The sequence below is a fragment of the Vibrio sp. V09_P4A23P171 genome (assembly GCF_963875615.1).
GTDB classification, from domain to species: Bacteria; Pseudomonadota; Gammaproteobacteria; order Enterobacterales; family Vibrionaceae; genus Vibrio; species Vibrio anguillarum.
Window position 1 is genome coordinate 1 of the sequence record NZ_CAWNMR010000006.1, and the last position, 84,777, is coordinate 84,777.

The window sequence follows — 84,777 nt, forward strand, 5'->3', positions numbered from 1 at the left end:
GCCCCTTCCATATCTGCAGGGGAGATGATGAGTTTCGAGACCGGTACGCCAGGTTGCTCGGCCAGAGAGGCAGCTAGGGCAACGAGTCTTTGAGTACGTCTTGGGTCATTGAGGTGAGCTTGACCAAATTGCTTTTGTGCCCAGAGGGTTGGTTCTATATAAGTCATTCTAATCATCCTTGTTATTGCTTAGATGATCAGATCATGAAACATAAAATTAGTTCAAAAAAATCCCCAAGCAGAGGCTTGGGGATTTGTGTATAAGAGACAGACCCTAACCCTCCCCTTGAAGGGGAGGGAATTAGTTTAGTGAGCGTTGGGAGTGTGCTATTTATTATGATTGGTATGGCTTACTAAAACACTTTTGCCCCAAAAACGCTTAGAGCAAAAAACCTAATATATATTGTTAACGCTCACTTAACTTACAAGTAAAGTAATCTGAAAAGGTGAGTAGTGAAAATTACGCAATGTTTAGTAATCTAATACCCCTCACACTAACTAGCTGCCAAACATTATCACATCCAAAACAATCATTGATAACAGCCTAAAATTCCTAATTGTTTATCTTACATATTACGCAACTATGCTATCATGCAACTGTTTTGTTAAGTCTGTAAGTGTCTGGTATATATGAAAATAATAATCATTAGTGATTTACATGTTGGAGATGCGGCTGTTTCAAATGAGTTTGCAGTAGGGAGTTCTCCCAACGCCGTAAAAAATCAGTTTCTAAATGAATTGAGGCAGCTTGCTGAACAAGAGAACATACAAGCAGACTATATTGTTATCGCAGGTGATATCACCAATAGAGCAACTAAAGAAGAGTTTGAACTGGCATCTACGCGCTTGAAAGAAATCGCAACAATTGTTGGCGTTAGACAATCAAACATCTTTTTCGTCCCAGGGAATCACGACGGTAACTGGGATGAAGAAGAACTATCAATGATTGCAAGAGAAAACATGAACATGACCATTGAGCGCAAATATAACAACTTGCGCTTCAACGACTTTTTTAAACAATGTTTAGCTCGAGCTCATTCAGGCTGCTATTACAACGAGCCATATTTTGCAATTTGGAGTGATGAGAATTTAAATATTATTGGCGTGAACAGTTCTGTTTTCGACCATTATGACAAAAAACCTCATCATGGGGTGATTCGCAGGCAGGACTTGGTTGCACTGGATGCAAAACTCCAAGAACTACAGATTGCAAATAGCGATAAGATTAGTCTTCTAGTCGTTCATCACCATCCAATTCAGCAGCCTGATTTACCATTTGACAGAGCTGACCATAGCATCTTACAAAATGCAGCAATTTTGATGGAGATAGCTTCTAAGCATAACGTTAATTTTATTGTTCATGGACACAAACATATACCCAGGCTTGCTCAGTACTCAGACGATTATCAGCATCCTATAAATATACTTTGTGCTGGCAGTTTTTCAGCGCGTTTGGATGATAGATGGTTCCAAGGAGTACCAAACACAATTCATCAAATTGAAATCGATAAAGTTTGTGATGTAAACAAAACACCTTTAGGAAAGGTCGTGAGCTGGTCACACAACACCGGACATGGTTGGACAAAAGATGAGTCCATCAACGGCATACCCCACAAAGAGTATTTTGGTAATCGCATGCCACCTTTTGAGCTAAAAAAGCAGCTAAAAGAATCTATTGAGTGTTTTTTTGAGACTCAGACGCACGTAAAGTGGAGTGAACTTTCCAACCATTGCGTTGACATTATCTATACGTCAAGAAAACTACTTGAAAAGACTATTGTAGATTTATCGAGTGAAATAGGGTTTACAATATTTAAAACTCCGGGACAAGATGAATTGTTCATTTTGCTGAAGGGAAACTAATATGCATAATTTATTTGGATTTAATAATATATTTGAACACTCTAATGCTAGATACTTCACATCTGATCAACTTGCCGAAGAATTTGTTTGGACTCCTGCATTCGAATCCCTGATATCTAATAAGAATCACATAATATTGGGTTCTAGAGGATCAGGTAAAACAGCTCTGATCAAGATGCTTTCTCATGAATGTCTTACTAAGTTGAATGATGATAAAGCAAAGCAAATAATAGATGAACGCTCATTTATTGCGACTTATATCCCATTGAAAGTTGAGTGGGTAAACTCAATTGGAGATATTGATGATAATAATCAGTTATTTAAATGGAGTTTAAACTTATCTTCATGTGCGAGATTTCTAGATACGATAAGAAGTTGTCTCTACTCATATATTGATGACGAAATAGATAGAATTATTAAAGAAAAAGCCATATGCAACAAGATATCAGAGCTATGGTTATCCAAGAAATTAAGTACTATTACAGATATCTATGACGAGTTAGAAATTGTCGAATATAAAAAGAACATTATTTTTAATAAAATAAAACTAGGGCTAGAGTTAAGTAGTGAAGATTTAATCGTAGGTGTTAATTTCAATACTGATTTGTTTAAGCCTCTAACGATGGCGCTATCAACGGTTAAAAAAGAAATTGGACTCTCTGACGCATCTACATTCTGTGTTTGTATTGATGAAGCTGAATTCTTAACAAAAGAGCACCATAGAATATTGAACACACATATGAGGTCATATAACGAAATAGTGTTCAAAATAACAACCATGCCCTACAGACACTACACTTTGGAAACAGATACAGGCACTCCATTAAACATGGGACACGACTTTGATTATTTAAATATTGATAAGCAAGGTCTTCATGGTAGTTCAAAGAATAGTTCTCAAAGTTTCTTTGAAAATTTCGCAGAGAAACTCTTCAGAAAAAGAATAGAAAGTTCATCAATTATAAACAAAGATATTACTCTAAAGTCTTTATTGGGGAGTTCAATTTTAATTGATTCTCCTAAAGATGCACTCCCTGATGAGCAATTGATGGAAAAAGTGAGAGAGTATTGCGAACCCAACACTATAAAAAGAGCGGAAAGGTTATTGGAAGAAGACTACGCTCTCTTCGAAAGCTCAGTGTCAAGGAAATTGAGAGGAACTCTAATCTTAAAGGATTCTTTTCAACGCTATAAAGGTAACGCTTCACCATTTATATTTTCTGGATATTCGCTAGTAGTAAGATGTGCTGACGGAAATCCGCGTCGACTATTACGGTTATTTAATTTTCTTTTTTCAAAGAATATTGAGTCTTGCACTGAACTTAAGCCTCTATCAGACAAGGAACAAGGAGCTAAACTTAAAGAGTTTTCATACTCAGAGCTAGAGGGTCTAAATCTAGAAATAGATGGTAAGAAAGCTTTCGATTTGTTTACAACAATTGGTAGATTCTTAAAAGATAAACTACATACGGACAAGATAAATACTGATACATATAGCTCATTTTCATTCAACCTTGAGGATGATGAAATATGGAAATATATAGAAAAAGCTGTCGATTTAGGTTTGATTTATCCTGACTTTAGAGGGTTGGATAATGATAATAAAATGCCAAATAGAAAAGGCAGGTTTGCATTAGCTTTTTGTTTATCACCTCATTTCTACTTAATGCCAAGAAAAGGGAATTCCATCAACTTGTCTGTAATATTGAATAATCATTCTTATAGCAGATTTAAAGCCTTGAATAAAAAAAATGATGATGGACAATATAGTTTAGACTTGGAAGGTAATGATGAATAATTTACATGTAGATGACTTGTCAATTGGTGAACTGAGTCAGTCAAAATATGATATTGCGTTATTTTCCTGTGGATATGAAGAACGTTGTATTGATGTAGCCACGCGATTAAACAATGATAATATCGAAAATGTAATTGTTTTAGCTTTTGATCAACACAAAGAAGACTCTGTCCGAGTGGATAGCTTAAATTACTTTGCTGAAAACTGGAGTAATTTCCAGCTGCTAGAAATTTCACAAAGAGAAATTTCTAGCATACAAAAAAAGCTAAGTGAGATAATTGGTTCTTTACACCGTAAAGAGATAAAGATATTAATTGATTACACTTCTATGTCTCGAGCTTGGTATGCTGCCGTTTTAAACTACCTAGTTAATTTCTGTGAGGTGAAAGTTACAGTTGATTTAACATATGCGACAGCGGTGTATAAGAATTTAGATCTGAATGTGGAGCTTGGTGAATTGCGTGTTATTCCTGGGTGTGAAGGTATCTCATTGACAAAAAGGCATAATGCAGCAATATTTATGTTGGGTTTCGATAGATATGGTCCACAACGATTATATAATCTTTTAAACCCAAACAAGTGTTTTGGTATTATGGCAGCACCAGCTGCTAGCTATGATTATGAAAATACCTGTCTAGAAAAAAATAAAGACTTTATTTCTCATTATCTTGGTGGTGAAGACAAACTCATAAAGCTTCCTATAAATAGTATTGCTACATGTTATGATAATATGTCACAAATGCTCTCACCCCTTCGGTCTGAGTATAACGTATCAATCATTCCATTTGGGCCAAAACCACACATTTTGACTGCGATATTATGTAGTTTTAATTATCCTAATGTGACCTGTCTTTACTCTGAGTATATTCGAAAAGAAACTACAAAAGTTCAATCCTCTGGGGATTTTGTAATATCTCGCTTATATATCCAAAGATCTGAATGATTTATTGAAGGGAGTATGATTTTCGAGGGTTAGATTACGATGTAAGGCGCGCTATATCTAGAAAGCCCGACTCTGTTTTACAGTCTGGCTTTCTAGATTTATTTCCTTCGTACAATGCGTATAGGGGCAATACCTATAGTCATCACTTGTTAATCGTTTGTAGCCCAAATAATTAACCTTTAAGACTTCAAGATACTTTTCCTAATCTGGTATTAAGGGTTTAGTGCAATCCCCCTAAAAAGGGGAGGGAATTAGTTTCGTGAGCGTTTGGAGTATGCCATTTATAATAATGGGTGCAGTTTGCTAAAATAGTGTTGTTAAAAAATGTTCTGACGGGATGTGTAAAATACTTTTTCCTAAACGTGTCTACGCGATCTTGCAATAAATATCGAGAAACCAAGTTTGTGGGAGTTGTACTAATTGTGAAAAAAGAGGCCGTTTAGGGCTGAAAGGTTTATGGGGCTTGTTTTGAATTATGTGGTTTTAAAATGTCAGCCAGCACGGAAAATGGTTTAGGTACTGGCTGAGTTTTCGTGGTTAAACGATTTTAGGTTGGCCGTCGGAAGCGGTAGCGCCACCATCGACGGGTAAATTGACACCATTGATAAATGATGCATCGTCACTGGCTAAAAAGGCCACTGCGGCGGCAATTTCGCTCGGTTCTGCGGCGCGTCCTAGTGCGATGCGCTCGTTAAATTTATCTCTAATCTCTTGCGACCAACCATTGGTCATATTGGTTTTAACTAAGCTTGGGCACACGGCGTTAATTCGCACGCCAGCGGCACCGTGGTCTAACGCCATGGCGCGAGTGAGGTTGACTACCGCGCCTTTACTTGCGCAGTAAAATGCGGCACCCCAGTCGCCACCTAAGCCAGAGACTGAAGCGGTGTTGACTATGGTCCCCTGCGTTTTTAGCAGTTCAGGTAAGGCAAATTTAGAGCAATACACGACGCCATCAATATTCACCGCTGATATTTTCTTCCAATCTTCAACGCTGCTTTCTAAGACGGAGCCGGGGATGTGGATGCCCGCATTGTTGACTAAAATGTCGAGTTTACCGAAGCGTGATACGGCGTTATCGATCATGGCTTTTACTTTTTTAGGATCGGAGACGTCAATCACTTGTGCCGCGACGCGTGTTGAGTCAAAAGCTTCGATGGCGGTGGCGAGCTGCTCTTCATTCCAGTCGGCCAGTACTACATTGGCCCCTTCATCATATAAACGCTGTGCTATCGCAAAGCCGATGCCGTTTGCGGCACCTGTGACTAAAGCGACTTTATGGGTTAAACCATTCATATTGTTTCTCCTTCGATATGCTCAAAAATTGGATCTCGATTTTCTTGTGTTCTGGGTAGCATCAACTTGTAGTTGTCGCTGTAATCAACGGGGATAGCGATGACAGCAGGTCCTTGAGTTTCCATGGCTTGATGCAGCATAGGCATCAGTTGATGACGTTCGGTCACGGCAAAGCCTTGCGCGCCAAATGATTCGGCATACGCTTTAAAGTCTATCGGGCCAAATTTTATTCCGGACGGGCGTTGATACTTTTTCATCTCTTGTATCTCGACCATGTTGTAGGCGTTATCGACCCAGATGATATGTACAATGTTGCATTTTAGGCGGACGGCCGTTTCTAACTCCATGCTTGATTGCATGAAGCCGCCATCACCAGAAACAGAGACCACTTTGGTACTGGGTTTAAGCAGGTTTGCACCAATCGCCCAAGGTAGGGCAACGCCCATAGTTTGCTGACCATTTGAAATTAGCATTTGACGGGCGCGAAAACAGCTTAAATAGCGCGCAATCCAGATATGGAAGCTGCCCATATCCAGACACAAAGTGGTGTCTGGGGTAATAATGGATTGCATCGCTTTGATTAAGGTTAATGGATGAAACCCATGCTGAGATTGACGAGTAGGGTAGGATTTTATTATCTGCCGCTGTTGCGCCACTTCCTCTAAAATCGATAAGGCTTTGGGAGAGAGGCGTGCGAAATTGGTGACACAATCGATCATATCATCCAGTGATTGAACGATATTGCCGACAATTTCCACACAAGGTTGGTAATTGAGCTGATACTCTGCTGGTTCAATGTCTAAGTGGATGATTGGGGACTGTTTTGCGTTCCAAAGCTCTGGGTCGTACTCGATAGGGTTAAAACCAATAGTGACAATCAGGTCAGCATCTTGCAGCAATACATCTCCGGGCTGATTGTTAAATAAACCTACGCGGCCAGCGAAATGGTGATAATAGTTAATATCAACTGCCCCAGCGGCTTGATAGGTTCCGACTACAGGCAGTTGAGTGGTGCGCAAAAAACGGCTGATGGCTTGAGCATTTTCAGCGCGACTGGCGTGTAAGCCGAGTAAGACGACGCAGCGCTGTGACCGCTCGATTCGGGTAATGGCTTCTTCGATCGCTTCTGGGTTGGCTTGGCTTGAATGAACATTACGTGATGGAACAATAATATCGGTGAGAGTGTGGTCGGATAACACATCTTGGGGAATGCTAACGAAACACGCCCCTGGCCGGCCTGATTCTGCCGTGCGAAAGGCATTTGCCATCACTTCGCTGGCGGCATCAACATGTTGAATTTCTGCACTGGATTTTGTGATAGAGCGGAAAATACTGACGGTATCCATACTCTGGTGCGTTTGCTTTTGTTGATCTGCTCGTTTGACCGCGCCGCCGATAGCGACAAGCGGGTCACCTTCTGAATTGGCAGTGGCAACCCCTGAAACCAAGTTGCCACAGCCCGGGCCTGAGGTCACCATGGTGACTCCGGCTTTGCCGGTTAAACGGCCGATGACGCCGGCCATAAAGGCCGCATTGGCTTCGTGACGCACTGGGATCATTTGAATATTGGTGTCTTCAATGGCGTCAAATAACCGATCAATTTTGGCCCCCGGAATGCCAAAAATATAGCGGATACCCAAAGATTCCAGCTGTTGAGCGATTAATTGAGCGCCATTTCTATTGGTAGGTTTTGTATTCATTTTTATACCCTTATTGTTGACTGACGTTGACACTTCTTGACGAAGTGGTGGTGCTATCTGGCGGCTTTTTTCAATTCAATTCTTTTTCTCCTGTTCAGCGCTATTTTTCCGCTTTTTCAATCGCGGTTCGGATGTCATTGGGAGCTAGGTTGGCTTTAAGGAAATCTAGCGAAGTCGGGGTATCAATTACCAAACGCGATACTTTGCCAATTTGTAAAAAGCCCGACGAAATAGAGTAGTCCTGTATGTGGCCACCGCCTTTTCTATCTTCGGTAATGAAATGTTCGTGATACCCCGGAACGTTAATACCTGTGGTGTACTGCGGGCTTCTAAAACCGGCGATAACGCCTTGTTTGAAGGTGAAATTAAATGTGGGCTGCTCTTTTACAACATCCAACATTGGGCGAAATGGGCGAGTTTGACGCGGCACGGTACGCGTTCTGACAAACTGATATAAACCGTCAATGCGTACTGCGCAGAAAATATTGTCACTGGGTACTAGATCATCAATCAGATGATGAACGTCAGTACGAGACATTTTAGAGGTGATAGGAACTTCGACATCAGGAGTGAAAAAAGTCATGACGGCGAAGGGAGTTTGCTGCGCTAAGTGTGCGGGGTTAGCCGAACCATCGGCTTTTAATTGGAAAACCTCTTTATCAAACGCGATCAGTTCACCGTCTAATTGATTGAATGTGCCCAAGCCAAAATCGCCATGTTGCAGCAGTTGTTCAACCGTTGTTGCGCCTTCATAAACGCCAGCAATCAACGCACTCATCAACGAAGTTTGGTAAATCTCTCCATCCCCCGTTACATGATGATATTCAGCAAACTCTTTCGCTACATCGAGAGAACAAGCACAAAGAGGAGTGTAGAATCCACGCATGAGAATAACCATTTATGCAATAAAGTGTATATTTAGATTGACTTCTCCACGTGGCTAAATCCAATATAAATAAGATTTATTTCTATATGGAAAAGATATGGAGTTTCGCTATCTCAAGTATTTTGTGGCGGTGGCACAAACTCGCCATTTCACACGAGCGGCTGAAGTGTTAGGTATTGCTCAACCACCGTTGAGTCAGCAGATAAAGAAATTGGAGCATGAGCTCGATACGCTGTTATTCAAGCGTTTACCACGTGGGGTAGAGCTGACCGAGGCTGGGCAAATGTTTTATGTCGATGCGGTCACCATCTTAAATGATGTGGATCGAGCGAAGGCGAAAGTAAAACAGCTGGCGCGTGGAGAAAAAAATGAAGTGCGGATGGGCTTTGCGACTTCGGTTGCGATGAATACCCAAATATTATCCCGAGTGCGGGAGATAAGGGACAGTTTTTCAAACGTGAATCTCACTGCGGTTGAGCAAGCGATGCCAGAGTTGGTTGAGCAGTTGAAAGCTAAGCAGTTGGATATAGCATTGGTGCGTTTACCTTGTTATGCCAGTGAGTCTTTACAGCGGGTGGTTTTATTTGAAGAGCCTTTTGTCGCGGTGATCCCTTTAGGGCATCCATTGGCTGGAAAAGATCGCCTTACTTTAGTTCAGTTAAAAAATGAGCACGTTTTGTTGTTTCCTCGTGAAACGGGGCCAGCATTGCATGATGGTATGAAAGCGCTGTTTGACGATGTGGGCATCCGTGTCGATCAACGTTTTTCGGCTCCACAGTTGAGGTCTATGGTTGCAATGGCTCAAGCGGGATTTGGCGTAGCTGTTGTACCCCAATCACTGGCTGAACATATCGATGATTCTGCCGTGATCACTCCCATCGAGGAGATGCCTTTTAACAGCCAAATTGCGGTGCTTTGGGAAGCCAGTAACTTAAATAAGCATGTGCTTAAGGTGGTAAAGGCATTAAGTCACCAAAAATAACATCCCCAGCATGATGATACTGGGGATGAAGCGTGCCAAAGTGGTAAGGTTAATCACGCTTACTTAGCGAGTTGAATGCAAAAACTCCACTGCTTTATCGGGATAGTCCGTAAATAAACCATCCACTTTGACAGTGTTGTAGAACACATCGAGCATCCCATCAAAGCTGTCGGCATAAGGTGCAATACGATTGGGTTCTGCGCGGAAGGTATAAGGGTGAACGACTAATCCGGCGGTTTTAGCGGCTTTCATCAATGGCTTGATGATGATGTTTTCTTTGGTTGAAGCGTCGTCAACCAACATAGGTTTCCACGGGCCAATTCCATCGGCGTAGGTAGCGACTTGCTTCATGCCGTTTGCTTCGAACATCCAATCATAGCTGTATGGCTGTGCTTGGTCGCCATCATAGATCATGGTCTCATTCCAATCGGTGTAGGCCATCAATTGAACCAGTTTGAGGTCCATGTTCATTGCTGGAAGCAGTTCATCATTAATGCGTTTTAGCTCGATAGGATCAAAACATTGCAGATAAACGTTCGACTCTTGACTGTCGTAACCATATTCCTTCAGCATTTTCAGTACCGCTTTACTGATGTCTTTCCCTTCATGGCGGTGGAACCAAGGCGCTTTGATTTCTGGATAAATACCAATATCGTAACCGAGTGTTTTATTCAGCCCTTGGATCAGCTCGATCTCTTCCGCTAAGGTTGGGACGGTGAAGTCTGATTTCCAAAGAGGGAAACGGTTGGGGAAACCAGCGGTTTTATTGCCTTTGTCATCGATATTAAAACCTTCAGTTACGCGCAGGCTTTTGATCTCTGCCAGCGTAAAATCGATGGCGTAATAGCGGCCATCACCACGTGCGCGGTCAGGGAAACGCTCTGCAACGTCAGTGACGCGGTCAAGGTAGTGATCGTGTAGAACCACCAATTGGTCATCCTTGGTCATCACGACATCTTGTTCAATAAAATCAGGCTTCATGCCGTAAGCAAGCGCTTTGGCTTCAAGGGTATGTTCAGGCAGATAACCGGAAGCGCCGCGATGCGCTATCACCAATGGTTCTGCTTGAACCCACGCCGAGCTGGCTAAAGTAGCCATGGAAAGTGCGAGTAGTGTCAGTTTCATATTGTTATCCTTAAAAATTCCCCCTGACGTTGCAGGGGGAGAGTTTTGATTCAAAGTGAACAGTGCGTAACGCAAATTCAACACATTTAGGTGTCAGATTTATGATTGTGTTGACGCTTTTTCTTCCGCAATTCTGTCTTTTTCTTTATGGTGAGCACGCTCGCCAATGTAGGCATACAGCAGACAAAGGATAGAAATACCGCACGAAGCGACTAGGATCATAAAGCCGCCATCCCAACCAAAGTGGTCAACGGTGTAACCCAATACCGCATTTGCCGCTACTGCGCCGCCGAGATAACCAAACAAACCTGTTAAACCTGCTGCGGTACCTGCTGCTTTTTTCGGAGCCAGTTCCAGTGCGTATAAACCAATCAACATTACTGGGCCATAAATTAAGAAACCAATCGCAACAAGAGCCGCCATGTCGATACCTGGGTTACCAGCAGGGTTAAACCAGTAAATGAGTACCGCAAAAGTAACGAGAACCATGAATAAGATGCCCGCAGGTGCACGACGGCCTTTGAATACTTTGTCGGATATCCAACCACACAATAGCGTTCCCGGAATACCTGCCCACTCATACAAGAAGTACGCCCAAGAAGATTTATCAACGGTGAACTCTTTGGCTTCTTTCAAATAAACAGGAGCCCAGTCCAATACGCCATAACGAATGAGATACACAAAAGCGTTGGCAATAGCGATAGACCACAGCAATTTGTTAGAGAAAACGTACTTAAAGAAGATTTCCTTCGCGGTCATCTCATTCTCATGGGATTTATCATAGTCGTCTGGGTAGTCATCTTTATACTCTTCAATCGGTGGTAAACCACAAGATTGCGGCGTATCGCGCAGTGTCATCCAAATGAAAATGGCAACTAAGGTCGCAAAAAAGGCAGGAACGTAAAATGCGGCGCGCCAGTCATCGTTAAATGCCCAAAGACCAAATAAGAAAAGGGGACCAATTAAGCCACCGCCGACGTTGTGGGCTACGTTCCATACAGAAACAATTTCCCCACGTTCTTTACGTGACCACCAGTGAACCATGGTACGGCCACAAGCAGGCCAGCCCATACCTTGGAACCAACCGTTTAAGAACAGCAAAATAAACATCGCAGTAATGCTGCCTGTTGCCCACGGCATAAAACCGAAACAGAACATCACTAACGCAGACATTAAAAGACCTGCACTTAAGAAGTAGCGTGGGTTAGAGCGGTCAGAAACGCTCCCCATTAAAAATTTAGATAAGCCATAAGCAATCGATACGGCGGCAAGAGCTACCCCGAGATCACCGCGGCTAAAACCTTGGTCAATCAAATAAGGCATCGCCAAACTAAAGTTCTTACGAACAAGGTAGTAGCCTGCGTAGCCGAAGAAAATACTGATGAATAACTGCCAGCGCAAGCGGCTATAAGTGCTATCGAGCCGCTCAGTAGCGAGCCTCTCGATATGCGCTTGGGGTTTAAAGATACCAAACATAGTTGACCTCATTAATGTAGTGCGATGGTTCTAAAGCTCGAACGATAAAAAATGTTTCATTCGAAAGAGAACGGCATTGTCGTGTGCAACTGAATGTATTTCTGTGACAAATGTTACAAGGGAATTAATTTGTGCATAAAAACAAATGATTAGTTTTCATTTTTTCATGGTTAGTGCCATTAAATTGAGATGTAATCGTTTTCACTTTTGTTCGCAAGATGTTTGTTTTTGGTTGTTTTGTCGTCAATTAAATCGCAGATAAGGAAAGTTGGCAAAAATTGTTAAACCATGAAGTCACTCGAAACTCACTGTGAGTTCAATGATTCATATCCTTTTTGATTGGAAAGAGAGTGGCAAAATAAGCAAATAGTCCAGTATTCCTACCCAGATTTGACACTGTCTATTGATAATTCTTGCTAGCTTTGATTGGCAATTCATGTGTTACAGAGTGTCGTTCTGTGGCATTGATGCTAATAATACAAAAAGGAAGAATGATGAATAATTTTAATAAAGTCAGTGTATTGGGTTTGCTTTCATTGAGCGGATTGCTTTCTGCTCATGCACAAGCTCATGGTTGGGTTGAATTTCCGAGCGCGCGGCAAAATACCTGTTACCTAGATGGTGGTTTCTGGAGTAATACGATCCCTAATGCAGCATGCCAAGCGGCTTTTGATCAGTCCGGAGCTTATCCTTTTGTACAACGCAATGAAGTGGCGGCCAATGTGGCAAATTATCGTGACATGGCTCATGTTCAAGCTGTTGTTCGCGACGGCTTGTTGTGCTCCGCAGGCAGCAACGCGAAAGCAGGGTTAGATGTTGCTTCACCTCATTGGCAAAAAACGGCCGTGAATTTAGACGCTAATCAACAAATCGAATTAGTCTTTAATGCTACCGCGCCACATAACCCCTCTTATTGGGAGTTTTATCTCTCTAAACCGACTTATACCGGTGAGGCCCCATTAACTTGGGATGATCTAGATCTTATTGATACCAAAGGTAATATCACCGTGGGGACGGATAAAAAATATCGCATAAAGATTACCCTGCCCGCCGATAGAAGTGGTGATGCTGTGCTTTATACTCGCTGGCAACGTATTGATGCCGCGGGCGAAGGTTTTTATAACTGCAGTGATATTAGTTTTAGCGGTGGTGGATCAAATCCAACGGATCCGACAGACTCATCAGAACCTGCTCAGAATCTCAGCGATCTTGGTGGTTATCTTTCACAAGGTTTTGGTCCTGTTGAATCTGGCGATACGGTTCGTTTGCGTACCTTCGATGCCAATGGCAATGAAACGACCGATATCAGCTTAGCGATTTCAGCCAATAATACAGCAACGTGGCCAGCGGAAATGGCAGGTCAGTTTAACCAAGTAAAAAAAGGGGAGTGGTTTATTGGTATTTGGCACCAAGAAATGAATCACTATATGTACGATAGCCAGAATGTGTATGCTAACCGTGTGTTTGCTCCAAACGCGACTTACAGTTATCAGCTTTCTTTGCTAAAAGAGGAAACGCCACAGCCACCTGTCCCAGATAATGCTTGGAATGCGACTAAAATTTATACGTCCGGTGATGTCGTTATGCACAAGCAGCAAACTTGGACCGCGCAGTGGTGGACAAAAAATGAAGAGCCCGGAACTACGGGTGAATGGGGTGTATGGCGATAGTATTAAATAGCTATAGTATCGAGTAGTAAAAAGAGGCCATGGCCTCTTTTTACTCTCTAACTCTGGTTTAATAATGGTTTATGAGATGGGGTTATTCACACAATTTGCCTTGTTTTGCTGGTTGGGTTAACGAGTAATCACCTTCTAAACTGCGATAGATTATCGCATTCCAAATGCTGCCATCCGCCATTTCAAACTCAATGGCATAATTCACCCCGTTAACCACTTGTGAACGGACATCGATAATGTCTTTTAATTGTGCATTGCTCTCCATTTGTGCTAAAGCGCTCTTCAACGCTTCTTTAGCTTCGTCGGTAATTTCTGTCGCTTGCCAACCTCCCGGCATCAACTCGCTTGCACAGATGGGTGACGGTACGGCATCTGTTTCCGTCACCATCACGGTGGGCTCTAGAGCCTTAGCACTTTCTGTTTGCGTTTGTTGATCACACCCCGCTAACGCGAGCAAACCAAATAGAGGTAAAAGAAATCGTTTCATTGAGTTGTCCTTTGTTTTTAGAAAAGCAGAAAGGGTTGATCTGAGGAGTTCATATTAACAATTGTGGTGTGAGGAGTCCGTCAAGCTCTGTTAGGTGCGTGATAAATTATGATGATATTTTCTGACAATAAAACGCTATTACTATTTCTTACCAATATTGTCAGTTTTTAACCATAAATAATAAAGCCATTTCAACGTTAGGCTAGGTGTGATGCACATAAAAAACGCATTACATGACTGTGTGTTTTTATGCCTAGAAAAGTGATCAAGGTTGCAGAGTTGTAAGCTGATCGGCGATAAATTTTACAAATTGATTTCCATCAAAAAAGTGTGGTTTTTATGTGCTACTGTGCGCGCAAATAAAAACTATTACCTCGCCCTACAAAAAGGAAATCACAATGAAAAAAACACTTTGCGGCCTTGCCGTGCTTTCTGCTCTTGTTTCTACGAATGTTTTTGCCCACAAAGAAGGTGACTTTCTTGTGCGTGCCGGTCTTGCCGCTGTGGTGCCCAATGATAGCAGCGATGGTATTTTAGGCTCAAATGAAGAGCTTGCTGTGGACTCAAACGTTCAGCTTGGCTTAACAATAGGCTATATGATCACCGACAATATTAGCTTTGAAGTGTTAGCGGCTACACCTTTTAGCCATACTATTTCAACCAATCTTTTGAACTTAGGTGACATTGCTGAAACAAAACATCTACCGCCAACTTTTATGTTGCAATACTACTTTGGTGAAGCGTCATCGAAATTCCGTCCTTATGTTGGAGCGGGCATTAACTACACCATGTTCTTCGATGAAGGTTTTAACAGTACGGGAAGTGGTGCAACCTTAACGGATCTCAAACTCAAAGATTCTTGGGGTTTAGCGGCCAATGCTGGTTTTGATTATATGCTCAACGAACAGTGGTTTTTGAATGCGTCAGTTTGGTATGCCGATATTGAAACTGAAGCGACTTATAAGTTTGGCGGCATTGAGCAAAAAACCGATGTGACCATTGATCCTTGGGTATTTATGATAGGCGCTGGTTATAAGTTTTAGTGGTAGCAAGGTGATTAATAGAAGGCAGCGAGCGCTGCCTTTTTCAATTTCAAGCAAAAATTATATTGATAGTTATGTGCACTATTAAATGTACATATAATTATCATTTATGTTTATCTTGTTGATATTAAATTTAATTATTATAAGAATTCTTCGAGTTATTTTGGCTATTGTCTTTTTTGTGACCATTTTATTTGACGCTCGTTTTACACTATTTTTCCGTGCTACTGGCGAGGTTGGTTTTCTTGATCCATTTTCAATGAGCGAATCATTCGCAGTCACGTCGCTGGTGGTTGATTGGATGTAAGTCGTCAGCGGATGCTAATAATAACTCTCTAGGATTGAGAAATGAAAAAAGTACAACGTCAAATGAAGTGGCTATTCCTCGCAGCCTCTATCAGCGCAGCACTACCAGTATCAGCCGCGAAAATGGTGCAGGTTGATGATCCAAGTCTACTAGAACAAGCTTTATCCATGCAGGCTCGCAGTATTGTGCCAACACAAAATGGCTTTCAGGTGGTAAAAAGCGTCACTCTACCTAATGGTAAAGTCAAAGTCCGTTACCAGCAGATGTATCATGGTTTACCGGTCTTTAATACGTCAGTCGTAGCAACGCAAACTGAGAAAGGTATCGGCCAAGTTTACGGCATGATGGCGCAGCAAATTGATTCTGATGTGGTAAGTACTTCACCACAAGTTGAACAAAAGCAAGCGGTTAGTATTGCACTTACGCATTACCAACAACAAAACCCATCACTAACGAGTGCGGATCTTGTTACAGAAAACGAGCGTGCTCAATTGATGGTGCGTTTGGACGAAAACCAAATGGCTCAAATGGTTTATTTAGTCGACTTCTTTGTTGCAACCAATGAGCCTGCACGGCCATTTTTCTTTATTGATGCGAATTCTGGTGACGTATTACAAACTTGGGAAGGGTTAAACCATGCAGAGGCGACGGGTACTGGACCTGGTGGAAATCAGAAGACAGGTTTTTATCAGTACGGAACAGATTTCCCAGGGTTAGTGATAAATAAAGTAGGCAACACCTGTAGCATGGTGAATAGCGCTGTAAAAACCGTGGATATGAAGCATGCGACATCGGGTGGTTCAACGTTCAGCTATTCATGTACCGACGCGAGTAATTACAACGATTACAAAGCGATTAATGGCGCTTATTCACCGCTTAATGATGCACACTACTTTGGTAAAGTGGTGTTCGATATGTACAAAGATTGGATGAACACCACTCCATTAACCTTCCAGCTAACTATGCGTGTGCATTATGACAGCAACTATGAAAACGCCTTCTGGAACGGATCGTCCATGACCTTTGGTGATGGCCAAAATACATTTTATCCATTAGTGGATATCAACGTCAGCGCGCATGAAGTGAGCCACGGCTTTACCGAGCAGAACTCAGGGCTTGTTTATCAAAATATGTCTGGTGGTATCAATGAAGCGTTCTCTGATATTGCTGGGGAAGCAGCTGAATTTTATATGAAAGGCAGCGTTGACTGGGTGGTCGGGAGCGACATTTTCAAATCTTCCGGTGGCTTACGTTATTTTGATCAACCGTCAAAAGATGGCCGTTCTATCGATCACGCTTCTCAATACTACAATGGATTAAATGTTCACTATTCAAGTGGTGTATTTAATCGCGCGTATTATTTGCTAGCCAACAAAGCCAATTGGTCGGTTCGTAAAGGTTTTGAAGTGTTCACCGTCGCTAACCAGTTATATTGGACAGCAAACAGTACCTTTGACCAAGGTGGATGTGGCGTCGTAAAAGCGGCACAAGACTTAGGTTATAACAAAGCGGATGTGGTTGATGCCTTTAACCAAGTGGGCGTAAATGCTAGCTGTGGCGTAGTGCCTCCAACGGAGAATGTGCTAGAAAAAGGCAAACCAGTAATAGGGTTACAAGGTACGCGAAGCTCGGAAGCCTTCTATACCTTTACGGTCGCAAGCTCAACCAGCGCTAAAGTTTCGATCAGTTTGGGCTCAGGTGATGCTGATTTGTATGTCAAAGCCGGCAGCAAACCAACCACTTCTTCGTGGGATTGTCGCCCTTACAAATCGGGCAACAATGAACAGTGCACAATTTCTGCAACACCAGGAACCACCTACCATGTGATGCTCAAAGGCTATAGTAACTACAGTGGTGTAACGTTAAGACTGGATTAATCATCTTTATTGATTAAATTTAAAGGGGCACGAGTCAGTGCCCTTTGTTATGTAGGAGGGTATTCAACGATAGGTTGTTTAACAACCACGGTGTTTGTTTCTAGTCTTTTCTTGCCAGCTTCTCCGCCTCCACAAATTCGCCTTGTCTTAAGCATCGAAACACCGATTTGTTGTTATGGCTTGCTATCGATATAACCACAGCACTTTTGTTATATGTAGTGTGAAAATGTCGTTAGATAAATTGATGGACGCAATTGCCGATCAAGGTTGGTACATATGGGATGACTTTTTAACACCAGAGCAAACCAAAAACCTACGAGCATGTACGCCACCGCAGTTACAAGTGGCGCGAATTGGCAGGCACGATGCCTTGCAATTAGAGGTTGAAATACGCAACGATAAAATCCAGTGGATTGAAAACAGCATGGGCCTGCCTGTGCAAGACTATTTGCAACGTATGGAGCAAATTCGGCAAGAGGTTAACCGCCACTTTTTTCTTGGGCTATTTGAATACGAAGCTCATTTTGCCAAATATGAAATAGGGGCATTCTACCAAAAACACCTCGACGCCTTTACAGGTAACGCCAGCCGCAAACTGACGACGGTATTTTATATGAATGATCTGTGGTGTGGTGCTGATGCAGGTGAGTTGGTTATTTACGATGTTGAAGATCAGTATCTCGCGACGGTTGCGCCGATAGCGGGGCGTTTACTGGTCTTTTTATCCGAACGTTTTCCGCATGAAGTACAACCTACCAATGCTGAGCGTTTCAGCATCGCTGGGTGGTTTCGCATTAATGGCGTGACAGGCAACAAGCTCGATATTGCCAGTTAACGCAAAAAAGCTAATAAGTAAGCGTGGCTTTTGTGCTGCCACGCTCTTTTATCAGTCAAATTTGATCAGGGTAAAATGAGGATGTGAGCTTAATGCCTCCATCATCAATAAGGCATTGGTTTCAATTAAGTGTTCACTTTGCTCATTTTTCAACACAATGCACTCTTGTTGGTGTTCATTGCGCAGAGTGTCCATCGCGGTACCTGAATAGGTAATACCATTTTTTAAGGTGAGCTTGACGGGCAAATGAAACAAACACGCGAGCTCAATGTAATCATATTGACTGCAAGTGACCATTATTCACTCCTATGACGTTACGCGGGCTTATTAAGATACGCGTTTTGCAAAATGTACATGCGCTTTACGTCACGATATTGGCCATTAATGAAGAATTCTTCAACTAAGTGCCCTTCCTCAACAAAGCCGGCTTTTTGGTATAAATGGATGGCTTTTTCGTTTTCCGTCGACACATGCAGGTAGATTTTGTGTAGGTTCAAAATGGTGAAAGAGTAGTCTAATGCTTTGTTGATCAAGGTTTGTGCAAACCCTTTTCCTTGGTGCTCTGGCGTGATGATGATCTGAAACTCGCCACTGCGGTGAATGTAATCAATTTCAATTAATTCAACGAGACCGATCAGTTCCTTATCTCGGTTCTCAACCACAAACCGACGCTCGGCGTTATCGTGAATGTGCTTGTTGTACAGCTCTTCCAGCTCATCAAAAGATTCATAAGGCTCTTCAAACCAGTAAGACATAATGTTGCGGTTGTTATTGAGATCATGGATAAAGCGTAAGTCACCGCGCTCTAACGCTCTTAATGATAATTGATTATTCATAGCAAACCTTCATTGAACTAAGGCATTCATCTTATGCCGACTTTGTTGCAATACAAGTGGTTAGTCAGCAATTTTTTAAAATGTGTACGCTTACGTCTTGTGATCTGATGCCGCGAGATGAATCAGTTCGGTCAGCTTGTTGATGCTTTCCTGCCATGCCATGTTGTCTTCAAAGTTCGCTACACTGAAACGGATACAGTGTTGGAATTGCCCCTGCGTTGCAAAAAGATGCCCCGGCAGGAGGCTGATTTTGTTTTGCAGGCCACGTTGATAAAGCTCAAAACTATCGATGAATGGCGGAAGTGTCAGCCAGCATAAAAATGAACCTTCAGGTCGGCTTAATTGAAACTGCCCTTGCAGCGACGGGTAGTGATTGAGCGAGGTGGTGAGCAATTTGGCAAAGCGCTGCTGGTTCAGTTGGTACGTGCGGCGCATTTTGGCTAGATGTTGACGGTACTTACCACTTTCGAGAAATTCCGCTACGGCTGATTGGATTAAATTCAAGCTGCCCATATTCTCGCTGAGCAATATCTTTTCTATTTGTGCTTGATACTTTCCCGCTATGATCCAACCGATCCTCAGCCGTGAATCCAAGGTTTTGGAGAGCGAATTGATGTAAATAACGCGGCCTTTGCCATCCAGCATCTTCAAGCAAGGTATCGGCTTTTGAAAATACAGGCTACCAAACACATCATCTTCAATAATTGGTGTATCACCACTGACAGCCAAAAGCTGTTTACGTTTTTCCAGAGGCATTTGTGAACCGGTTGGGTTGTTAAAATTAGGCGTGACGAGAATCGCCTTAATCGGCCATTGAGATAGAGCTTGTTCGAGGGCGCTGATGTCGATGCCTTCGAGACTATGGCTGGGGATCTCCACCACTTTTAAGCCTAATGATTCAAGCAACAGCAGCGTGCCAAAATAACAAGGTGACTCAACGGCCACAATGTCTTCGCGCTTGGTTAATGCACGAAATGCGAGGCTGATGGCCTGCTGACCGCCATGCGTAATGGCGATTTCTTGTGCTTTGATTTGTAGGCCCAAATCTTGCGATATTTTTAGCAGTTGTTTGACTAAATGGCTATTACCTGGCGGTAGCTGATAGTGGCTAGGAATGTGCGTTTGCTGGCGGCTGTGGCGGCCAATTTCTGCATACAAACTACGAATCGCGGCGCTTTGCGTATTAGGATGCGCTGAACCTGCGGGCATGTGATGTTTCACTGTGGGTTGAACCAAAATTGATTTAGATAAAGAGAGCAGGTCAATGCTATTGGGTTGTGGCAGCGGAATCTCCAAAGGGGTTACAGCACCTTGGACTCGATAGCCTGAACGAGGCTGAGAGTAGACGACATTCATCGCTTCTAACTCTTGATAAGCACGAATAACGGTATTTTTGCTGACAGACAGTTGTTCGCATAGCTGGCGAATGGAAGGCATTTTATCGTGTGCGTGGAATAAACCATCGTCGATGGTCTGCTTAAGATGACGTTTTACCTCAGTATATTTAGGTTCAGTATATTTAGGATCCGTGTTTTTAAGCTTACTTTTCATTCTGTACCCACTAAATTATTCAAATCTGTGCCTTTTGCGAATAACTGTACCCAAATAAAGTAGCAGCATAGAATCGATTGTGGCTAGGAATTTTGTGATGTTTGTAAGAATGATCCCGTTCTTGTTTGTCGTGCTATGGGCATCTGGTTTCGTTGGCGCAAGGTTTGGCTTAATGTATGCGGAACCTGCCACGCTGCTCACGCTGCGCATGGTGGCGAACGTGGTGCTTTTTATTGGTTTGCTGTTATTGCTCAAAAGGCGCATTCCGCGTGGTCGCCATTTGTGGCATTCCTGTATAACGGGCGTGTTGATTCATGGTTGCTATTTGGGCGGAACCTACCAAGCGATTTCTTGGGGAATGCCAGCAGGTTTAAGTGCTCTGCTGGTGGGGACGCAACCCATTTTGACTGCGCTGCTGCTGGTTTTTATGAGTACAGAGCGCTTTAATCTGGCGCAGTGGTTAGGGTTAGCTCTTGGGTTTTCTGGGATAAGTCTCGTCTTGATGGGTAACATTGAGTGGCAATCGGAAGTACACAAATGGCCTGCCATTAGTTTGTGTTTGTTATCTCTGCTCGGCATCACGCTCGGCACCTTATATCAGAAAAAATTTTGCCAAGGTGTGGATATGATTGGCAGCGCTACCGTGCAATATGTGGCTGCGTTATGCCTATTTTTACCTTGGGCTTGGAGCTTTGAAACCATGCAAGTGCAATGGACACCGACCTTTATCATGACACTGGTATGGCTGGTTGTGGTGCTGTCATGTGTCTCTATTTTATTGCTGTTGTATATGGTTGAACACGGTGCGGCCTCAAGTGTGGCTTCAGTGTTTTATCTTGTACCGCCAACCACCGCCATTCAAGCATGGCTTGCTTTTGATGAATCATTGGATGGGTTTGGTGTTGCGGGCTTCTGCCTTGCCGTTACGGCTGTTTATCTGGTGGTGAAAAAGCCGAATCTGCTGAGAAAATTGGCGAAACCGGTATTTGAGCGTTCATAAAATTCACCCCTATAAATTGAACTTAGAATGGGGTGCTCTGCTGGTGGTTGGGTAATCAATGGATAATTTCTGACTCGCGGCGGCACCTAATGACTTTGCCAATTTTTTCAGATTGATCTTAAGCGATGCACTCAAAAATGCGCTGCCCTTCCTCTGTTTTCCTAAAATATTTTACTGTGTCATCTAGTTTTAAACTAAGTGAAACACAACTGTCATATTTGCGTCCTAAAGTGAGTTTCGTTCAATACACAACGGCAATAAAGCCTCTTAAGGATATTTGTGATGAAAAAGACAGTAATCGGTGCAATCGCTCTTTTAGGTGCATTGGCAGTTAACCCAGTTTTTGCAAAAGAAACCATTTCTGCTGTTGGCTCTAGCAGCGTAACGCCATTGATGGAAGTTTTCTCTGAAACATATATGAAGAAAAACGCGGACGTGTTTATTGAGGTTCAAGGCCCAGGTTCTTCTGCCGGTATTAAAGCCGCTAAGAACGGCAGTGCGGATATTGGTATGTCTTCACGTGGCCTAAAAAGCTCAGAAAAAGAAGCATCATTAGTTGAAGAAAAGATCGCGCTTGATGGTATAGCGGTGGTTGTGCATCCAAGCAATAAAGTAAAAGGGTTGAGTGCTGAACAAGTCTCTGCTGTTTACCGAGGCGAGATCACGAATTGGAAAGATGTCGGTGGTGAAGACAAACCTATCGTTGCAATTACTCGCGATACCGCATCAGGGACTCGTGGTGCATTCGAAGAGATTATGAAACTGACAAAAAAAATCTCAGACAAGACGGTATCTGCTATCTCTCAACGAGCTCAAGTAGCTAACGGTAACGGCAGTTTGAAAACTATGGTTGCGTCTAACCCTTATTCCATCGGTTACATCTCTCTTGGCACCGTTGATAACACGGTTCATGCCTTAGCGGTAGACGGTACTGATGCATCGGTAGATAACGTGAAAAATGGTTCATACAAAGTGGCTCGTCCTTTCCTTGTACTGTACAAAAAAGGCCAACCATCCGCTCAAACGCAACAGTTCCTTGATTGGATGCTAACGCCTGAAGCTCAAAAACTCGTTGCAGAACATCACTATATCGCAGTGAACTAATTGACTCTCCCATTCGACTTGAAGTTGCAGCGGCGTTGTTTCGTTCAGCCCAATCACATGCTTTATCCATGTGGATGGGAATTCACTGACTTGCTGTTTAGCCGCCACTTCAAGTTGTTTGGGGAAATAACTTTAAAAGTTTGCTTAGCCCATCGTTGGGGCTGAGCCTTTTCTATCCACGTCGATTCCATCGAATAGTGAGATTGATACTATGACCATCGCAACAAATAGTGAAAAGCTTATGAACAACGTTTCTACGCAAGCTTCCAAACGTGCACTTCGTGCTAAAAAGCGTGTGGACTGGAAAGAGCGCATTTTCCACGGGTTGTTTCTTACCAGTGCCATTATTGGCATTGTGTCTCTTGCCATCATTGCCTACTTCATTTTCCGCGAAAGTATTCCCGCATTTCAAGAAGTGGGTATCTCGGGTATCGTCCTTGGACAAGATTGGTTGCCGCCAGCTCTGTATGGTGTGGCAACTATGATTGTCGCTTCTGTGGTTTCAACGTTTGGTGCGGTTATCGTTGGTGTGCCTGTGGGCGTACTCACCGCTATCTTTATTGCCGAAGTCGCACCAAAACGTGTCGCGAATATCATTCGCCCAGCCGTTGAATTGCTCGCTGGTATTCCTTCCGTGGTCTATGGTTTCTTTGGTCTTGTGATTATTGTTCCTTTGATTCAGGACATTTTCCAAGTTCCTGCGGGCAATACCATTCTCGCGGGCATTATTGTGCTTGGTGTCATGATCTTACCGACGGTGATTACCGTGTCCGAGACTTCTATTCGCGCAGTCCCTCATGCGTACAAAGAAGGTTCTTTGGCATTAGGTGCATCCAGTATTTTTACCATCTTCAAATTGCTGGTACCGGCAGCTCGTTCCGGAATTATGACCGGCGTCATCTTAGGAATTGGGCGCGCGCTCGGTGAAACCATGGCCATTATTATGGTGATGGGCAACGCGCCAGCGATGCCTGAAGGTATTTTAGACTCAGCACGCACGCTGACAGCCAATATTGCGATTGAAATGTCTTACGCAAGTGGTGTTCATGCCAGTGCGCTTTATGCAACAGGCGTTGTGCTATTGGCATTCATCATGATCTTGAATGCCACATTGCTCTATTTAAACCGTGAGAGAGCGAGGTAATAGTGATGGATACAGTAAAACTAAAACGTGCCCGCCAGCTAAAAGATAACGTATTGAAAATATCTATTTGGATTGCGGCCGCTGTAACAGTCGGCTTCCTATTTTGGATTATCTGGTACATCCTTTCTAACGGGCTACAACACGTAGATTGGAATTTCGTTACTGACGATTACACCCGTACTGGCAATGAACACGGGATCTTCCCGATGATCATATCGACGATTTATATGGTGATCGCTTCTATTTCGGTGGCCGCCCCGTTGGGTATTATGACGGCGATTTATCTTACCGAATACGCCAAAATCGGTAGCCGCTTGGTGAAAGTGATCCGCTTTTGTACCGAATCTTTGGCGGGGATCCCCTCCATTATCTTTGGTCTATTTGGCATGACCTTCTTTGTGGTGATTCTAGGCTTAGGCTTCTCTATTTTGTCGGGTGCGCTAACGCTCAGCATTTTGATTTTGCCTGTGATCATTCGGACCACAGAAGAAGCGTTGATGGCCGTTCCTCAAACTTATCGCGAAGGTTCTTATGGTCTTGGAGCCTCAAAAATATACACCATTTGGCGTCTGATTTTGCCAAGTGCAATGCCCGGCATCCTCACGTCAATTATTTTGAGTATTGGTCGTGTTATTGGTGAATCGGCTCCTGTGTTTTTAACCGCAGGAATGGTGGCACGTATTCCTGATTCATTGCTCGATTCAGGCCGCACCCTAACCGTTCACCTTTACAAGCTCACAACAGAGCTGTTCACGGTTGAAGAGTGGAATCAAGCCTACGGCACAGCAACCGTGCTGATTGTGGTTGTGCTACTGATCAACATGGTGACGAAGCTAATCGCAAGACGATTTAATACCGCTTCTTATTAAGCAGAGCGTTGGGCGCGATTTACAGAATTTTGAGAGATAACAAGAATGAACAAATTTAATATTGAAAACCTAGACCTTTTTTATGGCGATAACCAAGCGCTAAAATCAATCAACCTGCCTATTCCAACTCGTCAAGTGACAGCGCTGATTGGCCCTTCTGGCTGTGGAAAATCGACTTTATTACGCTGTTTGAACCGAATGAATGACCTCATTGAAGGCGTGACTATCACCGGTAAATTGGCGATGGATGGGCAAGATATTTACGGCAATATTGATGTTGCAGATCTGCGTATCAAAGTGGGAATGGTGTTCCAAAAGCCAAATCCGTTCCCAATGAGTATTTATGAAAACGTGGCGTATGGGTTACGTGCACAAGGGATTAAAGATAAAAAGCACATCGATGAAGTGGTTGAGCGCTCATTGCGCGGCGCGGCGTTGTGGAATGAAGTAAAAGATCGTTTGAAGTCACATGCGTTTGGCCTCTCTGGTGGTCAACAACAGCGTTTGTGCATCGCACGTACGATAGCGATGGAGCCGGATGTGATTTTGATGGATGAACCAACGTCCGCCCTTGACCCGATTGCAACACACAAAATTGAAGAATTGATGGAAGAGCTGAAAAAGAATTACACCATCGTTATTGTCACGCACTCAATGCAGCAAGCGCGTCGTATTTCTGATCGCACAGCGTTTTTCTTAATGGGGGAATTGGTTGAACACAATGATACACAAGTGATTTTCAACAATCCTAAAGATGATAGAACCATGGGATATGTCAATGGCGATTTCGGCTAATCACTTATTGCAGCGACTAACCTGAAATAATAGCGGACTCATTATAACTATAAAGCGATGGTAACTTTGCCCCTCATACAGAGGGGCTTTTTTGTAGAAACTTCATGGCATACATATTCTTATCCGCAATATGTATTAATTGATTAATATTGGCTGAATCTTTAGGAAAAGAGGCAATACCGATACTGGTTGAAAGTTTTGCTCCCACTCCATTATCCACGAAGAAATTCTCTTTAAAACACGCTTTAATGTGGCGTTGCATAATGCTCAGTTCCATCGCATCTACGCTATGGATGATCAGGGCAAACTCATCACCCCCCATACGAAATACCGAATAATCAAAGGTTGGAATCGAATGTGTTAAGCGAAACGCTACTTGCTGCAACACACTGTCCCCTGCTTTATGACCATTTTGGTCGTTAATGGGCTTAAAGCCATTTAAGTCGAGAAGAAAGAGAGAGAAGGGGTTGTTGGTAGAAATTTGATTCAGCTCTTCAAACATAGCAAGGCGGTTAGCAAGCCCAGTTAGAGGGTCAGTTAATGCTAAGGTACGCTGAGCAACCGCTTCTTTATGAAAAATATAGCTAACTAAGCCAATGCAACCCAGCATCAAGAACATCAGCAGAAATTGTACCTGTGTTAGCCTATTTGCTTTTTCTTTTTGCTCTAGATAGATAGGGCTTTGCAGTTGAAAGTTTTGGTTTACATAGCCGATAACTTGGTCGTAAATCAAGTGGGCATGTTTTTCAAATACAGCCAATGACTTTTGATCTTTAACGGCCAGCAATAAGCTTTCTAATATTTTGAAATCATCAAAGTTGTTCTTAAAGAAATGCTGGGAATCCGTTCTACCCATAAAATTATCCGATTCCTTACTCGTTAGAATCAAGTCAAAACGGCTCCAAATCAGCTCATACTGCAGCCAAGTGTGCGCTCTCTTCTCCTGTGAATCTAAGTAATAAGGAATCGAAGCAACCAGCTCAGAATACTCTTTGGTGAGCTGGAATAAATACCAAGTTGCATAGTTACGTTGGTCGGTATAGGAGTTGGCTAAAGAGCGTGTGGTCGAAAGTATATACAAATTAGCGACGATCAAGGTGGCTGACAGGACAATCAACAGTGTTTTTGCCCGGTATAGCAAGGGGTGTAAAGTGCTGTGTTTTGTAAAATTCATTATTTACCGTGAATCAATAGTTTTTCTAACTGCCACACCATTTGGGTGTAATAAATGCCATTGTCTATTTGTGGATATTTATCTAGATTGTAGATCAGCCAAAACGGCCCCTTGTTTCTTATTTTCATTTCATCGCCATTCATGTGATAAGCAATAATGGGTTCATAGCGAGTTAAGTTTTCAATTGCAATATTAGCGGCGTAATCATTAATGGCCAAAAATGATACAGAAGAAACCTGTCCAACTTGCAAATGATTAATTAAATCAATAACTTTAAAACCAGTGAAAGTATTTTCTTTTGGTAACCAAGGAAGCTGAGTCGTGAAGGTTTCACGAGGCAGTATCTCTGCCAATTGTGCAAGAGAATAAGTAACCCGATCTTGGTTTGGGAGGGTAATAGTTAAGCTTGCAGCATGAACAAATAAGCTGAAAAAAATAAGTGGTAAAGCGGTTATCCATCTCATCATAAACTACCTTATTTACTTCTGCTTTTTTCTTAGAGCATAGGCTAAAAGTATAAGGTGATAATTTAATCAATGAAATTATTTTCTATTTATATTTCTGTTAATTTGGTCGAATCAATCTTTAGTTTAGAACAAAAAAATCCCCACATAAGTGGGGACTTGCATATTGAAATGTTATTAGTGCCGTTACTGCTGCATTGTTTACTAAAAAATGAGATGTGCTACACCAGCTATCACTGGCAGTGTAATGAGCGTACGCAGAATAAATATGACAAACAGCTCAAGGATGTTGACAGGAATTTTGCTGCCTAACATTAACGCACCCACTTCAGACATATAGATCAACTGAGTCACTGACATGGCTGCAATCACGAAACGTGTCATTTCATTATCAATGGAAGCTGCAAGAATCGCGGGAATAAACATATCCGCAAAGCCGACCACAATGGTTTGAGATGCTTGAACAGCCTCAGGTACACCAAGTAATTCTAGAAAAGGAATAAACGGTTGGCCCAATACAGAAAATACAGAGGTGTATTCTGCAACAATCAGAGCCAGAGTACCCAAGCCCATCACGACAGGTAGCACACCAAACACCATATCAACAGCGTTACGCATGCCTTCAGCGAAGATCGATTTCGCAGATTTAACTTGGCTTGCTTTCGCCAGTGCTAATTCCATCCCCCATGAGAACGAGGTATGTCCGTTTGGAACTGCATCGGCATCTTTAGCTGGAGAGGTACCATCAATATAAGTGTTCTTTTTGAAACTTAATGGTGGCAGGCGAGGAATGATGATCGCTGCAACAAAGCCTGCAAGGCAAATGGTGCCATAAAAAGGTAGGAACAGATGCTCTAGCTTAACTTGCGCAATAACGACTAAGCTGAAGGTAATTGAAACGGCAGAAAACGTTGTACCAACAATAGCGGCTTCACGCTGTGTGTAGAATTTGCTTTCGTACTGTTTGCTGGTCAGCAAAATACCGACACTACCGTCGCCCAACCAAGAAGCCATGCAGTCGATTGCGCTACGGCCTGGAAGGTTGAAAACTGGACGCATGATTCTGCTTAATAAACTACCAAATAGCTCCAGTAGCCCGAAGTTAAGTAGTAAAGGCAGCAAAAGCCCTGCAAAAATAAATACAGAAAATAAAGTGGGTAATAAACCCTCAAGAACCATACCGCCAGTGTTTTCTTCCCAGATAGCCTTAGGGCCGATTTGGAAAAACGTCATGATGACGGCGATACCACCAAATACACGGACGGCTAACCAAAGAGCCGATGGATTAAAAAGCCCATTTAAGAAAGGACTCTTTGTAATGAATGCAGGTTGAAAAATTTTACATAAAATGGAAGCTGCAGACATAAAGGCGATGATCACTGTCACTATTGCAACAAGGTAATCGCCCAAAATAGCTTGGATAGATTTAGCAAGGACGGCAACTGGAATGGTTAAGTCACCTTGGTAGCTAATTGGCGCCATAAACAAAAATAGACCAATTAACGAAGGGATGAAAAACATCCAAAAGCTACTTTGTGTTGGTGCTACAGGAGCTTCAATAGTTTGAGCGTTATCTTGCATGTCGTGTCTCGTATTACTGCGGGTCAATAGTCACCAACTGGTGGCATAAAAATGCACTAAATAGCTCTATTTAGTCATTGCAGGCAAGAATATCTATTTTTAAGATGGCTTGCAATACTATTCATTAATCAAGGTTAAGTATTCAAACAAAAGAGCTGTTATTCTCAGATAACATGGTCATTTGTTTTGTTATTGTTGCATTGGTTAATAATCTGTTGGTGGTTGAGGCGTGCGTTTTAAAAAGAGTTAAGGAGGGCTGAGGAAAATTGGGCGGTTAAGGTAAGAGGGACGGGTCAGTCAAAGGCCTTTAACCGTAGGCTAAAGGCCAAAAATGTATAGGTCCAATGAGCTTTATTGAGCTGTACTGATATTCAAACGTTGTAGGCTAACGCTGAGCGCATCATCGAATTGACTAAAGAAATTATCTTCACCGACCAAATCAACAATCCCCGCTTTTTTCAGTTTCATTGCAACACGAGTATTTGCACCAGAGATCAACACTTGCACATTCTTTTTATGGAAGTTTTCGATCATTTCCTCAATGGATTGCAGGCCAGTAATATCCATAAATGGAACCCATTTAAGGCGAATAATTAAAATTTCTGGCTGCTCTTGAATGCTGCTCATCACACGCTCAAAGGTTTCAGCCGCAGCAAAGAAAAATGGGCCTTCTAAGGCATAAACGGCGAGCTCTCTTGGTAACTGAGTTTGCCCATGACGAAGCAGCTCAGCACTGAGCTCATGGTGTGTACTGGCTTTTACCTCAACACTAGATGCCATACGTTTTACAAAGTGAAGGGTAGCGATGATCACCCCGATGTTGACGGCGACAACTAAGTCAGCAAACACGGTTAATCCAAAGGTTAGCAACAAAATAACCACATCGGCTTTGGGTGCACGTTTAACCAATTTAATAAAGTGGGGAACTTCACTCATGTTCCATGCTACGACGAACAAAATAGCACTGAGTACTGCCAGTGGAATATTGACGGCTAATGGTGCAAGTGCAATAAGGATAATGACCAGAGTGAGCGAGTGCACCACGCCCGAAAGTGGGCTTGTCCCCCCGTTGCGTATATTGGTTGCAGTACGTGCAATGGCGCCTGTTGCTGCAATACCACCGAAGAGAGGAGCCACGATATTAGCGATACCTTGGCCGACTAATTCTTGGTTTGAGTTGTGTTTGGTGCCCGCCATACCATCGGCGACCACCGCAGAAAGCAATGATTCAATCGCACCTAGCATGGCAATCGCAAAAGCAGGGCCAATCAATAGAATAATTTGAGAGAAGCTAACTTCTGGAAGCGAAAACTCTGGCAGTCCTTGAGGTATGCCTCCAAAAGCCGATCCAATCGTGCGGATCCCTTCAAAGCCAACAAAATATTGCAACACGGTAACGGTGACGAGAGCAAGCAGTGGCCCTGGCACTTTCGAGAGCTTCGGGATCTTAGGACCGAAGATAACCAGCGCGAGTGAAAATAACGCAAGGCCTGTTGTGGCCCAATCCATCTGCGGAAAGGCATGGAAAATAGACACTAATTTTTGATGAAAATGCTCACCTTCGATCTTGGGGAGGCCGAAGAATTCTTGCCATTGCCCAACCCAGATGATGACACCGATACCGCTGGTGAAGCCGACGATTACGGGGTCAGGAATATAGCGGATGATGCTACCGAGTTTTGCGACCCCCAGAACCAATAGAATCACACCGGCCATCATAGTGGCTATCTGCAACCCGCTGACCCCATACTGGCTAACAATTCCAGCAAGTATCACGATGAAAGCGCCCGTTGGGCCGGCTATCTGCACTCGCGAGCCGCCAAACAGTGAAACGATAACGCCTGCAATAATGGCGGTGTATATCCCTTGCTCCGGTTTCACGCCAGAAGCAATAGCAAATGCCATTGCCAGTGGCAGAGCGACAACCCCTACAATCAAACCTGCACTGATATTATTTAGCCACTGTTTTGGTCGTAGCAGACCGGCTTTATAGGATTCATATACGGCAAACATAATTGATAACCTTATTGAAAATAGGGGAAAATAGAAAGCGCGGTGGATTCTACGCTCATTTAAAATGCTGTAAAGAGGGGTGAATATTCAACTGAGGTTATAAATATAGTGGTTCGGCGGCGGAATTTTTACTATTTAGAGTTGTGGATGTGAGTCTATTTTCTTATGATTCACTGGGTAGGATGTTTTTTATACAGAGATGGAGTTTGTGATGATCAATAAACGTTTTTTTAAAACAAAAGAAGAAGTCGAAGTGACCTTTGAAGTGGACGCCCCAGATACGGCTGGCAATGTTGCGATAGTAGCGGACTTTCTTGACTGGCAACCAGAACCGATGAAAAAGGTGGCGAAAAGTAATAGTTTTAAATTTAAAACCCGTTTGCCTAAAGATGCTGAATTTCAATTTCGTTACTTGTTGGATGACCAACAATGGGTTAACGATCCTAGCGCTGACCAGTACATTGCCAATGGTTTTGGCGAGGAAAATAGCCTAGTAACGACTTATCAATAGGTTGTTGATAAATCTTGTGAAAGCGTGAAATATGATTAGGACAGTACTCATTTTTACGTGTAATTGTTGATTTATTATAAGGCACTCCGGTGCCTTTTTTGACCATAGAATCACACGATATAGGTGACTTTTGAAACAGAAAGTCTTAATCTTGAGGCTCTTTTGACTTAATCCACAGGATAGATAGTGCTTCCTCGTTCTCTCATTCTGCGCTTTTCTGAGCTTTCACTTCCAAAAAAAGCGTCGATTATTGGCCTACCGATTGTCGCGGCCATCGCATTTTCCTCGTCTATTCAGGATAGCTCCTTACAGCGCCAAATTGAGCTCTCTATTACCGAAACTCAAATTGTTCAGTCGATTTTATCTGATGCTATTGAGGTAAAAAATCTTCCGGATTTTGAATATGAGATTAAATCTGGTGACAATTTAAGTACTATCTTTAATCAACTTGGCTTTGGTTACCAAGACTTGATGAAGATTATGGAAACCGATTTAAACTACCTCGCATTGGATACGTTAAAACCTGGCAACATCCTCAGGTTTTGGAAAGCGCAAAATGGAAATGCGCTTTCCAAAATGGAGCTAGAATTTAGCCTAGTCGAGCGCGCGGTATATTCACGTTTAGATGATGGTACCTATGAGTTTCAAGATGTTAAAATACCGGGTGTATGGAAAGAGTTCGCCATGGTTGGCGAGATTCAAGGCAGCTTTTCTCAGTCGGTCAATTCGATAGGGTTAGGCAGCGCTGAGATAGAACAGATCGTTTCTTTACTTAAAGATAAACTCAATTTCTCTCGTGATCTTAGGGTTGGCGATCGATTTGAAGTGGTTCAATCTCGTCAATTTGTCGGTGAGAAATTGACGGGCAATCGTGAAATCCAAGCGATTAAAATCTACAGTCGAGGCAAAGACGTTTCTGCTTATTTACACCGTGATGGGCAGTACTATGACAAAAATGGCGATAGTTTACAGCGCGCATTTCAACGCTATCCGACGACAAATAAACGCATTACCTCTAACTTTGATGCGCATCGCCTGCACCCAGTCACAAAAAGAGTGGCTCCGCACAATGGTACTGATTTTGGTGTACCAGTCGGTACTCCGGTATTCTCGACTGGCGATGGTACGGTGATCATGACGCGTAAGCACCCTTATGCGGGTAATTACGTGGTGATACAACATGGCAGTACTTACAAAACACGCTATTTGCATTTGAGTAAAATTTTAGTGCGTAAAGGTCAGAAAGTATCGCGAGGTGAGCGGATCGGTTTATCTGGGCAATCGGGCCGAGTCACTGGGCCTCATCTGCATTATGAGCTGATGGTTCGAGATCGCGCAGTGAATGCCATGACCGCCAACATACCAATGGCAAACTCAGTGCCTAAAAAAGAGATGGCGGGGTTTGTTGCAAGGCGTAATGAACTCGATTCTATGCTTCAGCAGCAAGAACTGCGGTATGCCACCAGTGAGTCTTCGGCTGACCAAGAGTCTTAATTTGATAGCATAATGGATATTAGTAATCCCTCACTTTCAGAGTGAGGGTTTTTTATGCGCGCCGTACATGGCTCATGTTGTTCCAGTGAGTCACGATAGAGTGCGGTGTTTCTGGCTTTGAAAAATAGTAACCTTGGATCTGTTCACAGCCCATAGCATAGAGTTTCTCCAGAGCTTCTTGGTTCTCCACCCCTTCTGCGACGAGATCAACTCGAAGTTGATTTGCCAATTGAATAATCAACCAAACTACGCGCTCCGCTGTTTCGTTACACACCATGTTTTTGATAAAAGTGGCATCAATTTTAATGCAATCGATGGGGTAGCTATGGATGTAATTCAAGCTCGAATAGCCAGTGCCAAAGTCATCAAGCGCGATGGTAAAACCAAGTAGTCTGAGCTTATCTAAGATGTATCTAACTTCACTGGTTTGTGAAAGTAGTACTGTTTCGGTGAGCTCAATTGTGAATTCATTAGGCTCAAAGCCGTATTGAGTAATGGTTTGCATTAAGTGTTCGAGATAGCGCTTGGAGTTGATCAGTTCATGTGCCGAACAGTTAAGTCCTAATTTTACCTTGTAGCCTAAGCCCTCCTCTAGCTCAACTTTTGCTAGGCATGCCAGCTCAACAATGCGTTCTCCTAATTCCACAATTAAACCTGACTGCTCAGCAGTATCGATAAACTCAATCGGTGAAATCGCACCCAGAGTTTCGCTATTCCAGCGAGTGAGAATCTCAAAATAGTTCCACTGTTCTTGGTGACGACTGACGATCGGTTGCGCCACCACAAATAGTTCACTATTTTTACTGGTTAACTTATTGAGTTCACGGCGTAGAGCTTCTGTGATTTGGGTTTGACGATGGTATTGGTCACTCAGATGGGTATCATAGCAACGGATATTACTACCGCGAGTTTGCTTACACTCTTTGAGTGCTAAACAGGCATTGAGAATCAGTTGATCGGCCGTGATTGTCTCTTGAGTTTTCCTTGAAATGCCAATGCTTAAGCTAATTTTAATGCGATGTGATGCATCGACATAACCTGTATTTAGCTTATCCAATATACAGCGGCAGATTTGCAACGGATCATTAGAGAAGGTGATAAACGCATATTCATCCCCTGCGATTCGAAATGCCAAATTCTCTTCCGGAACGCTTTTAATGATGGCATTAGCCACAAACTTAATGATTTGGTCGCCAATATAGTGCCCATATAAGTCATTGATCGATTTAAAATTATCGATGTCTAAATAAGCAAGAGTAAACGGTTCATTGGTTGTTTCAACTAAGCGTTCTAATTTGTCAGCTAGATAACTGCGGTTCATTAAATCGGTCAGGTTGTCGTGAGAAACTTCGTAACTAAGTTGATTAACCAAGCTGTCAGAGCGTTCGCTCAACCACTTATTGCGCAGGCTGTGAACGACTATGTTCGCAATGATTCGGTGGTAGCCAATCACGAATTCCTCATCTTCGATGGGAGAATAGAAGGTAGACACTAGCATTCCGAGTATTTCGCCATTCTTGGCACGTAGGGGAATACCGATATAGGCATCAATCTTATTTTCAATTAGAAACTTGTCATCAGGAAAAATTTTGGTCACTTGTGATGGAAACAGACAGTATTCCTGTTTTGATTTCCACACTTGCTCACACGGTGTTCCCCTGAGCGGATAACCCGTGTCGTTGTTGTCTGGCGTCTCACCAGCATGAGATAAGGTGTGAGCTCTGTAATGCCATTTGTCTAACTCGACGATGCATGTACAGCAGGTTTGAAAATGTGTATGCAGCACCAATGTGGCCCGATCATGTAACTCAGAGCCATCGAGCAGCATGAGCTCGTTAATGGTGTTTAGACTAACTGCATCCCTAGCCAATGATGTTTTAGTCATATGTCGTACTCTGTTTTTTTAGAATATGCACTTAGTGACTATGGTCGACATTGCGCAGTTTTGCCACTCGCAATGATGGGTACTTGAGACGTAAAAAAATAAAATATTGGTTATTCAGCGGCTTAGTTGCAGAGTTTTATGAGTACTTTTTTGTCTAGGGTAAATTTGCTCTGGTGGACAATTTTGTGATGGAAATAGACGTAACCCCAATTTAGTTACCTAGCTTCATTCGTTAATTTTTCTTTTAAGTAGTTGAGAAATAAATGAGTTCGAGTGTGTTGATAATCAAGTTTAGGGTAATAAGCGTAAACCGTTGCTTGATCAACGGTGATATCGGGTAGCAAACGTACCAGATTGCCCAAACGTAGCTCTTCTTTGACCATCACGTCGTTGGTGACAATCACTCCCATGCCATTTTTGCCTGCATAGAAAAGTGCTTCTGGATTGGTTGTCGCGAAGTTACCCGATAACGATAGGCGTTTGCCCGTTGAGGTTTTTAATTCGCGCGTTGTGTGTTCTCCCCAAATCAAGACATTGTGCTGTTGAAGCTGTTCGGCAGATTTGGGCATACCATATTTTTCAATATAGTTAGGAGAAGCATAAAAGCCGGCCCTATGTTCAAATAGGGGTGAGGCTTTAAAACTGAGGGAGTTGAGTTGGTCAATTTCTCGGCTGATGAATAAATCAAGGTGAAGTTCGGGCAATTGCCCCGGAGTTGTTGTGGTCAGTTGGATTCGAATGTCAGGGTAGCGCTGTAGAAATTCATCTAAATACTGCACCAAAAATTTTGAGCCCACAGAGAGTGTCGCCCCAATTTTTAGCAGGCCAGCGGGAGTTTGGCTGACAGAGCGTGTTTCATCAACCACCGATTGCCAACTTTCAAGTTGTGCTTTTGCTCGCTCATAAAAGAGAGCACCCGCTTCGGTTTGTGTCACCGTTCGTGTGGTGCGCTTAAGTAACTGCACGCCAATTTTCTCTTCCAGCCAATGTACTCGTTTACTGATGGCTGAGCTGGTGGTATTGAGCTTACGTGCCGCGCCGTTAAAGCTGCCTTCTTCAACCACACGCATGTATGTTTTAACATTTTGTATCCAATCCATTGCTACCCTACTCATTCCTCATTGGAACTAATTCATTTCCTGAGTGCTTTATTATCAAATCTGAGTTGCCAATATATACTGAAAACGTATTTTGACACCACATCTACCGACGATAAGAGCTCACTTAGCAACCCATGAAAACTCTCGCTAGCACACCATTTAAAAAGACGCCGATGTTATTGGCGATGATGATCATTGCCACGGGCCAAGTTGGGGTGAGCATCTATTTACCTGCACTGCCGCTGATCAGCCGAGACTTAATGGTTGACCAAGCCAGTATTCAATGGCTCGTCACGCTCTTTTTAGTGGCGTTTGGGATGTCACAGCTTTTTTACGGGCCATTGTCTGATGCGGTTGGTAGACGCCCGACATTTTTACTCGGGCAGGGGATCTACTTGGCCGGTACAGTATTGTGTGTCTGTTTTTCGGATAATTTTCATGCGTTGGCTGCTGGTCGCCTACTGCAAGGGCTTGGCGCGGGAAGTGCTTCTGTTCTTGGCCGCAGTGTGCTGCGCGACAGTTATGATGGTCTGCAATTAACAAAGGCGCTTTCTTACATCGCCATCACCGCCTCAATTATGCCAATTATTGCCCCTGTGCTCGGTGGGTGGCTTGCCTTTCATTTAAGTTGGCAGTCCGTGTTTGTGTTCGTATTAGTGTATATCTGTACCATTTTTATTTTAGGTTGGTGGATATTGCCAGAAACGTTGCCATACGCGAAACATCGGTTTCAACCGAAGGCCGTATTGCATAACTACTTGCTACTCTTGAAAAATTCCCAAGTGCTGACCAGCGCCAGTTACAACTGGATCAGCTATTTATCTAGTTTAGTGACTCTGTCGGTGCTGCCTTTTCTCTTGCAAAACAAGCTGGGGTTAACGGCCGCCGATTATGGAACCGTAATGATCGTCCCTTCCGCGGGTTTGATGATAGGCAGTGTTGCCGTTAACTTACTCAATGATCGTTTTTCATCCCAACGTTTACTTGCTTTGGCGATTGTCATTATGGCTTTTGCCGGTGTTTGGTTACTGATAACACCGATGAGCGTGTTCAATTTAGTGTGGGGATTTACTTGGTTAACGATTGCGCAAGGTATCTCATTTCCATTATCCACCAGCATGCTGCTCGGGCCACACAAAACTCAAGCGGGTTCCGTTGCGGCTCTATCTGGCTCCATTCAAATGTGTTTAGCTGGATTTTTAGGGGGATACTTGGTGGAAAGATGGATCACGAGTCAGATGTCGCTAGGCTGGTTCTATTTAGCAACCAGTTGCGCTATGTTTTTGGTGTTGTGTTCTTCCTATCGCTTACGTCAAACCAAATTCGCTTAATGCTGTTTATACCCTTCCGGTTTGAAGTGGTTTAAGTCTAGTGGTGCATTTACATCGTACATGTCGGCACAAGAGAAATAATTTGAGGTATAATCTCGGCGACATTAATTCGACGGAAAAATCAATGCAACAAGATGAATTTCAAGCATTAGTCAAAAGCTTGTGCGAGCAAAAAACACTTCCTCAAGCGTTAGATATGCTGAAAGTATGTGAAGATCAAGATATTGCTGAAGCAGCCTTATCGTTAGTGGGTCAGTTTGCTTTAGCCGAAGTGGATGGGGAGCAACGCATTTACCACGTCGTGTTGCAAGAAAATGAGCAAGGTGAAGAAGAAGAGTTTGTCGAACACATTATGAATGAAGGCGATGACGTTATTAAGTTTGTTGCTTGGTTTTTTGAAACCATGTTTGAAGTTAAGCAGAAAGAAACTTACTTGGCTGCTGGTAAAACCTATAAGCAGCCTAAACGCGGTTAACTGAAAATTAATTACTTTATTTTGTGACTCAAGTCTTGTTTTTGTTCTTTTTTGGACTAATATACACCTCGTCAGGTAAATAAATTACATGTTGAGGTGATTCATGGGTTATGAATTAGGTGGTGCTTACGTTGGTCAATTGGTCGCAAAAAAAGCGATGTATGATGCAATGCATGGCAAACCACAAGCAAAGAAAAAGTCTTTCATTAAAACGCTAGTGAAGAAATTCAGCAAATAGTGAATGCCTAAGAATCAAAAAGCCCTAGCTTGGTAACAAGCTGGGGCTTTGCTTTATTTACTGGGGTAAAAATGACTGTGCAAATTCGTCCACCATTCGTCCACAAAGAGCCCGTATACCATTACTGACTAAAGAGTCGGCGGTTTCTGAGGTGTCAGTACTTTTTCTTCTAAAGTAACCAGATGCTCTGGGGCACTACTGACTTTTTTTGGTTAGCCAATCTTCCAATTTATCACATCCGCCGATATAGCGGCTTTCTAGCCAAATTTGTGGCACGGTGACGGGCGTTTTTTGACCGATGATGGCTTTAACTTCTGGGATCATCCGGTACAGCGCCGCACTTTCTTTGACGACATCATGATAGGTGTATTGAATTCCCGCTTCATCCAGCAATTTCTTTGCTTTTACGCAGTACGGGCAAGTGGCTTTTCCATACACAATATTGCCAGTTAACTCGTCACGTTGTGCCCATTCTTTGATCACCGATTGAACCAAAATACCTCGATTTAACGCTTCTCCTTGGCTGATCACTTTACCTTCAACGACCAATATTGGGGCGTGCCATGCGCCCAATTTCAAGGGTTCCCACCAGTACGATAGCCAGTCTTTGACTTCTAACTCGATGGGAATGCCCTCCAGTTCATTGTTGAAGGTGTCAGTCAAAATGTCTTTGGTGAGCGTACACTCGCCGCAAGGGATGGTGACTTTAAATGGACCCCAACTTCCAGCCCATCGGTATAGTGTGATTTTTATCGGTTTTGCCATCGTGTTTTCCTCAAGAAGCATTGCTTAGAGAATAGGAAAGAGTTGAGTGACTTTTTATTTCAACGCGAAGATTTTTTTGTTTCCCAGTGAGTAATAAAGGCCACTGAAGCGATAATGATGGCAGCGCCAAGCCATAATCGCCCGGGTGGTGCCCAGCCAAACACTAACCAACCCGCCAAAACATTCAGTGGCAGCTTCGCGTGATCAAAAGGTTGCACAAAAGACGCATCTGCCACCGCATAGGCTTTAACGATCGCCCATTGAGCCAGTGCTGTCATCGCACCCGCAAAAAGCAATATGAGCCATAGAGTGCTCCCTTGAGGTGTTTGCCAATCTGGTAAAGCGAGCAGTAGATTGAACGGTGTGATCAGTACCAAAAGGTAGACCACCATAGTAGACGGTGAGTCATGGGCAGACAGTTTTTTCACCATCAAAGAGTAACAAGCCCAAAAAAATGCCGCGCCAACAGGCAGCAACGATGCCCAGTTGAAATCGTCAGCCCAAGGTTCAAGGATGATCATCGCCCCGACAAAGCCAGTTAATGTTGCTCCCCAGCGTGCTGTACCCACTTTCTCTTTTAAAAAAAGGCCTGAGCCAATCGTGGCAAACAGAGGAGAGGTCATCAGCAGTGCAATACCTTGCCAAATGGGTACGGGATAGGCGAGTGCCCATAACCAGAGTTGTATGCCAATCACAGATAAAAACACACGGAAAATATGCATGCTTAAATGCTCGGTGCGCAGCGAGTAGCGGATCCCTAACGTTGATAAATACGGCAAAATAACGACTAACGCGATGGCATATTGAACCAGCGCCACCGTGGTAGATGACAGGCCATAATTGATACTGGCGACTTGAGCAAGGCTATTGACTATCGCAAAGGCGAGGCCTGCGATTAGCATCCAACTTGCCCCTTGGATTGGGTGGTGAAGTATTTTGGTCATAGAGAAGAGGGTTATAGAAAAAGTCGTTGAATCATACTGACTTATCAGCGTTAAACCAATCTCTGAAATGAATGGAGTGGTTCAATAAATTTGAGCAAGTGTTATCCCTGCTGATTCCCACTTGTCTGAAACGCCAAACATTTTGCGTATGGGCTGTGGTTATGGGATAAAAAAAGCCCCCTTAAAAAGAGGGCGAAAGAACATGAACGGCCAGTGCTCTGCCTTAGCACTGAAAAGAAGCACAAACGCTGCCATGCATTTGTACTTATTCCATAGCAGGTTGTGTGCCACCTTTAACTTATTGAAAAATAGTGAACTTATATTGTTGGCTCTGTTAAGCATGGTCTAGCCTAGTGCAATGTGTTTCATTTTGGTGCAATACCGGCAAATAAAAAAGGCCAAGCGAGTGCCTGGCCAAAAGGATGATATCCTTAGGGAGTATATGCGTTCGTATAATTAAAATTAGAAGTTGTAACGTAGACCTAGGCGAATAGAGTCTTTTGCATCATACGCAGTGCCGAGGTCTTTTTTATCTAGGTTGTTCATTTTGTAGGCAACGTAAGTGTAGATTGATTTATTGAAATCATAACGCCCTGTCAACTCAGCAAAATCACTTTTCGTCGTTGTGACGTTTGCAGTTTCATTTTCCGTTTTTTGATACACACCAATCAAGCGGAAGTTACTTGTGATTTTGTATTGCGCAGCAAATTCAATCCCGTTGAATTCGCTCTTCGCTTTATCGTCCAAATCCCCTTGTGTATAGGTCAGGCCTAAGTACAAATCGTCCAACGTGTAATTCACACCGGCAATAATTTGATTCGCCGCACCTTGGCCTGTGCCATTATCGTTGCTTGCGTAGCCCAAGCCTAAACCAAGGCCGATAGGTAAGTTATAAATTGCAGAAAGACCGAAGCCATCGGTGTCTTTTTCTTCGCCTGCAATAAAGCTTGCTTTCACATTGAGGGCATCAAATGTACCTGCGTAGAGGAAAGTGTTGTTGATTTGCTCATTACCTGCGTTGATGAACTCTTTTTGAGCGCCAGTATAAGTACCGATGTCTGACATTTGAGAAATTTGCACGCCAGCCGTATCTTGGCGGCCGACAGAAATAGCACCAAAATCAGCTTGTAAACCTGCAAATAGGTAACGTTGGTTGAAATCAGAATTTTTATCGTTGCTGGCGGAGGAATTAACCGTTTGCTCTGCTTCATAGGTTGCAAAACCTTTCAAAGAGTCAGAGATTTCTGTTGAACCTGTAATGTTCAAACGCGCACGGCTTTTGTTTTTCATCGTGCCTTCAATTTCTTTGCCTTTGTCATCACCACCGAAATCGCCACGAAATTCTGCACGTCCACCAACTTTAAGCTCATTTCCATCCGCTTTGTAAACGGTCGCAGCAAAAGAAGAACCTGATACCAATGCTGTAAGAATTGCGGTTGCGATTGTTGTTTTTTTCATTTTATTTACCTTATTCATAATCAATGAGCTTCAGTGCTCGAACGGTTTGATGTGAGTAAAGTAGATGTTTTAAATGAATGTTTAATTACTGATTCATGATGTTTACATGTTGTTTTTATTGATGATTTATTAAAGAGAATGTTATGTAGTGATGTTCAAAATAGTCAAGGTGCCATGAATTTTGAGTCGAAGATCTTACTTTTATCTAATGAAGATGCAAATCCATTCACTCGCGCTGTAGATGAGGTAAACTCGACGATCTTAGTCATCTCAAGGAAGAGTATATGTATTCGGTTCGTTTGGATAAACAGAAGATAACCCCGTCTAAAGTATTGTGTGTTGGACGGAACTATATTGAACATATTCAAGAGCTTAATAACACAATTCCAGAACAAATGGTGGTGTTTAATAAACCCAACACGAGCATCACAACCACTCTATCCTCGTTTCACCAAGAGACGCTTCACTATGAAGCTGAAATTTGTTTTTTGATCAAAAAAGGTCAATATAGCGCGGTTGGTTTGGGGTTAGATCTGACTAAGCGAGTACTGCAATCTCAGCTTAAAGCAAAAGGTTTACCTTGGGAGAGGGCGAAAGCATTTGACGGTTCAGCAGTACTTAGCCGATTTGTGCCATTGCATGGTATCGACATCAATAAGTTGCAGTTAGAGCTATTCATCAATTGTGTTCGGGTTCAGTGCGGTGGTGTAAACCAAATGATCTATTCACCCGCCATCATTTTAGAAGAGCTGAAATCTTACACATCGCTGTGTGATGGTGACGTTGTGATGACCGGAACGCCACAAGGAGTTGGAGAAGTGCATTGTGGCGATCTCTTTTTAGGGCGTCTTAAATGTGGAGAGCAGACCTTAATCGAGATTGAATGGCTAGCGCAATAAAACTGATTTGCGCTATTCGGGCTGCGGTTATTATCAGTATTAACCGCAGCCTCTGTCTTTAATGGGCTAAGAGCGTTAAATTTAGCAAAAAGAAAGTCGCCATGCTGATGATCGTGGTCAGCAGGACATTCTTGGTTCTCCATGCAATCAGTCCCGCTAATGCTGCGGCCCACAAGTAGGGATTATGGCGATCAAGCCAAAGTGTTTGCTCTGGCAGGAACACAATCGGAGCCCAAATAGCAGTTAATACAGCAGGGCTAGAATAAGTGAGTAAGCGCTGGATAACTGGGTTGAGACACAGCGGTAATTTAGGCTCTAAGAACAGATAACGGCTCATAAAGACCAAAGCGGTCATGGCGAGGATAGAAAGCAGAATCATCGTTGGTTCCTCCTGCTCGAACAGAGTAAAACTTCAGAAACATAACCTGCACACATTGCGCCAATGCTTGCTAGCATTAAGCTACCTTCAACTTGCCAAAGAGTCAGGCTTACCGATAACACTAGGGCACTGATGACAGCAACGAGTATCGGTATGTTTTTAATGTTCGGAATGACAATGGCGATAAAAGTAGCCGCGACTGCAAATTCCAACCCCAACTCGTTTAAAGCGGGGATGTAGCTGCCTGCAATAATGCCGACCAGTGTGGCCAAATTCCAAACTAAATAGAAGCTTAAACCTGCACCAAGCGCGTACCAACGGTTAAACTGTTTTTCATTTTGTTGTCCGCAGACCGCAAACAGCTCATCAGTGAGCAGAAAACCCAGAATTAAACGCCAACGTGTCGGGAGTGGGCTGATTTTGCTGCGCATGGAAACGCTGTAGAGAAAATGGCGAGAAGTGATGAAAAATGTGGTGATCAGCAGAGTCAACAGCCCTGCACCTGTTTTAAACATCCCCGTGGCGACGAGTTGCGCTGAGCCTGCAAATAAAACCGCAGAGAGTGCTTGGCTCTCTAATACGGTCAGGCCACTTTCAATCGCAAATGATCCTGCCAATAAGCCCCATGGTAAAACGGCAATACTCAGCGGTAGCATGGCCAGTGCGCCTTGCCCAAAGAGGCGACCTCGAGGTTCCAAATGTACGTGGTTCAATAGTGTGCTATCCATAGTAATTCCTTTGCTGGAAGTGATGAATCTATCAAGCCACAAGGTTGGGTCAAGCGATTGTACAAAATTGCGCATACAACTGTCATCCACTGGAGGGAAAAGAGCGTTGTAGTCGCAGGCATTGTTCACCTAAACAGATGAAATAAAAATGCCGCCAACAATGAACTGAAGACGGCCTGTTATTTCGTTGTGCTTATCCAGCAATGAGTGCTACAAGCTGTGTTGGTGTTCTGCGATAAGCATCGCCATTTGCTCGTCAGCTTTTTTCTCGGCGCTGGCGAAATCTTCTCCTGCTTCAAAGGTTCCGACGACCTCGTAATAGCATTTCAATTTAGGCTCAGTGCCCGACGGGCGGACAATCACTCTCGCTCCGCCTTCCAAGTGATAGGTCAATACATCGCTAGCAGGAAGTTGAATCACTTGCGTTGTTCCATCGGCAATATAACGTGTTAGTGATTTGAGATCGTCGATCATGAGCACTTTTCGACCGGCGATTTCCGTTGGCGGTGTGGCGCGAAGCTTATCACCGATCGGCGGTGAGTTAGGGTCTAACTTAATGCTACGTTGTGCATTAATGTAAAAACCGTGCTGGCGGTAAATGGTTTCGAGTTGATCCCAAATAGTCTTACCTTGGCTGTATAATTCGGCCGCTAGTTGTGCAAATGCCACCATGGCCGAAAGGCCATCTTTATCCCAAACGGTTTGCCCTATGGTGTAACCTAATGCTTCTTCATAGGCGAATAAGAACTGCTGTTCATCGCTTTGTTGTTGCATCGCCACGTTAGTCAACCATTTAAAGCCAGTCAAGGTTTGGTAGTATTTTGCACCTTTCGCCTGCGCAATATTACCGAGTAAACTGGATGAGACGATGGTGTTGCCAACCAACTGCTTTGAGGCATCGGTTTTGGAGAGCAAATAGTCCCCAAATAGTGTGCCAACTTGATCGCCAGTCAGCATTTGGTATTGACCATCCGCTCGTTGTACTGCAACGGCAAATCGGTCGGCATCTGGGTCGTTGGCGCAGGCCAGTTGTGCATTTTGGGCATGGGCTAACGCGATAACCATATCCATCGCCCCCGGCTCTTCAGGGTTCGGGAAGTTGACGGTCGGGAAACGGCCATCCGGCTCTCGTTGTTCCTTTACACTGATGACATGGGTAAACCCAGCGTCATGCAGCAAAGTTTCAGCCATCTCAGCGCCGACACCATGCATCGCGGTATACGCAATGGTAAGGCATTGCGGATCAGTGTGGTGGTTTAACAATGGGCTTTGATTGAGGGTACGACGGTAAGTTTGGTAATACTCTTCTGTTAGCCATTGCAAAAGGCCTTGTTGGTGCGCGTTGTCTAACGGCATCAGAGAAATAGCTCGCGTTGCCGCTAAGTCGATTTCTGCTGCAATACCTGAATCGTGAGGCGGGATAATCTGTGTACCATTTTCCCAGTACACCTTAAAGCCATTGTATTCGGGTGGGTTGTGACTGGCGGTGACTACGACTGCGGCGGCGGCATTAAAGTGTTTTACCCCAAAAGCGACTACTGGGGTCGGTGCCACTTTATGCGTGAGATACACTTTGATCCCCAGCGCGGCGAGTACTGAGGCGGTATCATGTGCAAATTGCTGAGAATCTGGCCGGCCATCATAGCCAATCACCACCCCACGTGTTTTGGCATTGCTGACTTGTTGAATGAGGTAGTGCCCTAAACCCGTCGCCGTTTCTTGAATTACTAGGCGGTTCATACGATTAGGGCCGCATCCCACCATGCCGCGTAAACCTGCGGTGCCGAACTCAAGGCGTGATTGAAAGCGAGCTTTTATCTCATCTAACTGATGCTGATCGACTAGTGCTTGTAGTTCTTGGCGAGTTTTAGGATCGGGATCTTTTTCTAACCATTCGGAAACGTGTTGCATCATGGTTTCACCTTCTTACATTCATGTTGAATTAATTCTAACTGATATTCATTCTCAATAATGGGGGCGCAATCGCTAAACATCGTTCTTATTTTGTTTCTCATCACGTGTTGCTTCTCTTTGATTGGTTGCGCAACTGACGCTGACAAATTCAGTGTTATCTAGTTAGAGTGATGAAGCGAGAGATGGCGTAAACTGCGTAGCTCGAGCCGCCTAAACAGTAAAGAGAGGCTTAAACATAAACCCAAGTATGCACCGCCCACTAACAACCATATTTCAAAAATAAGCCCAGAAGAGTTAGCGATTTCTGTGCCAACAAACGTCATTTCTTGAATTGAAATTAGCGATACAATCGAAGAATCTTTGACCAAAGAAATCGCTTGCCCAGCTAAAGCCGGCGTGATCGCCGCCAATACTTGAGGGGCAATGACGTATCGGTATTTTACCCATCGAGACAGCCCTAAAGAGTGCGCTGCTTCCCACTGACCTTGAGCGATTCCGGCCAAACCTGAACGAACAACTTCAGCGATGTAGGCCGATGAAAGCATCCCAATACACACAATTCCAGAGAACAAATTTTCCCATAGATGAGAAGGACCAAACAGCCAATGCTGAATGACATTGGTTGGCTCATGGTGTTCCCGTAGTAGGTTTTCTAGGCCCAACAACGGGATCAGTTGATTGGAGACAAAAAAATAAAAAATGAACACGAAAACCAGCGGCGGAATGTTCCTAACTAATTGCACAAAAGCGTTAGCCGGAATTCTGAACCACGAAAAATGAGAGTGGCGTGCTACGCCAAGCAGTGTGCCTAACACAAGGGCCAGCACCATCGCCCAGACACTTAAGCGCAAAGTAGCAACTAACCCCTGAAAGAAATAAGGGATAGCACCATGGCTCGTTGGGGTGAAAATCAGAGCAAAAGCTTCTTGCCAACGCCAATTATAATTCACCCCAAGCTCGGCTCGGTGCGTTAACCAAATAACAAAGCCTAACAGTGCTACGAGTAACGCATAATCGAGCTTATTGAGCGATAATTGTAGCCATGGTTTAAGGCTCCGTTTTTCATACAGTACGGTTTTTGTTCTATTCACATCCGCCCCTCAGGCTATTGCCCTGAGACGATTTGGTTTTGCCAATCTAGCGTTGAGAACCAATATTCGTAGCGTTCACTTAACCAGCCGTCATTGGTTCGTTCAATAATCCATTGATCAAAAAAGGCTTTTTTGTCCTCTTCACCTAAGCGAACGGCAAACGCTTCGTTTCCTTTGGACAACCGTTCATTGAAAGGAATGAACAGTTTGTCACTGTGTTTCACTGTTTCATGTTCAGGTTTAGGGCTTGACGCAATCACGGCGTGTGCTTGGCCGTTTAATACTTCTTGAAAGGCTTGTGCATCGTCATCAAATTGCAGAATTTTGGCTTTGGGGAAGGTTTCACGAGCGACTTGAACGGTAAATGCTCCGCGTCGCGCTGCGATAGTCACTCGACGAGAGTTGAAGTCTTCAATGGTGGAAAAGCCATTAGCTAAGGATTGATTGGCAGCAAGCTGCACGCCTGAATGTGAGTAGGGGGTGGTAAAGAGCACGCTTTTCGAGCGTTCTGGCGTGATAGACATGCCGCCGATAATGACATCAAATTTCTGTGCTAAGAGTGCTGGAATAATGCCATCCCACGCGGTAGGTACAAATTCCACTTTCCAACCTGAATCTTCAGCAAGACGTTTGGCAACATCAATTTCAAAGCCAATTAGGTCGCCTTGCTTGTCGCGCATTGCCCAAGGCACAAACGTAGACATACCCACACGCAATGTGCCTCGTTCAGTGATTTTATCAAGGCTAGGCGTTTCACTGGCAAAGGTGGGTATGGAAATGGTTATCCCTAGTAACATGGTCAACCCGAGCGATAGAGCGGCGATAGCCTTCAATCCAGCGCGTTGCCACGCTTTTGGTGCAGATTGCTGCATGATGTTCTCCTTTTAAGGATGATTATTGAGCGCGCCATTGCGCCCCGAGTTTGTGTTCTAACCATGCTGAAAACCCTGATAAAGAAAGAGTTAACAGTAAATAAATTGCAGCGACGGTAAACCATATTTCAAATGGCATCGCCGTTTCTGAGACAATATTTCTACCTTGAGTGGTTAAGTCAAAAATAGCCATCACACTGACGATAGACGAGTTTTTAATTAATGACACGACTTCATTGGTCAGTGGAGGTAATGTACGTTGGATAAGTTGCGGTAAGATCACATCAACATAGGTATAAAAACGAGAAAGCCCTAATGTTCGTGCCGCTTCAAACTGTCCCTTCGGAATGCTGTTTAAACCACCACGAAACACTTCGGCAGTATAAGCGCCTTGAAACAGTGCCAAAGCTAAAATGGCAGTAGAGAAGCGATCTAAGCCCAGCACTGGGCCAAACACAAAATAGAGCAGGTATATCTGCACCAGTAGCGGCGTGTTGCGGATAAGCTCAATATAAATATTGGCCAACCAACGCCCTACCACAGAATTGGAAAGCTTCAACAAAGCGGTTGTTAAGCCAATGACCAGCGTAAAAAATAGGCTGACCGTTGAGATTTGTACCGTGACGGCTAACCCTTCGAGCAGTTCCGCGGGCCACCATTCACCCTCGTCGTAAAAAGCGATGAAATCAGGCACACGATGCCATTGCCACTGGTAACCCATAGCATGTGCGCCAGAATCAAGTATCCATACCATCCCCGCAAGCAATAGAACTATCTGTATTAGAGCGGAGAAGATCGGTTTTATCAGTACTTTTATCATCAATGGCTCAATATTTGGTTGAGAAACTGTTGAGTTCTTGGGTGTTTTGGCTGACGAAATATCTCTTCCGGCGTAGCGATCTCGAGAATTCTTCCTTCATCCATAAAAATGACGCGATCCGCTACTTTTCGGGCAAAACCCATTTCATGAGTGACGCACATCATGGTGATGCCATCTTGAGCAAGATCTACCATGACATCCAGCACTTCCTGGATGGTTTCAGGATCGAGAGCTGAAGTGGGTTCATCAAACAATAAAATTTCTGGTTGCATACAGAGTGAGCGTGCAATGGCAACACGCTGTTGCTGACCGCCAGATAATTGCACCGGATATTTGTCAGCTTGGTCAAGAATATTCACTCGCTGTAAAAAATGGCTCGCTCTTTGTCTTGCGGCTTGCTTACTCAATTTCAGTGTACGAATTGGAGCTAAAATAAGGTTTTCAATCACCGTCAAGTGAGGGAAAAGGTTGAAATGCTGGAAAACCATACCGATTTTTCCCGCAGGCTGTGTGATGTCGGAATGGTTAGAGTTCAGGGTGATCTTGCCCGCGGTGATAGCTTCTAACCCATTGACCGTTCGGATTAATGTTGATTTTCCTGAGCCTGAAGGGCCACAAACGACTAAGATTTCCCCTCGACGAACCTGAAGAGTAATGTCTTTCAAAGCGTGAAAATTATTGTACCACTTGTTTACTTTTTCAAACTCTATCGCATTCATGGTTGAATATCTTGTTGCTATTTTGTTATCACCTACCTTAGCAATATCAACGAGATAATGCACCTACGAAGCTCATATTAGCGTTAATTTGTGGGTTCCAGCTCAAGAGTGTAACTATTTTTTTACGCAATGATAATTTTGTAAAAAAGTAGCCAATATTGCCTTTTGTTGAAAATAATGATTGAAGTTGTGGTTTTTAGTAGATAAGTTACAGGGGAGAGCCGAAAGCAAGGCTGCGTATAGATCCAACCTGTCCGTTGTTCGGTAGGCAGTAGAAAAGAATAAGGAAGAAGTAAGCAATGTTTCAGACTGATGATGTAAAAATTAAACGAGTTAAAGAGTTATTACCTCCTGTTGCGGTTCTAGAAAAGTTTCCGGCAACAGAAGTTGCTTCTTCAACCACATTTCAGGCTCGAGAAGCCATTCATAATATTCTACAAGATAAAGATGATCGCTTATTGGTGATCATTGGCCCATGTTCAATTCATGATCCTCAAGCGGCTGTTGAATATGGAAAACGTCTTAAAGTGTTGCGCGATGAACTAGGTGATCGCCTTGAAATTGTCATGCGTGTCTATTTTGAAAAACCTCGTACGACCGTCGGATGGAAAGGGCTCATTAACGACCCTTATTTAAATGATACCTATAAAATTAACGATGGTTTACGCATGGCGCGTAAGTTACTGCTTGATTTGACCGATATGGGGATGCCGACAGCGAGCGAATTTTTGGATATGATCACACCGCAGTATGTGGCTGACCTTATCAGTTGGGGTGCTATTGGTGCTCGTACAACAGAATCTCAAGTTCACCGTGAACTCGCATCGGGTCTATCTTGTCCGGTTGGGTTCAAAAATGGGACAGATGGCAATATCAAAATCGCTTCTGATGCGATTCGCTCTGCCAGTGCATCGCACCATTTCTTGTCGGTCACTAAGTATGGTCATTCGGCCATCATTCAAACGGCAGGCAACCCTGATTGCCATATCATTCTACGAGGTGGTAAAGAGCCAAACTACAACGCTCAACATGTCGCGGCTATCAAGCAGGAACTAGAAATCTCCGGTTTACCACAAAAAGTGATGATTGACTTTAGCCACGCAAACAGCTCTAAACAGTACCAGCGTCAACTTGTGGTATCACAAGATGTGAGCGAGCAGATTGCATCGGGTGAACATGCTATTTTTGGTGTGATGATTGAGTCTCATCTCGTTGAAGGACGTCAGGATCTCGTGGATGGTTGTGCGGCCACTTATGGTCAATCGATTACGGATGCATGTATTGGCTGGGATGACACTGAAGTGGTATTGCGTCAGTTGGCTGATGCGGTAGAGGCGCGTCGCGCACGCTAAATATGGCGTCACTCTATAATATAAAGTATCAACAGAGCTCCCGATTTGGGGGCTTTTCTATTTAGGCTTAGACTCAGCTCTGATCGCGTCACTTTAAGCGCTATGGTTGTGCAAAATGCTCAGATAATGCTGAACGACGATTTTTACTTGGGTCGCCGTTTTCATCGTTTTCCACCGTGCTTTCATAGCCTTGTTTGATAAAGCGTTGTAAAGGCATGACAGGTTCAATGCGCTTGAGTTGGGGGGAGTTTGTTGTCCCAGCAAGTTGGTAAATGGTCACGCCACTACCAGTGTTAATCACAATTTTATCCCCATCATATTCAAACTGAGTGCTGACTAAGCGATTATTTCGAAACACGCCATTTGAATTGAGAGTTAGAACCTCAGTGCTATAACTGGGTGTACCGATTTCGATCCATGAACCATAGACATTTTTGGGGCTTGTATACTCTTGATAGCTCACTAAAAGTAAAGTGGCAAAACTAGCTGCGATAGTGAACAGCACTATCCAAAAAAGACTTTTTAATACCCACTTTTTTTTCATAGGGTGACCTGAAGAGGCTTTATTTGCATGCGTGAAACCCTTAACTGCCATTCCCACTCCATAACGTAAGCAATCAGCGACTAGTACCGGTAAGGCTAACCAATTAAAACAAGGTTAGAGAGTGGAATATGTCGTGTGGTTTAGCAAATGTCACACTGGAAAATATGATCTTTTTTCCAAAACTAGTACTAATGGATGACAAGATGAACATTGCATCATGAATTTTGTTGACTTACCGATCAGTATAGGTCGCGTTTCACTATTTGTTTAATCCCAATTGCCACTTGTGTATTTTTACGATTTCAGATAAAACGGCTTACAAACGTGTTATTCACCATATTTTGGTGGTTTATTTTACAAGGAAGAGAAATGATCAAAGAAAACACATACTTCGACGGGGCTGTTAAATCTTTAGGTTTTGCTCACCAAAGTGGTGACAGTTCGGTGGGCGTAATGGCTCCTGGCGAATACACCTTTGGCACGGCCGCTCCTGAGCGTATGACAGTCATCAAAGGTTCGTTAACGATAAAGCGTTTAGGGGATGAACACTGGTCTACATTTAAAGCGAATGAATCTTTTGAAGTCGCTGAGAATTCGTCCTTTGATTTGAAAGTTGCCGAAGCAACAGCTTATTTGTGCGAATATTTGTAGTTGAAATAGGGCTTAAAAGCCCTATTTCTTATCGAGCTGTTAAGCCAAATTTTGCATAGATGGCTTCGATCCTTCCACTTTTTACCATTTCAGACAGAGCGTTTTGTAATGCATCCGCTTGTGGATGGCTTTTAGGCATACCGTAATAGTTGCCGATAGTGTTTGGATAGTAGTAGGTTGCTACTTGGTAGTTACTAAAATTGATTGTTTTTAATTCCACTTCTAGCGCAGGTAAATCCAATACGATAACGGTATCTATTCTCTTTGCCTCTAGCATTCTTGCTAGGTTGAAGTCATCATTAACAACCGTTCTATTTATCTCTTTGTCTTGATCAAACGCTTCGAAATAAGCGGTACCTCTTTTCACACCGACATTCAGCTCTCGTAAATCTTGATAATTGTTGATTGCTGGCCCATCACTGCGAGTGACAAAAACAATATTCCGTGTTTGCTCACTTATAGGACCGATAAAGCGAACAAATGCTTCTCTGTCTGCTGTTCGTATGACACGTGGAACAATGTCAACAGTACCATTTTCTAAAGTAGCAAGGCTGCGAGGAAATGGAATGTTTCGCCACTCGATATCGAAGCCCATATTTTTTGCTGCTTCTTCAATGATTTCCTTTAATGGGCCGCTGATTTTTTGACCATCTGGACTGATCACCATTTCTGGTGGTCGATGCCTAAAATCAGCTTTAAGGGTGTTAGCAAAAAGCGTTGAGCTGATCAGCACTGCTGCCAATGAAATGAGAATATTTCTAGTCAATACCCACATATTTCGTGCCTCTCGTCAAATTTACTACTTGAGTATAGGCAAACTTTCTGAGAACCCCAAAATGACACTTAAGATCAGCCGGATGGCTACCCTATGATTAATACTGTTCAAACACACCTGAGTTGTAGTCTTTAATTGCTTGTTCTATCTCAGAAAATGAGTTCATTACAAACGGCCCATAATGCACTACAGGTTCATCAATGGGTTGCCCCATTAGCAACAATACTCCGCTCGTATCATTGGCTTTTAATGTTAAGAACTCACCTTTTGAGAGCAACGCTAGCTCGCCTTGCTCCAACACTTTACTGCCTAGCTGTGCATTGCCTTTGTAGGTAAATGCCATGACATTAAAGTGATTTGGAGTGGCGATCTCTAATTGGCTACCCGGTGTTGCTTGCCAGTCGGCTACACTCAATTTAACGCCCGTTTTTGTTAATGGGCCAGTTACTATCTGGTTGCCACAAGTGACATCACCCGCAAGTACTCTCAGCAGGCCAGCCTCTTGGGAGTGGTATTCGGTAATGGTTTCGGGTTGAAAGTCGTGGTATTGCGCTGGCGCCATTTTTTGGCTAGCAGGCTGATTGATCCAAATCTGAAAACCGTGCAACTGACCTTCAGTCATGATTGGCATCTCGCTATGAATAACACCTCTTCCTGCGGCCATCCATTGGGCACCACCAGAGCGTAATTCACCGACATTACCCATATGATCTTGATGTTGGAAATGCCCATTTAGCATATAAGTGAGAGTTTCGATTCCTCGGTGTGGATGAGGAGGGAATCCGCCAATATAATCGGCTTTTTGATCAGATTTAAATTCATCGAGCATTAAAAATGGTGAAAAATTAGCGTTATTAAAGCCAGCAACACGGCTAATTTTTACGCCATCTCCATCCGAAGTGGGTTGTGCGGGGATTATCTGTTTTATTTCACGTTGCGTTAGCATAATGATTCTCCTTGTCGGTATAACATCAGTCTAAGACAAGGTGCTGATAAAGAAGAGCGCTGTGTTTTGAAGGTCTTCGTCGAGAAATTCGAACATATCTTGAGGGGGGCTATAATTAAAGTAGGTTGGATCACGAGGAGGATGCCCAATGTCTATGTTGCCCAAACATGAAGATCAGAATCCGCATTATGATCCCAAAGAGGATTTTACGCTTGAGCAGATGCACCGATTTACCAAGGTGGCTAATCAAGCGCAGAAAAATCGCGATACGCTTGAACAGCTCAGTGATAAAGACGTTTCCATTGTTGAAGCAGCAAGGCGTGCGGCAATGAGGCCAGTGATTCACCCTAAACCAAATAAACCTAATACAGCACGCTACGCCGCATGGATGGTGGTGGTATGTGCAGTAGGTTTGTGGATTATGTATATGACTCGCTAGCTTTCTTTATTGGTGTCACTGTTGCTGAATGGGTTGCAGTAGATGCTTCAGTATGGTCAAGTGAAATATGTTGGTAATACTGATATTGATTTTTGCCGTTGTGTTTTGCTGCGTACATCGCTTTGTCTGCGCACCGAGTCAGCTCGGCCAAGTTATCAGCATCAGAAGGAAACAAAGCAGCGCCGATGCTGACGGTGAGGTTATTGATCATTTCTGACCCTTGATATTTATCCTCAAACAGATAACAAATCCGGTTGAGAACACCATCCAAATCCTTAACCGTTTTGATATCGTAAAGTAGTAGCACGAACTCATCTCCGGCAAATCTCGCGATGGAGTAATCGTGTTTATCGGTCTTCCGGTCTTTATTTCGGACGTTGTTTTTTAAACGATTGGCGAAATATTGCAAGACTCGATCCCCGACCTCATGTCCGTAGCTGTCATTAATGGACTTGAAATTATCAATGTCTAGAAAGACGAGTGCGGTGATGGTTTTTTTATCAGTCTGCTGGGAGAGTTTTTCACGTGCCCAAGTTTCGAAACTCCAACGATTGGCGAGCCCAGTCAGTTGGTCGGTGTAGGCAAGGTCTTCAATTCCCTCTTGATAAAGATGCTGGATATAGCAAACCGCTTTGTTGTAGTAGTAAGAGGAAATATGACACATGCAACAGAGTGCGATGAGACTGAGAAAAAACCGATCTATGGGGAGATATTGAGGAAGAATATCGGCACCGGAGAGTTGTACTGAGACGCCAATTAGCATAAAGAAACTACAGCTAAAAACTAAGCCTATTCGAAAGTCATTAATGAAGATCACCGCCGCAATAATTGGAAACAACCACAGCACATTGCCGACCATATGCTGTCCATATAGTAGTAATATGACCCCTTTTGTTAACAAGATGGCACTGAGGAATAAATCGGCATAGGAGGTGTTATCTGAGTGATGGTAGAAATAAAGGTAATTAGAGGCAATGGCGATCAAGCATAATAAATTAAAAGTGCTCAGGTAATATTGCTGTTCAAGAAAATGAAGAATGCCATAAAAGGCGAAAAGTAGCACAGACACAAACGAGCATAAGGCAACGACCCTACGCTTGCGTGACGCTCGCATATTGGCCATCTCTTCTAAATGTCTACCTACCAGTTCAGTCATACTCGATCTCGATGCTATCCTAAAGTATTAGATACCGAGTTAAGTCTAGAATAAATAACAGAGTTTTGCGGACGAAGTGCATGGAGTCAGTTAAAAAATACAATGGCTAATCATTTGGCGTTTTCGTTAAGTCATTAGGCTATTAATAATCGGTGATCAATTGTCTTATAACTTATTGTATTATCAGCATGTTTTGTCGATTATTTTAACGTTGTTCAAATAAGCCATTATTTAAGCCATTATTTTTTATAAAAAAATGAATATAAGCAAATGTGGATATAGCAAAAAAATCTAAGCCGTCCTGTAGTTACATTACAAATTTAGTTACATCGCAAATTCTTTTTTGATCCAACTTCTTAACACTAAGATACTCTCTTGTTTCAGTTGCTCTTTGGCACAAACGAAGTAGTAGTCTTGATAGGGATTAGTCACTGCGGAACCGAGTTCTTGTAGTAGGCCTAACTTGATGTCATCTTTTACAAAGAGGCGATGGGTAACGAAAATACCTAATTGGCGGATAGTTGCTTGTACGGCTTGTGCTGAAGAAACAAATGATAGGTTTTTGCGACTTTCTGGCATGCTAAGTTGATAAGCATCGCACCAAATTTGCCAGTCTTTTTTGCGGCGCTCGTTCACAGCGATAATCGCTGGGTGGCATTTAAGTATGGATGAAAGCGTCTGCTTATCACCTTGCTTTATGAGGTCAGGTTTTATGAGTTCAGGGCTGCATACCAGCACTAGTTCATCTTCGGCAAGTTTCTCACAATAGTAGTCTTGCCACTCATCTTGTTTACCATGAACAATCGCGATATCAACGTTCTCTGATGTTAGAGAAAAAGTGCCTGTTAAACTCGATATTCTCACGTCTATATGTGGCGCATGCTCTTGAAAGCGGTTAACTCGTGGTATCCACCAGTGCAGCGCTAATGAGTTGACCATGTTGAGTGTCAGTCGGTTATGGCGTTCATCTCTCATAAGCACTTCAGTTGCTTCAACGATTTGCTCCAAAGCAGGCGCAATTCTCCGATAGTATTTTTGACCAGCATTATTGAGTACGACGTGACGCCCAACGCGATTGAATAGCGGCTGGTTTAGCTGGTTCTCTAATGCTTTTATTGATTGACTGATGGCTGAATGACTAACATTAAGGTGCTTTGCTGCATCTGTCATGCTGCCTGTTTCTGCTACGGCAATAAATGAGTAGAGTGACTTGAGCGGAGGTAGTTTTCGCATTGGTAAGTTTCTCTTACAGGTTTGGTTAATATTACTCGTTATTTTTCCTTTCGTCATTGTTCTATGATGGCTGTACTAGAGGAGAGTTGTATGAACCCACGAATTTTGGCTCCATTATTTATGTTGTCCTCCACATTTAGCTTGTCATTGACAGGGCTACTGTCTAAGTTTCTTGCACATGAGATACCGCTACAAAGTCTCAGTTTTCTCCGATTTTTACTCCCCGCGCTCATATTGTTGGGAGTAATGAGCTTAACTCATTTCCGTTTTCCTCCCAAAGGTATGAAACGGGCTCTGTGGGTTCGCTCAGTATGTATTGCAGGCTGTCAGCTCTGTTTTATTTACTCACTTCAGCATCTTTCTTTGGTGGAAAGTGTTGTATTGTTTAGCACTGGTCCACTGTTTATTCCTTTGTTAGAAAAATTAATATTTGGTGTAGTGATGAAAGCAGGCACGGTTATGAGCTTGGCCATTACATTTATCGGGGTGTTACTGCTGGCTGGCGATGTTTCGGGCATCCATTTACGGATGGAGTTATTGGTCGGTTTACTTGCGGGAGCGCTGAATGCGGGATCGCAGTTAAGCTTATATCGAGCGACGAAAAGTAATATGCGATCTATTGATATCAATGCTTGGACGTTTGTGTGTGCATCAATCTTATTACTGCCTTTGTTATTTCTTCCTACCGTAGACGCGAATGTACTTCAACAAACCTGGGGCAGCTTGCAGCAGTTAGCTGTGGTTATTGCCTTGAGCGGAGTCTCTATATTAGTCATCAACACTCAAATTTTTCGAGCCAAAGCCTACCGTCTGGCACACTCTGGCTCGCAGCTCGCTCCGTTAATTTTTACCAATTTGCTTTTTACCGCTTTATGGCAACAGTTGTTTTTTAATGTGCAGTACTTGCCAACACAAATGGTAGGATTGGGCTTGATTGTGATGGCAACTTTTACCGGAATTCTTATCCCGAAGCTATTTAAATCCTCAGTATCGTCAAACCAGCTTAAATCAGCTTAACCCGCTTATTGCTACTGTCTGATGAGCCCATAAGGCAGGCTAGAAAATACCTTAGGATTATTTTTCACTGTGGGCGCTTGGTTGGTTTTCTGCCAGTCAAGTAACATAATGGCAAGTACATTGCGGTGCTCTCCGTCGGCAAGGTCAAACACACCTGAGGTAGAGGGGATCATCCCTTTCTTTTTATCAATCGCTTGTTGAATTGCGAGACGAGTTTTTTCTACAACAGGATCCTTTTCTAAACCTGCGAGTAGAAAAGTGATTCCAACTTCAGCAACCACATCTTCCTTCGCTCTTAGCAAAATGGTATCGATATTATTGCGAAAGTAGTCGAAGATCCATTGATGCTGCTGCTCTTTAATGGGATTTTGATAGTATTCCGAATCGGCAAAAATAATGTGTGTCATGCCATACAGCTTATTGCCATATTGTTGCGCGGAGAGTGCTTTATCAGCAGAATCTGGGTATGTTTTCCTAAAGCTATCAATGAATGGTTGTACGACATCTTGTTCACCTAACTGGCGTAACCAATAGACTTGGTTAGCAAGTTGTGCGGCCCACGCTTTAATCATTTCTTCATCAGTGGCGTACTTAGTAAAATCATAACGGCGGATCACTTGGCGCAAAAGCTGATCTTCTTTATGTTTCAAACCATATTCGTTGGCACGGGCCATAGAGCCTAATAGGTCGACGCCTAAGTAGAGGTATTCTGGCATATGTTTAGTGGCGATATAGCGTAATTGGCTGCGTTCATCTTCGTCATCGAGGTATCCAGCCAAACGTTGCTCAGAGTAGAGAAAAACCTGTTCAGCAGTTGAAACTTCTGCGGAAAATTGATTAAGTCGGCTTGCTACGCGAGCAAGATCACTCCACACCGCTGCTGAATATTTAGGATCTAGAGTTTGGCGATACATCCGTAACCCATAGTGCCCCTCTTTGAATGCCGGCAATGTGAAAAGTTGCTCTTCATAGGTTTGACGAATAAGCTCCGCAGATTCAGAAAAAGTGTTATTCGTTGTTGACGCCGGCTCTGCATAGCCAGAGGCAGGCAACCACAATGTAATAGCTAATCCCAGAAATAGGCCACTCTTTTTTAATAACATGATGAAAACACACCTCTAAGCTAATATTCATAATAACATTAGCATTTAATGGATTTATTATTGTTGGTGATGTGTCAAGTGTGCGTAAAATGACCGCTTTGAGCCGTCGTTAGGATAATGCGTTTAGCTGATTGTGCTTTTTACGCTATGCAAATTGATGAATTAAAATATTGCTATGTTAGCAAAAAGCTACGAGTTCATTTGGTTATATCAACAAATTTGTAATTAATTTGGGTATTCCCCCATTAATTACGTTAATCTTAAGTAAGAAGCACTATTCTAAATAGAGCAAGTAAAACCATACACATGTAGTGATCGCTACAGGCTAGTGAGGGAGAGTTGCATGAGACATATCTCAGGCAAACAGTGGTCTGTCAATTTGCTTCTCGTTGCCTTCATCATTTTTTGTGGAGGGTTGATCGAAATTATCAATTTCAATCAACGAAGTTTTATCCGAGATAATCTTCAAACCAGAGCAAAGGAAGAGCTTTCGATTATTCGAGCTCAGTTAGAAGCTGCCATTTTGTCTGACATCTATGTAGCAAATGGGTTAACCAGTTTAATTGCGATTAACGCCCATTCTCAGTTCGAAGATTGGGAAAAGATTGCGGCTAATATTTTACATGAAGGTAGACATTTGCGCGTGATTGGGCTTGCGCCTGATGATGTGATTCGTTACACCTATCCATTGAGCGGAAATCACAAAACGATAGGCTTAGATTACCGTACCGTTCCCAAACAATGGGCCACGATCTTAAAAGCAAGGGAGATCCAAGAGATCTTCATTGCAGGCCCTGTGAACCTAGTTCAAGGTGGGCGAGGCCTTGTTGCTCGGATTCCTATATTTACTGACCCTCCTGATAACCAACAATATTGGGGAGTATGCAGTGTCGTGATCGATTTAGATTCGTTATTACTTTCCACTGGCGTTGAACGTTTTACTCACCGCTTTAATTTGGCGATACGTGGGGTAGACAGTACTGGTTCGGAAGGCGAGGTATTTTTTGGTGAACAAGAGGTGTTCACAAAAGCTTTTGCAAAACAAAGTGTTCATTTTCCCTATGGCGGCTGGGAAATTGCTGTTGCGCAGAAAAGCGATGTTTTAGGTCAAGTGCCTTGGTATCAGGTTCACATTGTACGGCTGTTAGGTTATCCGATCTTAATCTTGTTGGTTGCGGCGTTTATTACGATATATCGCTTGTACTCTATTGCTAATGAAAGAGCACTTCATGATGAATTAACTCAGCTTCCTAACCGTCGGTACTTCATGTATACGCTTGATCGATATTTTGAGCAGGCTATAAAAATGGACCAATCGGCTGGTTTTGTCATCCTCAACATTGATATTGATAAGTTCAAATCGATCAATGACACCTATGGGCATGCGGCGGGTGACAAGGTGTTGATTGCTTGTGCGGAGCGAGTGAAAAGCGTATTGCGTTCTTCGGATTTAGTTGCACGTATTGGCGGTGATGAGTTTCTGGTTTTGCTGTCTCGAGTATCGGACAACGATGATATTGAGCGGATCAGTCTCAAAATAAAAAGTGCGTTGTGTAATGCGCCAGTCATTTATGAGCAGCACTTAATTAACCTACATGTCAGTGTAGGCGCAGCCGCATTTAGCCCAGAATTTGATAATGTGGATGCGATGTTGAAACTGGCTGATGAGCGGATGTATCAAGAAAAGAGGCAGCAGTACTACTAAATTATTTATTCAGATTTGCATTTTGAAATTTAATTGCAAAATGCAAATTTATTATGCGACACGTTGTAATGAAACCGCTCATAAAGTAGACAGATAAGGTGTTTTTTGGCAGTTTTAAAGTTGGCATGCATCCTGCTATATAGTAAGTGACCCTTCTAAGCCGAGGGTCACCTAGCCAACTGACGTTGTTAGTGAACCTTATTTTTGTTCACACTTATTAATAGCCAATCATACTTTTTGTGATTGGCTTTTTTTATTTTTACGCTCTGCAACTAGCCAGCACATTTCTCATAGCAGCTTGGTTTTCTTGGACAGACAGCACCGCGTGAGCAGATTAAGCGCGCATTATTTTCAATTCCGCGTTCAATCCAATTAATATTAAGAATTTTAGCAATAGTCGTGAGATCTTTTTTAATATGTCTTGGAATAAGAGAGCTTCCGCCGTTGCTGACGCATAACGCTTTGAGCTCCTCAGCAATTGAGTGAGCATCCCCACCTTGTGCATTGATGGCTGGATTCAAATCTATTCCTGCGCATAGCACTCGATTATTGCCTGCTGGATCGATCATATTGACGGATTCACAGCAATATATTCTCGGCTCATCACCTACATTCAAAATCGAAATTTGCGCAGAGCTGCCACTTTGCGGCTCTGAAAGACGTCTAAACACGGCCCAATGCTGGCAAGGGTCATTCACTTTACGCATATTCCCCCACGGTAGAGGGATCCCATTGCCACGATAAACCGCTTTTAATTTGCCTTCACCATAAGCATCGAAATAGTGCCAATGCGGATAGGGTGACACGACCGTCATGCGCCTCATCGCAACAGAAGGAGAAACCCCTGCTTTCAAATGTACATCGATTTCGTAGCCGCTGCGATCAAGAAGTTGTCGATAAGGCACTTTGGGGCACAGCAGTGCGCCAGCAAAAAAACTCGATTCAAAATCTCGCCATGCCTGAAGGATATCTTGGGAATTTAATTCACAGGTGGCGGTGGCATCAGGCGTTTCTTCCCAACTGTTTGTGTGGCCAACCGTTAAGACACTTTTTAGTCCCTCTTTGCTGTGCAGAATATTGTGGCCAATATACACCGCGAGGTCGTACTTTAGGCGAGTTGGGTACTCACGTAGAATTTCATTGAGGTAGATCGTGCATGGTGGTTCAAAAAAAGAGGTAATAAGTTGTTTGGCGCTAACACCAAGCTCATCAACAACATCTTGCGGGGTTCTTGTGACCCAGCGGATAACCAAACCAAGGCTTTTGGCGATGTCGATAAGATCTTCAACAGCTAAGTTTAAGCGTTTTAAACCCACTTCTTCTGCTGCTCGCTCAAGATCTGGGAAGTGGTTTTGTAAACTCTCTTGGTGAGCACGGATCAATAGATGAGCAAACTGTTTGCCAGTGATCCCGGTTTGGGAAAGCATCTCTGGGATTGCGATTTGTAAAATATCATTTGAGAATAAAAAGCTAGGTTCAAGAGCCATACCGCTGATCCCACCTCTGTTACCCTTGTCAGGAGTAATATCCGTTTGACCTGGTTCATCATCTAAAAACCAAGCGGGATCTTTTTGGAAAACTTGGGCAATGACCTCCAACATATCAACACTAGGCACCCGTTTTCCACGCTCAATCATCGAAAGGTATGAAACGGAGGGGGCGTATTCTGGGTTGATACGAATACAGCGTGCCGATAAGTCTTCCATCGTTAGGTGATTACGCTTTCTTAAGTTTCTGACTTTTGTCCCTAAGAAATGTGACTGACGAACTAAGCTTTTTGATAAGGCCATTTTGTAAAATTCACACTGTAAAATTTTTGTTGTGAAATTGTAGTGAAAAATTGGTTAATCTACCAAGTAAGCAAGGTCACAAATTTGCACAAAGGTTAAACGCAAGTTTGGAATAATTGCTCTAGAACACAAAATGTTGAGTTACCTATAAGGAAAAGACGATGAATATGCTGACATTCGATAAAACAGAAATCCAAAAACTAGATAAACCCTTTATCGCTGAAGCCGTCTTCGCCGTCGAGACTATCAGTGCTAATCAACAAAATGAAAAGCAGAGTAGAGCGAAGCAACTACTCGATAGATTGTTCCCTTTGGCGACGGGCTCTCATCAAGATGTGACCAGTTATGTGATCGATTACCGCCATGTGTTGGCTTATTTCAAGGATGGGCGTCATAGTGGTTTGAAGCATCCAAAACATTTTGTTGCCTTCAATGGTGAAAAGGAGTCACCATGTTCGATCTTGTTCCGTGATGGAAGTGGTAGCCATGTTGAAGTGATGTTAGGCTGCACTAAAGGGACTGGACGCGTTGAACTGATAGAGATTAATGATATTCAGTTAGAAACGTGTACCACATTTACCCAATCGGTGGAAGAAATGCCCAGCGCCGCAATGCGCCACTGGGTAAGCCTAGTCAAAGGTGATGAAAAGGGTAAGCCTCAAGCTTGTAGTGAAGATAAGGAGTACACCGCAAAAGATGGTGAAGACTACTACTTAAACTACAGTTTTAACCTTGCTTAGGTTATAGATGCGTATTGGGATTAAATGGGGCGTGGCGCCCCTTTTACTTTTCTATCCATAAATTGAGGTTTATGGAAATTGTGATTGCTTTTCAGCTACCCATAAGAGGTTGAAGCGATTAAAGCGGCATAACACGGTTGCGGCCTAATTGTTTTGCTTCATAGAGCAGTTTATCGGTTCTTTCTATCAAAGACTCGGACGTATCGCCTAGTTGTAATTCTGTCACACCAAAAGAGGCGGTAATATTACCAACTTGGTTTCCTGAACGGCGATCCTTCACGCTCATTTTTTCTATCGAACGGCGCAGTGATTCTGCAAACTGTCTGGCAATGCGCAGTGTTTTATTTGGAACAATTAAAACGAACTCTTCACCGCCAAATCGGTAGGCGGTAATGCCATCTCGACAGCTACTCTGAAGCTTTTTAGCGATGCCTTTGATGACGGTGTCACCAAATAGGTGGCCATAATTGTCATTAAAAGATTTGAAGTGATCGATATCTAATAAGATCAGGCTTATTGGTTGCTGCGCGCTTATTAGGGTAAAGAGATCATCATTGAACGAACGGCGGTTATATAAACCGGACAATCCATCGAATAAAGCCTCTTTTTGCACCTCGGCAAGCTGCTCTTTCAGTCGATGAATTTCTTTACTGGCACTATTAAGTTGACCATTTAGAAACTGAGTTGAATGGCGAATATCTCGCGATTCAGTGACCAATTGGCGAACCACTTTCATCACCTCTTCGATCGATAAATCATCGTTTTCGACTCGTTCTAATTCACTAAAACTTTTATCAATCACTCTGGCAAATTCGCTGGTATCGGTTAGGGTATCTGACATTGAACTTGCGACTTCATTGACTAACACTTCAATGTTGTTGCGTAGCGTGCTTAAACTGGTTTCAGAGCGCGATGCGACATAGCTGTTATAGAGTTGAGAGCTTGCCGCGGGAGGACAAAGGCCAAAGTTTTCCAATACAGAATCGAGTTCTCGATTGAGTTGAGGTATGGCGTTGTCAACATAGGTATACCAAAGTGCATAGTTAGCAGGTGTTGCCGCCACATGATTTTTCATCATCAACGGTACTGCTTTTTTTAAATTGGCTGTAGATCTCTTAAAGTCGTCGCTGGTCATTATCGTAAAATTAATAGACAGTCACAGATATTCATACCGCTAAGATTAGCGGATATCCCAAAGTTATGCGCTAAAAAAATGCAACTAAAGTTTGAAGTTGAATTTTTATTTACAGTGAACAATCGATTCTTGATGTAGATCAAACACAACAGACAGACATAGTAGGGGGTTTTTTATATATTGAATCGCTGAATGATTAAAATAAGTTGGTTACTGAATCAAGGAGTAATAGATGGAGATGTATGATATTGAATCGTTTTTGGATATTTTACCTCAGGTAGAAAGTAGCTATCCGTTTGGTCCTGACGCGTTGGTTTTCAAAATTCGCGGTAAAATGTTTGCCTATACTTCTCAGTCGAGAGAAGAGCCGTTTGTGACATTGAAGTGCACTCCCGAAGATGGTGAAGTTCTGACCAGTGCCTTTTCCGCTATTCGTCCTGGTTATCATATGAATAAAAGACACTGGATCTCCGTTAAGTTAAACGGAGATGTTGACCAGATGATGTTAGAGGAATTATGTGAACGCTCTTATCAGCTTGTAGTGAGTAAACTGAAAAAATCAGATAGAGAAGCGCTTCAGGCTCTGTTTGTGCAAGCAAAACTTGATTAAGCGGTATCCTTACGTTGTTCCAGTTTTTTTGCGCCACGCAGCATCGCTTCTATTAATTCTGTTGCGTTAAATTTTTCCAAAGCTTCGTGGGCTCCGACTTGGTGAGCTCTATCCAAACAGATCTCACTGGAAAGCGAGGTGTGAAGAATACAATAAGCATGGCTCAGCATTGGATCATTTTGAACCTCAAAGGCCAGTTCATATCCATCGAGGCCCGGCATTTCAATATCACTGACCAGCAAATCGATCGCACGTTGATGTTGAGCGTCTTGACGCATCAGCTCAATGGCATCAAGCCCATTTTTACAGATTTGGTAAGGGATGTTGATACTGTCTAAGGCATCTGACAATTGTTTACGTGCAATAGATGAATCATCCACCAGTAAAATACGCAATGCTTTTAATCGCTCACGTTCAATATCAGTCAGCATCGGGATCTTAGTTGATTCATACTGTGGATAAATTTTTGAAAGTAATAATTCGACGTCAAGTAACTGCACAATCTGTTTTTGATAGCGGGTTATGCCAGTGATAAAAACGTCTTTTCCCGCCACTGCAGGTGAAGACTCGATTGTTCGCCAGTCACACTCGATGATTTTCTCAATGCTACGTACCATAAACGCAACTACAGTTCGCAGGCAGTCCGTCACGATTAAGTAGCATTGTTTATATTCGCTAGGTTGAATTGCTCTAAAGCCAATGGCGGCAGCCATATCAATGACAGGTACCGTCAAGTTACGGATAGTCACCGTTCCGATCACATGGTGATGAGAATATGGGATTTGTGTCATTGGCATGTAAGGGACAATCTCTCGTACTTTCAGAGTCCCGATAGCAAAAAGCTGTTTCTGAGTGTTCAATGTGAACATCAACATGCCTTGGGATTGGTTTGCCTTACTGGGGGTTTTAGCCATAACACCTTACTCAACGTTGTTTCTTATGCTTAATACTAAACGATCTCTTACTGACGGCAATGCGTTAAATGCAAATAAACAGTATAACCGTATGTTTATTGATCTTTTGCACTCTTACATTGGGGTTGGACTCTTGAAAAGCATCCGTTACACTATTTGCAGTAGCAAATTTATTGAGAAAAATGATGGCAAGAACGGCAGCGGCTCTTCACATTTTAGTGAAGCATAAAGAACAAGCTGAAGATATTATCGCTCAGTTAAAAAAAGGAGCGAAATTTCAAACATTAGCCAGAAAATATTCTACCTGCCCTTCGGGTAAAAAAGGGGGCGATCTGGGTGAGTTTCGTCAGGGGCAGATGGTACCTCAATTTGATAAAATCTGTTTCACTGGAGAGGTACTGACACCCCATTTGGTGAAAACCAAGTTTGGTTGGCATGTTGTAAAAGTTCTATATCGGACCTAGCCTCAATAGGGTGATTTTCTCATCGACGTTGATTTTTAAAGTAATGGCCAATGAGCAGTGAGTGCCACGCTTTTTCTCAAAACCAGAAGTGCGTGGTGCTTTTCATTCGTTAGGAATGACACTCGATTCTTTATCTTTTTATTCCATTACCTTTTATAGAATGGCCTACTACACCAAAACTACTTCAAGTAGTAAGGTATATAAATAAAACAGTCATTTGTTCTCATAAATAAGAATGCACAATAACTTCATGAATTAAATGGATTTATTCATGAGGTTTTTTATTAAAATGAGAGCGGGTTATTTTGAGATATTGACTTATAGTCGCTTAACGTTAGTTTTATCAAGTGAGCGGTATGATCTAGGAGTTTAAAATGAGTGAAGAAAAAAAAATTAACGTTCGATTGCTTTCTGATGTTTGTATGCAGTCTCGCTTACTTAAAGATTCGCTAGAGTCAAAGTTGCCGATTAGTATTGATATCTCTCCGCTTTGCGATACGTGGATGAATGATAACAGTCTATCATCCTATAAAATTCAATTGGTTATCATCGACTATTCTCGCGTTGATGAAAATAATTTTGCTGATTACTCAGCATTTAAACGCTTATCCTGCCCTGATGCAAAAGAAGTGCTTATTAATTGCCCGCTAGATATTGAACCTAAAATGCTCTTTAAATGGCAGAATCTTGTGGGTGTATTTTATACCAATGATCAGCTTGAATCTTTAGTTAAGGGCATGGAAAAAGTGCTTGATGATGAAATGTGGTTTAATCGAAAATTGGCTCAGGAATATATACAGCATTATCGTGCAGGTAATTCATCTATTACCTCTCAAGCTTATGCTAAATTAACGAAAAGAGAGCAGCAAATAATTAAGCTACTTGGCTGTGGTGCATCTAATATGCAAATTGCAGATGAGTTGTTTGTAAGTGAAAATACAGTAAAAACACATTTACATAATGTATTTAAAAAGATAAATGCTAAAAATAGACTTCAGGCATTATTATGGGCAAAAGATAATATTGGTATTGAAGAGTTTAATTAAATTTTATTTATTTTTAAATAAGACAGCCCCTTTGATAGGGGCTGTCTTATTTTCTTAACTGAATTTCTTTTTATTCGGCTTCGATGCCTTTTTCTTTGTAAAGGCGGCGGCATGCACGTCCATCGCTGTGGAAGAGGTGGCAGCGATGCCCTGGAATACCAATTGTCAATGTATCACCTGTTTCAACGCCCAAAGTATCAGGCTGGCGGTAAATTACATCAGAATCAGAGCCTTTCAAGTTCATGTAGACTTGTGTTTCATTGCCGAGTTTCTCAACCATCATCACTTTGCCTTCAATTTTCGCGTCACCATCTTCAGCGCTCAGCAAGTGCTCTGGACGCACACCTAATGACATACGCTCGCCGCGAGTGATCGTGGTGCCATCGACCAAAATCCAAAATGAGGTTCCATTAGAGAGTTGAACTTTCACGCGTTCGGCTTCGACATCTTCGATGAATACGCTCATGAAGTTCATTTTAGGAGAACCGATGAAACCTGCGACGAAACGATTTTCTGGGTAATGATACAACTCAAGTGGTTTGCCTACTTGTGATACGAAACCAGCATCCAAGACCACGATTTTGTCAGCCATTGTCATTGCTTCGACTTGGTCATGGGTAACGTAAATCATAGTGCAGCCCAATTTGCGTTGCAGTTTGGTTATCTCTGAACGCATCTGTACGCGTAGCGCTGCATCTAGGTTAGACAGCGGCTCATCAAGCAAAAAGACATTCGGTTGTGAGACTAAAGTACGCCCAATCGCGACACGCTGACGTTGGCCACCTGAAAGAGACTTAGGTTGACGTTCGAGCAAATGGCTGAGCTGGAGAATATCGGCGGCGTGCTCAACACGTTGCTCGATCTCCTTTTTATCGGCTTTGGCCAACTTTAGGCCAAAAGACATGTTGTCGAAAAGATTAAGGTGCGGGTAGAGCGCATAGGATTGAAATACCATGCCGACGCCACGTTTAGAAGGTTCAACATCATTCATTCGCTTATCGCCAATAAACAAGTCACCCGAGGTGATATCTTCTAGGCCTGCTATGCAACGCAGTAGGGTGGATTTCCCACAACCTGACGGACCGACAAAGACGACAAATTCGCCTTCTTGAATTTCTAAGTCGACATTTTTAGAAATTAATACATCACCGTATGCTTTACATACATTTTTTAACGTGACACTCGCCATAGAGCTCGTCCTCGATCAATATTTTTTATAAATCACTGCCCATCATTATATGAGTTTTCTTGCAGGCAATGACAGCAGGAATTGGGTAAGGTGGTTAATAATGTAAGAAAAAGGGTGATGTCTTCAAATTAAGGGAGTTTGAAGAAAGCATCACCCATCCATGCCAATGATTTAGTTCACTTCCCCTGCACATTGAGCGTCTCCCCCGTTATAAAATCAATTACCACGAACGCTCATTTATGACAGCAAACCAATCTAGCGATGTAAGCCAGTAAACGATGAGTTACTGGAAAAGGCTCTTACTATCCACTCTGGGATGACTGTATTTTGTGTGATGTGTGTGTTTGATACATCCTCCTAATTGAGTTTTTTATAGGGGGGAGTAGCGATGGATGCGATGGAGGAGGGGTTTAAGGGCTGAGTTAGATCCAGTTCAAATAATTAATGGCTGTTAAGTGGAAGCATGTCACAAAAAGGTATTTTTTTGTGATTGAGCTCTCTAACCTTGAGCGATGATGATCACGAAAATAGTCCATAATATCGAGGGCGTAGGGCGTAGGAGGATGAGTCAAGTTAGGTTTTCTCTGATTATATATGACGAAATACGGCGAAACCTGTTGGTGAGCCCTACAACACAAAAATAAAAAGGATATGAACATGAAAAACGCCCTAAGCACAGTCGCGCTAAGCACTCTAGTTGCTCTTGGTTCGTTTGGTGCACATGCTGCTATTGAAGAAGGACAACTCACCATTTGGATTAATGGTGATAAAGGCTATAACGGTTTGGCTGAAGTGGGTAAGAAATTTGAGGCGGACACGGGTATCAAAGTGACCGTGGCTCACCCTGACGCACTTCAAGATAAATTCCCACAAACCGCAGCAACGGGTGATGGACCTGATATTGTGTTCTGGGCTCATGACCGTTTTGGTGGTTATGCAGAAGCTGGCTTGCTGGCTGAAATTAAACCTTCAAAAGCGATTCAAGAGGGTATCGTGGATTTTGCATGGGATGCGGTGAAATACAACGGTAAAATCATCGGCTACCCAGTCGCGGTAGAATCCTTGTCTCTCATCTATAACAAAGATCTTGTGCCAAACCCACCGAAAAGCTGGGAAGAAGTGGAAGCGTTGAACGCCAAACTTAAGAAAGAGGGCAAAACGGCCATCATGTGGAACTTGAAAGAACCGTATTTCACATGGCCTCTTATGGCGGCTGATGGCGGTTACGCATTCAAATACACGATTGATGGCTATGATGTGAAAGATGCGGGTATCGCGAATAAAGGCGTAAAAGACGCGATGAACTTCGTGAAAGGCTTAGTGGACAAAGGCGTGATCTCTCCGGATATGGACTACTCTGTTTCTGAAGCTGCGTTTAACCAAGGTAAAACGGCAATGACGATCAACGGTCCGTGGGCTTGGGGCAACATTGAAAAATCAGGCATTAACTACGGTGTGACGACATTACCTAAATTTAACGGGCAATCTTCCAAGCCGTTCGTGGGTGTATTGACGGCTGGTATCAGCACCGCTTCTCCAAATAAAGATCTCGCGATTGAGTTTATCGAAAACTACTTACTCACCAATGATGGTCTGCGCATGGTCAATAATGATAAACCTCTTGGCGCGGTGGCTCTTAACTCTTTCCAACGTGAGCTTGATGCAGATACACGCATCGCCGCGACAATGGATAACGCAATGAATGGCGAAATTATGCCGAACATCCCTCAGATGAATGCATTTTGGGGCAGCGCGAAAAGTGCAATTATCAATATTGTAGATGGCCGCCAAACTGTCGATGCCGCACTGGCTGATGCAGAAAAACAAATGACTAAATAATTCGGTTTTGGTCAAGCCCTTAAGGAGAGGGTAACCTCTCCTTCATTTTACGTTTATATCGCTAGCAGGTTCTTCTATGCAGTCAGTTCAAGGTACAGATGCTTTGTCAGCACCCGAAACGGCACTTCCTTCCAGTAAAAATGTGCTCATTAAATGGGCTTTATTAGGTACGGTTGGTATCGTTAACGGTTACGCCACTATTCTTATGTATTCTCGCGGTGAGCTCGCCTTTGCGCTGCTTACTCTCATTCTTACCGCTCTGGCCCTTTATATTTTCGGCAGTAAACATACTTACGCACACCGCTATATTTATCCGGGTATCGCGGGAATGATCTTATTCATCCTCTTTCCTTTGGCCTACACCGTTGGTCTGGCTTTTACTAACTACAGTGCTAAAAACCAACTCTCTTTAGAACGTGCACAGACCGTGCTGTTGGATCGAACTTATCAGGGCGGGGAAAGCTATCCTTTCACTCTATACAAAACGGAAAGTGGCTATCGAATTGCAATCGAAGATGGAGAGCAGACGCTCGCTACCGACGTGTTTTCCTTAAATGGCTTATCGGTGACCGATATGGACCTTCAACCTATTGAGGGTATTGAGGGCACCAAAGAGCCGATTAAAACCATTATTAATCACCGTGCTACGTTGAGCTCAATTGATCTGCATTTCCCTAGTGGTGAAGATGTACGTATGAGTGGCTTGCGCAAGTTTGCCGCCGTATCGCCGCTTTACACCATGCAAGATGATGGCGAAACGCTGGTCAATAATCAAACAGGCGAAATACTACGGCCGAATATGGATGTTGGCTTTTATCAACCAGTGGACGAAAGTGGTCAATTTATCGGTGCGACAGTATCGCCTGGTTTTGTGGTGAAAATTGGCACACATAACTTTGAGCGTGTATGGAAAGATGACGGTATTAAAGAGCCTTTCATCAATATCTTTATCTGGACGGTCGTTTTCTCAACCTTAACCGTGATTTTCACTCTTATGATAGGGCTAGTGTTGGCTAGTGTTGTGCAATGGGAAGAGCTTAAAGGTCGCGCCGTTTACCGAGTGCTATTAATCCTGCCTTATGCTGTTCCTGCCTTTATTTCTATTTTGATCTTCAAAGGCTTGTTCAACCAAAGCTTTGGTGAGATCAATATGGTGCTCAACAGTATTTTTGGCATTAGTCCTAGCTGGTTCTCAGACCCCTTTCTCGCTAAAAGTATGGTGCTGATCGTCAATACTTGGCTTGGTTTTCCTTACATGATGATTTTGTGTATGGGTCTTTTGAAAGCGATTCCAGAGGATTTATATGAAGCATCGGCGATTGATGGTGCAGGTTTTTTACACAACTTCACCCGTATCACATTGCCGCTCATGATCAAACCAATGACTCCGTTACTTATTGCGAGCTTTGCGTTTAACTTTAACAACTTTGTGATGATTCAACTTCTGACACAAGGTGGCCCGAATATGATTGGTACTTCAGAGCCAGCCGGCTACACCGATTTACTCGTAAGCTATACCTATCGTATTGCGTTTGAAGGAGCTGGTGGTCAAGACTTCGGTTTGGCTAGTGCCATCGCAACCTTGATCTTCTTACTGGTTGGTGGGTTAGCACTACTCAACTTACGTTTTACGAAGCTGTCACAGAATTAAGGAGTAATCGTTATGGCGATGGTACAAGGTCAATCTCTCAAATATCGCTTATGGGCGACTCATGTTGCTCTGTGGGCATTTTTATCGCTGATCATTTTTCCACTATTGATGGTCATTGCGATTTCATTTCGTGAAGGGAACTTTGCCACAGGCAGTTTGATCCCGGATAACCCATCTCTAGAACACTGGAAATTGGCATTAGGTTTTGCTGTCACTAATGCTGATGGCTCTGTTACACCGCCGCCATTTCCGGTTCTGACTTGGTTATGGAATTCAGTGAAAGTAGCAGGCATTACTTCAGTGCTCATTGTGGCCCTATCGACAACATCTGCTTATGCCTTTGCGCGCATGCGTTTTAAAGGTAAAGACACCATCCTAAAAGCGATGATGATTTTTCAAATGTTCCCAGCGGTACTGGCACTGGTTGCGATGTATGCACTGTTTGACAAATTAGGTCAATACATCCCATTTCTTGGCTTAAATACGCATGGTGGTTTGATTTTCTCCTACCTAGGTGGTATCGCACTGCACGTATGGACGATCAAAGGCTATTTTGAAACGATAGATAACTCATTAGAAGAAGCGGCTGCTTTAGATGGAGCTACACCATGGCAAGCCTTTAGACTGGTGCTGCTACCACTCTCTGTGCCGATCCTTGCGGTTGTGTTTATTCTCTCGTTTATTGGGGTGGTTGGTGAAGTACCAGTGGCATCTTTGCTACTTTCTGATGTAAACTCATATACATTAGCGGTGGGTATGCAGCAGTATCTTTATCCTCAGAACTATTTGTGGGGAGATTTTGCAGCAGCAGCAGTGTTGTCTGCTTTACCTATCACTGTCGTATTTTTGCTTGCACAGCGCTGGTTAGTCGGAGGACTTACGGCCGGTGGTGTGAAAGGATAATAACGATAGGGCGACCGTGAGGTCGCCCATACTGTATTAGCTTAACGTATTTGGTTTGGCCGCCGATCAGTTAAGTAATATGCAAATCTGGCGTTACGCATAGCTGGCTGTTAGCTTTATTCCTTACTATCCAACAAACTAACAGTTTTTGTAACCAAGACCCGAGCATTGCTTGGGTTTTTTTATACCTGTACTAAAGGGTGCTATTGGTAACGCGCATGCAGTATATGATGAATTGAATGTCTCAAAAGTGAAATGGTGTTTGGATGCGACCCACATCTGAAATCTTTGTGTAACGTCGTAAAGGAAGGCTAAAAAATTAGAACTCACGGCTAGAAGGGGCGCAGCCTAAGTATTGCAAAAGGACATACAAACTCTCTTGCTGCAGCGCAACGCGGCGAAACAAATCGGCGAAGGTATCATCTCCGCCAAAGCAGGTACGGATATAGTGGTTAATTTCTTGGGGCTGGTAGCCTTCAACGTAAAGCGTTCGGACCCAGTGATACTCAATTGACTTTGGGTCGACTAATGTTGATTCGCTCAAGGTAATCTCTCTGGGAGTCAAAGCCTTTTCCTATCATCGATGCAAAATTTCAGAGGGCTCGATTTAAGCAGATAAAGATGAAGAAAAAATGACAACTGAGCGCATCGTGGGTGGTTATTTTAAGTACTTAACGTGAGCTTCCATCTCTTCCCCTATCTCTTTACGCATGTTCATTAAGCGTATCGCTGATTGGCGTAGGGCAATATCTTCTGCTGTTTGCGGCACCCATTCGGGTATAGGGGTGGGCTTGCCTTGCCCATCGACAGCCACCATGATGACAATACAATGGGTAGTCAGCTGGTTTTTCAACTCTTTTGGATCGCTCGCTTGCACATCAATGGCAATATGCATTGAGCTCGTTCCCGTATAAATGACTTTTGCGCTGACTTCAACGAGGTTCCCTACGTGGATAGGAGCGACAAAGCGGATCCCTCCCGCATAAGCGGTGATGCAATATTTACCACTCCAGCCTGCAGAGCACGCATAGGCCGCTAGATCTATCCATTTCATGACAGCGCCACCGTGGACTTTACCACCGAAATTCACATCACCGGGCTCTGCTAAAAAACGCAAAGTTATTGCACGTTGGCCACTACTCATTGGGGAATCCTTGTTTTTTATTAACGGAATCATAAATAACAAAGCGTTAACCAAACTGCAATATTATTTTGAATGCAGCAGATATAAAAAATCCTCTTAGTTGCCTAAGAGGATTTTTAAAGCCGAGCGGTACGAGTTATTTACTTTATGTTGTACCTTATTGAGCCAACTGAGCGTTAGTTATTCAGTTGCGTTAATAATAGTTTAAACAGTATTTCGACGTAACTGTTCGATCGAACAGGTTCTATCTCTGATGAGATTGTTTAGCGTGATTTCTCCAATAACCTAAGGAGAAGTCACATGACTATTTCAATTTATTCACATACCTTTCAAAGTGTCCCTCAAGCTGATTATGTGTCATTGCTGAAGTTACGCTATAAAGTTTTTTCGCAACGCTTGCAGTGGGAGCTAAAAACAAATCGAGGAATGGAGACTGATGAGTACGACGTTCCAGAAGCACACTATTTGTATGCCAAAGAGGAACAGGGTCATTTAGTGGGGTGTTGGCGAATTTTGCCAACGACGTCGCGTTATATGCTTAAAGATACTTTTTCGGAATTACTCGGTGTGCAGCAAGCACCCAAAGCAAAGGAGATTTATGAGCTGAGTCGTTTTGCGGTCGATAAAGATCATTCGGCGCAATTGGGCGGCGTGAGTAATGTTACGCTGCAGATGTTTCAGTCGCTGTATCATCACGCCCAGCAATATCACATCAATGCCTATGTAACGGTCACATCGGCCAGTGTGGAAAAATTGATTAAGCGGATGGGGATCCCATGCGAAAGACTCGGTGATAAAAAAGTGCATCTTTTGGGAAGTACACGTTCAGTCGCTTTGCATATTCCAATGAATGAAGCATATCGTGCAAGTGTCAATGCATAAGTCTTATAAATAGGGATTGATATAGCCACCTAAAATAGCTTTAGTGATCGCTTGGTAGCGATTCGTCGCGCCAAGCTTTTTACAAGCATTACTGAAATGGAACTTCACGGTACGTTCTGACGTATTAATAATCGTGGCAATTTCCCAAGCGCTTTTGCCTTCGGCCGCCCAAGCTAAGCATTGTACTTCACGTGCGGTGAGCACCGCTCTCGGTTTTGCGTCTTTATGGTAACGGGTGATGTTGCCAATATTATGAGCCAGTAACGGTACAATGAGCTGTGAGGTATGGATACTTTGTTGATTCAAATCGTAAGACTTGGTATCTGAGGTTGCAAAACTTATCATGCCAAATTCCCCCCTAAGTCCATGGATTGGAATGCTAAATCCCGCTTTGAGTCCATTGCAACGCGCCTCTTCAAAAATGACTCGTCCATCATCATTGACTCGTTTAGCGTCATCCCAGCGAATGGGCAAAAAATTGGTAATGCTGTATTTGACAATCGGATCGATATGCATGAAGCCGGATTCATCATATTGCTGTCGCCAGCTATTGGGGTAATTGTCCGTGACAAGCGTTTCACTGGTTTTTAACGTGGGTTGAAAAGAGAGGCCAAAGAGGAAAAATTCATGACCAATTAAGTTATTGAGCCCATTGAGTACATTTTCCAAATCATCGTGGCTAGTGATTTGTTGGTTCTCTTGGATCAGTCTCAGAATTTTGTACATAAGCCGAAAGTTCTAAATTGCGTCGTACTATATTGGCATTTATATCAAAAAAAACCGTAACAGTACGAGCAAATAATGAAATAGTTTATCTATTTGGCGGGAAAATCTAGTTCAAATGTCGGTTTGGCCTCAATCTATCTATACCACCTGAATGGTTACTTCATTTTCACGAGCGAATGCATCAATTTCTTCTGGTGGTTGAGCATTAGTAATGATCAAATCGACATCGGCAATTGTGCCTAGCTTCACCATGGCATTACGTCCGAATTTACTGTGGTCGACACCGAGATAAACACAGCGACTATTTTCGATGATCGCCCGTTTGACTCTCACTTCGTGATAATCGAAATCTAAAAGTGAGCCATCATAGTCAATGCCGCTAATCCCTAAAATACCGAAATCGAGACGAAATTGTGAAATGAAATCCAAAGTGGCTTCACCCGTCACGCCACCGTCTTTATTGCGCACTTCACCGCCCGCTAAGATGACATTGAAATCCGGTTTGGCCATTAAAATCGTCGCCACGTTAATGTTGTTGGTGACAATGCGCAGATTTTCGTGATTGAGCATTAATGCCCGAGCGATAGCTTCAGGTGTCGTGCCTATGTCGATAAAGAGCGTTGCGCCATCGGGAATGTGTTTGACTAGCTCGGCAGCCACTTTCTCTTTTTCTTGCTGATAAGTTACTTGGCGAGTGTGGTAAGAGGAGTTTTCAGAACTAGACGCGATGGTGGCGCCGCCGTGATTGCGTCGTAACTTATTGGCATCTGCAAGTTCGTTGAGATCTCGGCGGATGGTTTGTGGGCTGACATTGAATCGCTCGACTAAATCATCGGTACTCACAAATCCGTGTGTTTGAACTAATTCGATAATTTCTTGATGGCGTTTAACTGCTTTCACCTTAAATATCCTTATTCATTGAAGCTTAAATAGGTCAATACCTTGAATGCTTACTTTGCGTAAGGCACTACGACTTTGTGAGTGTACGGTTTAATCGACCAAATTCAATCATTAGTGAATGGGATACGCGAGTATTTGCTCGTTTTAAGTGATAATTCACATTAAACGAACATTATAGACCCTTTATGGAACATAGTTATGTTTCTTGGAATGTGGCACATTGATTCCGTCCAGCGAGCTTGGCTTTATAAAGTGCTTTGTCTGAGCGGCGATAAATTTCGAAAAAATCGGCATCGCTGCCCGCAATTTCAGAGATACCACAACTGATACTAAAGTGTGCGCCGTTGTCAAAAAATGCGTATGCATAAAATTCTTTACGCAAACGATCTGCCACTTGAAAGGCCTCATGCGCATTCGCCTTATGCAGAACAATCAGAAACTCTTCACCACCAATTCTACCGCAGGCATCGCCATGGCGTGTGTGCTTTCTCGCTATCTCTGCTAACTGCCAAATCACATCATCTCCTCGCTGGTGGCCATAGGTGTCGTTTACTAACTTGAAGTTGTCGATATCAATGGCAATACAACTTATCGGATAATGATCACGCTGAGCCAACGTAAATTCATTACACGCTTCTCGCCACAACTTGCGGCGATTGTAGAGCTGCGTTAAGTCATGGGTATTGGCTAGAGTGTGAAGCTGTTCTCGCAGTTCGACAATATCGGTAATCTCAGTAGAAACACCGATAAGGCCAATCACTTCACCCGTTTGTATACTTAGAATAGGTTTCTTTATTGCGCGGTAGACGCGTACTTTGGTATCAAATTTTGCTTGTGCACGTTCTTCACTGATGAAAGGCTGTTTGGTATCAAATACCATTTGATCGCTGTGTAAAATATCGGCGAGTAGGTCATCTTGAAAAAAATCATGATCAGTTTTGCCTCTGAGTTCTTCCAAAGTTGTGCCAAACAGTTTAAGTGTTAGCTGATTTGCATACAGATACTCACCTTGGCGGTTTTTTACGAATACGTATGAACCGAGCTCGTTGAGAACAAGCTCATGCAAGGCAAACAAATTATTGCTATACACATCTTCGATGTTATCAAGAATCATTATCTGGCCACCAAATTTGCTAGGTTGCCTAACGGATCTGACGTAAAGGATCCCTCAATACATTTCATTTTTGTTTATTTTTATTCTTCTTCCATAAACATAGCTCGAATCGATGCTAGATGCTCAATTTTATGGTTGTATTGCGCCCTCGATAGCTGTTGTACGGCTTTTTGTCAGTTTTATTTGGGATAAAATAACCCCGGAAATTACCATCGTTCCACCTAAAAGATGGTAGTTTTGCACTGTTTCACCTAACAGGGTTGTGGCAAGCGAAACCGCCACCACAGGTAACAAATTCATAAACATCGCACTAGAGTCTGCACCAATTAAGTCGATCGCTTTTACCCACATCCATGGAGCCAATAAGGATGCAGCGACAGAAGCGTAAGCGATTAGGGGCAGCGAGCCTTCCGTGGGTAGGAGATGTTCACTGGTCAACCATAATGGTGTCAGCATTAAGACAGCAAACAACCCTTGCATATAAATAAGCGTCCAATTGCTTAGCGGCATTTTCCACCGTTTAAGTAACACACAATAAAGTGCGTAAACGGTTGCAGCCACCACCATTAATGCATCACCATGTGTAATATCTTGATGCAAGAAGAAGCTCATATCGCCTTGACCTAGCATAAAAGCAAGCCCTGCGAGAGAGAGGACTCCTCCGACAACACTCAAAGCTGAAATGCGCTTATGGAGCAGAGGAACGCTGATGAACACACTGAGCAGTGGTACCAGCGAAGTGATCAACGACATATTTGATGCAGTAGTCGTTAGCCCTGCGTAATAGCCAAGAGACTGATTCAGTACCATGCCTAACATGGCTAAAAAAGCCAGTTTAGTTAAATGGGGTTTGATGATTACCCATTGGCGGATCACGGTAGGTAAGCAAAAGGGGGTTAGCAACAGCATCGCGACAAACCAGCGATAAAAACTCATCGCACTTGGCTCAATGGTTTCTGCGGCGAGCTTGTTGATGATAGAGTTACCACCCCAAATTAGAACCGTGAATAGTGGAAGAAGATATACCATGTGAGCCTCGTCGCAAATTGTGCTTTGAAGTATAGTGTGGCAGGTCTCTATAATTATATATATCTCCAAAACGACATTGCGAGCGATAGGAAGACAAGTTTGAAAAAAGCGCCCAGAAATCTTCACCCTTCACTATCGATTGACAGTGCGCCATCGGATGTCTTTATGAATTTCGATGCGTTTTTGTCAAACACAGAAACGCGAACTCATAGCCATCCATGGGGACAAGTGCAGCTAATTTCCGGCGGGATTTTGGAAATGGAAGCGCAAGAAACGCGATTTCTCGCACCGCCTCATCTCGCGATTTGGGTTCCTACGGGGGTGAAACACTGCAGCTATAATCGTAAGCCAATTGAATATTGTTCGCTCAATATTGATCGGGCTCTCACCCATGGTTTTCCCAAGCACACCAGTTTGATAAAAGTGACGCCCATCGTTTCTGCCATCATTGAGGATTTTCGATCGCGTGAAATCAGTGTGGCTCAAAACGCGCAAGATAAACGTTTAGTTCAAGTATTGCTCGATCAATTGGCAACGCAAGAAACGCAGCATCATTTTTTGCCTTCCACTAATCACAAATATTTAGCCCCGATTTTAGCGGCGGTAGAAGAAAACCCGACCGATGATACGACATTGGCTTTGTGGGCTGAAAAAGTACATACCACAGAGCGAACATTAGCGCGTCATTGCCAAACGGAACTAGGGATGAGTTTTACCGAATGGCGATTAAGAGTACGCTATCTCTATTCCATGGATTTACTGCGCACAGGGCATTCAGTGAAAGAGGTAGCATTAACTCTTGGCTACAACCAAGCCAGTCCTTTTATTACTATGTTTAAAAAATACTCCGGCCAAACGCCGGAACAGTATAAAAATCGTTTGTTATAATATTGCTTAAGCGTATGTAAGCACTTTGTCGCTGATCAAACCATAAAGAAGTGCCTTAGACTTGATATGGTGACTTTTTACAACGTTAAGGGACAAATTATGTGAGTTCGATCTCTTACAGACAATCTTAATTTATCAGTTGGTGAAGTCATTAAAGCAGTATTGCGTTTAATTGGATAGGTTGTACTAATACATCTTTAGATGAGCAGATTAATTAACACTCATGATTTGAAAAGTTATGAATATTGCTGAAAGATTAAGTGACACATGACATACAGCTGACATATTTTTAATATATACACGTCTTCGTTGAATATGATTGATTGTCGATAAAGTCAGGTTCATGTTATGTATATTAAATCTTGCTATGTATACTAAAAAATAGTATTGCCGTATCAAAAAAATCAGAAACAAGTTTTATCAAAATCGTGCGGCTTGAATTAACTATAGATCAATGCAACTTTTGTCATATAAAATCACGAAAAAAAAGATGACAATATAAATTACTTTGTTATTTTCCCGTCAATGTTTTTAAACAGGATGATAGCATACATAACCCCCATCTCCATATAGTGTTGGTTCATTTATTCTAACTTCCTTTTTATTCTGATATTTCCAAGTCTAAATATCGTTATATATCCATTAATTTATAAGAGTTGATAATAGATGCCTTCCATACAAAAACCAACGTCATTAGAAAGAATAGATTCAACATCAAATCTAGCCAGTAGTGGTACAACCATACATCCTCATGTCAAAGTTATATCTGTTCAGCATGTTAATAAACCTAAAAGTAATTCACAAACAAAAAATAGGTCAGAGAAAATTTTAAAAAAATTAGATTCGGAAATAGAAAACAGTAAAGGTAATACGAATAATGAACGTAAGCATAAAGAAGATCTACAACGTATCAAGTATTGGGTAGAGAGGGCGCAAGTTGGAGAAGTATCTGATGAAAGTCATTATGAGGAAGTATTTATTAACGAAGTGGATAGGTGTTTAGGTCAAAGTAGGAAAACATACATTGAGCAAAAAGCCCGTGAGTTAATACTTCAAATTAAAGCATACGATGTCGAAGGCGGTATAAGGCCAAACCGATTCAACACCAGTGCAGGCGGCGTAGCCTTAAGAATTCTTTCCGTGTTCAGTGGCCACTTATTTCCAGAGCCTATGGTTTTGGACTCTGCTAGGAACGGTTCAGTATCGACTAGCCCATCCTTGCCTTTTGGGGGGCAGCCAAGGATACAACCTTCGCTACAAAACGCTATGAAAATGAAAACAATAAAGGTTGAAAGCTCGGCTTCGCCTGTTAAACAGGACGTTAATGTAGTGGCAAGCCGCCAAAATTCAAGCCCCGCTCTTGGAAAAAGCTACAAGTATGGAAAAGAGATAACAACGCACTTAATGGCTACTGAAAACAATATGCATGGTCATCAGGGAAATCTAGAGCTTATCAAAGAGACTCTCGAAAACTATACAGAAAATTTGATGACGTTTGAGGATGGGGAGATTGTTGAAAATACTGAGGTGAGAGAAAAAATACAAAATTTATTCTCTTCCATATCAATTGAAGACATCGAAGAGCTTGAAAATCAAGCTGTTGAAACTTCTATTGATGAAGACACGGATGATGAGAATGTCATTGATAGTCATACTCGGCAAAAAAGGTCGCTTTCTTCTGGCTGGAAGCGAAAAGATTACGGTGGAATAGAAGAACACTTTGTCAAAAGAATCAATGAAAAAATGGAGCGTAAAGATATTTCCATACATCGAAAACGCATATTTTTTAAGAAAAAACTTGCAGAGATTAAGATCAATGTATTGCGTTTAAATACACTCCAAGAAAAAGGTATTAAAGTATCCAAGCCACGGCTTATACATCTAAACTTCAAGCAAAAATTTTTGCAGTCAAAATTAGATCAATTGGTCGCTTTTAAAAAATCCAAATCGACATTTAGCAATCTGCTTGATTTATGGAATGGAGAATTGGATAAAAATGCGTTGAATGAGCTATCAACAGAATTGTCTGAATTAAGAGCCAATTTTATAAATCAGTTGTCAATATTGAGTGTTTCCTCCACTGATAGAGAAAATGATCCACTCCCATTCAACAATACCATTTTAGTACTGAATGAAAACATCGCAATACTAAGTAACCTATTACAGTTAGTCTCTAAATTACCCTATTTTAATGATGCTAAATCACTGAAAATTTTAAATGAACGCAGTATTGAATGGCAATCTTTAGATAACAATTTTAGAAAGCTGATAAAAAAAATATCTAAGAGCGGAATAGATTCAATCAATACAACTAGCGCAATACGAAAACTGAAGAGTCTGAACTACTTCATTGACGAGCAAATTCAAGAAACTAAAAACTATGTAAATACCTGTACTGATGCCTTATTTGTCGGGTGGCTAGGAGAGAAAAATCGGCAAGGTGCGACGCCACTTTATTTCAACCGAGAGTCGCTTTATCGAGATATTATTGAATTCAAATCTAAAATGGCCGTTCAAGATAGCATCGATGAACGTACTAGAAATTCCTTAGAAATTGAATCACTTGTAATGAAGTCATTGCCTAGCACCGAGCTAACTGAAGTAGAACTATCAAATACAGCCGCCGCTCTATATTTAACCTCAAGAATTTACGATATAAAAAAAACTGATCCCCATGCAGTAGAGAATATTGATATCGATAAATTTATTTTTTCAGACCTTATATACAGCTTCTCAGACCATTTAGGTCGAATTAAATACGATGTAATTTCAGTCGTCGACTACCTGTGCAGTGAGGCAACAAACCATCCAATATTAAAACGTAAGCAAGTCAGTGTTTCTTGGCCTAGTGAAGTTCATGACAATTTACTAATATTTCTTAATGAAGAGAAAGTGAATGTTACTAAGTTTTTAAGATTTATGGAGAAGCAATCTAGTGTAGAAGCGAATAAAGATAAATTGCTGAGTAGCATTGAAACTCCGATGAGTTATTTCCAACACACATTAGATAGACTTGCCGTGAATGAACCCGGTGTTGAACTGTCAAATACAGTAACATACCGCTATACAGTATTCAGTCATCATCCGGAAGCGCACTCTGTAGCGATGCGTGAAAACCCTCCGGTAAAAAAAAGCTTTTCTATTGCAGATATTCTAACGGGTAGGGAACGAGCATGGCGAGCAGAGAATACGGCTTATAATGAACGAGAGATCATTAACACATCAGGTATTTCTAATTCTTTGATCCACAGTCTTGAAAATACTGACACACAAGCTGAATTTTTGCGTTTAATGAACGCATTAAGGTCTGATTTACAAGTAAAAGAGCGTTTTTATGATTACGCTAAGTCGGCACTTGAACTACACCAATTGGACATTAATCATTCATATTCAATCCGTGAGGCTCCTATGCTTCTCATCTATCCATCGCCTGAAGATGGGCCACATTTTTCCAAAAAATGGTCATATGATTTAAACCCAGAGTATAGCCCTATAAAATTATTTTCTTTATTAACGAATAAAGTTCTTATATTTGCATCAATTAATGATTTTAAAAGACAAATAAGAGTAAATACAGAATTACGAGAATGGGTTCAGCTTCATTTTCCGGCCGAATTTCATGGGAATTATGACCAAATGACGATTGATAAAAAAGGCATGGATTATTCTAATCTTTTTGAACGTACAATTGATAAATATTCAAATGATATGGATGTATTAGTTAGTTCGCACTTAGAATCGGCAGCTTTGGGTATGTTGAATAGAATCGAAAAAATATCACATATATTAGCACTTCCAGCAGTGGGGATGGGGACTGTTGCTGGGTTTTTATACGGTACTACAATGTCAATTGGTCCATTACTTGGGAAAGCCGCAATTAGCGATACTGAAGAAGAGCGAAATAAATACTTAAAAGAAGTAGCGATCTCTGTAGCGATAGAGTTGGTATTTGAAGGTGGTGGCAAGCTAATAGGGACAGCCACAAAAGCCGTAAAAGCGACAAAAGATGCCATTGATACTGTTGCAAATAACTTTTTCAAGCATCAATGGCAACGAAAAGCGATATTTCAGTCGCTCGATATACCGAGTGACATCGTAGATGTAGGCCGTTTGTTGACCAATAATGAGCTGGAAAATGCGCTTTGTTCACGCGTGAAGCGAGCTCCTGGTGCGTTATGTACGCTATTGAGAAAAAGGTTACTTGATACATCGCGGGAGGTTATGAGTAAAAAGTCATTCGAAGCATTTGCTCACATTGCTCATGAGCAGGGGGTTGATCTCTCAGGGATTAAAACTATGACTGTAGGTTATAGAAAAGCGAACAATGAAATAGGCTTTGGGGCGATAGGTAAGGTATACCAGCTTGATGACAATTTTGTTGTGAAAGATTATAGCGGAAACATTCGCTTGGATGAGAATCCTGCTCGCTCATCGCTGTGTAGACTTTACGCTGCCAGAAACACTGAAGCCGCATTCAACAGATTGTATGGGGAAGGTTCTGCTGAGGTGATACTTCATGACACTACCGATCCCATGGTAAAAACTGTCTCGGTCAAAATGAAAAAAATTCATGGGGATTCGTTGAGTAACATCATTAGAAATGCTCGACCAGAGCTGTCAGATGTCGTTCGAAAGTTCAAAGAAGAGGGTATAGTTAATGAACTTGTGGAATATCTAAGATCTAATGGGATCGACCATAATGATATAAATTTGGGTAATATTTTATACGATCCTCATACAGGTAAGTTTGCGCTTATCGATTTTGATAGTGCCCAGATAATTCCAGTGGTTGGGGAAAGCCTTTCAGCAGGAAAAGTTAAAACCATCAGGCAGAATCTAAACCATGTATTTAATGAAGCTGAAAGAGCATTAAAAAGCAGTCAAAGCTCGGTATTATCTGACTTAGATGAAGTAAGTGGAAATTCATGGGGTTCTATGCTTGAGCGTATACCCATTATTGGAAACATAATACAAGTACGAAATATTAAAAGAAGTTTAGCTAATGCTCTGCCTATCGCTAAAAGTAAGCTTGATAATACCTTATCTGCTATGGATAACACGGCACTAAATGATGATGTTAGGCTTGCTCAGGATGTATTTTTTGGTAAAGATTTTTATGATGACCCTAGTAGTCAAGAGAGACTGAGATCCATTATCGAAGCAATGCGTTCCGATACTGAACGGTTGTCTGTAGTGAATTTTGATATAGGTAACCAGATTGAGGGTAGCTCAGTCATAGTCGCTGCGTTGTCGCGCTCTGAATACGCTAAGTTTGGATTAGATCAACGAGTAAAATTTATTAAAGTCAACAAAAGAGGATTTAATCAGTACTACCAAAAAATGGGGAAAAGTGACAGAGCTGTGGCGGATGTATTAATCCACGAACTCTCTCATGGTGCGCCGAATAGTTTGGATTTTGTCTATGTTGGTACTAAAAAACAGGCAACAGGATATGTTGATATTTATGAATTAGCAAACCTTGCAAATGACAAAATAGAATATCGTAGTGATTCCATCGGGCTCAACCCAACTAGCAGTTTAGGTGGTCCACATCTTAGATCCATAAACAGTATTTCAGGAAAAAAAGGTATTAGGAATGCAGACTCTATTGCTCAGTATGTTTCCTTGCTTGATAAGTTTCGTAGCAATTTTGGTGGATTTGATGTAGATATGAAAACATTGAGAACGTTGCAATTAGAAACAAATGATTTTTCTCAAAGAGCTCACGAAGGCGTACGTGTTAACCGGATGCAACGTTCTATAGTCGAAAAACACTCTCGCATTTTGGTTGCTATTGATAGGGATAGTGGGGATTTTGATCTCTATGTCCCAGTAAGTGAAGGGGCCCTCAACTAAATTCTACGTGTTAAAAATGCATGAGGATAAGTTTCTCTCTCATGCATAATAACAAGTTCTGCATACACGCTAACCTAGAATTGTTAGTTTATGTTGACAGCGAGTCAATAGGTCATATTTATTTTTTCAAGTATAGACGTGTATATTTCATCTGGTCTATAAAATATTATTCCTATGTACGAAAAGAATAAGGTTAGACATTGAAGTACAACCTAATTTGTCCATTAGTCTTTTTTTATACGTGCTAACGGTTTTCTCGCTTAGAATCAATAAATTTGCAATTTCTTTATTTCTATAACCTTGAGCCAAATATTTTAGAACTAGAATTTCTCTAGCAGATAGACTGTTAACTAATTCATTTGCATCTGATGAAGTATCAACATATATATCACAATGGCTATTAATATATGATTCTAATTTTGTTTTTATATTAGAGATATCATCTTGTTTTGATATATATGCTTTTATATTGATTTTTTCCAAATGCTCTTTTATTAAACTATGTGGCATAGAGGATAAAATAATATAATTTTGATCAGTATGAGGGGGGCATCGTTTGATCACTTCAAAACCGTCGAGATGAGGT

78 protein-coding genes are annotated in these 84,777 nt (G+C 42.6%); 35 read left to right on the forward strand and 43 right to left on the reverse strand.

The annotated features are described in order from the left end of the window. Window positions 1-158: IS4/Tn5 family transposase DNA-binding protein (locus AACT23_RS02590; RefSeq protein ID WP_217898076.1), on the reverse strand; the 158-nt coding region annotated here is incomplete at its 3' end. A 471-nt stretch (window positions 159-629) separates the two neighbouring features. Between AACT23_RS02590 and AACT23_RS02595 the strand changes: the two genes are divergently transcribed. The 3 genes from AACT23_RS02595 to AACT23_RS02605 are packed head-to-tail and all read left to right on the forward strand — an operon-like array spanning window position 630 to window position 4,603. Continuing rightward, window positions 630-1,862 (forward strand): metallophosphoesterase family protein, encoded by a 1,233-nt coding sequence (locus AACT23_RS02595; RefSeq protein WP_094128019.1) that lies wholly within the window; start codon window positions 630-632, stop codon window positions 1,860-1,862. Between the two features lies 1 nt (window position 1,863). Beyond that, window positions 1,864-3,660 (forward strand): ORC-CDC6 family AAA ATPase, encoded by a 1,797-nt coding sequence (locus AACT23_RS02600; RefSeq protein ID WP_094128022.1) that lies wholly within the window; start codon window positions 1,864-1,866, stop codon window positions 3,658-3,660. Next, window positions 3,650-4,603: a hypothetical protein gene (locus AACT23_RS02605; protein WP_255211875.1), complete on the forward strand. Its 954-nt coding sequence runs from the start codon at window positions 3,650-3,652 to the stop codon at window positions 4,601-4,603. Before AACT23_RS02600 ends, AACT23_RS02605 begins: the two co-directional genes overlap by 11 nt. Window positions 4,604-5,140: 537 nt before the next feature. On the opposite strand, the gene AACT23_RS02610 is transcribed toward AACT23_RS02605, so the two are convergent. From AACT23_RS02610 to budA, 3 genes are all read right to left on the reverse strand, one after another. After that, window positions 5,141-5,899, reverse strand: coding sequence for an SDR family NAD(P)-dependent oxidoreductase (locus tag AACT23_RS02610; protein ID WP_013868131.1), 759 nt, complete (start codon window positions 5,897-5,899; stop codon window positions 5,141-5,143). Then, the gene (gene alsS, locus AACT23_RS02615) at window positions 5,896-7,599 is read right to left on the reverse strand and encodes an acetolactate synthase AlsS (RefSeq protein WP_094128028.1); all 1,704 of its coding nucleotides are present in this window, start codon (window positions 7,597-7,599) and stop codon (window positions 5,896-5,898) included. Before alsS ends, AACT23_RS02610 begins: the two co-directional genes overlap by 4 nt. 100 nt (window positions 7,600-7,699) lie before the next feature. Next, entirely contained in the window at window positions 7,700-8,497 is a 798-nt protein-coding gene (gene budA, locus AACT23_RS02620) for an acetolactate decarboxylase (protein WP_017045955.1), read from the reverse strand. A gap of 85 nt (window positions 8,498-8,582) precedes the next feature. Here budA and AACT23_RS02625 point away from each other — a divergent pair, with 85 nt between their 5' ends. Then, on the forward strand, window positions 8,583-9,467 hold the full coding sequence (locus tag AACT23_RS02625) for a LysR family transcriptional regulator (protein ID WP_094128031.1): 885 nt from the start codon (window positions 8,583-8,585) through the stop codon (window positions 9,465-9,467). A 63-nt stretch (window positions 9,468-9,530) separates the two neighbouring features. Here AACT23_RS02625 and glpQ read toward each other — a convergent pair whose 3' ends face one another. Continuing rightward, window positions 9,531-10,592 (reverse strand): glycerophosphodiester phosphodiesterase, encoded by a 1,062-nt coding sequence (glpQ, locus tag AACT23_RS02630; RefSeq protein WP_094128033.1) that lies wholly within the window; start codon window positions 10,590-10,592, stop codon window positions 9,531-9,533. Between the two features lie 99 nt (window positions 10,593-10,691). Next, complete coding sequence (glpT, locus tag AACT23_RS02635; RefSeq protein WP_026028652.1) at window positions 10,692-12,068, reverse strand: glycerol-3-phosphate transporter; 1,377 nt, start codon at window positions 12,066-12,068, stop codon at window positions 10,692-10,694. 494 nt (window positions 12,069-12,562) lie between these two features. Between glpT and AACT23_RS02640 the strand changes: the two genes are divergently transcribed. After that, window positions 12,563-13,738 carry a lytic polysaccharide monooxygenase gene (locus tag AACT23_RS02640; protein ID WP_445286069.1) on the forward strand — a complete coding sequence of 392 codons (1,176 nt, stop codon included), beginning with the start codon at window positions 12,563-12,565 and terminating at the stop codon, window positions 13,736-13,738. A 91-nt stretch (window positions 13,739-13,829) separates the two neighbouring features. On the opposite strand, the gene AACT23_RS02645 is transcribed toward AACT23_RS02640, so the two are convergent. Continuing rightward, entirely contained in the window at window positions 13,830-14,234 is a 405-nt protein-coding gene (locus AACT23_RS02645; RefSeq protein WP_094128037.1) for a cystatin domain-containing protein, read from the reverse strand. 398 nt (window positions 14,235-14,632) lie between these two features. On the opposite strand from AACT23_RS02645, the gene ompW reads away from it, so the two are divergent. From ompW to AACT23_RS02665, 4 genes are all read left to right on the forward strand, one after another. Beyond that, the gene (gene ompW / locus AACT23_RS02650) at window positions 14,633-15,277 is read left to right on the forward strand and encodes an outer membrane protein OmpW (protein WP_026027932.1); all 645 of its coding nucleotides are present in this window, start codon (window positions 14,633-14,635) and stop codon (window positions 15,275-15,277) included. Between the two features lie 163 nt (window positions 15,278-15,440). Continuing rightward, window positions 15,441-15,584: a hypothetical protein gene (locus AACT23_RS02655; protein WP_017044236.1), complete on the forward strand. Its 144-nt coding sequence runs from the start codon at window positions 15,441-15,443 to the stop codon at window positions 15,582-15,584. A 41-nt stretch (window positions 15,585-15,625) separates the two neighbouring features. Then, complete coding sequence (gene empA, locus AACT23_RS02660; RefSeq protein WP_094128041.1) at window positions 15,626-17,461, forward strand: zinc metalloprotease EmpA; 1,836 nt, start codon at window positions 15,626-15,628, stop codon at window positions 17,459-17,461. Window positions 17,462-17,687: 226 nt separating this feature from the next. Next, window positions 17,688-18,296, forward strand: coding sequence for a 2OG-Fe(II) oxygenase (locus AACT23_RS02665; RefSeq protein ID WP_176428649.1), 609 nt, complete (start codon window positions 17,688-17,690; stop codon window positions 18,294-18,296). Between the two features lie 51 nt (window positions 18,297-18,347). Here the strand turns inward: AACT23_RS02665 and AACT23_RS02670 are convergent, their stop codons facing one another. The 3 genes from AACT23_RS02670 to AACT23_RS02680 form a co-directional block, all read right to left on the reverse strand. Further along, on the reverse strand, window positions 18,348-18,593 hold the full coding sequence (locus AACT23_RS02670) for a Rho-binding antiterminator (RefSeq protein WP_013868119.1): 246 nt from the start codon (window positions 18,591-18,593) through the stop codon (window positions 18,348-18,350). Window positions 18,594-18,610: 17 nt separating this feature from the next. Beyond that, window positions 18,611-19,132 carry a spermidine N1-acetyltransferase gene (speG, locus tag AACT23_RS02675; RefSeq protein ID WP_013868118.1) on the reverse strand — a complete coding sequence of 174 codons (522 nt, stop codon included), beginning with the start codon at window positions 19,130-19,132 and terminating at the stop codon, window positions 18,611-18,613. Between the two features lie 90 nt (window positions 19,133-19,222). After that, window positions 19,223-20,683: an aminotransferase-like domain-containing protein gene (locus tag AACT23_RS02680; protein ID WP_094128045.1), complete on the reverse strand. Its 1,461-nt coding sequence runs from the start codon at window positions 20,681-20,683 to the stop codon at window positions 19,223-19,225. 97 nt (window positions 20,684-20,780) lie between these two features. Here AACT23_RS02680 and AACT23_RS02685 point away from each other — a divergent pair, with 97 nt between their 5' ends. The 5 genes from AACT23_RS02685 to pstB all read left to right on the forward strand — a co-directional run bounded on the left by AACT23_RS02685 (window position 20,781) and on the right by pstB (window position 25,595). Continuing rightward, complete coding sequence (locus AACT23_RS02685) at window positions 20,781-21,683, forward strand: DMT family transporter (protein WP_026027683.1); 903 nt, start codon at window positions 20,781-20,783, stop codon at window positions 21,681-21,683. 282 nt (window positions 21,684-21,965) lie between these two features. Next, window positions 21,966-22,787 (forward strand): phosphate ABC transporter substrate-binding protein, encoded by an 822-nt coding sequence (locus tag AACT23_RS02690; RefSeq protein ID WP_026027935.1) that lies wholly within the window; start codon window positions 21,966-21,968, stop codon window positions 22,785-22,787. A 211-nt stretch (window positions 22,788-22,998) separates the two neighbouring features. Then, window positions 22,999-23,931, forward strand: a complete 933-nt coding sequence (pstC, locus tag AACT23_RS02695) for a phosphate ABC transporter permease subunit PstC (protein WP_017045968.1) — start codon at window positions 22,999-23,001, stop codon at window positions 23,929-23,931. 5 nt (window positions 23,932-23,936) lie between these two features. Next, on the forward strand, window positions 23,937-24,800 hold the full coding sequence (pstA, locus tag AACT23_RS02700; protein ID WP_026027681.1) for a phosphate ABC transporter permease PstA: 864 nt from the start codon (window positions 23,937-23,939) through the stop codon (window positions 24,798-24,800). A gap of 45 nt (window positions 24,801-24,845) precedes the next feature. Next, window positions 24,846-25,595 carry a phosphate ABC transporter ATP-binding protein PstB gene (gene pstB, locus AACT23_RS02705; protein ID WP_013868112.1) on the forward strand — a complete coding sequence of 250 codons (750 nt, stop codon included), beginning with the start codon at window positions 24,846-24,848 and terminating at the stop codon, window positions 25,593-25,595. A gap of 73 nt (window positions 25,596-25,668) precedes the next feature. Here pstB and AACT23_RS02710 read toward each other — a convergent pair whose 3' ends face one another. The 4 genes from AACT23_RS02710 to AACT23_RS02725 all read right to left on the reverse strand — a co-directional run bounded on the left by AACT23_RS02710 (window position 25,669) and on the right by AACT23_RS02725 (window position 30,827). Next, entirely contained in the window at window positions 25,669-26,769 is a 1,101-nt protein-coding gene (locus AACT23_RS02710) for a GGDEF domain-containing protein (RefSeq protein ID WP_094128048.1), read from the reverse strand. After that, a complete protein-coding gene (locus tag AACT23_RS02715) occupies window positions 26,769-27,236 on the reverse strand; it encodes a molybdopterin-dependent oxidoreductase (protein WP_013868110.1) in 468 nt (155 codons plus the stop codon). The genes AACT23_RS02710 and AACT23_RS02715 overlap by 1 nt, the downstream gene beginning before the upstream one ends. 201 nt (window positions 27,237-27,437) lie before the next feature. After that, the gene (locus tag AACT23_RS02720; protein WP_094128051.1) at window positions 27,438-28,814 is read right to left on the reverse strand and encodes a YjiH family protein; all 1,377 of its coding nucleotides are present in this window, start codon (window positions 28,812-28,814) and stop codon (window positions 27,438-27,440) included. A gap of 351 nt (window positions 28,815-29,165) precedes the next feature. Continuing rightward, window positions 29,166-30,827, reverse strand: a complete 1,662-nt coding sequence (locus AACT23_RS02725) for a SulP family inorganic anion transporter (protein WP_013868108.1) — start codon at window positions 30,825-30,827, stop codon at window positions 29,166-29,168. A 211-nt stretch (window positions 30,828-31,038) separates the two neighbouring features. On the opposite strand from AACT23_RS02725, the gene AACT23_RS02730 reads away from it, so the two are divergent. Beyond that, on the forward strand, window positions 31,039-31,338 hold the full coding sequence (locus AACT23_RS02730; RefSeq protein WP_026027568.1) for an isoamylase early set domain-containing protein: 300 nt from the start codon (window positions 31,039-31,041) through the stop codon (window positions 31,336-31,338). Window positions 31,339-31,524: 186 nt separating this feature from the next. Continuing rightward, complete coding sequence (locus AACT23_RS02735; protein WP_017050287.1) at window positions 31,525-32,832, forward strand: peptidoglycan DD-metalloendopeptidase family protein; 1,308 nt, start codon at window positions 31,525-31,527, stop codon at window positions 32,830-32,832. A 52-nt stretch (window positions 32,833-32,884) separates the two neighbouring features. Here AACT23_RS02735 and AACT23_RS02740 read toward each other — a convergent pair whose 3' ends face one another. Together AACT23_RS02740 and AACT23_RS02745 are read right to left on the reverse strand one after the other, a co-directional pair. Beyond that, complete coding sequence (locus AACT23_RS02740; protein WP_013868105.1) at window positions 32,885-34,717, reverse strand: putative bifunctional diguanylate cyclase/phosphodiesterase; 1,833 nt, start codon at window positions 34,715-34,717, stop codon at window positions 32,885-32,887. Between the two features lie 215 nt (window positions 34,718-34,932). Beyond that, a complete protein-coding gene (locus AACT23_RS02745; protein WP_026027569.1) occupies window positions 34,933-35,817 on the reverse strand; it encodes a LysR family transcriptional regulator in 885 nt (294 codons plus the stop codon). 134 nt (window positions 35,818-35,951) lie between these two features. Between AACT23_RS02745 and AACT23_RS02750 the strand changes: the two genes are divergently transcribed. The 3 genes from AACT23_RS02750 (at window position 35,952) to AACT23_RS02760 (ending at window position 37,861) form a co-directional block, all read left to right on the forward strand. Beyond that, window positions 35,952-37,148: a multidrug effflux MFS transporter gene (locus AACT23_RS02750; RefSeq protein WP_013868102.1), complete on the forward strand. Its 1,197-nt coding sequence runs from the start codon at window positions 35,952-35,954 to the stop codon at window positions 37,146-37,148. A 124-nt stretch (window positions 37,149-37,272) separates the two neighbouring features. Further along, the gene (locus tag AACT23_RS02755; RefSeq protein WP_026027938.1) at window positions 37,273-37,623 is read left to right on the forward strand and encodes a hypothetical protein; all 351 of its coding nucleotides are present in this window, start codon (window positions 37,273-37,275) and stop codon (window positions 37,621-37,623) included. Between the two features lie 103 nt (window positions 37,624-37,726). Next, window positions 37,727-37,861, forward strand: a complete 135-nt coding sequence (locus tag AACT23_RS02760; RefSeq protein ID WP_094128057.1) for a hypothetical protein — start codon at window positions 37,727-37,729, stop codon at window positions 37,859-37,861. 195 nt (window positions 37,862-38,056) lie between these two features. On the opposite strand, the gene AACT23_RS02765 is transcribed toward AACT23_RS02760, so the two are convergent. From AACT23_RS02765 to AACT23_RS02775, 3 genes are all read right to left on the reverse strand, one after another. Next, the gene (locus tag AACT23_RS02765; RefSeq protein ID WP_176428650.1) at window positions 38,057-38,626 is read right to left on the reverse strand and encodes a glutaredoxin domain-containing protein; all 570 of its coding nucleotides are present in this window, start codon (window positions 38,624-38,626) and stop codon (window positions 38,057-38,059) included. Between the two features lie 59 nt (window positions 38,627-38,685). Then, entirely contained in the window at window positions 38,686-39,570 is an 885-nt protein-coding gene (locus AACT23_RS02770; RefSeq protein ID WP_013868098.1) for a DMT family transporter, read from the reverse strand. A gap of 462 nt (window positions 39,571-40,032) precedes the next feature. After that, window positions 40,033-41,028: a porin gene (locus AACT23_RS02775; RefSeq protein ID WP_176428651.1), complete on the reverse strand. Its 996-nt coding sequence runs from the start codon at window positions 41,026-41,028 to the stop codon at window positions 40,033-40,035. Window positions 41,029-41,312: 284 nt separating this feature from the next. Here AACT23_RS02775 and AACT23_RS02780 point away from each other — a divergent pair, with 284 nt between their 5' ends. Then, window positions 41,313-41,927: a fumarylacetoacetate hydrolase family protein gene (locus tag AACT23_RS02780; RefSeq protein ID WP_094128070.1), complete on the forward strand. Its 615-nt coding sequence runs from the start codon at window positions 41,313-41,315 to the stop codon at window positions 41,925-41,927. 58 nt (window positions 41,928-41,985) lie between these two features. On the opposite strand, the gene AACT23_RS02785 is transcribed toward AACT23_RS02780, so the two are convergent. From AACT23_RS02785 to AACT23_RS02815, 7 genes are all read right to left on the reverse strand, one after another. Then, window positions 41,986-42,306: an AzlD domain-containing protein gene (locus AACT23_RS02785; protein ID WP_094128073.1), complete on the reverse strand. Its 321-nt coding sequence runs from the start codon at window positions 42,304-42,306 to the stop codon at window positions 41,986-41,988. Beyond that, window positions 42,303-43,034, reverse strand: coding sequence for an AzlC family ABC transporter permease (locus AACT23_RS02790; RefSeq protein ID WP_026027571.1), 732 nt, complete (start codon window positions 43,032-43,034; stop codon window positions 42,303-42,305). The genes AACT23_RS02785 and AACT23_RS02790 overlap by 4 nt, the downstream gene beginning before the upstream one ends. Window positions 43,035-43,244: 210 nt before the next feature. Beyond that, complete coding sequence (locus AACT23_RS02795) at window positions 43,245-44,948, reverse strand: phospho-sugar mutase (protein WP_094128076.1); 1,704 nt, start codon at window positions 44,946-44,948, stop codon at window positions 43,245-43,247. Between the two features lie 158 nt (window positions 44,949-45,106). Beyond that, window positions 45,107-46,018 (reverse strand): amino acid ABC transporter permease, encoded by a 912-nt coding sequence (locus tag AACT23_RS02800; RefSeq protein WP_404206153.1) that lies wholly within the window; start codon window positions 46,016-46,018, stop codon window positions 45,107-45,109. Window positions 46,019-46,053: 35 nt separating this feature from the next. Next, the gene (locus AACT23_RS02805) at window positions 46,054-46,836 is read right to left on the reverse strand and encodes a transporter substrate-binding domain-containing protein (RefSeq protein WP_176428652.1); all 783 of its coding nucleotides are present in this window, start codon (window positions 46,834-46,836) and stop codon (window positions 46,054-46,056) included. Between the two features lie 97 nt (window positions 46,837-46,933). Further along, window positions 46,934-47,731: an amino acid ABC transporter permease gene (locus AACT23_RS02810; RefSeq protein WP_094128079.1), complete on the reverse strand. Its 798-nt coding sequence runs from the start codon at window positions 47,729-47,731 to the stop codon at window positions 46,934-46,936. Next, a complete protein-coding gene (locus tag AACT23_RS02815) occupies window positions 47,731-48,450 on the reverse strand; it encodes an amino acid ABC transporter ATP-binding protein (protein WP_047687789.1) in 720 nt (239 codons plus the stop codon). Before AACT23_RS02815 ends, AACT23_RS02810 begins: the two co-directional genes overlap by 1 nt. Before the next feature lie 299 nt (window positions 48,451-48,749). Between AACT23_RS02815 and aroG the strand changes: the two genes are divergently transcribed. Further along, entirely contained in the window at window positions 48,750-49,802 is a 1,053-nt protein-coding gene (gene aroG, locus AACT23_RS02820) for a 3-deoxy-7-phosphoheptulonate synthase AroG (RefSeq protein ID WP_094128082.1), read from the forward strand. Between the two features lie 100 nt (window positions 49,803-49,902). Here the strand turns inward: aroG and AACT23_RS02825 are convergent, their stop codons facing one another. After that, window positions 49,903-50,346 carry a DUF2850 domain-containing protein gene (locus AACT23_RS02825; protein ID WP_026027337.1) on the reverse strand — a complete coding sequence of 148 codons (444 nt, stop codon included), beginning with the start codon at window positions 50,344-50,346 and terminating at the stop codon, window positions 49,903-49,905. Window positions 50,347-50,715: 369 nt separating this feature from the next. Here AACT23_RS02825 and ppnP point away from each other — a divergent pair, with 369 nt between their 5' ends. Beyond that, on the forward strand, window positions 50,716-50,997 hold the full coding sequence (gene ppnP / locus AACT23_RS02830) for a pyrimidine/purine nucleoside phosphorylase (RefSeq protein WP_026027338.1): 282 nt from the start codon (window positions 50,716-50,718) through the stop codon (window positions 50,995-50,997). A gap of 28 nt (window positions 50,998-51,025) precedes the next feature. Here ppnP and AACT23_RS02835 read toward each other — a convergent pair whose 3' ends face one another. Continuing rightward, window positions 51,026-51,772, reverse strand: coding sequence for a substrate-binding periplasmic protein (locus tag AACT23_RS02835; RefSeq protein WP_094128085.1), 747 nt, complete (start codon window positions 51,770-51,772; stop codon window positions 51,026-51,028). A 97-nt stretch (window positions 51,773-51,869) separates the two neighbouring features. Continuing rightward, window positions 51,870-52,718, reverse strand: coding sequence for a pirin family protein (locus AACT23_RS02840; RefSeq protein WP_094128088.1), 849 nt, complete (start codon window positions 52,716-52,718; stop codon window positions 51,870-51,872). Between the two features lie 148 nt (window positions 52,719-52,866). Here AACT23_RS02840 and AACT23_RS02845 point away from each other — a divergent pair, with 148 nt between their 5' ends. After that, complete coding sequence (locus tag AACT23_RS02845; RefSeq protein ID WP_013868082.1) at window positions 52,867-53,157, forward strand: hypothetical protein; 291 nt, start codon at window positions 52,867-52,869, stop codon at window positions 53,155-53,157. Here the strand turns inward: AACT23_RS02845 and AACT23_RS02850 are convergent. Together AACT23_RS02850 and AACT23_RS02855 are read right to left on the reverse strand one after the other, a co-directional pair. After that, entirely contained in the window at window positions 53,138-54,313 is a 1,176-nt protein-coding gene (locus AACT23_RS02850) for a GGDEF domain-containing protein (RefSeq protein ID WP_013868081.1), read from the reverse strand. The genes AACT23_RS02845 and AACT23_RS02850 overlap by 20 nt on opposite strands. 324 nt (window positions 54,314-54,637) lie before the next feature. Beyond that, window positions 54,638-55,546, reverse strand: coding sequence for a LysR substrate-binding domain-containing protein (locus AACT23_RS02855; RefSeq protein WP_094128091.1), 909 nt, complete (start codon window positions 55,544-55,546; stop codon window positions 54,638-54,640). A 90-nt stretch (window positions 55,547-55,636) separates the two neighbouring features. Here AACT23_RS02855 and AACT23_RS02860 point away from each other — a divergent pair, with 90 nt between their 5' ends. Beyond that, the gene (locus AACT23_RS02860) at window positions 55,637-56,563 is read left to right on the forward strand and encodes a DMT family transporter (RefSeq protein ID WP_094128094.1); all 927 of its coding nucleotides are present in this window, start codon (window positions 55,637-55,639) and stop codon (window positions 56,561-56,563) included. Window positions 56,564-56,574: 11 nt separating this feature from the next. On the opposite strand, the gene AACT23_RS02865 is transcribed toward AACT23_RS02860, so the two are convergent. Next, window positions 56,575-57,666: a DUF3541 domain-containing protein gene (locus tag AACT23_RS02865; protein WP_094124469.1), complete on the reverse strand. Its 1,092-nt coding sequence runs from the start codon at window positions 57,664-57,666 to the stop codon at window positions 56,575-56,577. A 328-nt stretch (window positions 57,667-57,994) separates the two neighbouring features. Here AACT23_RS02865 and AACT23_RS02870 point away from each other — a divergent pair, with 328 nt between their 5' ends. After that, a complete protein-coding gene (locus tag AACT23_RS02870) occupies window positions 57,995-59,371 on the forward strand; it encodes a diguanylate cyclase (RefSeq protein ID WP_017045991.1) in 1,377 nt (458 codons plus the stop codon). Between the two features lie 272 nt (window positions 59,372-59,643). On the opposite strand, the gene AACT23_RS02875 is transcribed toward AACT23_RS02870, so the two are convergent. Next, window positions 59,644-61,161, reverse strand: coding sequence for a DUF3612 domain-containing protein (locus AACT23_RS02875; protein WP_017047432.1), 1,518 nt, complete (start codon window positions 61,159-61,161; stop codon window positions 59,644-59,646). Window positions 61,162-61,322: 161 nt separating this feature from the next. Here AACT23_RS02875 and AACT23_RS02880 point away from each other — a divergent pair, with 161 nt between their 5' ends. Further along, window positions 61,323-61,901, forward strand: coding sequence for a malate synthase (locus AACT23_RS02880; RefSeq protein WP_013868075.1), 579 nt, complete (start codon window positions 61,323-61,325; stop codon window positions 61,899-61,901). A 118-nt stretch (window positions 61,902-62,019) separates the two neighbouring features. Here the strand turns inward: AACT23_RS02880 and AACT23_RS02885 are convergent, their stop codons facing one another. Further along, the gene (locus AACT23_RS02885; protein WP_017045993.1) at window positions 62,020-63,036 is read right to left on the reverse strand and encodes a GGDEF domain-containing protein; all 1,017 of its coding nucleotides are present in this window, start codon (window positions 63,034-63,036) and stop codon (window positions 62,020-62,022) included. A gap of 232 nt (window positions 63,037-63,268) precedes the next feature. Here AACT23_RS02885 and AACT23_RS02890 point away from each other — a divergent pair, with 232 nt between their 5' ends. Continuing rightward, window positions 63,269-63,646 (forward strand): MmcQ/YjbR family DNA-binding protein, encoded by a 378-nt coding sequence (locus AACT23_RS02890; protein ID WP_017045994.1) that lies wholly within the window; start codon window positions 63,269-63,271, stop codon window positions 63,644-63,646. On the opposite strand, the gene AACT23_RS02895 is transcribed toward AACT23_RS02890, so the two are convergent. Next, complete coding sequence (locus AACT23_RS02895; protein WP_019281245.1) at window positions 63,643-64,560, reverse strand: chemotaxis protein; 918 nt, start codon at window positions 64,558-64,560, stop codon at window positions 63,643-63,645. The two genes, AACT23_RS02890 and AACT23_RS02895, sit on opposite strands and share 4 nt — an antisense overlap. Window positions 64,561-64,745: 185 nt before the next feature. On the opposite strand from AACT23_RS02895, the gene ppiC reads away from it, so the two are divergent. Further along, window positions 64,746-65,024 carry a peptidylprolyl isomerase PpiC gene (ppiC, locus tag AACT23_RS02900; protein ID WP_026027858.1) on the forward strand — a complete coding sequence of 93 codons (279 nt, stop codon included), beginning with the start codon at window positions 64,746-64,748 and terminating at the stop codon, window positions 65,022-65,024. A gap of 374 nt (window positions 65,025-65,398) precedes the next feature. Then, entirely contained in the window at window positions 65,399-66,070 is a 672-nt protein-coding gene (locus AACT23_RS02905; RefSeq protein WP_013868071.1) for a LuxR C-terminal-related transcriptional regulator, read from the forward strand. Window positions 66,071-66,140: 70 nt separating this feature from the next. Here AACT23_RS02905 and malK read toward each other — a convergent pair whose 3' ends face one another. Continuing rightward, window positions 66,141-67,259 carry a maltose/maltodextrin ABC transporter ATP-binding protein MalK gene (gene malK, locus AACT23_RS02910; protein ID WP_017045996.1) on the reverse strand — a complete coding sequence of 373 codons (1,119 nt, stop codon included), beginning with the start codon at window positions 67,257-67,259 and terminating at the stop codon, window positions 66,141-66,143. 657 nt (window positions 67,260-67,916) lie between these two features. Between malK and malE the strand changes: the two genes are divergently transcribed. The 3 genes from malE (at window position 67,917) to malG (ending at window position 71,652) form a co-directional block, all read left to right on the forward strand. Continuing rightward, entirely contained in the window at window positions 67,917-69,098 is a 1,182-nt protein-coding gene (gene malE, locus AACT23_RS02915) for a maltose/maltodextrin ABC transporter substrate-binding protein MalE (RefSeq protein ID WP_026027705.1), read from the forward strand. A 76-nt stretch (window positions 69,099-69,174) separates the two neighbouring features. Further along, window positions 69,175-70,749 (forward strand): maltose ABC transporter permease MalF, encoded by a 1,575-nt coding sequence (gene malF / locus AACT23_RS02920; protein WP_013868068.1) that lies wholly within the window; start codon window positions 69,175-69,177, stop codon window positions 70,747-70,749. A gap of 12 nt (window positions 70,750-70,761) precedes the next feature. Beyond that, the gene (malG, locus tag AACT23_RS02925; protein ID WP_010317575.1) at window positions 70,762-71,652 is read left to right on the forward strand and encodes a maltose ABC transporter permease MalG; all 891 of its coding nucleotides are present in this window, start codon (window positions 70,762-70,764) and stop codon (window positions 71,650-71,652) included. 319 nt (window positions 71,653-71,971) lie between these two features. On the opposite strand, the gene AACT23_RS02930 is transcribed toward malG, so the two are convergent. Further along, entirely contained in the window at window positions 71,972-72,217 is a 246-nt protein-coding gene (locus AACT23_RS02930) for a hypothetical protein (protein ID WP_013868067.1), read from the reverse strand. A gap of 93 nt (window positions 72,218-72,310) precedes the next feature. Continuing rightward, window positions 72,311-72,796 (reverse strand): acyl-CoA thioesterase, encoded by a 486-nt coding sequence (locus tag AACT23_RS02935; RefSeq protein WP_026027856.1) that lies wholly within the window; start codon window positions 72,794-72,796, stop codon window positions 72,311-72,313. 300 nt (window positions 72,797-73,096) lie between these two features. Between AACT23_RS02935 and AACT23_RS02940 the strand changes: the two genes are divergently transcribed. Then, entirely contained in the window at window positions 73,097-73,678 is a 582-nt protein-coding gene (locus tag AACT23_RS02940; RefSeq protein WP_013868065.1) for an acyl-homoserine-lactone synthase, read from the forward strand. 3 nt (window positions 73,679-73,681) lie between these two features. Here the strand turns inward: AACT23_RS02940 and AACT23_RS02945 are convergent, their stop codons facing one another. The 4 genes from AACT23_RS02945 to AACT23_RS02960 all read right to left on the reverse strand — a co-directional run bounded on the left by AACT23_RS02945 (window position 73,682) and on the right by AACT23_RS02960 (window position 77,447). Further along, window positions 73,682-74,404, reverse strand: coding sequence for a helix-turn-helix transcriptional regulator (locus AACT23_RS02945; RefSeq protein WP_017050309.1), 723 nt, complete (start codon window positions 74,402-74,404; stop codon window positions 73,682-73,684). A gap of 138 nt (window positions 74,405-74,542) precedes the next feature. Next, window positions 74,543-75,304 (reverse strand): DeoR/GlpR family transcriptional regulator, encoded by a 762-nt coding sequence (locus AACT23_RS02950; RefSeq protein ID WP_013868063.1) that lies wholly within the window; start codon window positions 75,302-75,304, stop codon window positions 74,543-74,545. Between the two features lie 196 nt (window positions 75,305-75,500). Next, window positions 75,501-76,418, reverse strand: a complete 918-nt coding sequence (locus AACT23_RS02955; RefSeq protein ID WP_094128097.1) for a GGDEF domain-containing protein — start codon at window positions 76,416-76,418, stop codon at window positions 75,501-75,503. A gap of 129 nt (window positions 76,419-76,547) precedes the next feature. Continuing rightward, a complete protein-coding gene (locus AACT23_RS02960) occupies window positions 76,548-77,447 on the reverse strand; it encodes a DMT family transporter (RefSeq protein ID WP_013868061.1) in 900 nt (299 codons plus the stop codon). Between the two features lie 99 nt (window positions 77,448-77,546). Between AACT23_RS02960 and AACT23_RS02965 the strand changes: the two genes are divergently transcribed. Then, complete coding sequence (locus AACT23_RS02965) at window positions 77,547-78,335, forward strand: AraC family transcriptional regulator (RefSeq protein WP_094128100.1); 789 nt, start codon at window positions 77,547-77,549, stop codon at window positions 78,333-78,335. Between the two features lie 666 nt (window positions 78,336-79,001). After that, the gene (locus tag AACT23_RS02970) at window positions 79,002-84,191 is read left to right on the forward strand and encodes a hypothetical protein (RefSeq protein WP_094128103.1); all 5,190 of its coding nucleotides are present in this window, start codon (window positions 79,002-79,004) and stop codon (window positions 84,189-84,191) included. A gap of 156 nt (window positions 84,192-84,347) precedes the next feature. Here the strand turns inward: AACT23_RS02970 and AACT23_RS02975 are convergent. Next, a partial coding sequence (locus AACT23_RS02975) for a response regulator transcription factor (protein ID WP_094128106.1) occupies window positions 84,348-84,777 on the reverse strand: 430 nt, incomplete at its 5' end.

What these genes read in the sequence shown, in the direction of transcription:
- AACT23_RS02595 (WP_094128019.1), top strand. Translation starts at nt 630, where the DNA reads ATGAAAATAATAATCATTAGTGATTTACATGTTGGAGATGCGGCTGTT.
- AACT23_RS02600 (WP_094128022.1), top strand. Translation starts at nt 1,864, where the DNA reads ATGCATAATTTATTTGGATTTAATAATATATTTGAACACTCTAATGCT.
- AACT23_RS02605 (WP_255211875.1), top strand. Translation starts at nt 3,650, where the DNA reads ATGATGAATAATTTACATGTAGATGACTTGTCAATTGGTGAACTGAGT.
- AACT23_RS02610 (WP_013868131.1), bottom strand. Translation starts at nt 5,899, where the DNA reads ATGAATGGTTTAACCCATAAAGTCGCTTTAGTCACAGGTGCCGCAAAC.
- alsS (WP_094128028.1), bottom strand. Translation starts at nt 7,599, where the DNA reads ATGAATACAAAACCTACCAATAGAAATGGCGCTCAATTAATCGCTCAA.
- budA (WP_017045955.1), bottom strand. Translation starts at nt 8,497, where the DNA reads ATGGTTATTCTCATGCGTGGATTCTACACTCCTCTTTGTGCTTGTTCT.
- AACT23_RS02625 (WP_094128031.1), top strand. Translation starts at nt 8,583, where the DNA reads ATGGAGTTTCGCTATCTCAAGTATTTTGTGGCGGTGGCACAAACTCGC.
- glpQ (WP_094128033.1), bottom strand. Translation starts at nt 10,592, where the DNA reads ATGAAACTGACACTACTCGCACTTTCCATGGCTACTTTAGCCAGCTCG.
- glpT (WP_026028652.1), bottom strand. Translation starts at nt 12,068, where the DNA reads ATGTTTGGTATCTTTAAACCCCAAGCGCATATCGAGAGGCTCGCTACT.
- AACT23_RS02640 (WP_445286069.1), top strand. Translation starts at nt 12,563, where the DNA reads ATGAATAATTTTAATAAAGTCAGTGTATTGGGTTTGCTTTCATTGAGC.
- AACT23_RS02645 (WP_094128037.1), bottom strand. Translation starts at nt 14,234, where the DNA reads ATGAAACGATTTCTTTTACCTCTATTTGGTTTGCTCGCGTTAGCGGGG.
- ompW (WP_026027932.1), top strand. Translation starts at nt 14,633, where the DNA reads ATGAAAAAAACACTTTGCGGCCTTGCCGTGCTTTCTGCTCTTGTTTCT.
- empA (WP_094128041.1), top strand. Translation starts at nt 15,626, where the DNA reads ATGAAAAAAGTACAACGTCAAATGAAGTGGCTATTCCTCGCAGCCTCT.
- AACT23_RS02665 (WP_176428649.1), top strand. Translation starts at nt 17,688, where the DNA reads ATGTCGTTAGATAAATTGATGGACGCAATTGCCGATCAAGGTTGGTAC.
- AACT23_RS02670 (WP_013868119.1), bottom strand. Translation starts at nt 18,593, where the DNA reads ATGGTCACTTGCAGTCAATATGATTACATTGAGCTCGCGTGTTTGTTT.
- speG (WP_013868118.1), bottom strand. Translation starts at nt 19,132, where the DNA reads ATGAATAATCAATTATCATTAAGAGCGTTAGAGCGCGGTGACTTACGC.
- AACT23_RS02680 (WP_094128045.1), bottom strand. Translation starts at nt 20,683, where the DNA reads ATGAAAAGTAAGCTTAAAAACACGGATCCTAAATATACTGAACCTAAA.
- AACT23_RS02685 (WP_026027683.1), top strand. Translation starts at nt 20,781, where the DNA reads ATGTTTGTAAGAATGATCCCGTTCTTGTTTGTCGTGCTATGGGCATCT.
- AACT23_RS02690 (WP_026027935.1), top strand. Translation starts at nt 21,966, where the DNA reads ATGAAAAAGACAGTAATCGGTGCAATCGCTCTTTTAGGTGCATTGGCA.
- pstC (WP_017045968.1), top strand. Translation starts at nt 22,999, where the DNA reads ATGACCATCGCAACAAATAGTGAAAAGCTTATGAACAACGTTTCTACG.
- pstA (WP_026027681.1), top strand. Translation starts at nt 23,937, where the DNA reads ATGGATACAGTAAAACTAAAACGTGCCCGCCAGCTAAAAGATAACGTA.
- pstB (WP_013868112.1), top strand. Translation starts at nt 24,846, where the DNA reads ATGAACAAATTTAATATTGAAAACCTAGACCTTTTTTATGGCGATAAC.
- AACT23_RS02710 (WP_094128048.1), bottom strand. Translation starts at nt 26,769, where the DNA reads ATGAATTTTACAAAACACAGCACTTTACACCCCTTGCTATACCGGGCA.
- AACT23_RS02715 (WP_013868110.1), bottom strand. Translation starts at nt 27,236, where the DNA reads ATGATGAGATGGATAACCGCTTTACCACTTATTTTTTTCAGCTTATTT.
- AACT23_RS02720 (WP_094128051.1), bottom strand. Translation starts at nt 28,814, where the DNA reads ATGCAAGATAACGCTCAAACTATTGAAGCTCCTGTAGCACCAACACAA.
- AACT23_RS02725 (WP_013868108.1), bottom strand. Translation starts at nt 30,827, where the DNA reads ATGTTTGCCGTATATGAATCCTATAAAGCCGGTCTGCTACGACCAAAA.
- AACT23_RS02730 (WP_026027568.1), top strand. Translation starts at nt 31,039, where the DNA reads ATGATCAATAAACGTTTTTTTAAAACAAAAGAAGAAGTCGAAGTGACC.
- AACT23_RS02740 (WP_013868105.1), bottom strand. Translation starts at nt 34,717, where the DNA reads ATGACTAAAACATCATTGGCTAGGGATGCAGTTAGTCTAAACACCATT.
- AACT23_RS02745 (WP_026027569.1), bottom strand. Translation starts at nt 35,817, where the DNA reads ATGGATTGGATACAAAATGTTAAAACATACATGCGTGTGGTTGAAGAA.
- AACT23_RS02750 (WP_013868102.1), top strand. Translation starts at nt 35,952, where the DNA reads ATGAAAACTCTCGCTAGCACACCATTTAAAAAGACGCCGATGTTATTG.
- AACT23_RS02755 (WP_026027938.1), top strand. Translation starts at nt 37,273, where the DNA reads ATGCAACAAGATGAATTTCAAGCATTAGTCAAAAGCTTGTGCGAGCAA.
- AACT23_RS02760 (WP_094128057.1), top strand. Translation starts at nt 37,727, where the DNA reads ATGGGTTATGAATTAGGTGGTGCTTACGTTGGTCAATTGGTCGCAAAA.
- AACT23_RS02765 (WP_176428650.1), bottom strand. Translation starts at nt 38,626, where the DNA reads ATGGCAAAACCGATAAAAATCACACTATACCGATGGGCTGGAAGTTGG.
- AACT23_RS02770 (WP_013868098.1), bottom strand. Translation starts at nt 39,570, where the DNA reads ATGACCAAAATACTTCACCACCCAATCCAAGGGGCAAGTTGGATGCTA.
- AACT23_RS02775 (WP_176428651.1), bottom strand. Translation starts at nt 41,028, where the DNA reads ATGAAAAAAACAACAATCGCAACCGCAATTCTTACAGCATTGGTATCA.
- AACT23_RS02780 (WP_094128070.1), top strand. Translation starts at nt 41,313, where the DNA reads ATGTATTCGGTTCGTTTGGATAAACAGAAGATAACCCCGTCTAAAGTA.
- AACT23_RS02785 (WP_094128073.1), bottom strand. Translation starts at nt 42,306, where the DNA reads ATGATTCTGCTTTCTATCCTCGCCATGACCGCTTTGGTCTTTATGAGC.
- AACT23_RS02790 (WP_026027571.1), bottom strand. Translation starts at nt 43,034, where the DNA reads ATGGATAGCACACTATTGAACCACGTACATTTGGAACCTCGAGGTCGC.
- AACT23_RS02795 (WP_094128076.1), bottom strand. Translation starts at nt 44,948, where the DNA reads ATGATGCAACACGTTTCCGAATGGTTAGAAAAAGATCCCGATCCTAAA.
- AACT23_RS02805 (WP_176428652.1), bottom strand. Translation starts at nt 46,836, where the DNA reads ATGTTACTAGGGATAACCATTTCCATACCCACCTTTGCCAGTGAAACG.
- AACT23_RS02810 (WP_094128079.1), bottom strand. Translation starts at nt 47,731, where the DNA reads ATGATAAAAGTACTGATAAAACCGATCTTCTCCGCTCTAATACAGATA.
- AACT23_RS02815 (WP_047687789.1), bottom strand. Translation starts at nt 48,450, where the DNA reads ATGAATGCGATAGAGTTTGAAAAAGTAAACAAGTGGTACAATAATTTT.
- aroG (WP_094128082.1), top strand. Translation starts at nt 48,750, where the DNA reads ATGTTTCAGACTGATGATGTAAAAATTAAACGAGTTAAAGAGTTATTA.
- AACT23_RS02825 (WP_026027337.1), bottom strand. Translation starts at nt 50,346, where the DNA reads ATGAAAAAAAAGTGGGTATTAAAAAGTCTTTTTTGGATAGTGCTGTTC.
- ppnP (WP_026027338.1), top strand. Translation starts at nt 50,716, where the DNA reads ATGATCAAAGAAAACACATACTTCGACGGGGCTGTTAAATCTTTAGGT.
- AACT23_RS02835 (WP_094128085.1), bottom strand. Translation starts at nt 51,772, where the DNA reads ATGTGGGTATTGACTAGAAATATTCTCATTTCATTGGCAGCAGTGCTG.
- AACT23_RS02840 (WP_094128088.1), bottom strand. Translation starts at nt 52,718, where the DNA reads ATGCTAACGCAACGTGAAATAAAACAGATAATCCCCGCACAACCCACT.
- AACT23_RS02845 (WP_013868082.1), top strand. Translation starts at nt 52,867, where the DNA reads ATGTCTATGTTGCCCAAACATGAAGATCAGAATCCGCATTATGATCCC.
- AACT23_RS02850 (WP_013868081.1), bottom strand. Translation starts at nt 54,313, where the DNA reads ATGACTGAACTGGTAGGTAGACATTTAGAAGAGATGGCCAATATGCGA.
- AACT23_RS02855 (WP_094128091.1), bottom strand. Translation starts at nt 55,546, where the DNA reads ATGCGAAAACTACCTCCGCTCAAGTCACTCTACTCATTTATTGCCGTA.
- AACT23_RS02860 (WP_094128094.1), top strand. Translation starts at nt 55,637, where the DNA reads ATGAACCCACGAATTTTGGCTCCATTATTTATGTTGTCCTCCACATTT.
- AACT23_RS02865 (WP_094124469.1), bottom strand. Translation starts at nt 57,666, where the DNA reads ATGTTATTAAAAAAGAGTGGCCTATTTCTGGGATTAGCTATTACATTG.
- AACT23_RS02875 (WP_017047432.1), bottom strand. Translation starts at nt 61,161, where the DNA reads ATGGCCTTATCAAAAAGCTTAGTTCGTCAGTCACATTTCTTAGGGACA.
- AACT23_RS02880 (WP_013868075.1), top strand. Translation starts at nt 61,323, where the DNA reads ATGAATATGCTGACATTCGATAAAACAGAAATCCAAAAACTAGATAAA.
- AACT23_RS02885 (WP_017045993.1), bottom strand. Translation starts at nt 63,036, where the DNA reads ATGACCAGCGACGACTTTAAGAGATCTACAGCCAATTTAAAAAAAGCA.
- AACT23_RS02890 (WP_017045994.1), top strand. Translation starts at nt 63,269, where the DNA reads ATGGAGATGTATGATATTGAATCGTTTTTGGATATTTTACCTCAGGTA.
- AACT23_RS02895 (WP_019281245.1), bottom strand. Translation starts at nt 64,560, where the DNA reads ATGGCTAAAACCCCCAGTAAGGCAAACCAATCCCAAGGCATGTTGATG.
- ppiC (WP_026027858.1), top strand. Translation starts at nt 64,746, where the DNA reads ATGGCAAGAACGGCAGCGGCTCTTCACATTTTAGTGAAGCATAAAGAA.
- AACT23_RS02905 (WP_013868071.1), top strand. Translation starts at nt 65,399, where the DNA reads ATGAGTGAAGAAAAAAAAATTAACGTTCGATTGCTTTCTGATGTTTGT.
- malK (WP_017045996.1), bottom strand. Translation starts at nt 67,259, where the DNA reads ATGGCGAGTGTCACGTTAAAAAATGTATGTAAAGCATACGGTGATGTA.
- malE (WP_026027705.1), top strand. Translation starts at nt 67,917, where the DNA reads ATGAAAAACGCCCTAAGCACAGTCGCGCTAAGCACTCTAGTTGCTCTT.
- malF (WP_013868068.1), top strand. Translation starts at nt 69,175, where the DNA reads ATGCAGTCAGTTCAAGGTACAGATGCTTTGTCAGCACCCGAAACGGCA.
- malG (WP_010317575.1), top strand. Translation starts at nt 70,762, where the DNA reads ATGGCGATGGTACAAGGTCAATCTCTCAAATATCGCTTATGGGCGACT.
- AACT23_RS02935 (WP_026027856.1), bottom strand. Translation starts at nt 72,796, where the DNA reads ATGAGTAGTGGCCAACGTGCAATAACTTTGCGTTTTTTAGCAGAGCCC.
- AACT23_RS02940 (WP_013868065.1), top strand. Translation starts at nt 73,097, where the DNA reads ATGACTATTTCAATTTATTCACATACCTTTCAAAGTGTCCCTCAAGCT.
- AACT23_RS02945 (WP_017050309.1), bottom strand. Translation starts at nt 74,404, where the DNA reads ATGTACAAAATTCTGAGACTGATCCAAGAGAACCAACAAATCACTAGC.
- AACT23_RS02955 (WP_094128097.1), bottom strand. Translation starts at nt 76,418, where the DNA reads ATGATTCTTGATAACATCGAAGATGTGTATAGCAATAATTTGTTTGCC.
- AACT23_RS02960 (WP_013868061.1), bottom strand. Translation starts at nt 77,447, where the DNA reads ATGGTATATCTTCTTCCACTATTCACGGTTCTAATTTGGGGTGGTAAC.
- AACT23_RS02970 (WP_094128103.1), top strand. Translation starts at nt 79,002, where the DNA reads ATGCCTTCCATACAAAAACCAACGTCATTAGAAAGAATAGATTCAACA.